The organism is Shewanella sp. 10N.286.52.B9 (genome assembly GCF_002873635.1).
Classification (GTDB): Bacteria; Pseudomonadota; Gammaproteobacteria; order Enterobacterales; family Shewanellaceae; genus Shewanella.
In genome coordinates, this window is sequence record NZ_MCTY01000178.1 from 1 (window position 1) to 85061 (window position 85061).

The 85061-nt window shown below is 41.8% G+C and carries 64 protein-coding genes and 2 pseudogenes; 37 read left to right on the top strand and 29 right to left on the bottom strand.

The window, feature by feature from the left end:
• The 13 genes from BCU91_RS20290 to galE all read left to right on the top strand — a co-directional run.
• A partial coding sequence (locus tag BCU91_RS20290) for a hypothetical protein (RefSeq protein ID WP_157936288.1) occupies nucleotides 1–1004 on the top strand: 1004 nt, incomplete at its 5' end.
• A complete protein-coding gene (gene gmd, locus BCU91_RS12480; RefSeq protein ID WP_102531599.1) occupies nucleotides 1001–2137 on the top strand; it encodes a GDP-mannose 4,6-dehydratase in 1137 nt (378 codons plus the stop codon). The genes BCU91_RS20290 and gmd, both read left to right, overlap by 4 nt.
• A gap of 126 nt (nucleotides 2138–2263) precedes the next feature.
• Complete coding sequence (locus tag BCU91_RS12485; protein WP_102531600.1) at nucleotides 2264–3223, top strand: GDP-L-fucose synthase; 960 nt, start codon at nucleotides 2264–2266, stop codon at nucleotides 3221–3223.
• Between the two features lie 8 nt (nucleotides 3224–3231).
• Complete coding sequence (locus BCU91_RS12490; protein WP_102531601.1) at nucleotides 3232–3714, top strand: GDP-mannose mannosyl hydrolase; 483 nt, start codon at nucleotides 3232–3234, stop codon at nucleotides 3712–3714.
• A 2-nt stretch (nucleotides 3715–3716) separates the two neighbouring features.
• Nucleotides 3717–5132, top strand: a complete 1416-nt coding sequence (locus BCU91_RS12495; protein WP_102531602.1) for a mannose-1-phosphate guanylyltransferase/mannose-6-phosphate isomerase — start codon at nucleotides 3717–3719, stop codon at nucleotides 5130–5132.
• On the top strand, nucleotides 5129–6565 hold the full coding sequence (locus tag BCU91_RS12500) for a phosphomannomutase (protein ID WP_102531603.1): 1437 nt from the start codon (nucleotides 5129–5131) through the stop codon (nucleotides 6563–6565). The genes BCU91_RS12495 and BCU91_RS12500 overlap by 4 nt, the downstream gene beginning before the upstream one ends.
• 240 nt (nucleotides 6566–6805) lie before the next feature.
• Nucleotides 6806–7564 (top strand): glycosyltransferase family 2 protein, encoded by a 759-nt coding sequence (locus BCU91_RS12505; RefSeq protein WP_102531604.1) that lies wholly within the window; start codon nucleotides 6806–6808, stop codon nucleotides 7562–7564.
• Nucleotides 7561–8475 (top strand): NAD-dependent epimerase/dehydratase family protein, encoded by a 915-nt coding sequence (locus BCU91_RS12510; RefSeq protein WP_102531605.1) that lies wholly within the window; start codon nucleotides 7561–7563, stop codon nucleotides 8473–8475. Before BCU91_RS12505 ends, BCU91_RS12510 begins: the two co-directional genes overlap by 4 nt.
• Nucleotides 8472–9026 (top strand): sugar transferase, encoded by a 555-nt coding sequence (locus BCU91_RS12515; RefSeq protein WP_102531606.1) that lies wholly within the window; start codon nucleotides 8472–8474, stop codon nucleotides 9024–9026. The genes BCU91_RS12510 and BCU91_RS12515 overlap by 4 nt, the downstream gene beginning before the upstream one ends.
• Nucleotides 9027–9050: 24 nt before the next feature.
• Nucleotides 9051–10217, top strand: a complete 1167-nt coding sequence (locus BCU91_RS12520) for a nucleotide sugar dehydrogenase (protein WP_102531607.1) — start codon at nucleotides 9051–9053, stop codon at nucleotides 10215–10217.
• 337 nt (nucleotides 10218–10554) lie between these two features.
• Nucleotides 10555–12486 carry a nucleoside-diphosphate sugar epimerase/dehydratase gene (locus tag BCU91_RS12525; protein WP_102531608.1) on the top strand — a complete coding sequence of 644 codons (1932 nt, stop codon included), beginning with the start codon at nucleotides 10555–10557 and terminating at the stop codon, nucleotides 12484–12486.
• A 48-nt stretch (nucleotides 12487–12534) separates the two neighbouring features.
• On the top strand, nucleotides 12535–13425 hold the full coding sequence (gene galU / locus BCU91_RS12530; RefSeq protein ID WP_102531609.1) for a UTP--glucose-1-phosphate uridylyltransferase GalU: 891 nt from the start codon (nucleotides 12535–12537) through the stop codon (nucleotides 13423–13425).
• Nucleotides 13425–14438 (top strand): UDP-glucose 4-epimerase GalE, encoded by a 1014-nt coding sequence (gene galE / locus BCU91_RS12535; RefSeq protein WP_102531610.1) that lies wholly within the window; start codon nucleotides 13425–13427, stop codon nucleotides 14436–14438. Before galU ends, galE begins: the two co-directional genes overlap by 1 nt.
• A 536-nt stretch (nucleotides 14439–14974) precedes the next feature.
• Here the strand turns inward: galE and BCU91_RS12540 are convergent.
• The 4 genes and pseudogenes from BCU91_RS12540 to BCU91_RS12555 form a co-directional block, all read right to left on the bottom strand.
• Nucleotides 14975–16501 (bottom strand): hypothetical protein, encoded by a 1527-nt coding sequence (locus tag BCU91_RS12540; RefSeq protein WP_102531611.1) that lies wholly within the window; start codon nucleotides 16499–16501, stop codon nucleotides 14975–14977.
• 15 nt (nucleotides 16502–16516) lie between these two features.
• A complete protein-coding gene (locus BCU91_RS12545) occupies nucleotides 16517–17749 on the bottom strand; it encodes a DUF3596 domain-containing protein (protein ID WP_102531634.1) in 1233 nt (410 codons plus the stop codon).
• A gap of 429 nt (nucleotides 17750–18178) precedes the next feature.
• Nucleotides 18179–19015: a hypothetical protein gene (locus BCU91_RS12550; protein WP_102531612.1), complete on the bottom strand. Its 837-nt coding sequence runs from the start codon at nucleotides 19013–19015 to the stop codon at nucleotides 18179–18181.
• A pseudogene (locus BCU91_RS12555) lies at nucleotides 19012–19131 on the bottom strand (IS3 family transposase); the annotation flags it as partial. The pseudogene BCU91_RS12555 and the gene BCU91_RS12550, both read right to left, overlap by 4 nt.
• Before the next feature lie 280 nt (nucleotides 19132–19411).
• Between BCU91_RS12555 and glmM the strand changes: the two are divergent.
• From glmM to cysC, 9 genes are all read left to right on the top strand, one after another.
• Nucleotides 19412–20767, top strand: a complete 1356-nt coding sequence (gene glmM / locus BCU91_RS12560; RefSeq protein ID WP_102531613.1) for a phosphoglucosamine mutase — start codon at nucleotides 19412–19414, stop codon at nucleotides 20765–20767.
• 194 nt (nucleotides 20768–20961) lie between these two features.
• Entirely contained in the window at nucleotides 20962–22038 is a 1077-nt protein-coding gene (gene rfbB / locus BCU91_RS12565; RefSeq protein WP_102520753.1) for a dTDP-glucose 4,6-dehydratase, read from the top strand.
• Complete coding sequence (rfbA, locus tag BCU91_RS12570; RefSeq protein WP_198590466.1) at nucleotides 22031–22945, top strand: glucose-1-phosphate thymidylyltransferase RfbA; 915 nt, start codon at nucleotides 22031–22033, stop codon at nucleotides 22943–22945. The genes rfbB and rfbA overlap by 8 nt, the downstream gene beginning before the upstream one ends.
• Complete coding sequence (gene rfbC, locus BCU91_RS12575) at nucleotides 22945–23526, top strand: dTDP-4-dehydrorhamnose 3,5-epimerase (RefSeq protein ID WP_102531614.1); 582 nt, start codon at nucleotides 22945–22947, stop codon at nucleotides 23524–23526. The genes rfbA and rfbC overlap by 1 nt, the downstream gene beginning before the upstream one ends.
• Nucleotides 23523–24662 carry a sugar nucleotide-binding protein gene (locus tag BCU91_RS12580; protein WP_102531615.1) on the top strand — a complete coding sequence of 380 codons (1140 nt, stop codon included), beginning with the start codon at nucleotides 23523–23525 and terminating at the stop codon, nucleotides 24660–24662. The genes rfbC and BCU91_RS12580 overlap by 4 nt, the downstream gene beginning before the upstream one ends.
• A 392-nt stretch (nucleotides 24663–25054) precedes the next feature.
• Nucleotides 25055–25960: a sulfate adenylyltransferase subunit CysD gene (gene cysD, locus BCU91_RS12585; RefSeq protein ID WP_076537299.1), complete on the top strand. Its 906-nt coding sequence runs from the start codon at nucleotides 25055–25057 to the stop codon at nucleotides 25958–25960.
• Nucleotides 25961–26081: 121 nt separating this feature from the next.
• On the top strand, nucleotides 26082–27488 hold the full coding sequence (gene cysN / locus BCU91_RS12590; protein ID WP_102531616.1) for a sulfate adenylyltransferase subunit CysN: 1407 nt from the start codon (nucleotides 26082–26084) through the stop codon (nucleotides 27486–27488).
• 101 nt (nucleotides 27489–27589) lie between these two features.
• Complete coding sequence (locus tag BCU91_RS12595; protein ID WP_102531617.1) at nucleotides 27590–29317, top strand: SLC13 family permease; 1728 nt, start codon at nucleotides 27590–27592, stop codon at nucleotides 29315–29317.
• 73 nt (nucleotides 29318–29390) lie between these two features.
• Nucleotides 29391–30029 (top strand): adenylyl-sulfate kinase, encoded by a 639-nt coding sequence (gene cysC, locus BCU91_RS12600; RefSeq protein ID WP_102437575.1) that lies wholly within the window; start codon nucleotides 29391–29393, stop codon nucleotides 30027–30029.
• A 433-nt stretch (nucleotides 30030–30462) separates the two neighbouring features.
• Here the strand turns inward: cysC and BCU91_RS12605 are convergent, their stop codons facing one another.
• From BCU91_RS12605 to BCU91_RS12620, 5 genes are all read right to left on the bottom strand, one after another.
• Complete coding sequence (locus BCU91_RS12605; RefSeq protein ID WP_102531618.1) at nucleotides 30463–31857, bottom strand: RsmB/NOP family class I SAM-dependent RNA methyltransferase; 1395 nt, start codon at nucleotides 31855–31857, stop codon at nucleotides 30463–30465.
• A 193-nt stretch (nucleotides 31858–32050) separates the two neighbouring features.
• Entirely contained in the window at nucleotides 32051–33451 is a 1401-nt protein-coding gene (locus BCU91_RS12610) for a BamA/TamA family outer membrane protein (RefSeq protein ID WP_241904083.1), read from the bottom strand.
• A 129-nt stretch (nucleotides 33452–33580) separates the two neighbouring features.
• The gene (locus tag BCU91_RS12615; protein ID WP_347230781.1) at nucleotides 33581–35035 is read right to left on the bottom strand and encodes a phosphoethanolamine--lipid A transferase; all 1455 of its coding nucleotides are present in this window, start codon (nucleotides 35033–35035) and stop codon (nucleotides 33581–33583) included.
• Nucleotides 35017–35259 (bottom strand): hypothetical protein, encoded by a 243-nt coding sequence (locus BCU91_RS20600; protein ID WP_241904084.1) that lies wholly within the window; start codon nucleotides 35257–35259, stop codon nucleotides 35017–35019. The genes BCU91_RS12615 and BCU91_RS20600 overlap by 19 nt, the downstream gene beginning before the upstream one ends.
• A 184-nt stretch (nucleotides 35260–35443) precedes the next feature.
• Complete coding sequence (locus BCU91_RS12620; protein WP_102531620.1) at nucleotides 35444–36115, bottom strand: DUF2461 domain-containing protein; 672 nt, start codon at nucleotides 36113–36115, stop codon at nucleotides 35444–35446.
• A gap of 230 nt (nucleotides 36116–36345) precedes the next feature.
• On the opposite strand from BCU91_RS12620, the gene BCU91_RS12625 reads away from it, so the two are divergent.
• The 3 genes from BCU91_RS12625 to BCU91_RS12635 all read left to right on the top strand — a co-directional run bounded on the left by BCU91_RS12625 (nucleotide 36346) and on the right by BCU91_RS12635 (nucleotide 38681).
• Nucleotides 36346–36774: a RimK/LysX family protein gene (locus BCU91_RS12625; RefSeq protein ID WP_102531621.1), complete on the top strand. Its 429-nt coding sequence runs from the start codon at nucleotides 36346–36348 to the stop codon at nucleotides 36772–36774.
• A 140-nt stretch (nucleotides 36775–36914) separates the two neighbouring features.
• Nucleotides 36915–37553, top strand: a complete 639-nt coding sequence (locus tag BCU91_RS12630) for a fumarylacetoacetate hydrolase family protein (protein ID WP_102531636.1) — start codon at nucleotides 36915–36917, stop codon at nucleotides 37551–37553.
• A 168-nt stretch (nucleotides 37554–37721) separates the two neighbouring features.
• The gene (locus BCU91_RS12635) at nucleotides 37722–38681 is read left to right on the top strand and encodes a diguanylate cyclase (protein ID WP_102531622.1); all 960 of its coding nucleotides are present in this window, start codon (nucleotides 37722–37724) and stop codon (nucleotides 38679–38681) included.
• Between the two features lie 225 nt (nucleotides 38682–38906).
• Here the strand turns inward: BCU91_RS12635 and BCU91_RS12640 are convergent, their stop codons facing one another.
• From BCU91_RS12640 to BCU91_RS12665, 6 genes and pseudogenes are all read right to left on the bottom strand, one after another.
• Nucleotides 38907–39467 carry a CBS domain-containing protein gene (locus BCU91_RS12640; RefSeq protein WP_102531623.1) on the bottom strand — a complete coding sequence of 187 codons (561 nt, stop codon included), beginning with the start codon at nucleotides 39465–39467 and terminating at the stop codon, nucleotides 38907–38909.
• 245 nt (nucleotides 39468–39712) lie between these two features.
• Nucleotides 39713–39857, bottom strand: a pseudogene (locus BCU91_RS12645) (transposase); the annotation flags it as partial.
• A gap of 245 nt (nucleotides 39858–40102) precedes the next feature.
• Complete coding sequence (locus BCU91_RS12650) at nucleotides 40103–40972, bottom strand: DMT family transporter (RefSeq protein ID WP_102437559.1); 870 nt, start codon at nucleotides 40970–40972, stop codon at nucleotides 40103–40105.
• A 106-nt stretch (nucleotides 40973–41078) separates the two neighbouring features.
• On the bottom strand, nucleotides 41079–42668 hold the full coding sequence (locus BCU91_RS12655; RefSeq protein WP_102531637.1) for a PAS domain-containing methyl-accepting chemotaxis protein: 1590 nt from the start codon (nucleotides 42666–42668) through the stop codon (nucleotides 41079–41081).
• 306 nt (nucleotides 42669–42974) lie between these two features.
• Nucleotides 42975–44450, bottom strand: coding sequence for a CotH kinase family protein (locus tag BCU91_RS12660; RefSeq protein ID WP_102531624.1), 1476 nt, complete (start codon nucleotides 44448–44450; stop codon nucleotides 42975–42977).
• A 308-nt stretch (nucleotides 44451–44758) separates the two neighbouring features.
• On the bottom strand, nucleotides 44759–45322 hold the full coding sequence (locus tag BCU91_RS12665; RefSeq protein ID WP_102520740.1) for an isochorismatase family protein: 564 nt from the start codon (nucleotides 45320–45322) through the stop codon (nucleotides 44759–44761).
• Nucleotides 45323–45602: 280 nt separating this feature from the next.
• Here BCU91_RS12665 and lgt point away from each other — a divergent pair, with 280 nt between their 5' ends.
• Nucleotides 45603–46400, top strand: coding sequence for a prolipoprotein diacylglyceryl transferase (lgt, locus tag BCU91_RS12670; RefSeq protein WP_102531625.1), 798 nt, complete (start codon nucleotides 45603–45605; stop codon nucleotides 46398–46400).
• A gap of 135 nt (nucleotides 46401–46535) precedes the next feature.
• Here lgt and BCU91_RS12675 read toward each other — a convergent pair whose 3' ends face one another.
• Entirely contained in the window at nucleotides 46536–46958 is a 423-nt protein-coding gene (locus tag BCU91_RS12675; protein WP_198589356.1) for a YeeE/YedE family protein, read from the bottom strand.
• On the bottom strand, nucleotides 46951–47370 hold the full coding sequence (locus BCU91_RS12680; protein ID WP_076537249.1) for a YeeE/YedE thiosulfate transporter family protein: 420 nt from the start codon (nucleotides 47368–47370) through the stop codon (nucleotides 46951–46953). The genes BCU91_RS12675 and BCU91_RS12680 overlap by 8 nt, the downstream gene beginning before the upstream one ends.
• A gap of 331 nt (nucleotides 47371–47701) precedes the next feature.
• On the opposite strand from BCU91_RS12680, the gene BCU91_RS12685 reads away from it, so the two are divergent.
• Entirely contained in the window at nucleotides 47702–49405 is a 1704-nt protein-coding gene (locus BCU91_RS12685) for an FAD-dependent oxidoreductase (protein WP_102531626.1), read from the top strand.
• Between the two features lie 908 nt (nucleotides 49406–50313).
• Here the strand turns inward: BCU91_RS12685 and BCU91_RS12690 are convergent.
• Genes BCU91_RS12690 through BCU91_RS12715 form a run of 6 tightly spaced genes read right to left on the bottom strand, consistent with a single transcriptional unit; the run spans nucleotide 50314 to nucleotide 69857 of the window.
• On the bottom strand, nucleotides 50314–50571 hold the full coding sequence (locus tag BCU91_RS12690) for a hypothetical protein (protein ID WP_076537243.1): 258 nt from the start codon (nucleotides 50569–50571) through the stop codon (nucleotides 50314–50316).
• 47 nt (nucleotides 50572–50618) lie between these two features.
• Complete coding sequence (pfaD, locus tag BCU91_RS12695) at nucleotides 50619–52247, bottom strand: eicosapentaenoate synthase subunit PfaD (protein ID WP_102437546.1); 1629 nt, start codon at nucleotides 52245–52247, stop codon at nucleotides 50619–50621.
• Nucleotides 52248–52256: 9 nt separating this feature from the next.
• The gene (locus BCU91_RS12700) at nucleotides 52257–58373 is read right to left on the bottom strand and encodes a beta-ketoacyl synthase N-terminal-like domain-containing protein (RefSeq protein ID WP_102531627.1); all 6117 of its coding nucleotides are present in this window, start codon (nucleotides 58371–58373) and stop codon (nucleotides 52257–52259) included.
• 14 nt (nucleotides 58374–58387) lie between these two features.
• Nucleotides 58388–60655, bottom strand: a complete 2268-nt coding sequence (locus tag BCU91_RS12705) for a PfaB family protein (protein ID WP_102531628.1) — start codon at nucleotides 60653–60655, stop codon at nucleotides 58388–58390.
• On the bottom strand, nucleotides 60652–69003 hold the full coding sequence (locus tag BCU91_RS12710; protein ID WP_102531629.1) for a type I polyketide synthase: 8352 nt from the start codon (nucleotides 69001–69003) through the stop codon (nucleotides 60652–60654). The genes BCU91_RS12705 and BCU91_RS12710 overlap by 4 nt, the downstream gene beginning before the upstream one ends.
• Entirely contained in the window at nucleotides 69000–69857 is an 858-nt protein-coding gene (locus tag BCU91_RS12715; protein WP_241901113.1) for a transcriptional regulator, read from the bottom strand. Before BCU91_RS12715 ends, BCU91_RS12710 begins: the two co-directional genes overlap by 4 nt.
• 519 nt (nucleotides 69858–70376) lie before the next feature.
• Between BCU91_RS12715 and fusA the strand changes: the two genes are divergently transcribed.
• Nucleotides 70377–72407 (top strand): elongation factor G, encoded by a 2031-nt coding sequence (gene fusA / locus BCU91_RS12720; protein WP_102520709.1) that lies wholly within the window; start codon nucleotides 70377–70379, stop codon nucleotides 72405–72407.
• A 192-nt stretch (nucleotides 72408–72599) separates the two neighbouring features.
• Complete coding sequence (locus tag BCU91_RS20695; protein WP_277869344.1) at nucleotides 72600–73427, top strand: 4'-phosphopantetheinyl transferase superfamily protein; 828 nt, start codon at nucleotides 72600–72602, stop codon at nucleotides 73425–73427.
• Between the two features lie 106 nt (nucleotides 73428–73533).
• Here the strand turns inward: BCU91_RS20695 and queF are convergent, their stop codons facing one another.
• Complete coding sequence (queF, locus tag BCU91_RS12730; protein WP_102437534.1) at nucleotides 73534–74388, bottom strand: NADPH-dependent 7-cyano-7-deazaguanine reductase QueF; 855 nt, start codon at nucleotides 74386–74388, stop codon at nucleotides 73534–73536.
• A 121-nt stretch (nucleotides 74389–74509) separates the two neighbouring features.
• Between queF and syd the strand changes: the two genes are divergently transcribed.
• Nucleotides 74510–75163, top strand: a complete 654-nt coding sequence (gene syd, locus BCU91_RS12735; protein WP_102531631.1) for a SecY-interacting protein — start codon at nucleotides 74510–74512, stop codon at nucleotides 75161–75163.
• A 139-nt stretch (nucleotides 75164–75302) separates the two neighbouring features.
• On the opposite strand, the gene BCU91_RS12740 is transcribed toward syd, so the two are convergent.
• Entirely contained in the window at nucleotides 75303–76076 is a 774-nt protein-coding gene (locus BCU91_RS12740) for a Zn-ribbon-containing protein (RefSeq protein ID WP_102475705.1), read from the bottom strand.
• 44 nt (nucleotides 76077–76120) lie between these two features.
• A complete protein-coding gene (locus BCU91_RS12745; protein ID WP_102437528.1) occupies nucleotides 76121–76453 on the bottom strand; it encodes a hypothetical protein in 333 nt (110 codons plus the stop codon).
• Between the two features lie 191 nt (nucleotides 76454–76644).
• On the opposite strand from BCU91_RS12745, the gene BCU91_RS12750 reads away from it, so the two are divergent.
• The gene (locus BCU91_RS12750) at nucleotides 76645–77031 is read left to right on the top strand and encodes a DUF3192 domain-containing protein (protein ID WP_102437526.1); all 387 of its coding nucleotides are present in this window, start codon (nucleotides 76645–76647) and stop codon (nucleotides 77029–77031) included.
• Here BCU91_RS12750 and BCU91_RS12755 read toward each other — a convergent pair.
• Nucleotides 77028–77258 carry a DUF2789 domain-containing protein gene (locus BCU91_RS12755; RefSeq protein WP_102437524.1) on the bottom strand — a complete coding sequence of 77 codons (231 nt, stop codon included), beginning with the start codon at nucleotides 77256–77258 and terminating at the stop codon, nucleotides 77028–77030. The genes BCU91_RS12750 and BCU91_RS12755 overlap by 4 nt on opposite strands.
• A gap of 165 nt (nucleotides 77259–77423) precedes the next feature.
• On the opposite strand from BCU91_RS12755, the gene BCU91_RS12760 reads away from it, so the two are divergent.
• Entirely contained in the window at nucleotides 77424–78062 is a 639-nt protein-coding gene (locus BCU91_RS12760) for a GNAT family N-acetyltransferase (protein WP_102437597.1), read from the top strand.
• Nucleotides 78063–78377: a DUF962 domain-containing protein gene (locus BCU91_RS12765; protein ID WP_102531632.1), complete on the top strand. Its 315-nt coding sequence runs from the start codon at nucleotides 78063–78065 to the stop codon at nucleotides 78375–78377.
• A gap of 1607 nt (nucleotides 78378–79984) precedes the next feature.
• Here the strand turns inward: BCU91_RS12765 and BCU91_RS12770 are convergent.
• Together BCU91_RS12770 and BCU91_RS12775 are read right to left on the bottom strand one after the other, a co-directional pair.
• Complete coding sequence (locus tag BCU91_RS12770) at nucleotides 79985–80371, bottom strand: DUF3301 domain-containing protein (RefSeq protein WP_102437520.1); 387 nt, start codon at nucleotides 80369–80371, stop codon at nucleotides 79985–79987.
• Nucleotides 80368–81396: a DUF3549 family protein gene (locus BCU91_RS12775; RefSeq protein ID WP_102531633.1), complete on the bottom strand. Its 1029-nt coding sequence runs from the start codon at nucleotides 81394–81396 to the stop codon at nucleotides 80368–80370. Before BCU91_RS12775 ends, BCU91_RS12770 begins: the two co-directional genes overlap by 4 nt.
• Before the next feature lie 119 nt (nucleotides 81397–81515).
• Here BCU91_RS12775 and BCU91_RS12780 point away from each other — a divergent pair, with 119 nt between their 5' ends.
• From BCU91_RS12780 to BCU91_RS12800, 4 genes are all read left to right on the top strand, one after another.
• Nucleotides 81516–81833, top strand: a complete 318-nt coding sequence (locus BCU91_RS12780) for a YqcC family protein (RefSeq protein ID WP_102520705.1) — start codon at nucleotides 81516–81518, stop codon at nucleotides 81831–81833.
• A gap of 1 nt (nucleotide 81834) precedes the next feature.
• Nucleotides 81835–82680: a tRNA pseudouridine(65) synthase TruC gene (gene truC, locus BCU91_RS12785; protein ID WP_102437514.1), complete on the top strand. Its 846-nt coding sequence runs from the start codon at nucleotides 81835–81837 to the stop codon at nucleotides 82678–82680.
• A gap of 440 nt (nucleotides 82681–83120) precedes the next feature.
• On the top strand, nucleotides 83121–83585 hold the full coding sequence (locus BCU91_RS12795; protein ID WP_102531638.1) for a flavodoxin: 465 nt from the start codon (nucleotides 83121–83123) through the stop codon (nucleotides 83583–83585).
• Nucleotides 83537–85009: a PTS transporter subunit EIIC gene (locus BCU91_RS12800; RefSeq protein WP_102520703.1), complete on the top strand. Its 1473-nt coding sequence runs from the start codon at nucleotides 83537–83539 to the stop codon at nucleotides 85007–85009. Before BCU91_RS12795 ends, BCU91_RS12800 begins: the two co-directional genes overlap by 49 nt.
• Nucleotides 85010–85061: the final 52 nt, after the last annotated feature.

Consider the following 85061-nt stretch of genomic DNA (forward strand, 5'->3'; position numbering starts at 1 on the left):
TATTAGATTTTGGTAACCATATAACTCAGTGCGTTCATGCGAAATGCTTTTATTCTGAATACGAAACTGATTTTTTATGTCACCTAGATAAAAAAGAATTGTATGAAAATGATTTAAAAGGTTCAAATGTTGTAAGTATTGCTTTTGACTTTCGTTTTTATCCAATATTATCACTTTTATATTTGTTATTGTTCTCTTTTAGATATGACAAAGTTGTTTTCTTGACAGGTCTAGAGTATACGCATGGGCTGAATAGAGGAGTCTGTCAAATTTTATGGCTTTTACTTTTGTTAGTTTGGGGGCGAAAAATTATTCTTTATATCAAAAACTCATTGTTTTATCTTGATAGTATGTTTTTTTCATTGTCGTTATTCTTCATCTCTAGTGTTTGTTTTGAATCCAAGTATTTAATGGCTAGATTTGTTGATAGCTTTAATCTTTTTGATATAGCAGGAAAGTGCAAGGCTACGTACGTTTACTATTCTGATGTGGAGCCTAGACAATTAATTAAGAACAGCAATAAGATAGTTCGTGTTGGGGTAGTTGGGTCGCTTGATGAGTCTAGACGTGATTATTCAGTGTTAGAAAGACAGTTCAATAATATTGAGTTCGTTCTTGTTGGTAAATCCACGCCAGATATACACTTGCTTAGCGATAAGTTGTTAGGAAAAGTAGTTGTTGTGCAAAATAGTTACTCTACGGAAGAATTGTTCAAATTAATTAGTACTTGTGACATTTTGTTATGTTTAAACAGGTTATCTCGAAAATATGGTTCTTTCAAAGGAACCGGGGCTTTTGCTGATGCTATTGCATCAAATAGACCAATAATTGCTCCTTTAATGATTGATGAAATAAAGGAATTTCAAGACTTTTCTATTTATTTCAATAGTAATGATCATTTATTGGAAGTTCTAAAACATTTAAATGATAATGGTGTAAGTTCTTTAATTTCGGACTCTAGTTTTTCAAAATTCACACTAGATTCTGTAAGGTATCGTAAATAGAGGAAAATATGAAAAAAGCATTAATCACAGGTGTAACAGGGCAAGATGGATCTTATTTAGCTGAGTTATTATTAGATAAAGGTTATGAAGTCCACGGTATTAAGCGCCGGGCATCTTCACTGAACACTGAGCGTGTTGACCATATTTACCAAGACAGTCATGAACAAAATCCACGTTTCTTTTTACACTATGGTGATCTTACTGACTCTTCTAACCTAACCCGTATTATCAACGATGTGCAACCTGATGAGGTTTATAATCTAGGTGCGCAGTCTCATGTTGCTGTTTCGTTTGAGTGCCCTGAATATACAGCAGATGTTGATGCAATGGGTACTTTACGTTTACTTGAAGCTATTCGCTTTTTAGGCTTAGAAAAGAAAACAAAATTCTACCAAGCTTCTACTTCTGAATTGTATGGTGAAGTACAAGAGATCCCACAAAAGGAAACTACACCATTTCACCCTCGTTCCCCTTATGCAGTCGCTAAAATGTATGCCTACTGGATAGTGGTTAACTACCGTGAGTCTTACGGTATGTATGCCTGTAACGGTATTTTGTTTAACCATGAATCACCTCGTCGTGGTGAAACCTTTGTAACGCGAAAAATTACCCGCGCTATTGCCAATATTTCCCAAGGTCTAGAAAAGTGTTTGTACCTTGGAAATATGGATGCATTACGTGATTGGGGTCATGCTAAAGATTATGTGCGTATGCAATGGATGATGTTGCAGCAAGAAACTGCTGACGATTTTGTAATTGCAACAGGTAAGCAAATCTCTGTACGTGAGTTTGTCTCATTATCTGCTAAAGAAGCGGGTATTGAACTTGAATTTAGTGGCGAAGGCATTGATGAAATTGCAACTATCACCGCTATTACAGGAGATAATGCACCAGCATTAAAAGTTGGTGATGTAATTGTACGTGTTGATCCGCGTTACTTTCGCCCTGCAGAAGTTGAAACTTTATTGGGTGATCCGACAAAAGCAAAAGAAAAACTAGGTTGGGTACCACAAATCACAGTTGAAGAAATGTGTGCTGAAATGGTGGCAAACGATCTTGATAAAGCTAAGCAGCATGCCTTGCTTAAAGCACATGGTCATAATGTTGCAGTGTCAATTGAAAACCAAGGCTAAAGAGTAATATTAACCACAGAGGACATTGAGGGTACAGTGAAAAACTTAAAGAGGTTTTTGATTCGGTGTGCGTAGTCTTTGTGTTCTTAGTGGTTGTTATTTGGTTTAAAATAAAAGGTTTTAATAATGAAAAAAGTTTTTGTTGCAGGGCATCTTGGAATGGTGGGTTCTGCGATTGTTCGCCAATTAGAAACAAAAGCGGATGTTGAGGTTGTTGTTCGTAGCCGTTCAGAGTTAGATTTAACTAATCAGCAAGCAGTTTTTGATTTTTTTGAAACAGAAAAAATTGATCAGGTTTACTTAGCCGCAGCAAAAGTAGGCGGGATTGTTGCCAACAATACTTACCCTGCTGAGTTTATTTACGAAAATCTAACTATTCAAAATAATATTATACATGCTGCTCACATTAACGGCATTCAAGATTTACTTTTTTTAGGATCGTCATGCATTTATCCCAAATTGGCTGAACAGCCAATGAAAGAAGATACTTTGTTAACTGGTACTCTTGAAGAAACTAATGAACCTTATGCCATTGCGAAAATAGCAGGCATAAAGATGTGTGAGTCTTATAACCGTCAATATGGACGTAATTATCGCTCGGTAATGCCCACTAACCTGTATGGTGAAAATGATAATTTTCATCCTGAAAACTCTCATGTTATTCCTGCATTATTGCGCCGTTTTCATGAGGCTAAACTCAATGGTGATGCAAAGGTAGTGGCATGGGGTTCTGGTAAGCCCATGCGTGAATTTTTATATGTTGATGACATGGCCGCGGCCTCTATTTATGTGATGAACCTTGAACAAAGTGTTTATGACGCAAACACCGAGCCTATGTTAAGTCACATTAACGTAGGCACAGGTGTTGATTGCACGATTCGAGAATTAGTTGAAACCGTTGCTAAGGTAGTTGGTTTTGCTGGTGAAATTGCGTTTGATGCAACCAAACCAGATGGTGCACCGCGTAAGTTGATGGATGTATCTCGTCTTAAGGCGCTAGGCTGGCAGGCAAAGATAGAGTTAGAGCAAGGCCTGGCATTGACCTACGATTGGTTCTTAGCTAACCAAGACAATTTCAGAAAGTAGGCTGAGCTATGTTTTTAGACCAAGGCACTTTCACGACGGTCATTGCCAGCACGCCCTTAGTCTCCATCGATTTGGTGGTTATCAACACCAAAGGGCAAGCTTTGTTAGGGCAGCGTTTAAACCGTCCCGCTAAGGATGATTGGTTTGTACCTGGTGGACGAATTCTAAAAAATGAAGCTATCGCCGACGCCTTTAAGCGGCTAACCCAAGATGAGCTTGGTCAAACGTTCAATATTGTCCAATCAAGCTTATTAGGTCCTTTCGACCATTTTTATAACGATTATGTATTCGGTGATGAAGTCACCACCCATTATGTGGCCATAGCCTTTATTTTGAAGCTTGAATGTGAGTTGGACAATTTACCCTTAGATGTGCAACACGGTGGGTATCAGTGGTTCGATATTCCCCAATTGATGACCAGTGATAAGGTTCATAAGCACACTAAGTGGTATTTTGATAAGCATAAAACCGATCTGTTTAATAAGGATTAATGATGATTTTACCCGTAATCATGGCTGGCGGCTCGGGTTCGCGTTTATGGCCTCTTTCGCGCCAACAATTCCCGAAGCAATTTTTAACCTTACTAGGCAATGACTCCATGCTGCAAACCACGGCGCAGCGCTTGAAAGGGATTGAACATGCACCTGCCTTGGTTATTTGTAATGAAGAGCATCGCTTTTCAGTTGCTGAGCAATTTCGAGCTAACGAGATTAAAACCAGCGGCATTATTTTAGAGCCAGTTGGCCGTAATACGGCACCTGCTATTGCTCTGGCTGCTATGCACGCGTTAAAAGGTGGCGATGACCCACTGCTTTTAGTATTAGCAGCTGACCACGTGATTAAAGATGAAGCGGCATTTTGTACCTCGGTTGAGCAAGCCGTGCCGTTTGCACAGGCTGATAGGCTAGTGACGTTTGGTATTGTTCCTACAGCACCTGAAACGGGTTATGGCTATATTAAGCGAGGTGAGATGCAATGTGCTAACGCAGGTTATAGCGTTGCGCAGTTTGTTGAAAAGCCAAACTTAACAACAGCAAAAGAATACTTGGCTTCAGGTGAATATTACTGGAACAGTGGCATGTTTTTATTTAAAGCCAGCACTTATTTGGCTGAGCTTAAAATTTATCGCCCTGAAATGTTTAATTCATGTGAGCAAGCCATTGCGGCGCCACAAGCCGATTTAGACTTTATTCGTATAGATAAAGCGGCGTTTGAAGCATGTCCTGATGATTCCATTGATTACGCAGTAATGGAAAAAACCTCGCAAGCGGTAGTTGTACCAATGGACTGTGGTTGGAGTGATGTCGGTAGTTGGTCTGCGCTATGGGAAGTATCTGATAAAGATGAAAACGGTAATGCTTGTCGTGGTGATGTGATTAATATCGATACGCGCAATACTTATGTTCACGCGACCGAAAAACTGGTCACGACCATAGGGTTAGACGACGTTGTCGTTGTTGAAACCAAAGATGCGATTTTGGTTGCGAAACAATCTGAAGTGCAAGAAGTGAAAAATATCGTTGCGCATTTAAAAACAGAAGAACGTAGCGAGTGGCAACATCACCGTGAAGTTTATCGCCCTTGGGGTAAATATGACTCGATTGATAATGGCGACCGTTTTCAGGTTAAGCGCATAACCGTTAAGCCTGGCGAGAAATTATCTATCCAAATGCATCATCACCGCGCTGAGCATTGGATTGTTGTAACAGGCACTGCAAAAGTAACCAATGGTGATAGAGAAATTTTATTGACTGAAAACCAATCCACTTATATTCCGGTGGGTGTGGTGCATGCGCTGGAAAACCCAGGCAAGGTTCCATTAGAGTTAATTGAAGTGCAATCAGGATCTTATTTGGGTGAAGATGATATTGTACGTTTTGAAGACAGATACGGTAGGTTAGATAAATGAAGCAACAAGTCGTTTCTCAAGTAATCAATGATAGCGGCATAGCTTTTGGTACCAGTGGAGCAAGGGGGCTTGTTACTGATTTTTCTCCAGAAGTTTGTACAGCGTTTACCGTAGCGTTTATTAAGGTTATGCAGAAGCAGTTCGATTTCACAAAATTAGCGATGGCGATTGACAATCGCCCTAGTAGTCCTGATATTGCTGCTGCATGTATCGCTGCAGCTCAAGCTTTAGATATTGAAGTTGACTATTATGGCGTCATTCCTACACCAGCACTTGCTGTTACTTCAATGTCGGATAATGTTCCTGCTATCATGGTTACTGGTAGTCATATACCATTTGACAGAAATGGACTGAAATTTTACCGACCAGATGGGGAAATAAGTAAAGCTGATGAAGTGGCAATTTTAACTTCAGAATCAGAACTCATTGATTTCGCTATTGGCTCTTTGCCGGTTGTTTCTGAACGAGCCGCTAACGCTTATTTAGCCCGCTATCTTAATTTGTTTAGTGCAGATTCACTAAAAGGTAAACGTATTGGTATTTATGAGCACTCTAGTGCTGGGCGCGACTTGTACGCAGGTTTGTTTGAGAAGTTAGGTGCAAAGGTTATTAGCCTTGGTCGGAGTGATAATTTTGTTCCGATTGATACTGAAGCGGTTAGCCAATTTGATATCGATATGGCCGTTGCTTGGCAAAAAGAGTTTAAGCTTGATGCGGTTTTTTCAACAGACGGTGATGGTGATAGACCTCTTTTATCCGATGAAACTGGTAACTATTTACGTGGTGATATTCTCTGTTTGCTTGCATCAAAATGTTTAAATGTTGAAGTTCTTGCTGTACCTGTAAGTTGCAACTCAGTAATTGAAAAGTGTGGTGTTTTTACAAAGGTTGAGCGGACAAAAATTGGTTCACCTTATGTGATATCTGCTTTCAATGAGCTAAAGAAATCTAGCTCTTCAGTTGCCGGTTTTGAAGCTAATGGTGGTTTTTTGCTGGGAACAGACATTATTGTCAACGGTGGGGTTCTAAGTTCGTTGCCAACACGTGATGCACTATTACCTGCGTTAGCAGTACTAACTAGCATTGATGTCGGTAAGCTTTCTGATTTGGTGAGAGATTTACCTGAAATCTATACTGCTAGTGATCGTATTCAGAATTTTTCTCGTGAGAATAGTCTGGAACTTATTCAATTTGGGCTAAATAATCCTAAAAAATTATTAATATTTTTAGGATTAAAAGACTCTGAAGTGATTAATGTCGATATTACTGATGGTTTACGTCTTTCGTTAAATAATAGTGAAATAGTTCATCTTCGCCCATCAGGTAATGCACCAGAATTGCGTTGTTATGCAGAGGCTTGTTCGGCTCAAAGAGCAAAGTACATAGTCGCTAAAAGTTTAAAGGCGATATTTAATAGCTCATTAAATAATTGATATTTGATGTTAAGCGTGCTTCGGGTTTTAAACTCAATGAGTAAATTCGTTTTATACAAAGCTATGAGCGTATATTCTCTGAAAAGTTAGTTTTTTTTCGTTAGAATGTTCTGCCTTTAAAATCATAGCAAGATTCTTATTTCTTACACAAAATTATAGCAATTACTGTAACCTTTCTTTGTAATAATTGCCTAAGAGAGCGGTGATTGATTTTAATAGAGCCAAGAAGGTTTTATAAAAATGAAAGAAAATTTAGTCTCGATCGTCATGCCGACATATAATTCTGGTGAGATTGTAAAAGAGACCATTAACACTGTTCTAGCCCAAACTTACTCAAATTGGGAGTTGATTATTATTGATGATTGCTCAATCGATAATACGCGGAGCATACTAGAAGAGGTAGCATTAAAAGACAGCCGTATAAAATGCTTTTTTTCACAGAAAAACAATGGAGCAGGGGTTAGCCGTAACGTTGGGTTAGATAATGCTTCTGGACAGTATATTGCATTTTTAGATTCTGATGATTTATGGGAGCAGGAGAAGTTAGAGCTACAAATTGACTTCATGAAAAAAAATAAAGCACCTATATGCCATACATCTTTCTCTTTTATTGATGAAGATGGCTTCTGTAGAAAGGGGTTTGTTCATGTTTCTCAATATTTAAGTTTAGAAGACAATCTAAAAAGAACTGAGATTGGGACTTCAACAGCTGTTATTGATCGGAAATTAGTAACTCATGATTTTAGATTTAGTTCAATTAGAGCAAGACAAGACTTAAAGTTATGGATTGATCTACTCAGTCTTGGTTATGTATCCGTTGGTCTCAGAAAGGAAATGGTAAAATATAGAGTTAGGAGTGGAAGCGTTAGTAGCAATAAGCTAAAAATGCTGTTCGTTACATTTAAAGTATATATTGGGGTGAAAAAACTCCCAATACATAAAAGGCTATATTGTTATTCGGCTTATATATTTAATGCTATCAGGAAAAGACAAGGATGAATGGTATATTGATTTCTGGGGGGAGCGGCTTTGTTGGCAGTGTGCTTTCAAGTATTTCCAGTGACGCGCGTTATATAATAAGGAATGGTCAACTCAATAAGTTTGTAGATGTCTTTGAAATAGAAAGTTTTGATGCTAAAACTAAGTGGAATGGTGCATTCAATGGGATAAGAACCATAATTCATTTAGCAGGGATTGCTCACAATAAAAATGTAAGTGTCAGTGATCTCGATATAGTTAACAATCAAGGCACCTTAAATTTTGCCAATCAAGCTGTGCAAGCTGGTGTTAAGCGATTCGTCTTTGTTAGCTCCATTGGAGTAAATGGCGTGGGTACATATGACAAACCATTCAATATTTACGATAAGGCCTCTCCGCACAACCCTTATGCCATATCGAAATATAAGGCTGAGTTAGGGTTAAAAAAATTATCAGTAGAGACTGGGTTGGAAATTGTTATAGTAAGAGCCCCTTTGATTTATGGCCCGAATGCACCTGGTAATTTTAGAGCATTAACTTCCTTGATAAATCAATTTCCATTTTTGCCATTTGGCTTAACTAATAATCGGCGTGATTTTATTGCTGTCCAGAATTTGGCTGATTTGCTAATAACATGTGCAAATCATCCAGATGCAGCAGGCCATACTTTTTTAGCTTCAGACGGCGAAACTGTTTCTATTAAAGACTTTACTAATGCAATAGCTAAGGGCCTAAATAAGAGATTAATTCAACTACCTGTTCCTGTTTGTCTTATGTACTTAGCTGCACGTCTTGTAGGAAAACATGCAATGGCTGCACAGCTATTAGGAAACTTACAAGTTGACTCCTCTAATGCTAAAGAAGTTTTAGGGTGGGTTCCTCCTTACACAATGGAGCAAGCAATGGCTTCACTTTCTGAGAATAAAAAATGATTCGTGTATTAGATTTTTTAGCTGCGTTATTTGGTCTGTTATTATTATGGCCTGTTTTACTGGTTGTCACAATCATCGGCATGTTCGACACTGGCTCTCCTATTTTTGTCCAAACTCGTGTAGGAAGGAATAAAAAGCCGTTTAAGCTAATAAAGTTTCGTACCATGGCAGTTGAAACCAAATCGGTGGCTAGTCACTTAGCTAGTAATGCTTCAATCACTAAGCTTGGCGCATTTTTACGTAAAACTAAGATTGATGAATTACCGCAGTTAATTAATGTTGTTAAAGGTGAAATGAGCTTGGTAGGCCCACGCCCAAACTTATTTAACCAAGAAGAATTGATTAAAGAGCGTGATGCACTAGGTGTATACAATGTGTTACCAGGTGTGACCGGTTTAGCTCAAGTGCAAAACATTGATATGTCTACACCTGCTTTGTTAGCCAAAACTGACAAACAGATGATTGACAGTCTAACTGTTAAAGATTACTTCAAGTATATTATGATGACTGTTACAGGCAGTGGTTCAGGTGACGCTGTAAAGCGTAAATAGTTTCTAGTTGGAAGATAAATAATAATGAAAGTTGCAGTTGCTGGTACAGGTTACGTCGGTTTATCAAACGCAATGCTTTTGGCGCAAAATCATCAAGTTGTTGCGGTTGATATCGTTCCTGAAAAAGTTAAGATGCTCAATGAAAAAAAAGCCCCGATTGTTGATATAGAAATTGAAGACTTTTTAGCTAATAAACCTCTCAATTTTAAAGCTACTCTTGATAAAGAGGTGGCATATAAAGACGCCGAATATGTAATTATTGCGACGCCAACTGATTACGATGCTCAAACTAACTATTTCAATACTTCCTCAGTAGAGGCGGTGATTAAAGATGTCATGGATGTTAATCCTTCGGCAGTAATGGTTATAAAATCTACTGTACCTGTTGGATTTACTGCTCGTATTAAAGATGAGCTAGGTTGTGATAATTTAATTTTTTCACCAGAATTTTTGCGTGAAGGGCGTGCTTTACACGATAACTTACACCCATCACGTATTATCGTTGGTGAGCGTTCAGAGAGAGCTGCAGTCTTTGCTAACTTATTAGTGGAAGGTGCAGTAAAAGAAAACATAGAAGTATTGTTCACTGACTCAACTGAAGCTGAAGCGGTAAAGTTATTTTCTAATACTTACCTTGCCTTAAGGGTTGCCTACTTCAACGAGCTTGATTCTTACGCTGAATCGCATGGTCTAAATGCTCGCCAGATAATCGAAGGGGTTGGTTTAGACCCTCGTATCGGTAACCATTATAATAATCCTTCATTTGGTTATGGTGGTTATTGCTTGCCTAAAGACACGAAACAATTGCGAGCTAACTATGCAGATGTACCTAACAACATCATTAGTGCGATTGTTGAATCTAATAAAACTCGTAAAGACTTTGTTGCAGAATCAATTTTAAAGCGTAACCCTAATCGCGTAGGTATTTATCGTCTAATAATGAAGTCGGGTTCTGACAATTTCAGAGCATCGAGTGTTCAGGGGATCATGAAGCGCTTAAAAGCAAAAGGCATTGAAGTGGTTGTTTATGAACCTGTTTTAGAAGAAGAGGAGTTCTTCCACTCTAAAGTCATTAAATCACTTGAAGAGTTTAAAGCGAGTTGCGATGTGATAGTCTCAAATCGTATGGTTGATGAAATCAGTGACGTTGCAAGTAAAGTATATACTCGTGATTTATTTGGTTCTGATTGATATTAGTTGTTAATTTAGCCGAATAGAACTATCTATCTATCTGTTATGATTTTAGCGCTAGAGTATTGATTTAATTAAACTAGCGCTAATTTTTTCTGTCTCATTATCAAAAAAATCGATAAAAATGTGTCTCATCGGTTTTTTGTTCACATTTATTCCTACAATTCCAGAGTAGTGCACAAGTTAAGTTTTTTCTTCGTGTTCTTTCATGCTCTCACATATAATATCCTAAGCTAGTTGTACGCATTACTCATATTACCCTGTAAATGGTATAGTGGTGAGGCGTTCGTATTTAAAGAAGTAATACACTATGATTTTTAAGTTTATGGAGCGGAAAATGGATTTTTTGCAAAAGTTGTTTCGTTTAGATCGTAATCAAAAACGTTTAGTGAGTATCGCAATTGACACTGTTTTTCTAAGCTTTGCCTTTTGGGCTGCGTTATTAGTCAGAGTTGATGATGTCAGTGTGTTGCTTAATGGGCATTACTGGGCTTTGGTTGCTACAAGTATTCCTTTCAGCATTTTAGCGTTCGCCAAGCTTGGTTTGTACCGCGCGGTATTGCGTTATATGAGCTTACAAGCAATAACGGCTATTTTACTTGGTATTGTCGCGTCAACTGTCACTTTAGTGTTCGTCTCTTATTTTACTGAAGCGAATCTGCCTCGCACTGTTCCTATCATATATGCCATGTTCGCTTTGGTGTTTGTAGGGGGAACGCGTGCACTTGTTCGTTCTTTAGTTGGCTCAGGTATTAAACGTCACGGTGAGCCAGTGATTATTTATGGTGCAGGGGTCAGTGGTCGTCAATTACTGAACTCTTTGGTGCTAAGCCATGAATATTATCCTTACGCTTTCGTCGATGATGATGAAGCGCTACATGGCAGTGTAATCCAAGGTGTTCACGTTCATTCACCCTCAATCATACGTAAACTCATCACTCAAAAAGCAGCAACCAAAGTGTTGCTTGCTATACCCAGTGCAACCAGAGCCAAACGTAAAGACATTCTTAATCGTTTAGAGTCGCTATCTACTCAGGTGTTAACCATTCCTGCAATGGCCGATTTGGTAAGTGGTAATAAACTTTATAGTGATATTAAAGAAGTTGAAATTGATGATTTATTAGGGCGTGATTCGGTCGCGCCTAGACAAGATTTATTAACCGCCAATATTACCGATAAAGTGGTTATGGTGACTGGTGCTGGCGGCTCTATCGGCTCAGAACTATGTCGTCAAATTTTAAAAAAATCACCAAAAAAATTAGTGTTATTCGAACTGTCTGAATATTCGCTTTATGCCATTGAAAGAGAGCTATCTGCTACAGCAAAAGAGCTTGGCCTTAATGTGCGCATTTTGCCAATGATGGGGTCGGTTCAGCGTGAAAATCGTGTTCAAGCGATTATGGAATCTTTTGGTGTTCAAACTGTTTATCACGCAGCGGCTTATAAACATGTCCCACTTGTTGAGCACAATGTTGTTGAAGGGGTTCGAAATAACGTTTTTGGCACCCTGTATACCGCAAGAGCGGCTATTGCAGCCAAAGTTGAAACCTTTGTTTTAGTTTCAACAGATAAAGCGGTACGTCCAACTAACGTTATGGGCACAACCAAGCGTATGGCAGAGCTGGTGTTACAAGCTTTTTCAAAAGAGAACCATCAAACTCGTTTTTGTATGGTTCGATTTGGTAATGTTTTGGGGTCATCTGGCTCAGTAGTGCCGCTTTTTAGAACGCAAATTGCCAATGGCGGGCCAGTCACTGTGACTCACCCAGAAATCACCCGTTTCTTTATGACCATTCCTGAAGCATCGCAATTAGTTATTCAGGCTGGCGCAATGGGTAAAGGCGGTGATGTGTTTGTATTGGATATGGGTAAATCAGTCAAAATTGTCGATTTAGCCAGTAAAATGATCCGACTGAGTGGTTTTGATGTCCGTGATGAGTTTAACCCCGAAGGCGAAATAGCGATTGAATATAGTGGATTACGCCCGGGTGAAAAACTCTATGAAGAGCTACTGATTGGTGATGATGTCACGGGTACCGAGCACGAAAGAATTATGACTGCCAATGAAGTTCACCTTTCTTGGGCTGAATACTCTAAAATTCTTGAGCGTTTAGATGCCGCTTGTCACGCTTTTGACCACGAAACTATTCGAGATATTTTGCTAAAAACCCCTACAGGTTTTGCGCCAACGGATGGTATTTGTGATTTGCTTTATCAGCAAACAGAAAAAAACAAACCAGCTGTTCAAAATGTGGTTAATTTAGTCTAGTATATTTTTATCATTGTTTTTCAGTCACCTAATTAAATAAGGTTTTTCATGAAAGTTGTTATTCCCGTTGCAGGCCTTGGCACACGTATGCTTCCTGCAACTAAAGCGATTCCAAAAGAAATGCTACCTATCGTGGACAAGCCGCTTATTCAGTATATCGTTAATGAGTGTGTAGCTGCTGGCGTTAAAGAAATTGTACTGGTTACCCATGCCAGTAAAAATGCCATTGAAAACCACTTTGATAAATCTTACGAGCTTGAATCAACGCTTGAAAAGCGTGTTAAACGTCAGCTGTTAGAAGAAGTACAATCAATTTGTCCTAAAGACGTTTCTGTTATCAGTGTTCGTCAAGGTGAGGCTAAAGGCCTAGGGCATGCAGTGTTGTGTGCTAAACCTTGTATCGGTAATGAACCTTTTGCAGTCGTATTACCTGACGTTATTTTAGATGAATATACCGCAGACCAAAAAACTGAAAATTTAGCCGCGATGATAGCACGTTACCATACCAGTTTTGCTAGTCAGATTATGGTTGCGCCAGTACCAGATAATGAAGTGAATAAATACGGTATTGCTGATTGTAATGGTGACGAAATCGCCCCAGGTGATTCTGCTAAAATCAATGCTATGGTTGAAAAGCCTGCCATTGGGACTGCTCCATCAAACTTAGCTGTTGTTGGTCGTTATGTGCTATCAGAAAAAATCTGGAATCTATTAGCTAAGACACCAGCGGGCGCGGGTGACGAAATTCAGTTAACAGATGCGATTGATATGCTAATTGAACAAGATACTGTTGAAGCGTTCAATATGACCGGTAAATCACATGATTGTGGTGACAAACTGGGTTACATGAAAGCATTTGTTGAATATGGCCTAAGAGATAAAAAACTCGGAAATGACTTTTTAGCTGAAGTAACAAGTTTGGTTAAGGGTTGTGAGTAATGTCTGTTCTTGTAACTGGTGGTGCAGGTTATATTGGTAGCCATACGATTGTAGAATTACTAAAAATCGGTACAGATGTTGTTGTTATTGATAATTTATCTAATTCAAGTTTAGAAAGTTTATCTCGTGTTAAAAGCATTACTGCACAGCAAGTTACTTTCTATGAAGGTGATATTTTAGATAAAGCATTATTGCGAAAAATATTCAGTGAAAATAACATTGAAGCCGTTATCCATTTTGCAGGGCTAAAAGCTGTAGGTGAATCTGTTGAACAACCATTAAAGTATTATACCAACAATGTCACTGGCACCATCGTTTTATGCGAAGTCATGGCTGAGTTTGGTATAAAGAATTTGGTGTTTAGTTCTTCAGCGACTGTTTATGGTGACCCTGCAAGTTTGCCTATTTTAGAGTCTTTCCCGACCTCAGCAACAAACCCTTATGGTCAATCTAAATTAGTCGTTGAGCATGTACTTGCCGATTTACATCATTCAGATTCCAGTTGGAATATCGCATGTCTACGATATTTTAACCCTATCGGTGCTCATGAGAGTGGTTTGATTGGTGAAGACCCAAATGATATACCGAATAATTTAATGCCATTTATTTCTCAAGTTGCCATAGGTAAAAGAGAAAAGTTAATGGTGTTTGGTGATGATTATGCAACACCAGACGGTACAGGCGTTAGGGATTATATTCATGTTGTTGATTTAGCCGTTGGCCATTTAAAGGCATTAGAGAAGTTAAAAACTAACAGTGGCTTAGTTACCTATAATTTGGGTACAGGCCAAGGTTATAGTGTTTTAGATATGGTCAAAGCTTTTGAAAAAGCTTCTGATAAAGTAATTAATTACGATATCGTAGCTCGTCGACCTGGTGATATAGGTGCTTGTTATGCTGACCCTACAAAAGCCAAAACAGAGCTAAATTGGACAGCGACACATAATCTTGACGATATGGTTAATAGCAGTTGGAAATGGCAATCATTGAATCCTAATGGATATAGTGATTAGCGTTTAAAAATTGTTTTTCTACTACCGGCTTAATGTTGTTAGTTAATTAAAAAGGGTTTTGAGAATAGTCTCAAAACCCTTTTTTATAATTTAAATTTAGGTAAGCACAATGAACCCCACATACCAACAAAGGTGAGACTTTGGCATAGTGCTTCCTCACTCAGGAGGTACTATGAATCAAGCGAAAAAGTATTAACCCTGGACTCAAATACTGACCGAGCTTAATCAAAGCCAGCTAACGATTAAGCAATTTTGTATCGAACGCTCAATCAACTATTAAACACTGCATTATTGGCTTAAAAACTAAATACTGAAGAGGTTAAGCAGCAAACACAGGCTGTTGTGTTTGACCAGGGAAACACCGATAAAGTAGTGCTGTCATTGCCTACACCTAATGGCATTCGTGCTGAACTTCCCTCGTTACTGAGTCAAACACAAATCAAACATTGGCTTAGTACACTACAATGACACCAACTGGTAATGTGTATTTTGTATCAGGTGTCATTGACATGCGAAAGTCGATTGATGGATTATCATTAATCGTCACCTTGTTGATGGTTAAGTTGTTGCACGATGAGCCCGCTGATCTCATTTTCATATGTTTTGGCTTGATCGATAATCTGATTAATACTGATCAATGTATCTTTACTACGCAGCTCGCTTCTGACGGTTTTAGTCGAGGTAAACTCCTCAGGCGATATGAGATAATAATCATAATCTTTGGTTTCTTGCAGAAGTTGTAGCTCCAAATTTTTGGCATATTTGGAGTAATTAAAACAGGCATGATTAAACAAGCTGATAGCTTTGGTGTCATACTCGCCACCTAATTTAGAGAGGTAGGTAAATCTTTGCTTGATCACCTTGATGAGATCATCAATATTGGTATGATATTTCTGCTTTCTGATTTGTGTGTGACCAACTTTGATCAGCGTTCGGGTTTGACCACTGTAAGATTCAGTATAATTGAATGAGTAGGCATAGGTGATAAAGTAATAAAGCTCACTGTTAGGAGTCCCATCATAATCCACGTCCTCTTGCCAGCTCTCAATCAGCAGAGGATCTTCTAAGGTTTTATCTAGCTGGGGAGTTCCAGGAGTAAGGTTATTTATGTAGGCTTGCTTGCTCTTTTCGGTGGTACTATCAGATAGTTTGAGTCCTCGTTGGTTTACTGTATAGGTAATATTTCCAGAAGGAAGTACTGTATCTCTGAATCCCAAACGAATGCGGTTAGTGAGCTCTGTTTTTGGCATCAGGCCATATAGGCAAAGGGGATCTTTTTTAGCCGTGTTGACGCGATCAGTTAATCGACGAAGGTTGATCAAGACCTCCGGCGTATTCAATAAGAGTAATTGAATCGGGAATAACTCACGCTGACGATATTTCTCCATAAAGGCGAGGCGATCTTCGGGGGTGTTGTTAGGAAGGCAGACCACGACCCGCAAATAATTGCCAGGATTCATCAAAGCCAGTAATGCTTCGGCGTCTTTTTGTAATTTATTAAAAGTTTCAAAGTTAAGAGAACTGCCTTTGCTCTTCATTGCATCGGCTTTGGTATGGGACTTTTGGGCGAGAGTGTCTGATCGCTTTAGTAATCGCTTAGCTTCCTCGACGGTTGCCACTTCTAGAGACTCGATAGGGTCCTGATGCTTAATATCAACGAGTATCGATATGTTCAGAGTATTTTGAGCTTTGTTTGGCTCTATAGTTTGTAATTCAATGTACTTCAAGCTGGAAATAAACTCAGTGATTTCACCTTGCATCTGATTTAAGTGATATGCTTTTTTACAGGAGCAATTTTCCTCGCAAAGCGGAATATGCTCTAAACGGGTGTTATTAGCGCGATAGTTTTGCTTTGGGATCTCGGTGGCTGGTAATTTGAGCAACTCAGCGATAAAAGCCAAATCCACCCGGCCATTGAGTTGTGGCAAGTTTACGTCAAGGTGCTGAAGTGCTAAACCAATAAATTTTAATTCATCCGCAGTCACCTCCTTTTGGTTAAAGAGGGTACTAAACTGACCTTTGATTAGATTCAGTTCTATTTTGGGTAATTGCTTAAGACACATTGTGAGTTCCTTCAATCAAGAAAAAATAGATAAAGCGTAGGTGATGTTGTAATGGTGTAATTTGGGGGGGCATCGCAAACCTTCATTTCTCATCAACGTATCAAATGCATTTCCATCAGTACGTGAAGCATTCGCTACATAAGGGGCATATACGTCAAACAATAAGCGGGTATCACTATGCCCGAGCATTTGAGAAATATAGAGTGGGTTTTCTAATGCTGCGATATGAAGCACTGCTGCTGTATGGCGAGTTTCATAGGCGCGTCGACGCTTAAGACCTGCCTTGATTAACGTGGGATACCATAATTTTTTACTTACATAATGGGTATCCAGTGGCGCACCGGATTTGCCGGTAAACACAAAGTCAGCGTAAGGGGGATAACCAGATTCACTTGAATCTTTAATACGTTTAAAGGCTTCATAGATGGTATCGCACATCTTTAAGTCTCGGCGTGATTTAGGCGTTTTTACATCACAGACCTCACCATTTACCCAGTTCTGGCGGATACGAATTAAGCGGTGTTCAAAATCAATATGCTGCCATTCTAGGCCGTGTATCTCGCAGCTGCGCATACCGGTCCAAAATCGGATAATAAAGTAATCCTTCCACTCTTGTGGCACCTTGTTTAAAAACTTGCGCACTTCTTCAATCGTCATCGGGTATGACTCTGCTTTTTCTTCCTTTAGTGCTTTGTAGCGTCTTAAGGGGTATTCAAACTTATACTCTTCTGCTGCAAGGCTAATGATGGCAATAACAGGCCAAAGCAAAAAATTGATACGGCGATTCGATAATTGACGCGTATCACTGTCTTTCATTATTTCCATCAGTTCCTGACGAAAATAATCAATTTGAGACAGGGTGATTTCATTCACCAAGGTATTGCCAAATTCAGGGATAAGGTATTTATCGAGTGTGTTGCGGATGGTGCTTTTATAACTGTTTTTCCAAGCGCCTTTTTTGCGTTCAAACCATTGGTTGGCAAAATTATCAAAGAAAGGGTATTCACGGTCGGGATGTTTGTCGCGCTGCAGTTGCTCAAATTTAGCGACTTTTTTACTTTTTGGAAAATAGTCACGATATTGAAAGCTGCCTAAATCGATCTCAGCATTCATTTTTTTGAGCATGGCTTTAGCTTGGGTGAGGTTTTTAGGGGTTGCCATCAATTTACTGCCTTCACGAAAACGGCAGCCATAAAGATGCATGTCGAACTGAATGCGCCCGTTTGGACGTATGCGAATATGAGCCATAGTGGCCTCCATTGATTTTAGATCGTTAAATAGATCTGTCCCTTACCAATGGAATTCGTTAGAATTTGCCCATCGGCTGGGCTCGGTTAATAGTCGTCGCAGCCGGTACGGGGTAGAGTGGTTGCCGCCACTCTGCCCCAACTGCTTCATTTAGTGTTACTTTAGGTTAACAGGGCTTTTAAAACGCGCAAGTTAACCCATTACTGCCTACTTCTACTCTTACTTCTTAATTTTACCTTCCTATCTTTCATTTGTGTTTTCTCCCAATAGCATTCAATTGAGCACTATTGGTTAAAAAGACATCTATTACTATAACTAACACTGTCTATTTGTCCAGTGCTTTGTTGTTAAGCTTTCGACTTTAAAATTTTCACTAACTATGCGAGAACAATACAACGGGTGCTTAACACTAACCCATTCTCGGCTCGTTTAAATGTCATCAAACCCTAACATGTCGCCCTGTTGCCCACTACCTCCGCCCTTATTTTTCATTTTGGATTCGAGTGCTTTTTTAGCTTCTAGCACCTCGGCCATTTTCTCTGGTGCGAGCTCAATATCATAAACACTTTCATAAGGATGTGTTGAATCTTTATCGTTATAGAAACCCAACTTTCGTTTACCATCTTGACCAAGTAGCAATTGCATCTTGATTTGATTGGCTGTTGTGACGTCTTTAACTCTTACCTTTGCCAGTGCACTTAAGTTAATGCGGTAAACCGCAGGCTGTGTTTTATTGATGTGCTCCGCTGACAAAAATCGATTACCACCGGTTTCCTTTGTTAATCCGGCTAGCATCACGTTAGTATTATCGATGTATAGTAGTGCTTCGTTTGCTTTTTTTACGATGGCCATATTGCGATATCTTTTAATTTCTTCTTCTAAAGTAGAGGTATTGATCACCAGCTTTTGCTCAATGGTATATGACGTTTCCTTTTTATGAGCATAATCTCGTAAAGAAAGTAACGAACTCGACACGACGCGATTGCCATCACTGAATATCGCCCGTTCATCATCTGTATAGATAGACAGTGTGTCAGAGTGAGTTGAATCGCATAGTCGACTCAAGTTTTCGACGCTTTCTTTATTTAATAGCAAGTCGAATTCTGGGTTTAATGTTTGGGGAAGCGCATATGGAATAATTTCATTGTCACGCTCAATACGAATTTTTGATTGTGCTTTATTAATTTCGAAAGCATCAAAAGGCGTGTGTGTTTCCGCTGCTTTGATAATCGATTTTATTGAGGTCGTCGATACTGTACTGGTCAACCCAAACTGGACACTTTTAGTTGAGAATTTTCAAACGCTACTGGTGACAGATCACCATTAGCGGAATGTAGCCGTTCTAAGTTGTAATGTTTCATATAAGTAGCCACGTCTTTTTGAGACTGTTACACCCTCCCAGATTTCTTCATCCACTACAGATAGCAGCACTACATAATCACCATTTTATATTTTTGAATTCTTTAAATACCAGTAAGGCTGCACCAAATCACTTTGCTGCTTTGCTTTAACCCACAAAATCCAATAAAGATTGCTGTGGCTTAAAAATGTCACAATTAGATGAGTAAATGCGCGGGCTTTTCGTATATAATTTGCGTCCACTTAAAAAAGTGACCTTACTTTTGTTTTATACCAACATGGACTGTTGGTTTTGGAGTTGTTATGTCTCGTAAATATTTTGGCACTGATGGTGTGCGAGGAAAGGTGGGTGAGTTTCCGATTAACCCGTCTTTTGCGATGAAATTAGGTTGGGCTGCTGGGACGGTTTTAGCGTCAGCAGGTACCAAAGAAGTAATTATCGGTAAAGATACCCGCATTAGTGGCTACATGTTAGAAACCGCTATGCAAGCCGGCTTTTCTGCCGCAGGGATTAACTGTGCCTTAGTTGGCCCGATGCCAACGCCTGCGATTGCCTATTTAACCTCGACATTTAGAGCCGATGCAGGGGTAGTGATTAGTGCATCGCACAATCCTTATTATGATAACGGCATTAAGCTGTTCTCAAATTCGGGCACTAAACTGAATGATGCTCAAGAATTAGAAATTGAACACCTACTCGATCAAGCCATTAATCATGGCGCAATGTCGTGTGTTGACTCGGCAAAATTGGGTAAAGTGCGCCGTATTGGTGATGCTGCAGGGCGTTACATTGAGTTTTGTAAAGGTACTTTCGATAAGAATAAGTCCCTTGCAGGATTAAAAATTGTGGTTGATTCGGCTAATGGCGCAGCGTATCACATCGCTAAAGAAGTGTATGCTGAGCTCGGCGCTGAAGTGATCAGCATTAATGATAAACCAGATGGGTTAAACATTAATGAGCGCTGCGGCGCAACCCACCTTGATAGCCTGCAAACTGCAGTGATGGTGCATGAGGCTGACTTAGGTATTGCCTTAGATGGCGATGCTGACAGGGTGTTGTTTGTTGATCATAACGGCCATGTGGTTGATGGCGATGAAATCATCTTTATTTTAGCGCAAGCGTTTCAACAAGCTGGTGAGTTAAATGGCGGTGTTGTCGGTACCTTGATGTCAAACCTAGGTTTAGAGCTGGCACTTAAAGAAATGGATATTCCCTTTATTCGCGCTAAAGTGGGCGATCGCTACGTGGTTGAGCAGCTTAAAGAAACCGGTTGGCTATTAGGCGGCGAAGGCTCAGGCCATATCTTAAGCCTTAAACATACCACCACGGGTGATGGTATTGTGGCATCGCTGCAAGTGCTTGATGCTGTAATTGAGTCAGGTAAAAGCTTAGCTGAAGTTAAGTCAGGTATGACAAAACTGCCGCAAGTGCTGATCAATGTGCGCTTAAGTGCCAACAACGCCGATGAAATTATTGCCTCTGATGCCGTGCAGCAAGCAGTAACAGCTGCTGAGCAAGTGATGGGTGATAATGGCCGTGTGTTATTGCGTAAATCGGGTACTGAGCCATTAATCCGTGTAATGGTTGAATCAACCGATGCGGATATGACCCAAACCCAGGCGCAATCAATTGCGGATGTGGTTAAAGCGGCAAGTTAATAATTTGTCTTATCAATCAGGGTAGATTTATCTATGCTATTAAATGCCAGAGTATTGATACTCTGGCATTTTTGTTATGCGCTAGGCATCAATTTCTATTGATAATTGGCGTATAATACCTTTAAAGCACTTTGATATAAGTACTTTGATACAAGCGCTTTAAAGGTCATTTTAATGTTGAAGGTTTACTGAGTATGATTTTAATCACAGGTGGTGCAGGTTTTATCGGTAGCACCTTAATACGTTACTTGTTAGCTCATACTCAAGAATCTATCGTGAATCTTGATGCCTTAAGTTACTCAGGTAACCTTGATTCATTAAAAGATGTCGCGAACTCAGAACGATATCACTTCGTTCATGCAGATATTTGTGATGCCAATAGTCTAAAACAGGTTTTTGCCAAGTTTAAACCGACAGCGGTAATGCACCTTGCTGCAGAAAGTCATGTGGATCGCTCCATTGATAATGCCAGTGCTTTTATGCAAACCAATATCATCGGGACATTCACATTGCTTGAAGTGTGCCGTGAGTATTGGAACACGCTAGCAACTGATGCTAAAACTGCGTTTCGATTTCATCATATTTCAACCGATGAGGTTTTTGGTGACTTAGATAGTGATGAACTGCCATTTTCTGAGCAGACGTCATATAAACCAAGCTCGCCTTATTCTGCCTCAAAAGCTTCTTCCGATCATTTGGTCAATGCTTGGCAGCGTACTTATGGTTTGCCAGTGCTGGTTAGTCATTGCTCAAACAATTATGGTCCTTACCAATTTCCTGAAAAATTGATCCCCCACACCATTTTAAATGCCTTAGCGGGTAAGCCGTTAACCGTTTACGGTAATGGCCTGCAAGTAAGGGACTGGTTACATGTAGAGGATCATGTTCGCGGCCTTTATCAAGTGCTGACACATGGCGAAGTAGGCCAAAGCTATAATATTGGTGGTCTTAATCAAGTGACCAATATTGATGTGGTTAACAGCATATGTGCGCTATTAGAGCAATTGGCACCAGAGGCTAAGCAAGGCTGCCAATCTTATGCTGAGTTAATTACCTATGTTGACGATAGGCCCGGTCATGATAGTCGCTATGCCATTAATGCATCAAAAATTCAATCACAATTAGGTTGGCAACCTGAACATGATTTTCATTTGGGGTTAGCTGCAACGGTTAAATGGTACATCGATAATCCTAGCTGGTGGCAACAGATCTTAACTGGTGACTACCGCCTTAACAGACTTGGGCTCGCTAATGGAAATATCAATGAGTAGTTTAAGCGCTGTGCAGCCCATCACTTCTGCACAGTATAAAGGCATTATATTAGCGGGTGGCACGGGCAGTCGCTTATTTCCGCTAACCCTTGGCACCTCTAAACAGTTATTACCTGTCTATGATAAGCCGATGATTTATTATCCCTTATCGGTACTCATGCTGGCGGGTATTAATGACATTTTACTGATCTCAACCTCTGAAGATCTGCCCAGCTTTAAACGCTTATTAGGCAACGGTGAACGCTTTGGTATTAAGCTCAGTTATGCAGAGCAAGCAGCGCCAGAGGGTTTAGCGCAGGCGTTTATCATTGGTGAGCAGTTTATTGGTGATAGTAACGTGGCATTAGTGTTAGGCGATAATATTTTCTATGGGCAAAACTTTACTGAAAAGCTAAAACAAGCTACAGCCAAAGCGTCTGGTGCAACCGTATTTGGCTATCATGTTAGCGATCCCGCGCGATTTGGGGTCATTGATTTTGACGATAATGGCATTGCCCTAAGTATTGAAGAAAAACCGAGCGTCCCTAAAACCAACTTTGCCGTTACAGGGCTTTATTTTTACGATAATGAGGTCGTATCCATTGCTAAAAGTATTACACCCTCATTAAGAGGTGAGCTTGAAATTACCGATGTGAACATGGCTTATTTGGCTAAGAAGGCCTTAACCGTGGATATATTAGGGCGTGGTTTTGCATGGCTTGACACCGGAACCCATGACGCATTACTTGAAGCGAGTCATTTTGTGCAGACCATTGAGAAACGCCAAGGATTAAAGGTGGCCTGTCTTGAAGAAATCGGTTTCATTAATGGTTGGTTATCTGTTGATGAGTTAGCGCAACAAGCACAATTTCATCAAAAAACGGCATATGGCACTTACCTAAGCCAACTCGTAGAGGAACATCGTTGATGAAGGTTATTGATACGACAATTTCTGATGTCAAAATCATTGAGCCTCAAGTGTTTGAAGATGAACGTGGCTTTTTTATGGAAACCTTTCAGCAGCAACGTTATCAGCAATTGCTGAACACCAATAAACCCTTGGTGCAGGATAACTATTCACGCTCACATTATGGTGTGCTTAGAGGGCTTCATTTTCAAACCCAGAAGCCGCAAGCTAAATTAGTGAGAGTCGTTAGAGGCAAGGTGTTTGATGTGGTTGTTGATATCCGCCCACAGTCATCAACTTATGGCGCTTGGGTTGGGGTTGAGTTATCTGAGACCAACCAGCGACAATTGTGGGTGCCAGAAGGCTTTGCCCATGGCTTTGTTGCTTTAGAAGCGTGTTGTGATGTTGAATACAAATGTAGCGATTATTATGACCCTAAAAATGAAGCTTGTCTTAGCTGGGACGATGCTGACTTAGCCATTAATTGGCCTATTAGGGAGGTCATTCAATCTGCTAAAGATCAACAAGGGTTATCTTTTCAGGCGTTAAAAGCAATGCACAATGAGCAGGCGTTAACCTTAAAGCCGGACATCACAAAGTGAAGCTGTTATTAACAGGCGCTAATGGTCAGTTAGGTTTGAGTATCAGGCGCTGCATTGCAGATCATAATGCCTTTTTAGCCAAGAATAATGGCAACTATTCTAGAATTATTAGCAGAGCTCTTAACAGAGAGAACAACAGAGAGAGCCACTGTAAAATTAACACCGACTTGTCATCTCAATGCATGCCAAATGAGCTACAACTTCTCACGGCAGATAAATCAGATTTAGAGATCAGTGACGCTAATGCGGTCATGGAAATGATTGATAGGCTTAACCCCGATTTAATCATCAATTGCGCCGCCTACACCCAAGTGGACCAGGCTGAAACACATCAGCAGCTTGCTGATGATGTGAATGCCACAGGGGCGAAGAATCTTGCCTTAGCGGCGCTAAAAGCATCTATTCCACTTATTCATATCTCAACCGATTATGTGTTTGATGGCAAAAGTGGCAGGCTGCCATCTCAAGCTGCAAGTTCAGCGCTGCCTGTAGAGGAGCCCAAGCTTGCTGGTGGCCTTGAAGCAACCTTTGCAACCGCCTCTAACACTGCTATTGAAACTGCAATTGAAAACAGTCCAAGCCCATATTCTGAAACTGCTGTGCCAAATCCGCTGAATATTTATGGCGAGTCTAAGTGGCGCGGCGAGCAATTGATTACTGATATTCTGCCGCAGCACATTATCATTCGAACGTCTTGGCTGATAAGCGAATTTGGGCATAACTTTGCTAAAACGGTGCTGAGATTAGCCAAAACTAAACCGACTCTGGCGATGGTGGCCGATCAAATAGGTTGTCCTACTTATGCGGGGGATTTAGCCAAAGCGATATTAAACATCGCTGCGCAAATTCAGCAGGGTAAAACAGTTTGGGGCACTTTTCATTACTGCGGCGATACAGCTACCAGCTGGTATGGTTTAGCAAAAGCCATTGTCGATGAAGCAAGTGTACAAGCTAAGTTACTAACAGTTCCTACACTCAAGGGGATTGATACTCAGGACTATCCTTTGCCTGCTAAGCGGCCACCCTACAGTGTGCTTGATTGCCAGCAGATAAAAATGGCTTGGGGTATCGATGCTTGTGATTGGCAAGTATCCATTAAAACTTTGATTAGAAATCTCGATATAGATGTTTTATAACTTTTTTTAAGAGTATTTATAACGGTTTACAGATTTTGCTCAAGCTCAGCTTAGTAATCGGCTACACAAATGCTAACTCATTAATCGGCCTAATCCTCCCAGTGTCTTTGGTTAACATCTAACCTTTCGCAGTTAGCTTTTCAGTTGTCACTCTCTACCACTTAGATGATTGGAGGAGTGAGTTATTACTTTTTAGATCATTATTCCAAACAAACCTTTTCATCCTTTTTATTCCTTTTTGTTATATTCAACCCTTCATTAATAACTTTTACTATCAGTTGATACTGGTAATATGATTGCATGCAACTTTGGATTAACAATCATGGCTATGAGACGGATCATCATTTGTCTGTTTAAAGCGTATGAATTATTAAAGGTTTATTGGAATAGATATGTCGACACAATTGACTCATTTAAAGCAACTTGAAGCAGAATCCATTCAAATTATGCGTGAAGTCGCCGCAGAATTTGATAACCCTGTCATGCTCTACTCGGTAGGTAAAGACTCCTCGGTTTTATTGCACCTTGCGCGTAAAGCTTTCTATCCCGGCAAAATTCCATTTCCTTTGATGCATGTTGATACCAACTGGAAGTTTAAAGAGATGATTGCTTTTCGTGATCAAATGGCCGAAAAGTACGGCTTTGACTTAATCGTTCATAAAAACCCTCGCGGTTTAGAAATGGGCTGTAGCCCGTTTGTTCATGGTAGTGCTAAGCACACCGACATCATGAAAACTGAGGGCTTAAAGCAAGCGTTAGATATGCATGGTTTTGATGCTGCTTTTGGCGGTGCACGTCGTGATGAAGAAAAATCCCGTGCCAAAGAGCGTGTGTATTCTTTTCGCGATAACAAGCACAGATGGGACCCTAAAAACCAACGTCCTGAGTTATGGAATATTTATAACGGTAAAGTGGATAAAGGCGAAAGCATTCGCGTTTTCCCATTATCAAATTGGACTGAATTAGATATCTGGCAATATATTTATCTTGAAGGTATTGAAATCCCATCGCTTTATTTAGCTGCAGAAAGACCAGTTTTAGAGCGTGATGGCACCTTAATCATGGTTGATGATGACCGAATGGAGCTTGAAGAAGGCGAAGTCATTGAGCATAAGATGGTGCGCTTTAGAACATTAGGTTGCTATCCACTCACTGGCGCAGTTGAGTCGGTTGCACAAACCTTACCTGAGATTATTCAAGAGATGCTGCTTTGTACAACATCTGAGCGTCAAGGGCGAGTGATTGATAATGATTCATCCGGTTCAATGGAAAAGAAAAAAATGGAAGGGTATTTCTAAGCTTTTTAAAACCTCATTTTTATGAAGTGTTTGGCACTTCTGATTATTTGAACCATTACATTACCAATGTGTTGCTGCAGTTGAATATACACTCAGAGCAGCGCGTTAGCTTAAGGAATTTATGATGTCTAATACCGCTTTAATCGCTTCAGATATTGAAGCTTATTTAAACGTCCATGAAAATAAAGATATGCTGCGCATTTTAACCTGTGGCAGTGTTGATGATGGTAAATCGACCCTTATTGGTCGTTTGTTGTATGACAGTAAAATGATTTTTGAAGATCAAATGGCGGCCATTGAAAAAGACTCAAAACGCTTTAATACCACCGATGAGTCGTTCGATTTAGCCTTATTGGTTGATGGCCTGCAGTCTGAGCGTGAGCAAGGTATTACCATTGATGTGGCTTATCGCTATTTTGCCACCGAGCAACGTAAATTTATTATTGCTGATACTCCAGGTCATGAGCAATATACCCGCAATATGGCAACGGGCGCTTCGACTGCTGATTTAGCGATTATTTTGATTGATGCAAGGCATGGGGTGCAAGTACAAACTCGCCGTCACAGCTTTATTTGCTCTCAGTTGGGTATTAAGCACGTCATCATTGCCATCAATAAAATGGACGCGGTGGATTACGACCAAAGCGTTTATCAAAATATTAAGAAAGACTATCGTGAGTTTGCTGAAAACCTGCAGTTTAACGATATTCGCTTTGTGCCGATTTCAGCATTAAAGGGCGACAATGTCGTCAACGAGAGTGCCAACATGACTTGGTACCCGGGTTCAACCATGATGAAACTGTTAAATACCGTGACGGTTGCCAAAGATAAAACCCACCCATTTCGTATGCAAGTGCAATACGTTAATCGTCCAAATCTGGATTTTCGCGGTTTTTGTGGCACGGTTGCATCGGGCGATATCCGCGTTGGTGATACCGTCAAAACCTTGCCTTCAGGTAAAGAAAGTAAAGTTAAATCTATAGTGACCTTTGATGGCGAGCTTGAAAAAGCCACTATCGGCATGGCAATCACTATCACCTTAGAAGATGAAATTGATATTAGCCGTGGTGACATGCTAGTTCGCCCTCATGAACTGCCATTATCAAGCAGCAATTTTGAGGCCGATGTGGTGTGGATGACTGAAGAGCCATTACATGTCGATCGTGAATATGCCATTAAAATGGGCAGTAAATCAGTTTATGGCTTCGTCGAGAATGTGAATCACAAAGTCGATGTGAACACCCTAGAGACATTTGATGCACATCAACTTGAACTTAATGAAATGGGTAACTGTAACTTTGCAGTCAATGAAGCTGTGCAGTTTGATGCTTATGATATCAATCGAACCACTGGTGCGTTTATCATTATCGATCGCCTAACCAATGTCACCGTGGGCGCGGGGATGATAAGAAATTCATTAGAAGGCAAAGCAGCAACCACTGAAGCCAAACCTTCAGCATTTGAAATCGAATTTAACGCATTGGTTAGAAAACATTACCCTCATTGGGGCGCAAAAGTCATAGGCTAAGCTAGTACAGATGAGCACCTAGGCTTTATCAAAAAGCTGCAATGCGATTGATTAGCTTGCAGCTTTTTTTGACTTTGTATCCTTGAGGTTGGTTTCTATTTATGTCTACAGATGCATACTTAACAATAAGTATTTTCATACTAACGATTTGTGGTTTATTAAAATTTCAAAGTCGACCTGCTGCCGTGTGCGGTGTGACCTTATTATCATTAGTTGCACTTGGGTTGGTGTCTAAAGCGCAATTATTATCGAGTATTGCTAACCCTGGGTTAATCACACTCATTCTATTAATCATTTGCTCTTTCGGGTTAGAGAAAACCCGATTGCTGAGAGTTATTGCGTCAAAAGTGATTGTTGTTGGCTATAAAGCCACTTTTATACGGCTTTTTGGTGTCACCACGATTTGTTCTGCGCTACTTAACAATACCGCGGTGGTGGCGACGCTTTTGTCGCCAATACGTAATAACCCGCATCATTTTGCCAGTAAATTATTATTGCCTTTATCCTACGCGGCAATTCTCGGTGGCACGCTGACTTTAATTGGCACCTCAACCAATTTGATTGTAAACAGCCTGTATATTGATGTTGAAGGGCGTTCATTAGCCTTTTTCTCTTTTACCGCTATCGGCTTAATACTGGTGATTTGTTGCGGGGCCGTGTTAGCTGTGTGTGTCAGGTTTTTGCCAGAAAATGAACAGACTCTTGATGGTAATAAAGGTTATTTTATTGATGCAAAAATCATCGAAAACTCAGAGCTGATTGGCCGCTCTGTCGAGGCCAATGGTTTACGGCATTTAGAGTCATTATTTTTAGTTGAGGTCGTTAGAAAGGGAAGGTTAATCACCCCGGTCGCGCCAACAGAAGTGTTACAACAAGATGACCGACTTATTTTTAGTGGTGATATTGCAAAACTAGGACAATTAGGGCAGTTTTCAGGGCTTGAAACATTTGCCCATAAAAATGATTTAAAAGGCTCAAATCTCACTGAAGTGGTGGTAAAGCAAGAAAGTATTTTAGTGAGAAAAACACTAAAGAAAGTCGGCTTTAGAGCACTATTTGATGCCGCCGTGGTGGCGATTCGCCGAGATGGCGAAAATGTCTCTGGCAAACTTGGTGAAGTCGAGTTACAAGCGGGTGACTTTTTAGTGTTATCTGTTGGTGAGGATTTTAAATCTCGTCGTAATTTAAGCAAAAACTTTATTGTGCTTAGCGGCGTCGAAACTGAGATACGCCTTAACGGCTGGAGGGCATGGTTAGCTGTCGGTGGCTTTTTAACTTCAATAGCCCTTGCCGCATTTGGGGTCATTGATTTACTTGAAAGCTTAGTGATTTTATTAGGGCTACTGGTGTTTAGTCAGTCACTTAACGTCAATGAAGTGATGCGCCGATTACCGGTCAATATTTGGCTCATCGTCGCCTCTGCCATTTTACTTTCCCATGCATTGGTTAATGCTGGCGTTGTCGAATTAATTGGTGATGTGGTTAATCAGAGTGTCGATAAAGAGCATGCTTATATTGCCTTGATTATGGTTTATATTCTCACATGGTTGATGACTGAATTAGTGACCAACAATGCTGCTGCAGCGCTAATGTTTCCCATTGCTTATAGTTTGGCGCTCGGTTTTGGGGTGGATGTTTTACCTTTTGTGATGACTGTGGCATTTGCTGCCAGTGGCAGTTTTATTAGCCCTTACGGTTATCAAACCAATTTAATGGTGTTTAATGCAGGGCAATATAAGCTAAAAGACTTTGTCAAAGTCGGTTTGCCCGTCAGTATTGTTTACGGCTTAATCGTGAACATCAGCGTGCCAATATTTTTCCCGTTTTAATGGGCAGCTTTAAACAATAAAAACATAATATTTGTCAGTATTAACAGAACTAAAAAGTGAACAAGGAATAATCATGTCAAATACACCCTACCAAGACGTTAATGTGCTTGGTGACAAGTCAACAGATGTTGTTTGGCACTTGGCAAGTGTGTCTCGGGCACAGCGCATTAAGCTAAATGGTCATAAGCCTGCCGTTTTATGGTTCACAGGGTTAAGTGGCTCTGGTAAATCTACAATTGCCAATGCAGTTGATAAAATGCTTCATGATCTAAACTGTAAAACCTATGTGCTCGATGGTGATAACGTTCGCCATGGCCTAAATGGTGACTTAAGCTTTACTGATACTGATAGAGTTGAAAATATTCGTAGGGTTGGTGAAGTATCCAAGCTATTTGTCGATGCGGGGCTGATTGTGTCTACTGCTTTTATTTCGCCTTTTTTAGCTGATCGCGACATGGTGCGAAGCCTGTTGGCAGCAGATGAATTCATCGAAATCTTTATTGATACCCCGTTAGCGATTTGCGAACAACGCGACCCTAAAGGGTTATATAAAAAAGCCAGAGCGGGCGAGATTAAACACTTCACCGGCATTGACTCAGCTTATGATGCGCCGACGAATGCTGAAATTCATGTGAAGACCGCAGAGCAAGATATTGAGCAGTGCGCTTTACAAGTGATTAGCTATTTAACAGATAACGGTTACTTATCGTAAGGCTTGGTTTTAAGCATGGTAGAAAGCACTTCTCAGCCAAAGATTTTTACACAAGGTTTGGCTTCAAAGAATCCACATTTGATCCTATGGTGCTTATGGCTAGAGTAAAAAATATTGAAGCGGCTCAAAAAGCATTAATATAAAGGATGTAAAGTGTGCCTAAAAATTATTCCTGCTATTCAGAGAGCTTGAACAAGTGCGGCACACTAAAGTAGCAAACTTTATTATAAGAAAACGATATCCGCCCTCAGAAAATTATTAAACTATTGAGTTATAACCGTTCATGGTAACCATATTTTTATAAAATTTTAATACGGGCGTACAGTACTGCTATTGAGTGCTGCCATTGAATAATTAAAAAGGCCTTCACAAATATTTGTGAAGGCCTTTTTTGATAATAGTTATTGTCATCGTTTATTGATAAATAGGGACATTACTTTCTCATCATTCTCGCCACATACATGCCGTCACTATTGGCTTCAAAGGGCCATACGGTAATATGCTCAAGCTTAGCTTGGGTAAATGGGTGTACGCTGGTGATCAACTCAAAGTCACTATTGTGTTGTAAAAATTGCTGCACCACTTGTTCGTTTTCAAGCGGTGATAATGAGCAGGTTGCGTAGACGAGTTTGCCGCCTGGTTTTACCGCCTTTGAACTGCGAGTTAAAATATCTAACTGCAGTGCGGGTTTATCTTCGATACAGCTTGGCTCATCTATCCAGCGCATATCTGGGTTTCTGCGCCATGTGCCAGTGCAACTACATGGGGCATCAACCAGTACGCCATCAAAATGGGCTTTGGCTACCGGTAAAGCATCGCTTTTCCAGCGCGCCACAGTAATGCTGTCAAAGTTTGCTCGTTTAGCGCGCTTATTAAGCTCTTCTAGGGCTTTTGAACGAATATCTGATGAGGTAATAGTACCTGCTGTATTGTTGTTTGAGGCGGCATTTTGCAGCATCAATGAGCGCAGCTGTAATGTCTTACCGCCCGCGCCACTACAGGTGTCCCACCATTGCTCGTTTGCTAAAGGCTGACAGACATTGCCGATAACTTGCGAGGCTAAATCTTGAATTTCAAGTTTGCCCTGTTTGTATAAATCAACGTCATTGAGGTTAATGCTTTTGCTGCCAAGGCTTAATGCATCAGTAAAGTATTCATTGGCTAGGGCATCAATACCAGCTGCTTGTAATGTGGTAACAGCTGATGCTGTATCAATGCGCTGCGCTCTTGCCCAAATGGGAGGACGGCTACTCATGGCTTCAATCAATTTTAGTTTGTTTTGCTGATCATCAATGGTGCATAGCGCCCAAAACCAATCGGGTAATAGTTGGGTTTCAGCAAATTCAATGGTCGTGAATAACTGGCCCATAAGGCTATTTTTATGGCTAACATCAAAGTTTGCACTTGATTGCGGATTAGATGAGTTAGCAACATCATTAGCGTCAATGGTGTGATTTATCAAGCTGACTTGTTCGGGGCTTAAGCCGCCAAATTGTTGCCACGCATCAGCAAACTGACGCCATTGATGCTGCTCAAGTAAGGCGCAAGTACTGAGCATTTGATACCAAGTTTGTTGCTCATGCTGAGAACCCAGCTGTTTTAGCCAGCCCCACCAACGAAATAGCCCAAATAAGGTTTCGCGGATCACGCGGCGATCTTTTGAGCCATGCTTTTTGTGCTCACGGAAGTAGTTTGCCACAATCCTATCAGCAGGCATTTTGGTGTCTAATACTTCATCGAATAACTTTTTGATGGTGGCAGAGTAGCTTAATGCTCTTTTTTCTGCGGGAGTATTGGCTTGAAGATGGGGGGGATTAACTGGTTCCATGACTCACTCAGGTTGGCTTTGCAGCGCAATGGGGATAATAGTGCTGCAGTTTACCATGACTGCTACTGTTGTTAAATCCGTGGTTGCAAGGTCAACAGCGGTTAAATCAAGGTATGTGACCTCAAATGCGACTAATCCTTAGATTAGTCGCCTTCCATTTTGTGGATAAAAGACAATTTAGTAAACAGCTCTATTAAAATGGGTGGTCTACCATCACCCAAGCATTGGTGGCTTCATCTGATTGGGCGATATCAAACCTTACAATGATCCCTGCGGTTAATGCTCTAAGAGAAACGCCGTAATCAAATTTCAAATTGGTTAATAATTCATTGGCGGTATAAGCCTCGCCAACGCGGCCAGCTTCAACAAAGCCCACCAATTGAAACCAATCTAGGCGTAAAAATTTAAGCCAGTTTACATCTTCGATGGGGTTGTTTTTGAAGGTATAGCGATATTCTGCAGTGCCGTATATGGAGGCTTTATCATGAAAACGACTGTTGTCATAACCGCGCATTCGATAAAAACCACCAAGTGTTGCGCCTTCGCTGTAAGGGGCATCATTGGTGATCCGCCTGCCTCCTTCGTCGTTATACTCAAGCTTCCATGAGGGCGAGTAACCTGTCCAAAAATTTAACGCTAATATACGCTGGGATGCCCAGTCGGAGGCGCCAAAAGAGAAGTATTTACTGGCTTCAAATTCGATAAATGTCCACTGATTATCAGAATCTAGCCAAGCCGCATCATGGGAAATGGCGACAAACTGCTTACTGCCGTAACTGGGGTTTCGTGAAAAGTCGGTATTATCATAAAGCAGTCCTAAACTCATCGCATGAACGGCGCCATCTAATTCTCCGTCTTCAAATTCAAAGGTTTCAAAGCGGTTAAATTGTTTCAGTGTCGCCACTGTGGCTCCAGACTCAAGCGGATTCCAGCTGTCACCGCCAGAGGGTTTTGAGCTCAGCAAGCCGCGGGTTAGTTCATAGTGTACTTGGCCTTTATCACGTGTTGCGCCAATGGGTAGGGTGTATTCAAGCTGTATATTCCACCAGTTTGACGAGCCATCAGCTTGTAAAAACTGTTCATTTGATGAGTCATTACTACCAGGGATAGGTGTGCCTGCAGGGGTATAATTTAAGGTGCCCCCTGCGTAGGCTTTTTTCTGTGGATAATAACCGACAAAGCCAACGGCACTTAAAAAGAAGCGTTCGGTTCGTGGTATTTTAAAGTTCCAAATTCCTGCGCCAACACCGTAACTGACATCGCCACCATAGACAGTAGCGCCAATCGTTATTTGTTCTTGTCCATAACCACTGACCATAGTGCCAATGCCTAAGTTTAATCCCATTGAGTCAGTGCTGAAAGCGTAGGGGAGTATCAGCTCTTCGGTACCAACCCTTGGGGACTCAGCGCGATTAACGATGGATTTAATATTCTTTGGCGCGCTATGGGCAAAAGATTGCGTCAGTAATAGTGAAAAGGCCAAAATGGCGGTGAAATAGTATCGAGTCGAAGCTCGGGAAAAGCGCATTTTTATCATCCGTGAGCCTTTAACATTGTCGGTGAGTACGTAATTAACGGGCTGATAGTTAATCATTTTATTTATTAGATAAATATAGATGAAGTTGATTAAAAATCTAATTCGGCGGCTAATTTAGGCCATATTTATTGCGACTAGTTTGAGGGCGACGAGTGATAGCAGAGATTAAATCGCTATCACTAAATGCTATTTTGTCCCCAAAAGCTCAGTTGTTTGCTTGCAAGAATGGCTAAGATCAAGCGAAGTATCGAGTAAATGGGTATCGACGCCATACAAGCCGATAAGCGTATTAAACAAATTGTCATGGGAATGTGTCCCCTGACTCACTTGCGTGATGATACATTGACGGTCGAGTTGCTTTGACTGGGTGTAGCTTTCTGGTAACCATAGATACCAAGGCACATGGGTTTGCTCTGCTGGCGCAAAGGCATAAGGGGTGCCATGAAGATACATGCCGCTTTCACCTAGTGATTCACCATGATCAGAGATATACATCATTGCCACTTCATAATCGCTGGCATATAGCTCTAATAGTTTTACGATTTCTGACAAAATATAATCGGTATAAACTAAGGTATTGTCATAGACATTGATGATTTCTTCATCACTGCAATTTTCAAGATCGCTGCGCTCGCAGGCGGGGCTAAAATGCTGCTTATCTTTAGGGTAACGCTTGAAATAGGTAGGCCCATGGCTCCCTATCGTGTGCAATATCAATAATTGATTGGTTAAGGTTTGCTGCTTGTTTTCTAATCTCTGCTCGATATGTGAAGCGAACTCGCGCACCAGAACTTGATCATAACAGCTACTACCGTCACACAAGTCATCACTTGAGTCAGTCGGAATATTAAACTCAATCACATGGGCTGCCAGATGTTTATCACCGCCATCATTGTCAAGCCACACCACTTCTGCGCCTGCTGTATGAATAATGTCTAGTAGGTTGTCACTGGCCAGTGCTTTTTCACGGTTATAATTATCGTGAGTGAGGTCGGAAAACATGCAAGGTAATGAATGCGCGGTCGCGGTGCCACATGAGCTGACGTTATTAACAATAATGAAGTCTAAATTTTCAGTGTAAGGATTGGTGTTTCGATGATAACCGTAATAAGCCATATTTTGAGCGCGGGCTGTTTCGCCGACGACCAGTACAAATAAAGTTGGCTTAGTTGGGTTGATATCGATTAAGCGTGCATCTTGGCCTCTAACGGTATAAGGCAAGGGGGTGACAAAGTTGTTTTTATAAAGATATTTTACCGTATTGAAAGCATGGGCTGGTATGATCATTTTTTTAAGGTAAGTATTATTTCGCCCCATGGACACATAGTCCTTATAAAAGCCTAGCAGCACGACTCCTATTAAACCTAAGCCTACAACCACTAATGTTGAGCGTCTCATTAAGGATTTAACTACGCTTTGTGATGGCGTTAGGCGCACTCGCCACAACCATATGGTTGGAATTAGTCCAAACACCACGATATATAAAATAGACGTGGTGCTGATATAGGACAGGGCTTCGCCAGTATTGGTTTCAAAGATATTTTCAATCATGGCGTAATCAAAATATACCTGGTATTTCATGGTGCCATACATGGCTGCTGCAGAGGTGAGCAGTAAGATTGTCAGTAAGGGTTTAAAGATAAACCGAGACGAAAATAAGCAAAAGCAATGATAAAAATGCCCAAGTGTACGAGCGCCGGCGTAAGAGAGAACACTAAATGGCTATCAGCTGATAATTGAAAAATACGTTGGGTAAGCCCAAAGTTAATCACCAGCGCAAAATACAGCGCCATCAGCACTATCATCGTTTCTTTGCTGAGTTCTTTTGGGTTAATGGCAGAATATAGGCGCGAGAATGCTGTCATATTAAATGCCTGCTGGTGATGTTAGTCTCTAGTTTTATACTAGTTGAAATTTGGATGGTCGTCCGCTAATTCACCGACACTGGTTTTCAGTGTCTTGGTTAGTCTCGTTTAGCGGCGAATGTTTATCTCTTTAAAGCAAACTCTATCCACGGCCGTTTTATCACGATGATATAAGTCATTATCACTAAAAATCTAAGTCTAAGGCAAAGCATAAATAGCTCATTAAACCGATGGTATGCTTGAACTCTTCAGCGCAGAAATTAACAAAATCATCAGCGCAGACTTGCTCAATGTTGACAGGTTTGATGGCAATAAAATCTTTGCGCTTTAATTCTTCAATGAATGGATGATCTTTATCAAATCCACGCGGTGGTCTTATTAAACGGTCCCCAGATAACACAAACCCAGCTGCGGCTAATTGTACCGAAGCCTTTTTATAACCGTTAGGGTTTTCATCAATACAATGACGAATGGCATTGAGGGCTTTTGATTCAGGATGCCATATTCCTGCCGCTAAAAAACAACCATCATTGGCAAGGTGTAAATATATGCCCGGGGCATGGACATCTTTTGCTTGAAAATGCCGAAACTGAATACCGACGTTAAGCTTATAAGGGCTTTTATCTTTACTGAATCGACTGTCTCGTTGAGGGCGCATCATACTGCCACCGACTTTTTTAGGTACTGCAGTCAGCCTTGGCGATAAGCTGAGGATGGGCCCTTGCATGGCTTCGATAAACTTAAGGGTTGGGGTGCGCACCAAATCTTCATAGGTTTGCTGATGTTGCTTAAACCATTCTCGGTTGTTGTTATCAGCTAACTGACTTAAAAAATTAAAGCTTTGTTGAGAATACATTGGCTGCCTTATTAGTCTTAATCATTCATTGTCTCATAACGGCATATGATAACCATTAGTTCAAATACTTGTTCAATCATATAGATTAAGGTTAAATTCAATCTATTAACAGCTAGGGTTAAGTATCAGAAAGGCTTATATTAATCTAGTGCTATGCACTGTCAAAGGCTAATTATTGCAGTATTGATAGTCTAGACTTGGGATTAAACAGAAAACGTTAAAGGTTTACCATGACGACATCGTTACAAGTGCTTGGTTGGTGTGAATGGGCCACATTTCCAGAAATTGCTAATGAACGGGTCAATATGAAAATTGATACCGGCGCCAAAACATCATGCTTACATGCTTTTAAAATTGAACCCTTTATAAAAAATGACCAAGATTGGATTAAAGTGTGGTTTCATCCTCAGCAAAAGTCGCTGCGTGAAGTTGTGTGTGAGTTTGCGGTGTTTGATCGTCGTAATGTCAAAGATTCTGGTGGCCGTACTACCAGTCGTTATGTGATTAAAACGCCGATTATCATTGGTGAACATCATTTTGATATTGAACTGACACTCACTGCTCGTGACAATATGCAATTTAGAATGCTGCTGGGCAGAAGGGCATTATCAGGTCGATTTTTGGTAGATTCATCCGCATCATACTTGCTTGGCGCTTAATTTAAATTGGTTTTTATTCACAAAACTGAGTCATAAAATAAGGACTTATCGTGGCTTTACATTCCGTATCAATCATCAACCCAACCGTTAGCTCATCGTCTTCGGCTTTAGCTGCTATTTCTAATTCAAGCCCTGTAAAGATGACGCCTTCTAAAATCGTCTGTATTGGTCGTAATTATGTCGATCATATCCAAGAGCTGGGCAATGAGATGCCTGCAGATATGGTGGTATTTTTAAAACCCAATTCGGCCATCTCAACAGAGCTTATAGCCTTTCAACAAGAGCCTATTCATTACGAAACTGAGTTATGTTTTATTATGGAAAACAATCAGTTCTCAGCAGTGGGTGTCGGTTTAGATTTAACCAAAAGGGCACTGCAATCGACACTTAAAGCTCAGCAATTACCCTGGGAGCGGGCAAAAGCCTTTAACGGCTCGGCGCTGTTCAGTGATTTTATTTCCCTAAAGGGATTAGGCGCAACAGCCTGCAGTAAATGGGCTTTTCAATTATCTATCAATGAAAACATTGTCCAAGTGGGTCACAGTGATTTGATGATGTATGACACCACAGCGATTAAGCAATCGTTAACTGAATTTATCCATTTAGAAGACGGTGATATTGTGATGACCGGTACGCCTAAAGGCGTCGGCGTGGTTAATGTGGGTGACTGCTTTAGCGTAAAATTATGGCGCGCAATAGACTACAGCGATAGCCGCTCACTTGAAAACTACATGCTTAATAATGTTCCGCAGTTAACCCAGCAATGGTTGGCTAAATAGTTTTGTTCAAGATAGTAATCTGATGCTTAGCCGCGAACGCTTAAAGAGGAAATTTTGATTTTAAGGTCTATACTTTTAGCGAAAGACCTTTATCTTAAATCCTGCTAAAAGGAAAGTTAGTCTGTTATCAGGCTAATAAATTAGCTATAAATGAGCGGCTAATTAAATATGACATTTCCTAATTCCTGTATAGAAAACTATTATAATTTATATCAAAACTTGTTCAATTTCTCTGGTGTCTCATGGTGGTTAATCGATTTATCTGAAGACTCTAATACCTATTATTGCAACGATAGTATGTGTGACATGTTTGCTTTGGATAAACAATTAAGCCATCACAGCGTTAAAAAAACCTGTCCCATTGCTGGAGATTACAATAAAAATATTGCAATAAAAGACTCCCAAAAAGCCAACAAGATCCGCGATGACTACCTTAAATTAAAAAATGGCGTTATCGAAGAGTTCAATAATCGTTTTCCTTACTACGACAGTCGCGTTGACGATGTACTTTATTTTACCAGTAAAGCAAGGGCGGTACTGCGTGATGATAAAGGCAACGCAATCATTTTATTTGGAGTAATTGAGTGTGAACGCACCAGTGCAGAACTGTTTAAACTATTGAAAATAGATAGTTTAACTGGGCTTAATAACCGCCGTGAATTCGATTCTCAATTAGATTTCGTCATTAATTTAGCCAAAAGAGAACAGAAAAATGTCTCTTTAATCATGTGTGATATTGATTACTTTAAAGCTTACAACGATAGTTTGGGTCATTATCAGGGCGATCAATGCTTAATAAAAGTGGCTCAGTGTATTGCCCGAGTATGCAGCCGTTCGACAGATGTGGTGTGCCGCTATGGTGGCGAAGAGTTTGCCATTATTTGTTATGGCGAAAATGTAGATACGGCTGCACTGGCAGAAGATATTCGCAAAGGTGTCTATGAATTAACTATTCCTCACTTTCAAGGGGCGGAATCGTTGGTCACACTGAGTGTGGGTTTTGTTACCATGACGCCAGATGCTGATACAACGGCCAGAGAGTTTATTGAAAAAGCGGATAGTGCGCTTTATCGCGCCAAAGATCAGGGCAAAAATTGCAGCATTGAATTTACACTTGAAGTGGCTTAATCACGGTGTCTTTATCAATATCTGTCGAGATCCCCGTGATCCGAGCGAAGCGAAAGTTGCGGGGTAGTTCACTAAGTTGACTGGATACGGTTTGGGCGATGGTATAAGTACAATTTGGGTTTATCTGAATATATGGATCTAGAATGTTAAATCTATAAGCCTTTGAAGTAAGGCTTATAGATTGAATTTGTATCATTGCTAAGAGTTAATTTGCCGCTAATTTCTCTAGCCGGCAGTATTAAAAATGTGGCTAAATGAAGGGCGTTGATGAATTTCAATAGGCACACTGAGTTTTCTGGCTAAGTCACTGGCAGCAATGATACCGCGAATATGATCCTGTTCGTGATCAATCACCAGCATATGGTGTAGACTATTTTCTTTTAAAATACGTACCACATCGCTGACTTTAGCGGTAGAAATTTGATCGTAGTCGAACGCTTGAAGATCTTCTCTTTTTACCATGACATCAGTCACTAGCACTTCATCAATGTTGTGTTCTAGCTTTTTCGCTGTCATTAATAAATTATGATGTGAGAGCTCTTGCATGGTAACCACACCAAGGAATTTATCATCCTTATCAATAACAAGTCGCATATAAGCATGGGTTTTTTCCATGATTTTACCTGTGCCTACCGCAGTGGTTGACGCATCAACTACGATTGGACGGGCAACATCAAAGTCAGTAAAAATATCTAATGCAGGTGAGTCCATATGTGCAACTTGAACTTTGCTTGACCATAGTAAGTGATCGACAGATGCGGTGCTGAATAGTTGTAAATTTCTCATTGGCTAACTCCGTTACATTAAAATAAGTAGATCTGGTAACTGAATATAGCGTTGGCTAACTTTCAGGATTGGTGCGACGTTTAAAATTGAGGGGCATCAAAAAAACCATAACCTTAGGCAGTAAGAATAGCGCTGCTTAAACATGTAAGGCAAGTACATGAATGACATTTAATATTGGTTAAGCCATTGTTGTGGTTGTGAGTTTTATGTGTGGTGTGTGCCTACTTGTGTTAATGTCGAACCTCTCTAAATTGACGAATCCATTTATCCATGGTTGGCTTGCCTACACTCATGGTTTGAGCAGCTTCAACAATTGAGTAATTTTGAGCTAGCACTAAATTGAGAAGATTCAAGTTTGAACCCTGCGCGAAAAAGTCTTCTTGTACGTTGCTCATAGTGTCACCTGTTAACTTATGAGGTGATGATATCATCTCTAACTAGGTGGCCAAATTAGCTATGACACTACTGACTCCACTCCACAAACTAAGTGCTGCTGTTGCAAGACAACGGCTATCAACAAAGTATGGCGACACAGAAATACAACACAGGCATTTTTACAAACCTAAAAACAGCTACGTTGGAATGTGCTACGACCTAAGGCCAACACTTAACGCGAATAGCGCTATAAAGATGCCTTATTGCTTTCGCATCAGTAAATACATTGCCGCACTAAGCAGTAGCATGGCAATGGTTGTATAAATCCAGTTAACATCGATATTGCCACCTGTCATTAATACAAACACCGGGATTAGAAAAATATAAGCTGAAACTTGTTGCGGTGCTAATTTTACACTGGCTTTTTGAAACAGGAAAAAGCTAATCGCAGTGGCAAAAACAGCAAGGTATAAGCACGCCAACCAAGCATTGCCAGAGACCTGTTGCCAGTTGAAGTCGATTATCTGTGGGGTTAAACAAACCGATAATATAATCGCGGCAGCGATTAGGCTCCAGCCAGTAAATACCATAAAGTTCTCTTGTCGATAGCAGGCTTTTATGACCAGAGGATTAGCAGCCATAGCAATGCAGCCCAGCATAAACAGACTGTAACCTGTGTTCCATTCAAAATCCAAGTTAGCATTCGATTGCTGCAGGACTAAAAAAAGTGACGCACTAAAGCCGACAATAAGTGCTAACCAATGGCTTAACTTACCCACCTTTCTATAAATTAGCATGGTTAATACAGCCGTAATTAACGGCAGCGCAGTGGAGAGTGCACTGGTGGCAAAGGCCGAGGTTTTAGTTAAGGCACTAAACATGGCAGAAAAATAACCCAGTGCGGGCAAGGATACTAAGGCATAACGCAATAGGCTTTTAGCGCTAGGTAAATTAAAGCGCCGAGTAACAATTAATAGGACCACAAATAATGAGGCAGCAATAACGTATCTAAGCCAAGTGGCAATCATTGGTGGAACCTCAAGCATTAATTGCTTGCCTACAGGAAAAGTCATCGCAATGATGAAGGTGAAAAATAGCATTTGGATATGGGGACGCGCCGACTTAAACATATGTAAACCTTAAATGAAAAAAGGGGCGAAAACTCGACCCTTTAGTGTTAATTCTAGCGACTTTTTCACATCGTGCTTTTTAAATAGCGACTTTGCTCTATGGGAATTAATGCTTCCTTTGAACGCTTTGTTGCCAAAACTGCTTCGACAAGTTGGCCGTTTTATTGGATAAACGAGTCATTTGCTCACATTTGATTTTAGCTTGGTCTGTTTGCGCTAAGCTGGTATTGGATAACTCATTAATCACCACGATGGATTGACTGATATCTTCGGCTACCGAGGCTTGTTGGCTCATGGCGGTGGCATTCATTTCTGCCATCGCCTGAATATTATCTAACGAGGCGCGTAACTGATCAAAAGCGCTATCGGCATCCTCTGCTAATTTCACTGAAAGATCCGCTTGTGCCTGACCTGCATCCATAGCTTTAGCTGCGCTTTGGGTACTTTGCTGAAAATTGCTCACAATGCTACCAATTTGAGTGGTGGACTCAGTGGTTCGCATCGACAATTGACGCACCTCATCAGCCACTACGGCAAAACCTCGACCAGATTCCCCCGCTCGGGCGGCTTCAATGGCGGCGTTAAGCGCCAACAAATTAGTTTGCTCAGCAATGCCTTTTATCTCACTAAGTACTGCTGAAATAGCATGGCTGTCATGTTCAATTGATTCAACAATGGTTGAGAAATGGGTCACTTCTTGTCTTAACTTACTAATGGCAGCAACTACATTCACCATACGTTCCTGACCTAATGTGGAAGCGTTATGACTACGGGTAATTTCTTGAGCTGTGTTATTGGTGTTATCACTGACTTCAGTAAAGCTGGTGGTCATTTCCTCCATGGCTGTGGCGACCTGAGTAGTTTGCTGGCATTGGCTTTGAGCACGCTCACGCGTATCAATAATAGTCTGATTAAGTTGCTCACTTTGTTCACTAATTGATGTGGCTGAATCAGCCATGCGGCCAACGACGCCACCGGTTTCAGTGATTAAGTAATTTAATGCTAAATCGATTTTGCTTATGTCAGTTTGGCTACCGGTTAAAATGCCGCAGGCAATGGGGTCGTCAATGATGGTAGTGGCTTTAACCATTAACGCTTTCAAGGGTTGGCAAAGGTAGTTTATGCCTAGTGCTGCGACAATAGTGCAGATTGTCGCGGCCGCAATGCTAAGGGCTGGAGTTGAAATCATGCTGGTGGCAATTGTGCTGATTAACAAGATAAACATTGCCCATAAACTTAGCTTGCCGACAAAACTCATGATGGGACTAGCGAGTTCTTTTGGCGCTATGCCATCATTGAGTTGCTGATAAACCTTTTCTGCAGTCGCAATTTGGGCTTTGGTTGCTTTACGACGAATTGACTGAAATTCATGTATTTCACCATTTTCATATACTGGCGAGATATAGGCATTAACCCAGTAGTATTTACCGCTTTTAGTACGGTTTTTGACGATACCAACCCAAGGTTTTCCGGAGTTAATACATTGCCACATAGACTCGAATGCTTGGGGCGGCATATCTGGATGGCGAACAATATTATGGGGCTGCCCATGTAATTCATCTGCGCTAAATTCTGAGATGTTGATGAACTCTTGATTGGCGTATTTAATGTTTCCTTTAAGGTCGGTGGTCGACAACAGAATGCAGTTATTGGTGAGTGCTCGCTCACTATTAATAATAGGTTGATTTATACGCATGGTAACCATTAGAGGATATAAAAGTGGCTACATTTTGCCTGAGCTGCATTATGGATAAATTGATAGCGGTCAAGTATTTATGATCTATTGTTAAGATTTAAATATTAGCATTTCAATATGTTAACTTTAAAATTAATCTGTTTCACCGTGTCTTATTATTACAAGGGCAAAATGACCAAGTGAGATAAAACAGCTAAGCAGCCAAAAGGGGGAATTACTTTCCTCAGGTCTTTTGTCATTCCCTAATTTGTTGCTTAGACCGAATTTTGCAATAAATAGATTAACAATTTAAAGCTTCAGAAATCACTATTGCTTATCAAGATAATCAACCACGGCCTCAGTGCGATTTTCTGCATGTTCGATTAACTCATCGATAGCGCGATAGAAGTCACTTGAGCTTTCTAAGAATGAATAACCTGACAATTCAGTGGTGGCATAGGGCTCAATTAATGCTGAGTAACTGTTGTAGATCGCCTGCATTTTATTCGTTTCATAGGCATCATTAATTACAGTGAGTAAATATTGGTTATAGGTATCGCGATAAGTGTCATCGGCATAAATTTTAGCAATCAGTGGCCAGCTGTTTGAATTAATATCGGCAAAATCTAACGCTAGAGCGCCGCCCATTTTGCCATCTTGTAAGGCTTCATTATTGTCCCATGGGATCCAGGTGAGTTTTGCGGTATCTGGGTCGTTGTATAAGTAAAAATTATGCGGCATTAGCCCATAGGTGTCCCAGTTTTGAATCACCCCGTTTACGGCTAAATACTTAAGGAACACATCCACATCAAATACCGCTTCAAGGTTTGCGCGCCAGGTTTGTGGGTCAGTGCTGGCAGTATCGTCATGTAAGGCGTCAAATAATGCGAGGATATCTGACCAATCCTCATCATCTTCATTGGTTTTCTTCTCAAAGTTGTCTTGGCTAAATGTGCCTTCAATAAACATGGCACCATCATCTTCTGGTTTATATAGGTTGCCATCATCGCTAGCAAACTGGCTATCAATCACAGTATCGTCGACTTCTTCAACCAGCGTATATAAGCCAAAATATTCAGGGCCGTCACCATGATCAACATACAAGGTGTAAAAAGCGGTATGTGATACTGCAAGGCCCGCATCTTTAAAGACATCAGCAGCGACTTTTTCACGTAAAAGTGACTCATCATCATAGTTATTTTTCAGGCTTAACTTTTTGAAACCATAAAAGCGTTGGTTATCGATTTGGGGGTAATCATCTTCAAATTCATCAAAATCTAACTTAAACGACAACTTAAGCACGCCGTTCTGCCAGCTTGATTGCAACGACGAGTTACCTTTAAAGCGGATCCCAACGCGATACCATTGCTTGCCTTCATAATAGATATCCGCAGGCACCATTATTGGGTTTTCATCGCTATCTAGAAGACTATTAGAACCTGAAGATGTGCCAAAACTGCCGTAGGTGTTCGTCATATCATCGAGCATGCTATTCCAGCGGTCTTCGGTAACCACAAAATCTAAGCGTTTGACTTCAGTATCACTGAATACTTCTTCAAAATTAGGATCGACATTTTTACTGTGAGTCTCATCAGTCCAATCAATGGTCTCAAAATCTGTGTCACTGTAATCCTCTTCTGGAATGATAATGCCAGTTTCAGGTGTGGTGTCTTCGGGCTCTGTGGTTTCGTCGTTACCGCTGCAACCTGAAAGTAATAAACCACAGCTAAGGCTTGCGAGTAATAAAAACTGTAAGGGGATCCCGGTTAATCGAGTCGATGAAAAGCAAGCAATATTGAGCATAAGAAACTCCTGATAATGACGCTATTTTTTGGTAAATGAACGGAATACAAGGTTATTGTCAGGTTAGGGTAATCAATTAAAGTGCAGAACTGGTGCAGAAAGGGTGGAACAAAGCAGTAGTTTTATTGAACTGTCTTGATTGAACCGCCTAGATGGCACCATTTTGATAGGTCGTTAGTTAAGCAGCGCAGTCAATCGCTACAATCACCTATGGATTTAGGGGGCTGAAAGCGGTTAAAACGATGGGACTGTATTATTAACCTAGTGCTTACTCGTTGTCAGTTAAGACTATACGTGGTCAGTTAAGACTAGGCGTGGTCAGTAGAAACTCTAGCGACAATATCTGCAGTGGTACCGGTTTCAGCCAGCTTTGGGAATATAGAGTTAACGCTATTGTTATGAACATCCATATTAAAATCAGTAATGGCATCTGTAGCGATGGTGACATTGTAGCCCAGCTCAAATGCTTGTCTTGCGGTTGATTCCACCCCCATGCTGGTGGCGATACCACTAATGACTACTTGGGTGACTTTTAATGATGCTAAGTACTTATGCAGCTCAGTTGAAGCAAAAGCGCCCCAAGTGTTTTTGGTTAACTGTAAATCCTCTTGCTGAGGTTGTAACTCATCAATCAAGTGGCTCCAATTTTCTGGTTTTTGTTGCTGCACTCTGACTTGTTCGGTGCGCCCAGGAGCGATGCCATCAACATTAACTAATACAATGGGCAAACTGGCATAGCGAAATAATGACACTAACTTACAACTATTCTCGATGACTTCTTGGATGGGGTGGCAAGTATCTAAGGTCACCAGACCTTGTTGTAAATCGATTACGATCAAGGCTGTTTGGGCATCAATGGTGGTAATACTCATAACGATAGCTCCTAGTTGTTAAGCGGCTTTGACTGACGAGGATCAATACACCCAATATACCATCATAGCTTAACGGACAAGGGCTAGCATTTCTGAGTCGGCAGTATCGTTGGTTTTTGGTGATAAATGACAGCAGTAACGGAAAATAATTTTACTTGGGATAAGGATGATTTTGCTGCTAACTCAGAGCCCTGAGTAATAACTGCTTGAATTACCACCTAGAAGCACGTAATACTCTTGCTAGCATGTTTATTGTTCAATCTGATATGGAGCATCGATTTTGGAGCATATAGTTTGGAATTTAGACCCTGTTATGTTGTCGTTTATGGGGCTAAAAATACATTGGTATGGCGTGTTGTTTGCCACCGCCATTATCAGTGGTTTTTTGGTTATGAGGCGTATTTATGTGCTTGAAGAGCTTGATGTTGAGTCATTAGATGATTTAGTCATATATTGCGTAGTTGGCATTGTTGTGGGGGCGCGTTTAGGGCATGTAATGTTTTATGAACCTGGCTATTACTTTGCCAATCCTTTAAAAATATTTGCCATTTGGAAAGGCGGGCTTGCCAGTCACGGCGGCACGGTCGGCGTGTTATTAGCCATGTACCTTTATAAACGCAAGGTGCAGTTACCGTTTTTATTCTTGATGGATCGCATTGCCATTGCTACGGGGATTTTCTGCTTTTTTGTCCGTATGGCCAACTTTACCAATTCAGAAATTGTCGGGGTGCCAACTGATAAGCCTTGGGGAATAATTTTTCAGCGTATTGATATGCTGCCACGTCATCCGGCGCAATTATATGAAGCAATCACCTATTTAGGGCTATTTATTCTAATGTGGCTGCTATATCGCTTTACTGAGATGAAACAAAAACAAGGGGCATTATTAGGGCTATTTCTAGCGTTGGTTTATGGCTCACGTTATTTAATTGAATTTGTAAAAGTAAGACAGGCTGACTTTGCCCAAGATTGGAGTATGAGTGTAGGGCAAATGCTTAGCGTGCCATTTGTGCTATTGGGGCTAGGGTTAGTGGTTATGGCTTATATGAAAAAGCTGCCAGATGCTTCAGTCAGTTAGCTTTCAGCGATAAAAAAATGCCAGCGATTATATCGCTGGCATTTTTCAAAAAGGGATAGATATTTTGGTGCTGCAAAATGCTAAGCGCTCACTTGAGCTTAATCGCACAAGGTCCTACTGCGTTTCTTAAGGGGACTAGCTTTTCATTGGCCAAGAGATCTTTTTACTCCCGTAGTAGCCAAGCAGCATACTGGCCATGAACCAGTAAATCGCCGACTCACCGCGTAACAAACTTGCCACCGCAGGTCCTGGGCAAATGCCTACCATTCCCCAGCCAAGACCAAAAATAACTGAGCCAATAATTAACTTAGGTGTAAGCCCCTGTGGCGTCGTTGGCATTTCATCGCCATTAACGGCATGAGTACGGGGTTTGATTAAAAAATGATAACTTGGCAAAAATACCAATAGTGCGCCACCAATAACAAACGCTAAGCTGCCATCCCAATTGCCGGTGACATCCAAAAAATTAAGCACCTTGTAAGGGTTTACCATTTGCGAAATATTCATACCTAAGCCAAATAACAGCCCGGTGATTAACCCTACTAAGACCTTAAACATGCACACCTCCAGACAACCACACCACTAACGCCGCACTTAACATAAATATCACAGTGGCAATCATTGAGCGCATTGATAGGCGACCTATGCCGCAAATACCATGGCCGCTAGTGCAGCCATTAGCGAGTTGGGTACCAATACCGACAGCTAACCCGCCAACCAATAACCAAGTTAATGAATAGTCAGGTAAAGCGGCAGTGTGAAGGCCCATTAAAGGGTCAAACAATAAACTGGCAGCCATGGCGATAACAAAAGCCACTCGCCATGCTCTGTCTTTGTTGTTAGCGCCAAAAATGCCGCCTAAAATGCCACTGATCCCGGCTGTTTTGCCACTCAATAGCATGAGCATGGTTACCGAAAGGCCTAATAGCATTCCGCCAAATAAGGCACTCCAAGGGGTGAATTCTGTCATTCAACACTCCAATATAATTTAACGGCTGTAACACCTAATTGTCAGTGTGGTAACAATTAACGCTATCGCGCAGCATTAATTTCACACAAGCCATTGTTAAAGCAAGGTTTTAGAGCAGTATACAAGAGCGGGTATATTAATAAAATCTAATCTTATGAAATTTTGTTTAACTAGTTGTGCATTAGAAAAAACTTATGGATAATGTGTTTTATTCAATATGTGGACTATATAGAACGATGAATAAAAAGTATGGCAGACGACATCGTCGCAAAACACTAAGTTGCCATTACAGTTATTTCAGTTCAGCAATCGGTTGTAACGGGAGAGAGTCATGTCAAAAATTTTAATTATCGGTGGTGTAGCGGGTGGCGGATCAGCTGCAGCGCGTGCTCGTCGTCTTAGTGAAGATGCTGAAATCATCATGTTTGAACGAGGCGAGTTCGTATCGTTCGCCAATTGTGGTTTGCCTTACCATATTGGTGGTGACATCAAAGATAGAAGCAAGCTATTGCTACAAACGCCAGAAAGTTTCTTGGCACGCTTTAACGTTGATGTTCGCGTCATGAATGAAGTAACTGCAATCAATAGCGTAACTAAGTCGGTCACGGTAAAAGATTTGATCAGTGGCAATGAATACACTGAAACTTATGACAAGCTGTTACTTAGCCCAGGTGCTGGCCCCATTGTTCCGCCTATTGCTGGCATTGATAATCCGCTGACGCACTCGTTACGTAATATCCCAGATATGGATCGCATTCTTAATACCATCAAAACCAATAAACCCGAGCACGCAACAGTGGTTGGCGGTGGCTTTATTGGGTTAGAAATGATGGAAGCGTTTCATCAACTAGGGATAAAAACCACTTTAATTGAAATGGCCGAGCAGGTGATGACTCCTGTTGATCGTGAAATGGCAGGATTTGCTCATGCTGAAATTCGCCAGCAAGGTGTGGATTTAAAACTTGGAGTAGCACTTGAAGCTGTTGAGTTTACTCCTTGCGATCATATCTTAAGTATTGAGTCGGGCGAAAATGAAGCCCACCAACACAAGCAAGGTAAGTTAAGCCTTAGCCTTAATAATGGTGAGTCCTTAGAGACTGATATTCTTATTATGGCCATTGGTGTTCGACCTGAAACCAAACTTGCTAAAGAAGCGGGTTTAAAAATTGGCGATTTAGGCGGTATTTATACCAATGAAAACATGCAAACCAGTGATCCAGATATTTATGCCGTTGGTGATGCAGTAGAAGACAAAGACTTTGTGACTGGTAAGCAAACCTTAGTGCCGCTAGCAGGGCCAGCTAACCGCCAAGGGCGTATGGCAGCAGATAATATGCTTGGCCGCAATGAAACCTATAAGGGTACACAAGGCACCGCAATTTGTAAGATTTTTGACCTTGCAGTTGCTTCAACAGGTCAAAATGAAAAGCAATTAAAGCGTGATGGCGTTGAATACCAAAAAGTGTATGTGCATACCGCAAGCCATGCAAGCTACTACCCAGGCGCAGAAATTGTCTCGTTTAAAATGCTATTTGACCCTAAAACAAGCAAGATTTTTGGCGCTCAAGCAGTGGGCAAAGATGGGGTCGATAAACGTATTGATGTGATGGCGGTTGCCCAACGTGCCGGTATGACAGTTGAACAGCTACAAGACCTTGAACTGACCTATGCACCGCCTTATGGCAGCGCTAAAGATGTCATCAACCAAGCGGCATTTGTAGCCAATAACCTTATCAAAGGTGATGCAAGCGCGATACATTTTGAAGAAATGGATGATTTATCGGCAGATCAACTCTTGTTAGATGTCCGTAACCCAGGCGAGCTTGAAGCGGGTGGCTGTATCGCTGGCGCGATTAATATCCCTGTAGATCAACTGCGTCAACGCATGAGCGAATTACCAAAAGACAAAGAAATCGTCATTTATTGTCAAGTAGGCCTGCGCGGTAACGTCGCTTATCGTCAGCTGGTGAATAACGGCTTTAAAGCCCGAAACCTTATCGGCGGTTACCGCACCTATAAGTTTGCTAAAGCATAAAAGCTTTTTTTAATTTTTAGTTGTTATTAAAAAAGCCTGCAGTAATTTGCAGGCTTTTTTTTAAGTTAACTGTCCCGTCCTGAGATAAGTTGAATATGCTTTTATTTCTAATTAGTTATTGTGCTCAGTAATTCAATGGCTAAAACTTTAGTATTGAAATTCAACTTAATCATTTAAATTTACCACTTGTAAGCTGAATTAGCTTATTTTTAAGGCTGTAGGTTACGGCTTATAGCTGTAGCAAGCTAAATAATGTATGTGAGCCTAGAAGATAATAACTGCGACACCCCATGGTGAAAGTACTTTGAGAACAAGGAGGTGGCTACATACTTTTAAACCTTAGGTAAACATGATGAATTACTCAAAGTTATGTCCATGCTGTAAAGAAGAAACCGTTTTTTATAAGATTCATCGTACTTTTTGGGAAAGAAACTTTAAGTATAAAGAGTGGGATAAGCTATGTTGTCACGCTTGCGAATCTATTTTTTTTATTAATAAAGTACACCCACAGCAACATAAAATAGTGTTGAATACTGTACTTAAATCACATTGAATTTTTAAAACATTAATTTAAACAACAAGGATAATTGTGCGTTTTTGACAATTATCAGTTACTTCAAATCATGGCTTTTAATAAAGTTAATTATTATAAGCGAATGGACTACAGCCTTAGATTCGTCATTTGATGGATATGAATACACAAATGTCACAGCTGTGCTTACACGAAAGGTTGACCTTTCACATCCATGTGATCGTGATATTTGTATCTTATACTGCCCCTACGGCAGGTAATTGGGGCTTAAATGCAATCCCCAACTCCAGCCAGATGTTAAAACCTAAAAAAACCAACAAAAAAGGCATCTTTCGATGCCTTTTCTTTTTAGCTTTAAACCCGAAATAACTAAAGGTTATTTCAACAACGCCACTGCTTCCATATCCAGTTCTATATCAGTACAACCTTTGGCACAATATATTCCTGGTGCTTTGTCTGTCGGCTTCGCCTTTTTAGTATTAGGCGGCAATTGCAGCGTGAGCGGTTTTTTACATTCACTGCATTCTGCGCTGTTGCCTTTCAGCATGCGCTTTATCAAGTTCTTTTGTTGGTTAAATGACTCTTGTGTGGTGCCATTTACCGCTGAAAAATCCAGTTTTTGTGTTTCGCTCATTACCGCTACCTATATGAAAATTGTCTTAGCTTGATTACAGCACTTAATCACTTGACCTGATCAAGCGGGCTCCAACGTTGTAATGCTACTGGTATTGCTACGCCTTGGGCGGTCAGTAGATTAATACGTGCTTGATAAGCTGCGCCGTGCATCAAGTGTTTTGCTAAGTCTACCGCATTTCGCTGGGTATAATCATCTAAATAGCTGCCTTTTGCCCATTCATTGAACGCGCCAAGTGCTGGACCTGCCCAAATTTGGTAATCCATTTCACGGCCAACTTCACCTGAATTCGACCAGCGACTTGAAAGGCCAAGGTACCAACGGAAAATAAGCGCCATTTTACGTTTTGGATTACCTTGTGCGCGTTCGATTTGCTTAGGATCGCGTTCGTTAAAATGCGCCACTGTTCCTGCCCAAATCTCATCAAGGCTTGAACGGAATACTTGTTTTTCAAGTTTTTCACGCTCCTCTGCTGGAATCGCTTCAATTGACTCATAACGGCTATAAATCTCATAAAGCTTGTTCGCGCGCATCGGGAATAACGTGCCGCGTTTAACCACTTGCAGTTTCACGCCCATTTCGAACATGTCCGCAGCGGGTGCCATGGTCACGTCAGCCATTTCAGTGGTGGCAAGCAGTTTACGAGTATGTTCACTGGCGCCTGCTTCAACACACGCTTGGTTGATAGAGCCGGTAACAATATAAGCTGCGCCCATATTGAAGGTCGCCAGCGCGGCATCAGGGGTACCCACGCCGCCACCACAACCGACACGAATAGGCGGGTTGTAGTTGTATTCAGCTTGTACCTTGTCTTTTAAGGCCAAGATAGTCGGCAGTAACGTCACTAAAGGTCGGTTATCGGTATGACCGCCAGAGTCAGCTTCTGCAGTAATATCATCAGCCATAGGAACAAGCTGAGCTAGCTCCATTTGCTCGGGGGTGATTAAGCCTTCATCAACCAATTTTTGCAGTATTTTAACTGGCGCAGGTTGCATGAACTTAATCGCGACTTCGGTGCGGCTTACTTTGGCGATAACTTTGTTAGCAACAACCACATTGCCGCTAGCATCACGGCTTAAACCTGCCGCGCGGTAGTAAACAATTTGCGGTGTTAAGCCTAAGAAAGCCGATGCTTCAACGGTGCGTACTTTATGTTTTAAAAATAACTCAACGCTACCACGCTCAAGGGCTGGCTCGCTTGGGCTGTGAATTAAGTTAAACATGTATGGGCCGTTTGGCAGCGCCGCTTGAATGCGGTTAATGGCTTGCTCTACCCGTGAAGGAATTAAGCCCGCAGCGCCAAACGAACATAAGATGCCCGCTTGACCGAGGGCGATAACTAATTCTTCAGATGATATACCATTAGCCATTGCGCCAGCATAGTATGCGTATTTAACCCCGTGTACACGGCGGAAGTTACTATCGCCTAAGCTCTGGGTGCCAAGTGCGGGTGCAAAAGCGCTGACAGGTAAGTCTTGGCCGCTGCTAATGCTTTCTGTGACCACTTGGGCTTTTTGAGAAACCCCTAAGCCTTTTTCAGGATGGCTCACCAAGTAACAAGCTTGGGAAAGCTCTTTTAATTTATTACCGATAGCGGCAGGGTCAAAGCTGGCATCACTTGGGGCAACTTGCCAAGGCCATGGAGATAGCTTTTCGTTTTGAGTGCTAATTGTCATTATTAATCCTTATGCCTCTTCGATACAGATTGCGATATCTTTTACTTCGTAAATTCTTAAGCCATCTTTGCTTAAGTTTGCGTCACCAATAATGATGCGCTTGCCGTTTTCATCTTTCACGGCGCTGATATGCACGTCTAATGACATTTGCTTGTTCAGCGGGTTAATTTGACCGCGATACTTCCACTTTATGTCAGATAAAATCTGGCCAAACTTCGGATTGGTAAAGCCTTTACCTAAGTCTTTACTGATGGCGTAAGTTTGCATTAACTCGATAATAGCTTCAACGCCTAATGAGCCAGGCATAACCGGATCTTGATGAAAATGGAACTGGAAGAACCAATCGCTTGGGTCAATGGTGCGTGAACCCGATAGGTAACCTAGACCATTTTTACCGCCTTTATCAACGATTTCAGCTTTGTCGATAAAGTTAAGCTGACCGCCAGCTAATCGATAATGTGGCTGGTTAGCAGGGGCGTGGAATACCCGCGACTGCTTATCGAGTAAATCGACAGTAATATCAGCGGCGACATTATTATCAATATGCCAAGGATGAGTAATACGGCCGTTATCAATCCCTAATTGGTTTTTAAGGGCGTCGCCTTTAAAGTAACCAAATACTGCGCTGCCTTTATAAAATGGCTCGCCATCAACACTTAATTCAAAGGTAAAGCTTTGAATGATGTTACTACCTGCAATCACGGTGGATAATAACTTTGAGTCATTGACGATAGTTTTACCGCGTAAATCAACATCACGTAATAGCTCACCGCTACCATCTAGGTTACGGAAGAATAACTCTTGGCCCGGGAAACCTAGTGTGGTGCCCATATAGCCTGAGATAAAGCCGTTAGGTTGCAGAGAAATTTCCATTAATACCGAGTAAGGCATCACTGAAGCGTGGCTGTTTTTTGTAAAGTACCAAGCGTCTGCAGGCACTTCGTATTCAGCGATACACGATGACGGCTTTTTAAGTTCGCCACGTTTACCTTGAATATCGACCACTCGCGTAGTGAGCTGCAAATCGCCACATGGGGTACGTGGTGGTATAAAGCCGCGGTAAATGCTGAAGTCTGGGCCAAAACAGTTTTCAATGTTGCCGGTTGCAAATTCGAACATGTGGTATGGCGTAAATGGTAGCGTATCAGGGCTGCGGTTTGGGTAATCAGGAATAAGCGGCGCTTCAACATGTTGCAGCGGAATAACGCCTTTATTGGTTGCAGCAGATAGGTCAGGTATTTGTGACATTAACGGTGCATTTTTTGATGCTTGGCCGCTAGCTTTACTCGTCTCAGTACTCGAAAGAGTCGCAGTGTCGTTAATAACAGTATCGTTAATATATCGCGCGCACTCGCTCTCTTCTTTAAGCATCACACCCAGATTTTGGAAATCAACCACAGCTTTACCGTTAAGCAAAATATCAATATTGGCTTTGGCATATGGGCGAGGGTGAATACCAATCTCAGTCACTTCCATGCGGTAAGTCAGTTCACCGTGTTGTGGCAGAACTTGACCACGACAACGCACTTTTTGCGAGGCATTTTCAAGTGGCTGGAAACGACCATTTTCAACTAAGGTGTGCATACCAATATGCAGCATGAAGAACTGCAGTAATTGACCACAACCTTCAGCCATTAGTGAGCCAGCCATGACTTGGTCGCCCTTAAAGTGACACGGGAAATACCAGTGATCAGGAGCCAGTGTTTTATGACCTTCAATGAAGCCTAAGCCCCATGCGCCGCCATGAACATCTAGATTGACAACTTGCTCAATCATTAAGAATTTTTCAGAGGCGAAGCATAATGAATCTTGCTTACCTGAAGCCAGTTGATGGTTTTGATGCTCACCCGCAAAACAAGCGCCGATATCGGCGTGCAGTAAGTTATGGATTTGACCATAATCAAACTGGGTTTGAGCGCAATGCAATAATGGCTCAAAACGTGGCTTATTCGGGTTGTTAAACGCATCTTCACGCAGTTTAATTTCATCTTCGGTGCGAATTACGCCTTTACCATCATCAAGTTCTTGGTCAGTAAAGAAGCCTGCACAACCACCGTCCATTTTCAGGATCATCTTATCGCCAACAAAACACTCGTAAGAGAAGAAGAATAATAAGGTGTCGCCATTTTTAGCAAAATTATTAATCTTAATGTCATAACGAAGTGTGTCGCCACCGCGAGGTAAGTCTTCTAAAAAGGTCAGCGTACAATCAAGTAAACGATAAACGCGCTCACCTTTGTTTTCAAAATCAATGCCCAAGTAACTGATCAGCATTAAGTCACATTGACCAGATTCAACCGCGACAGCCCAAGGTATTTGGCCATCAACTAAATAGGGCGCATCAACTGGGATATCATATTCAGTGGTCATTGAACATGGCTTATATTGGTTCATGGTGGCATCTAATTTAGTGACGCGCGAGACCAATAAGTAATCAGTGGTAGGCAGGCGTACGCGGCGTGAGTAGTTATCAATAACAGCGTAATCAGGACCAAATACCTTGGCGATGTCGCCTTCAGCGTATTCAACTAAATCAGCATAATTCCAGATACATGGCTTATCCGCAGGGATAGGCGCGATATAAGGTGGCACACTGGCATGATTTGGGCGCAGTGTCGGCGCGACTGCGACTGCAACTGGCTGAGCTAGCACGTTTACTGCTTGAGTCGGGGCGCTTTGTACTGGTAAAGCGTACGACTGACCATTGGCCTGCGCAAGTTGCTGCTTCATCAGTGCATCAGCAACTTTCAAACCTTCATTACGGCTTTTTAAGAATGCCAGTTGCGCTTGATGTGCTAACCACTGGTTTTGTTCAAAAGCAGTTAGATGTGCTGGCGGAACTTGTGCTTGTGCTTGAGCTTGTGCAAGCGAAGGTGTTTGCACTGAAGATGCAGGTTCCTGTTTAGCAGGACTGAACTGGGTAGAACGATCTGAAAACGGCATAGGGGACTCTATTATTGTTGATGGTGAATTCACCATCGCTTGTTTAGTCGTTGAAGTATTTTGCTGCTCACTCATTTGAGGTGCTTCAAAATGTCCTCGGCTCGTCATTGCTGTGACAGCAGCAGACGCTAAGGGTTTTATTTGGGCTGTTTTAGCTCGGATGCTATTAATCTCAGCCAGTGGCGCATTGACAATATGTTGGTAAATATCGCGGCCACCAAGGCTAACTTGCTTAACTAAGCTGAGCTTCTTGGCTGTTTGCTGCTGGATATCGATGTCTAAACGCTGCTGACTCGCACCTTGTTGCTGTGAAGTTTGACTCAGCAATAGCTGTGAACATTGGTTTTCACTCAATGTGGCTATGATTGCATGTTGAGGCTCTGCTGCGTTATTGAGAGCAAAAGACTTAGGCAGTGCTAACAAACCATGTAATAAACTGGCGATTCCCGATGCTGCAAAAGTATGGCCAATACAAGACTGAGCAGTAGTGCTTAGGGACTGGCTAAACAACTGCGATAAGGCTTGCGAAGCCTTGATGCTTGACGAGTTTAAACAAGCAGGCGCTTGGTTTAATTCAACTAATTGAATATCCGTACTACTTAATCCAGTTTGAGTCAGCAAGGTATCAGCGATTGAGCCGACTTGTTCACTATAACCAAATTCAAGGCTTTCAATGGTGCCGTAACTGCCAGCAAAGCCAGATTCACTTGTACCTTCATCAGTCATATCTTGATCAGAAAGCGCGCCTAGGGCTTGATGAATCAAGTCCACATTGGAAGCGTTTGCTTTAGTAGCCTGCAATACGATAGCACCAGCACCTTCACCAATTGATAACGACTGACTTGGCTGAGCACTTGAACTTAAGTGAGCACTGGCACCCGCTTGAGCAAGCGAGGCTGTTTTAAGGACGATATTCTCAATGCTACCTGATAAGTCTACAGCAGCAATAATCACTGCATCCAAAGGCTCTTGGCGAGACTCCATAGCCAGTAGATTTTGCGCCACATCAATACAGCGGTTAACCGATTGCTCACCTGCAGAAATGGTAAACGCAGGGCCGTTGAAGTCCCATAGTGATGAGATGCGCGAGGCCATAATATTGCCAATAAAGCTGGTGTACTGATTCAGCTTGGCGGCATCTAACACGCTATCCATCGCAATGGTTTCAAGGGCTTGGTATTCAGACTCTGACAAGTTAACGCCATGAGCTTTAAGGCTAGCCGCAATTTGGGTATGCAAGTTAACGCGGCCACGGAACTGATGTAATTCAAGTTCAGTTTCCATGGCGACAAGCACTGCAACCTTACTGCCTGATTCAAGCTTTGCGTCATGAATGGCTTCATCTGCGACTTTCATTAATAGCAGTTGTTGCGAGATTAAGCGGTCATCTTCATTAGGCGGCACTTTGAAGCGCAAGAAGTCAAAATCAAACTGATTGATGTATGCCCCTTTTGGCGCCGCTTCACCTTCAAGGTTGATACCAAACTGTGATAATAATTCTGGGTGTTTATCTAAGCCTTTCCAACGTTGTTCAGGCAGGGCAGTAAATGCCGATTGTTTAGCATCAATCGCTTTAGCAAAGGCATTAATGCTTGATAGTGGCCCAAAGTGAGCCGCCATACCGGTAATATGCATTGGCGCTTGGGCGCAGATTGTAGAAGACTGAGCTGTAGAAGTATTAGTCGTAGAAGCACTAGTTGTCGAATTAGCTGCTTGAGCTTTACCTTGATAAGACTCAATTAATAAATGCGCGTTACAACCACCAAAGCCAAATACAGAGACTCCCGCATGACGGGCATTATTTCCCGCTTTGTCTGGCCAAGGCAGTACGTCACTTGGCAAGTTAGTTTTACCAAAAGTACTATTTGGTGAGTTGATGGGTGCGCTGACATTGATACTCGGAGGTAGTACACCTTGGCGCATGGCAAAAATCATTTTCATGATCCCTGGCATACCGGCAGCCGTTAATAAGTGACCTAGATTTGATTTAGCCGAACCAATTAACGGCGTATTAGTGCCATTAAGCTTATCTGCAAAGAAGCGCTCCATTGAGGTCAGTTCAACTTTATCACCTAGTGGGGTTCCTGTTGCATGGCACTCAATCACTTCAATGTTGGCAGGGCCAAAGCTTTCATCATGCATCGCTGCATCAGCATAAGCACGTTCAAAGGCTTTTACCTGGCCGTCGCTATTTGGGCTTAGTACAAATTGACCTTTACCGTCATTAGATAGTCCAATACCGCTCACTAAAGCGTATATATGGTCACCATCACGCTCTGCATCTTCAAGGCGTTTTAGTACTAATACGCCAGCACCTTCACCAGCAAACAGACCTTTTGAATTACTATCAAAAGGCGCTGAAATACCATGATCTGGGTAAGCGTGGAATATGGAAAAACCCATATTAATAAAGAATGGGTCGGCACCTGATACAGCGCCCGCTAACATCATGTCAGCTTTACCAGTATGTAAGTAATCACAGGCAAGTTTTAACGAGTAAACTGAACTAGCACAGGCTGCATCAAGGCTTAATTGCGCCGCGCCTAAACCCAGTGCATCAGCAACCAGTTTGGACGCGTTATGGGCAATGGCACCATTTGACAGTGATGCTGGGATTGGTTGTTGATTAAAGCCTTCACTATCAAATGATTGTAAATTGAAGTTGGGTTGCTGCAATTTATGCTGCAAGGCTTTTTCAACTGCGCTGTGATATAGCGGTACAAATAATTCATTTGATTTTGCGGTTGGGAACGACAAGGTTCCCATGACAATACCGGTGCGATTAAGCGTTAGATTGTGCTCAGCATTATTAATATCAATACCCGCATCAATAAGGGCTTTACGGGCAGTATCGGTCGCCCATAAAAAGCTGTCGTCTAAGCCGTTAAATTGCTGCGCTGGAATGCGGTAACCTTCAGCATTAAAGCTGAAGTTTTGAATGTAGCCACCTTTGTCGCAATAAAAGCGGTCTGATTCACCTTGTACACCCTGATAATCGGCCGGATTAGCGTTCAGTTTTTGACTGCTAATGGTGCTGCGAGAATCTTTTTTATCCAGCAGGTTTTGCCAAAATTTAACCGGCGTGTCTGCGTCAGGGTATTGGGTGGCTAAGCCGACGACTGCGATTTTAGGGACGCTGCCAGCGTTATTTTTATTAGCATCGCTAGAGGCAATATTTTTCATATTCGATTGAGAACTCAAGATTGTTCTCCTTCTAATTGTGGGGCTAAAGTAGCATCCGCTTGAAGATTGTTCACTTCAAACTTAAGTGTGCTAGCCAACAAATTCGCTAACCCTTGTGTAAGGCAGGTCAGCGAAACAGGTGCTTTGTGGCTGATAAGCTGGGCAATACATTTAAGCAGCGCAGTTTGATCGTCTCCACCTTTGGCATTGACGGCAATGGCTTGGCAAGGCTCTGAAACTGTAGGACTTGTGCGAGCAATTTTATCAATCAAGGTGGTTGTTTGGCGATCGGCGCCGATTTCAACAAAAAGTTTCGCGCCTAATTTACGTGCGTTGTTAACCAACTCAGTAAAGTTAAGCGGCTGACAAAAGGTGTCAGCGATTGAGGTTGCAATATCAAGGCTGCTGACATTAATCGGTTGTGAACTTGCTGCGCTGATAAATTTTATCTGTGCAGTTTGTTCAAGCTGCTCATTGTGGTGAAGCGCTTGTTGATAGAATTGAGCCACTTCGCGATGAATTAGCATGGCTGGCGCAGTATGCATTGCGGTCACGCGATTTGCTGCAATGCCGCGTTTGCCGATTTGTTTTAGCAGCGCTTTACAACTGGCTTCACATCCTGCCAGCACGCAAGTATCACCTTGAATGATAGCGAGATAACAACGAGGATATTGGGTTAAAACCGCTTCAATATCGGCAGGGGTTGCTCTAACCACAAAACTATTCCACACGATATCGTCGCTTTGATTCAACTGCCATGCCTGGCGCACGCAATCTAAACGACCTGAAATATCGGTAGTAAAAATAGTACTGGTTTGCGTCGCCTCAATCATACTGTGGGGTTGCTTCCAAATACCAAGACTTGCCCACATCGCCGCTTCGCCCATGGAGTAACCCATGGCAAAGTTAGGTTTTACATTAAAATATTCGCTAAGCACTTTGGTTAAGATATAACTTGCACCCACACCTGCAATCGCCAGTTCACCCAAACTCATATCAGTGACTTTAGCGTTATCAGCATAAATGCTATCTGCTTGCAGCATGGCTTTTACATCACCATCACGTTCTAGCTGAGCATATAAGTCAGGGAAGAAGCGTGGCAGTTGACTGAACATCTGTGGGTATACTGTGCCGACACCCGGGTAGACGAAACAAAGACCATTCGTGCCCAATGGCTCATTGGCCGTGAGTATCAAACAGCTACCTGATGGGGTCTTGTATTCAACTTCCGATGGCGAGCTTGCTAATGTATCTGAAGTACTTAGCATCGCCAACATGGTTTCAATCTCGCTGCATGCAGTTTCAATTGAATTGCCCATGATCACCGCAGCTTTACCTGCTTGGTGATCAAACTGGTTTAGATTGTTCAACATCAGTGCTAACAGCGTGCTGTGGTTAACATTGATTGCTGCACTGGTATTTGTATTAATAATAGCGTTTAACTGGCTTTGTAACTGCGTTAGTTGCTGCTGTATACCTGAGACTGTGCTGGCAGATATTGGGAAAAACAACCTGGTGTTATCCAGTAATGAGCTTGCCTGAGCAAGTTCAGTTCCCTGAACGAATACCACTGCGTGTTGCATTTCGGCTTCAATAAAATTGAAACTGGCGACGCGGCTTTGGTGCATTTCACTAAACCAATACTGTTTATTCGTGCGGTTATTCTCACTGTTGTTTTCAGTCGGTAAGCTACGAGTCGCAAGGTGGCCAATCAACTGAATCAGTTCAAAAAATTTATCTTTATAGCTAGTGCAATGAGTCGCATCGATTTGAGTTGGACTAACATGAGCCCGTTTGGCTTGAGTGAGTGCTTGTTGCACGGCATCTGATAACTCGTGGCCTTCGCCCATACCGGTTAAATAGGCATGGGGATGACACCGATGTTTTGCTGCAACAATGGCTGGCATCATTAACAAGCGGTATGGCAAAGCTGGATGGCTTAGCAATACCGTTTGTTGTTGCTCAATACGTTCAATCGCTTGAGCTAAATAGTCGCGAAAACTCATGTTTAAGTTTGTGGCGGTAGTTGATGTGCCATCTAATGACGACACATCAATTTCAAGCGGGATGGCTGTCGCGCCTAATGTTTCAGCCAATGAACAAGGTTTGATAGCAGCAAATGCATTGTTATTTGCATGCAAGGAACCATTAGCTCCATTAGCAGCTTGCGCCAATGATGCAGCATCATTGGCAATCAGTTTTAAGGCGATGCGCATGCTTTTTACTGATGCAACTTTTGTTGGCTCAGGCTTTGACATCACAGAAGTTGATTGATTGCTCACACCGACTCCTGCAAATCAGCAAGTGCTTTAGCCGGGGCTAAAAAAGCCTCATTCAAGCTTTTGCTAATGGTTGTTTTTGCCGCTGTCATGGTGCAACTTAAGCGACCATCTTCATGGTAAAGCGCAATGTCAGCAGTCAAAGAGCGACTAGTACTTTTTACGACATTAAGCACTAAATAACCTTGGTCATTTGATGCAAATGGCGCATAAGTGGTTAGCTCACCAATGGTTGATGGCAAACTTGCTGCGTCATGCTTTATTCGCGCCCACACTAGCATTGCTTGTAGCAGTAGATCTTCTGCAAATGCCTGACTACCACCGATTTCAAGTTGCGCTTCAAAACCTAAACAATCAGTTTGTTCAATTTCTGGTAAGGTCACTTTACAAATAAGCTGGCTATCATTTGCAACCAATACTTGCTTGATCCCTTGTAAACGTGGGCCATGAAATAAGCTGCCGTTTGAATAAAGTTCACTGTCAGTACTAATGGCCTTGTTGTTTTTAACCTTATCAATGATTGACGCTAACTGAGCCATTTTATCGGTTGCTGTAGTGGCAACTTCATTAAGTAATGCACTGTTGACGATTAAGTTCGCTTGGTATTGCGGTCTTAATAACGCGTTAGCATCACTGTTACCGTCAAGTACCCGGCTAGAAATCAATGCTTTTAAGCCTTCAGCGGTTTCAGTTAACTGCAGAGTTAACTCTTGTGGCTGGGCCGACTCAAAAATAATGCCTTTAAGTAACTTATAATCTTTGGTGCTTACAGGTAAACCACATAGCTTTTGCGCTGTTTCACGCATCCATTGTATGGCGCACACTGTCGGCAGTACTGGATTACCCGCGATGCAATGATCTTCAATGAAGGGCATTGCAACCGGATTAAGTACTCTTACAACAGATAAGCTGCGAGGCTTATCTGCTGCAGTTGCACTGTTAGATACAGTATTTAAAAAAGATAATGTCAGCGAACTCTCAGCATTTAGCGCAGAGTCCGCATTAAGCTTTTTTACAGCTGAACCTGTTGCTTGTGCTGAAGAATCTGAACCTTGCATGCTCGAACCAATCAGCATTTGAACACCGGCTTCAGATAACAGACTGTGGGCAAATAAGTTTGCGCCTTTATCTAACGGAATAACGTAAACGCCACGTTCAACAAACATCTTCTTCAATGCTGAGCTGACCATTCCGCCATCCCAAGGGCCCCAGTTAAAGCTCATTACTTTGGCTTGCGGATAGTTATTGGCAAGTTGTAATGCGGTTTTATTGAGGATCTCATTTGACATTGAATAGTCACTTTGTCCGGTGTTGCCGTAGAAACCAGCAGCAGATGAAAACATAGCAACCAGCTTTAATTTACTGGCATCAATGGCATTAATGATACCTGCAAAGCCGGTGACTTTAGTGCCGTATACACGACCTAATTCAGCTAAGGTTTTGTCTTGGATATGCTTATCAGCCAATACACCTGCGCCATGAATGATGCCGGTAATTGATTTGAAAGCTGAAAGCGATTGCTTAATGGCATCATCTGAGCTGACATCCATACTGATATATTCAGCACTTGCGCCCACTTCTGTGAATGCTGCTAAGGCGCGGTCAATTTCTAAACTACTGGTAATTGGCCATACTAACGCGTCAATTTGTTTTGGCGTTGGCTTGTTACCTTGAGATTGAATAAAACCAATTGCAGCTGCTTTTAACTCTTTAGCTTGCTTGCCTTGCGCCCATGTTGGCAAGTTTGCCCCAAGGTGTTGGCTACGGCCTGCAAGGATAAAGTGAGACTTTGTCTGTTTAGCAAGTGTAAGCGCACATTCAAATGTAACCCCCTTAGCACCGCCTGTGACTAACACAGTATCATTGCTATCAAGGGTAGTAGTGTGATAGCGCGTTTTCGCGGTTGTGGTCGCTGTTAATGTATGACGGCCTTCGCTACTAATACCTACCTCAACAATCTGATTGGCAGAATTAACATCAAATAACTCAGCAATAACGGCATCAGCAAGGTCCACAGCTTCAAAGCTTGGGGCGATATCTAATGCTCGACAAAACACTGTTGGCCATTCATGGCTAAGGGTTTTGCTTAGACCTGAAAGCGCTGCTTGATTTAACTCAGCAGTGGCAAGTTCATTACTGTTTAAGTAACCAAAACCACCATCAATACGACTAACCGTCATAAAGCTTACACGTTCAGTTTTTGCTAATTCGGTAAAGCTTTTCTGTAGGTGCTTAGCCATTAAGAAAGCTTGTTCAACAGCAACAAAACCTGCATCACTTAGCTGCATGACATTGTTCGCAGTGGCAAGTTGTGGTTGTAGGTGAACAAAACCAGCCACTTTATGGGCTTTACTGATTTGTGCAATGACATCACTAATCGCGTCATCATTTACAGCCGTTAGGTTGTAACTTTTGATATCACTGCTTAGCGGTGATTGTGCGCTAGTGACTGATTCTGGACTACGAATAACGGCGACGGTTAGGCCTGTTGCGGTGAGTTTTTCTGCGAGAACGCCTGCGTTATGACCATCATCATTGATGACGATACACGCGTCTTTTGAAAAACCATCAACTAACTTATCCGCCGCTGGTAGCTTTTTTAGCGCGACTTCCTGATGTGGAGGTAAGTCTGTTGCTAATTCAGATGCTGTTGTCGCTGCAACTTGTGGGGCAGAGTTTGTAGCTGCAGTAGAGTTCATAGCGCCTGCGGCTGATAGCTTAGAGCCTTCAGCGGGTAGCTTAGAGTTCATGTAGCTAACGATTTCACCAAGCGTGCGACACTCAGCTAAATCTTCTGGGTTAAGCTCTGGTAAGCCTGGTAGCTCGTCTTGTACCGTACCAAGAATCTCTACGCGCTTGATAGAATCGATACCCAGATCTGCTTCCATGTCCATGCTAAGTTCTAGCATTTCAGTTGGGTAACCAGTTTTGTCAGCAACCACTGACATCATGGTGCTTTGTACTTGTTCAGCACTTAAACCAGAAGCGACAGGTGCCACTTGAGCTGCAGTTGCTGACGCAGTAGCAGAACCAACTGGTAACTTAGAGTTCATATAAGAAACGATTTCACCAAGGGTACGACATTCTGCTAAATCTTCTGGGTTAAGCTCAGGTAAGCCTGGTAGCTCATCTTGAACAGTCCCTAAAATTTCTACACGTTTGATTGAGTCGATGCCTAAGTCTGCTTCCATATCCATGCTAAGTTCTAGCATTTCTGTTGGGTAACCAGTCTTCTCTGCAACAACTGACATCATAGTGCTTTGAATTTGTTGGGCGCTCAAGGCTGTCTCAGCGGATAAACCAGAAGCTACAGCAGCGGCAGAAATCGCTGGTGATTCAGAGCTCATAGCGCCTGCGGCTGGCAGTTTGCTGTTCATATAAGAAACGATTTCGCCAAGGGTACGACACTCAGCTAGATCTTCTGGGTTAAGTTCAGGTAAGCCCGGTAGCTCATCCTGTACAGTGCCTAAAATCTCAACACGTTTGATTGAGTCGATGCCTAAGTCTGCTTCCATATCCATGCTAAGTTCTAGCATTTCTGTTGGGTAACCGGTTTTTTCGGCAACCACTGCTAGCATGGTATTCAATACAGTTTCAGCCGATAAACCTGAAACGACATTAGAAGCAACTGGCGCAACTGAAGCTGTAACGGCTCCAGCGGCAGGCAGTCTAGAGTTCATGTAAGATACGATTTCGCCAAGAGTACGACACTCAGCTAAATCTTCAGGGTTAAGTTCAGGTAAGCCTGGTAGCTCATCCTGTACAGTGCCTAAAATCTCAACACGTTTGATTGAATCAATACCTAAATCCGCTTCCATATCCATGCTAAGTTCTAGCATTTCAGTTGGGTAACCGGTTTTTTCAGCAACCACTGCTAGCATGGTATTCAATACTGTTTCAGCCGATAAACCTGAAACTACAGCAGAAGCAACTGGCGCAGCTGCAGCTGTAACGTTTCCTTCCGCTAGTAGCTTAGAGCCTTCAGCGGGTAACTTAGAGCCTTCAGCGGGTAACTTAGAGTTCATAGCGCCCGCGGCGGGCAGTTTGCTGTTCATGTAAGATACGATTTCGCCAAGGGTACGACACTCAGCTAAATCTTCTGGGCTAAGCTCTGGTAAACTAGGTAACTCATCTTGTACCGTGCCTAAGATTTCAACACGCTTGATTGAATCGATACCTAAATCCGCTTCCATATCCATGCCAAGTTCTAGCATTTCAGTAGGGTAACCGGTTTTTTCAGCAACCACTTCGAGCATGGTATTCAATACGGTTTCAGCAGATAAACCTGAAGCTACTGGTGCGGCTTGAGCTACTGAAATTGCTGGTGGCGCAGAGTTCATAGCGCCCGCGGCGGGCAGTTTGCTGTTCATATAAGCTACGATTTCGCCAAGGGTACGACACTCAGCTAAATCTTCTGGGCTAAGCTCTGGTAAACTAGGTAGCTCATCTTGTACCGTGCCTAAGATTTCAACACGCTTGATTGAATCGATACCTAAATCCGCTTCCATATCCATGCCAAGTTCTAGCATTTCAGTGGGGTAGCCAGTTTTTTCAGCAACCACTTCTAACATAGTGTTCAAGACTGTTTCTGCTGATAAACCAGCAGGCATTAATTGCACTGGAGCTGCTGACGCTGAAATAGGTTCTGCAGTAACGGTTCTTGCTGGTGCTAATGGGGCTGTTACTTTTGCTGCAGGCTCTTGTGCTATCTGTGATTGTGTTACCGGAGCTTTTGCTACTGGCGCTGCAACAGGCGCAGGTACTTGAGTTGGCGTTTGAACTGTCGCTGTTGCTGCAACAGCCTGAGTCATTGCTGGAGCTGCTGTTGTTGCTACTGTCTGCGGCTGAACAGGCAGCGAAGTGCCTGTTAGCATAGCAAGGGCAGACTGGCTTGATTGTGCTTGCTGCTCAAGGAACAATGTATGGCTTTGTAGTGTTTGTGCTTGATGCTGGTGGAATAGCTCCATTGAGCGCTGTAAGCTCTCAGGAATAGCGAGTCCTGCCGCAACCATTTTGCTTTGCTCTGTCATCAGGTGAGTAAAGGTATCACCGTATTGTTGAGGAATAGCCAAGAACTGCTGATGTAAGTTTGCAGCTTGTTGCTGGGCATTGAAAAATGCTTCTAAGCTACCAGTTCCTGCAGCAGGTTGCGCTAGTGCATTGCCAGCTACAGGCGCAGTGGTTACTGTATTGCTAACAGCTGGTGCGTTGGCATTGGCTGAGGCCACTTCAATATATTCAGTTTTTATCACTTCTTTTTCCACAATCTTTTCTACGATTTTCTCAACTGGCTTTTCAACAATCTTCTCAACGATGGTTTCAACCACTTGTGATGTTACTTGGCCTGTCGCCAATGATTTTTCCATTTTTGCAAGGGTTGGCGCGCTAATATGGTTCGATGCATTCAGTTTGACGTTCATGCCTTTAGGTTTAGCAGGCGCTGCAATGTCAGCTTGGTATGGATCAATTTCAGTCAAGGGTGCGCCCAATACACAAAGTTGCATAGCAGCAATGCGAAGCTGGGTATCACTATTACCTTTAGGATTCGGGTTTATGCTGACAACAGAAACTGACTCAGCTTTATCGCCCAAGGTGGCTTGTACCAGTTTTTGAAGAATGTTCTTAGGACCAAATTCAACAAATACCCGTGCACCCGCGTCATACATATTATTTAGCTGATCAGTAAAGCGCACTGATTGCAGCATATGTTGCTTGAATGCCGCTTTAATTGATTTAGCATCTGTTGGGTGTTGCTCACCGCTAGCATTTGAGAACAAGGCCACTTTACTTGCGCTAAATTTGGCTTTATCGATCGCTTTAGCAAATGGCTTTTGTGCATGACCCACAAGCGGAGTATGGAAGGCGCCAGATACTGGCAGTGCAATTGCTTTAAAGCCTAATGCGCTAATGGCTTTAGCCGCAGCTGCGCAACTTTCAGTAGGACCTGCAATAACAAGCTGAGTCGCTGAGTTGTAGTTAGCCACTTTTACGCCATCAAAATCACTGATGCAGCTTTCTAATTTTGCGATATTTTCAGCATTGGCCGCGTCAGCATCATTTGCTGGCAAGATAATGGCGTACATGGTGCCTTTATCAAGTGCATTACCGTCTTTATCAACAGCAGATGCTGCCATTGACTCGCCGCGTGCAAAAGATAATTGGTAGTAGTCATCATTAGAGATAACACCCGCTGCACATAATGCAGAAAGCTCACCAAAGCTGTGACCCGCAAACATGTCAGCAGCAAATCCTGCTTGAGTGAATAACTGGTATTGACTCATGCTGACGACACCAATGGCGCTTTGGGCGTTATCAGTGCTCGTCAGTAAAGCTGCTTGAGCCTCTTTATCTGCTTTTTCAAATGCAGGGATTGGAAATAATACTTGTGAAAGCGGCGTTTTGTTAAAGCTAGCAAAGACTTTATCAGCCTTGTTAAGCTGCTGACGCATTTCTGGGAAATGACAAGCGACTTCAATACCCATGTTTAAGTATTGAGAACCTTGACCTGCAAATAACGCAGCGACTTTTGGACTATTAGCAGACTTGCTAGCTTTAGCAGCAGTTATCAATGCTGCAGAGCGGTAGCTAGTGCCAGACGGCAATTGCCAAGCATCACTGTTTTGGCTTTCAAGCTGTTTTAATGCCAATTGTAATTGAGCCGTTAGCTCTGCTAAATTCGCAGCAACTAAGCCTAAACGTGGCGCGTTTACATCTAATGTTCTAACGGCATATTGCTTAGCAATGCGGGTAAGTTCAGCTTGAGCAATACTGGTGTTGTCAGTATCAGTTAGCTTAGCGATGGCAGCGATTAACGTGCTAACTTCAGTTTGAAGTGCCGCTTTATTATCGGCGCTAATTAATACACTTTGAGGTACTTGGCGTTGACGGTATTTCGCATCACGAGCATGTTCTGCTGTGTATTCTTCAAGCACCATATGGAAGTTAGTACCGCCGAAACCAAATGAGCTAATACCAGCACGACGCGGGGTGCCATCAGGGCGCGGCATCCAAGGGCGGGTTTCGGTATTTAAGAAAAACGGCGAATCTTCAACATTTAGTTTGGGATTAGGCTTAGACACGTTTATGGTTGGTGGCAGCACTTTATGATGCAGGGCTAGGGCTGCTTTAATAACACCTGCCGTGCCAGCTGTTGACTTAGTGTGACCCACTTGAGACTTAACTGAACCTAAAGCAATGTGTTGTTTAGTGTCATTAAACTCGCCAAAAACGGACTTAAGACCGTTAAATTCAGCTACGTCACCTGCAGCAGTACCTGTACCATGTGCTTCAATTAAACCAACAGTGTGAGGCTCAAAACCGGCATCATCATAAGCTCGTTTTAATGCTTTTGCTTGGCCTTCTGGGCGTGGCGCATAAATTGATTTAAATTTACCATCTGATGACGCGCCCACACCTTTAATAACAGAGTAGATTCTATCGCCATCACGTTCAGCATCTTCAAGACGCTTCAGCGCCACCATGCCGATACCTTCACCGATCATCATACCTTTTGAATCGATATCAAATGGTTGAATGGTTTCGTTAGTGGTAAATGCAGGCGTTTTAGAGAAACTCATATACATAGAAGGTGAGTTATCAGTACACACACCACCGGTGATCATCATTTCACTGCGGCCTTCAACCAGCTCTGTTAATGCCATACGCATAGCGGCTAGTGAGCCTGCACATGCTGCATCAACCACACAGTTCATGCCACCTAAATCAAAGCGGTTAGCAATACGACCAGCGATAACATTACCTAAAGACCCCGGGAATGAGTTTTCTTCCCAGTGAACATATTGGTCTTGGAATTTCTTGATCAGCATATCGCTGTCTGCATCACTTAAGCCGCTACTTTTAAATACCTTTTTAAGTACAGGATATTGTAGGCGCGCAGTTAGGCTAGCATTGATTTTTTGACCGCCGCCCACGCCGAGCGTAATACCGATTTTATCGGTGTCATATTCAGGTGTTACACCCGCATCGGCAAGCACCTCTTTGGCGATAACCAATGATAATAATTGTGAGGTGTCAGTGAGCTCTAGGATATTTGGCGGTAGGCCAAACTCCATAGGGTTAAAGTCAACGTCAGGGATAAAACCACCGCGCTTACAGTAACTTTTATCTGGGGTTGTTTTGTCTGCATCGAAGTAATCTTCAGGGCGCCAGTGCGACTTAGGTACTTCAGTAATGGCATCAATTTTTTCACTGATTAAGTCCCAAAACTTATTCAAGTAACGCGAATTAGCAAAGATACTTGCCATGCCGACAATGGCGATAGGCATATCTTTAAGACGCTTATTGAGTCGTTTGTCTTCAACTAACTCTTGTGGGGTCGGTTCTTGGCTCATTTTGAGTCTCCGTTGTTCAGTCTATCCATAGCTGAATTATTTGTAGAGTGTGCTGCTTCCGAAGCATGCATGGTTTTAGCGCCCGGGAAGCGAGCTAAAAAAGTGTGGTAATTTTTTACGAGTAATTTTCTTAAATGAAACGGGCCGTGCTTTAACACATAAGCGATATAGCGATTAGTCGCTTGGGTATGGCTGTCTTGATAGATGTCGAGATAAACCCAGTCAGTTGCGAAATCAACACCCAGTAAAATCGAGTAACTTTCTTTATCCGTTAATTGTGGTGGAATCGTCAGTGACACCACTTGCACCACATTGTCTTGAGTGGCTTCAGGTAAGGATAAGGTTTTGGCTAAGGTTTCTGGGTTCAAAGTATAAGTGGCGACATCAGTGCCTTGAACAATAGGTAACTGGTTGAAATAGCGCTCGGGCACATAGGGGCTTTCGAATTCATCAAGCTTTGATACCCCGTAGCGTTTTAAGCAGCGGGCAAGCCCTGAGCGAGAGACATCCTTATTAATAAACTGCTGGGTTACCTTAAGCAGTCTGTCCAACGGCATTTTTAATTGGTAGCGCAAACCGATCACCACATACTCTTCCATTGGCGACAATGTGGTTTTGAGGTGATGTGGCGTGGTGGGGGTATCGCTGACAGAATCACGCTTACGCCACTTTCTCACGGTGGCCTCTGAAATATTGAGGATTTTAGCTAATTGGCTCACGCTAAAGTCAGACGTTTGAATGAACTGACGCATTTCAGGGGTGGTGGTGGCATTACGGTGACGCACCACTGGCGTGCTAGTGTCTGTCGTCACTGATTTCTTTATCGCAGCTTTTGCGCTTGGCTCTGCTGTCATTTATATAATGCTACTGTCATTAAGGCTTAACCTTGGTCTGTATTTTTGCAATACAATCTGTTGGGACTAGTAAAGATGAACAATAGTTAATCTTCATAATCATCGTTTTAGCACAATCGAGCAAGCAGAGTACCTGAGGTTTCGGGTCGATACAATCACCCGAGACTGATTATTCACAGATCAGACCATAACTAGCGAGCAGTTGTAAGCTCAAATGAGTATTTGTTATGAAATTTAATTGGTGAGTTAAAGCCTGATCTAGGTCAACTTTTAATCATAGTTACAGTTCTATACTGAATTTAAATAGCGCTAGGCACTTGCTTTAAATGACATGAATTATCTCACTTGATTTGCAAGGCGGACAGGCTCTTAAAAGGTGAACAGCAAGGTTTCACTGACTAATCAGTTAATCCTGTCGGCATACTTTTACTGAGATTGAGTTATTACAGCTAAACATGTGAAGCTAACAGTGCTTAAAGCGAAATGGATTGATTAACTATGTGATAAAGGGAGGCCACAATGGCTGATTTCACCACTGAGCAAATCCGTAATTTGGCTGTAATGGGTCACACCAACGCAGGCAAATCTTCTTTACTCGAAGCATTACTGTTTAGCGCCAATGCAATAACCTTAAAAGGCAGGGTCGACAAGGGCACAAATCATGCCGATTTCACTGCCCAAGAAAAAGCCCACCACCACAGCCTAGAACCTTCCTTTCTTAATTTTGACTTCCAAAACCACCATTTAAACGTTATTGATACTCCAGGTTTACCTGATTTTATTGGCAGAGCATTATTGCCTCTTTCTGCCGTTGAATCGGTATTATTGGTGGTCAATGCCAGCACTGGGATTGAATCGGTAACCAAAAGAGCCTTTGAAGCAGCCCGAGCGCAGGGCAAAGCAGTGATCATTGCCATTAACCACTTAGATGGCAACGAAGCTTTAGTTGCTGAATTGCTGACTGATATCCAGCAGCAATTTGGTCATCGCTGCTTACCCGTTAATCTCCCCAATGAAATGGCTAATGATGTGGTGGATTGTTATCTGCATTGCGATCTAAAAGCGAAAACCTTATTCAGCGATGTGGAAACTGCCCGTGATGAACTCATTGATACCGTGCTTGAAGAAGATGATCGGTTAATGGAGCTGTATTTAGAGCAAGGTGATTCATTAACCCCAGAGCAATTGCATGCGCCGCTAGAAGCTGCATTGCGAATGGGTCATTTAGTACCAGTATGTTTTACCAGTGCAGAACAAGACATTGGTATTAGCTCGTTACTGGAAATGCTGACTAAGTTGATGCCAAGCCCTCTTGAAGCTAATCCGCCGCAATTTATCAAAGGCTTTACTGAAAATGCCACCCCTATTGATGTTAGCCAAAAAGCTGATGACCATGTATTAGCCCATATCTTTAGAGTGTCAATCGATCCATTTTTAGGCCGCATGGGCGTTTTTCGTTTATACCAAGGCACCATAGAAGTGGGCATGAAACTGTTTATCGGTCATAGCCGTAAACCCTTTAAAGTGACTAACATTCTTAAGTTACAAGGGGACCAGCATAGTAACGTCAATCAGGCTATCCCGGGTGATATCTGCGCCATTGCTAAAATTGATGAGTTAGAAGTTGGCGCTGTGCTGCATGACAGCCATGATGAAGATGAATTTCATTTACCTGAGCTGGTATTGCCGCAACCTATTTTTGGCTTGGCCGTGTCTGCAAAGCGCCGCGGTGATGAACAAAAAATATCGGAAGTGCTACATAAGTTAGTGGCAGAAGACCCAAGCTTACAGATTGCCCGTAATGAGGCAGAAGGACAAACTGTGCTGCAAGGCCAAGGTGATTTACATCTGCAAATTGCATTAGAAAAAGCGCAAACGCTGTTTAATGTTGATATGGACACTGACACTCCAGCCATTGCTTATCGTGAAACCATAATGGGTGAGGCGAGCTTTAGATATCGTCATAAGAAGCAATCCGGTGGCTCTGGCCAATTTGGAGAAGTAGAGCTTAAAGTTGAGCCCCTTGAGCGTGGTCAAGGTTTTGAGTTTGTCAGCAAAGTGGTCGGGGGCTCGGTACCCACTCAATATATTCCCGCGGTTGAAAAGGGAATTAAAGAAGCTATGACAGCTGGTGAGCTTGGTGGGTTTCCGATGCAAGACATCAAAGTTACTGTATTAGATGGCAAACATCACAGTGTGGACTCTAAAGAGATTGCCTTTGTGATGGCGGGTAAAAAAGCCTTTATGGAAGCCGTTAAACTTGCTCAGCCAGTGGTTTTAGAGCCTATCGTTGAAATGAATATTTGTGTTGCTCAGCAACATGTGGGCGATATCACCGCCGATATCAGTAGCGAGCGAGGTATGGTGTGCGGCACACAAGCCGATAGCTCTGGCATGGTTACAGTTGAAGTCGAAGTGCCCTTGGCTAATGTCAGTGACTATTCTACTAGACTAAAATCGATGACGGGTGGTGACGGTCAGTTCTCGATGAGCTTTAGTCGCTATGACGTACAACCTCAGCAAGCGGCAAAGACCACCGCGATGGCTTAATCGCCAAGGGTTCACTATGAGTAGTTAATCGTTGCCAACGGCAATAAACGGGTCTTAATCGCAAGCTAATAGGATTAAAACGGCAGGGGCTGTAATGTTCCAGCCGTTTTTATTTATTTGGCGTATTACACAGACTATAAATTCAGTTAGAAACAAGCGACAATGGCTTTTTGTTTTACTATTGAGTTGATTTTGAATTCTGACACCAAGATAAATCTATTTTTCTGTCCGCTTACCACGGCAGTATTGGATCAAGAAACCACCTCATTGGTGTCATCTTGGTTGCCTGCAGATGAAACCCAAAAAGTGAATCGCTATATTCAACAATCAGCCCGTGAAAAAGGCTTAATGGTTAGAGGTTACTTGCGGGCTTTGTTGTCGCGTTTTGCCGATATAAAGCCCAATGAATGGGTATTTGAATATGGCGAAAAAGGCAAACCGCGTTTAACTGATCTGCAATTTCAGCAAACGGGTTTAGGTTTCAACATCAGTCACAGTGGTGACTGGTTATTGGTGGCTATTTATCAAACTAATGCCCCAATGCAAGCGTTTGAGCTGGGGGCGGATATTGAGCGGCGCCGTGATAGCACCAATATTCATTCGATATTAAATCATTACTTTTCTGAACCTGAAGCGGCAGCTTTATTAGCTTTACCAGCAGTGGAGTATAGGGAACGTTTCTTTGATTTATGGACCTTAAAAGAGTCCTACATTAAGGCCAAAGGCTTAGGCTTAGCTTTATCGCTTAAATCATTCGCATTTGATTTTCAATCGGCTGAAAAAAGCGAGCTTAAGCTGAATAAAGGCGCTGTCATACCTTTACAATTCAATGTCTCTTTGCGGCTGATAAATGATGACAAAGAGCGCTTTGAGATTGAAAACCAATGGCATTGTAGTTTAGGTAAGCTTAATGAGAGCTATCGGTTTGCCATTAGCTTTTATAGTGGATGTGTTGCGAACGAGCCTGAATATAACGCTGAAGTAATAGATTGGGCTGAGCTTATTATTGATTCTCATTAAGTTGCCTTAAAGGCATACCTAAATTAATCGTTAGCTAAGTCGGTTTACCTGCAGATCAAAAAAGGCACTAAAAAGTGCCTTTTAAGTTGTAATATCATTTTTGAAATTACTGTCTCGCTAAACGATGTGTCTCAGGCGGCTGCTCAAAATCACTTCTAAATGGATTAATATCTAAACCTCCACGGCGAGTATAACGGGCATAAACCGTTAATTTAGAACATTGGCAATAACGTTTTAAGTCAGTAAAAATACGCTCAACACATTGCTCGTGAAATTCATTGTGTTGACGGAATGAAATCAAATAACGCAGTAACTTCTCTCGATCGATTTTAGGACCTTGGTAGCGGATCATCACGCTACCCCAATCAGGCTGAGAGGTAATTAAACAATTCGACTTTAGCAAGTTGGATGTAAGTGTCTCAGCAACATGTTTCTCTTCAGTGCTGTCTTCAAGGTACTCAGGTTTAAATTGATAATCATCAACTTCAATATCAAGTTCATCAATACAGTTACCCGGTAACTCGACAATGCGCTGGGTATTAAAATGTTTTGGCTCGATGATTTTTACCGTGACCTCGCCATTGGCACAGCGGCTAAGATCTTGTTGTAAAGTTTGTTGTACTAGTTCAACACTGTCAAAGCGGGTTTGATTAAAGCTATTTAAATAAAGCTTAAATGACTTCGATTCAATTAAGTTATCACTTTCGATGGCAAGGTAAACTTCAATGATGGCTACCATAGGCTTGCCTTTGGCATTAAGCCAAGATAGTTCATAGCCAGTCCAAATATCAGCACCTTGAAAAGGTAACTCAGCCGTTAATGCAATGGCATCTCTATTTAGCTTACGAGGAACCCCTTGCAGCAATGATGCATCATATTCAGCTTGATATTGCGTCGCTTGACCTAAAGTTAAACCTTTAAGTGCTTCAGCATCACTATAGGGATCGTGATTGTGTGTCATCTAGTGTGTTTCCGTGTCAAAATAGGCCTTTATTATAATACCAATTTATATAATTAGGTAATCACTGTACGTGACAAATACACCAATCTATTTGGTCACAAACAATATTGGAGCATCTTAAGTGTCTTGTTCAACATCATTGGATCAATTTTCTAACCGTTATATTCAAGCTTACCAAGATACCTTAGGGGAATTACCGCGATTTTACCCAATGGGTCAAGGGTCTAGTTGTATTGAGGGCCAGTATGATCTTGAATCTGATGAAGCGGTATTTTGGCAGACTGTTAAGCGTAAAAGCACCGCAGACTTTAGTAATGTCGAACATGCTTTAGAGCTTAAGCTGCATGATGATATCAATGATTTTTACGGCCACTTCTTTTCAGCCTCTTTGTATTTTAATTCGCAATGGGGCGAAGGCGAATTACTGCAAGTTTGGAATCAGCAAGACTTTGAATCTTTGCAGCAAAATATCATCGGCCACTTGATGATGAAGAAGAAGCTTAAACAAGCACCAACCTGGTTTATCGGTGTATTGGGTGATGGCGATAACATGCTAACGGTTGATAATGAAGATGGCAGTGTGTGGATTGAAGTGCCAGGCAATAAGCCCCATGAAAAGCTTGCTGATAGCCTAGCTGGATTTATCGATAGCCTAACGCCAAGAGTCACACCAGCAATTGAACCTGTAGAAGAAGATCATGGCCATGTGCCACATCCGGGGATTTGGCAGCGAATGAAAATGATGTGGAATGACTTATTGAGACGAAAGTCATAGATCAACGTTATTAATTTGCGATAAACCAAAAAGCCTGACTTATAGATTAATTAAGTCAGGCTTTTTGTTGAAAAGAAGGTTAATGATGCAGCTGTTCTGATCGATGTTAGATACTTCAGAACAATAACGTTTGAAATTATTACTGATGATCCCATGAGATATTCGACACAATTCTGCATGGCTCACATCTGAAGTGAAACATATCCAATAATGGCTCATCCAATAACCACTGTTTCGATCCACAGCGTGGACAGGCTCGTTCTTTTTCAGACTGTAAACTTTCACCACCAACGCGATAAAGATAATAGTAAGTCGGAATTTTGGTAATAAATTCAATTCTGCCGCGGATATCCCAGCCTCGTCTAAATAAATCACTTTTATGACTGGTCAGTTCTTCTAATGCTGCAAATTCAGCTTTGGTTGCCGCCGCCATTTGCAGTTCATCACAAGCTTGCCACTCTGTTTGCCAGCGAATAACTCGCTTATGGTCGCCATTAAAGCTTGCTGGAATTTGATATAGCGGAATAGGGAGAAGGTTGTCGCCACTTCTTAATGGTGAGCACATATGTACATAGCTGGTGTAAAGCACCTGCCAGCTGGGAGTGTCGATATTACTTTGCTCTGAATTGATATCTTGACCGATAAACTTTTCACGTGGCGCCAATAACTTTGCTTCAGTTAGCATAGTTAATGCTTGTTTGACCCATGGGCTGTTGTTACGGGCTGATAAACTGTTTTTTTCAGGTATTAATAGCCTGACTTTAAACTCACCTTCATTAAATGCGACAGCAAATTCTCGTCCTAATACTTGGCCATTGGCTCTGAGTGCTTCTAGAAAGTTATTAATGGCTTTTTCTGCCGCAGTGATAGTGGTATCGGCGAAACATTCAAATCTGAGTTCAGTGACAAACATGGTTTTCCGTTTTTAGCTGGTTAAATGTATTGAGGATGTGGTGCTTAACTTTCTAATTGTACAATTCGTTTTTCAAGTGCTGCTATCTTTAGGGCAAATTCACTTTCGACAGCGTCAAATTTAGCCTGCCATTTTTGTTCTAGCGCCGTTAATGGGTCTTGAGCCGTTTCAGTATTAGCTGGCTGTATCATGGCTGCTAAATCGGGTAAGTCTTGCCATTGCTCTTTGGGGATGGCTTTAAATTGCTGCAAACCCTGAATAAGGGTTGGCATGGCTATCCGCGTACCTAATTTACCTTTTATTAACGCTAATGTTGGCGTATGACCTGCTACAGCAATGGATTTTGCCGCCGCAAGGACTTGTTCAATTGGACTCATAATTAGTGAAAATCCTTAAATATCGGTAGTGAAATTACTCAAAAAGTGAGACATGTTTTTAAATGGTGAATAAAATCAAGGCTTTAATTTTTGGCACACTTTTAGCTTAATCAGTATTGAGAACAGTATAACTTACTCTGAAAAACAGTTTCAGTAGAAATTACATTAGAACCATTTGAAAGGGACGTATTATGAAAGCAAAATTGGGTGCAGCATTAATTATGGCTATAGCAGCGACTTCACTAACTGGTTGCGTATTGAATGTGGGCGATCACGAAGGTAAGCGTAGTGATTCATATTGGCAAAAACAACAACAAACTAATCGTAATAACTTAGCGAAACTTTCAATCGGAATGGCAAAAGATCAAGTCACCATTTTGATGGGAACGGCTGATTTCAGTGAGGCTTATGTGACCCAAGCAGATGCACAAAGTCCGAAGAAAGAGGTTCAGGTGTTTTTCTACCGTACTCAATGGAGTAAAGGTGACGGCAAAACCACAAAAAGTGAATGTACCCCAGTTGTAATAAGTGACAACAAATTAGTGGGTTGGGGTGAAACTGCTTACCAAAACATTTAATTTCTTAATAAAACGTCCAGTTGGTCTATTAATTCAGACCACTGGCCGTCTTGATGTAAGGCCTCTTCAATAAAGTGTCTTTGCGATTCTGACCAAAATCCAGCCTGTGCAATGGTGCTATTTTTAGCCAGTTTATGTTGTTCGATAAACTGGTTAATATCTTCCTTAGATGAACTTAATCCTAATTGCTGAAATAAGTGTTCAAATGTTGTCGTTGTCGTATCCATGAGCTTTCACCATGTATGAATGATATTACTTTACTAAGATTAGGTGACCCTATTTAAATTGCAATATGTTTCAAAGTTGTTAAGTTGAGACTATCAACTGGATTAGTTAAGAGTGACATCATGGAAAACAACACTTTGCCCCCGAAAACTCAAGCTGCGCCGTCTTTGGATGAACAAACTAACGATCAACCTAGAGCGGTTTATTTGACTGCGGAAGATCTAAGAGTTGCAGCATCGATTATTTATAATGCCTATCATGATGATCCATTTTTTATTGAAGCTTTAGCCACTGCTAATAAAGCCAATTACGAACAAAAACTGCGGGCTGCAATCAGAGAAGAGCTCACAGAGTTATGGCAGCAAGAGCAACCATTAATTGGTTGGTTTGAAGGCAAACGTCTCATCGGTGTCGCCTGTGTGATCACCCATCAAGTGCCTCTTGGTGAAAGTCGTTACTGGCACTGGCGTTTAAAAATGGTACTCGGCACTGGTTGGAGTTCAACCCAAGCATTTATTAAAAAAGAGCATACCATCTTAGAAAGTTTACCGAGTAAACAATACGGTATTTTACAATTTATCGCTTTGAGCCCTAATGAGCAAAGAAAAGGTAATGGGGCAAAATTAATTCAAGCGGTGTTAAGTTGGTGCGATGAGCAGTTAGAGCTCGATGGGATCGGAGTATTTGTTAACAACGATAAACATGCAGCGCTTTTTATTGGTGAAGGTTTTGGCCATTTGTCTGATCAAACCATTGGCTCTGTTGATGGTGAGATATTAATTTATCAAAGTAAATCGGAGCAATAAATGGCTGATAAACAGTATCAAGACTTTAAGTCGTTTTATCCTTTTTATTTATCACAACATCAAAATGCCACATGTCGGCGCTTACATTACCTCGGCTCTGGACTGATAGTGTTATTGCTGTTGGTGACTCTAGTTAGCCAGCAATGGTGGCAACTATTATTTATCCCTGTCATCGGTTATGGATTTGCATGGATTGGTCACTTTGTATTTGAAAAAAACAAACCTGCTACTTTTGAATACCCGCTATACAGTTTGCTCGCTGACTGGGTAATGTTTGCGCAAATGTTAAAAAAGCTATTCTTCTCAAAGTCATAAACAGGCAAGTTTCACTTTGGTGTGTAAGACTTATCTCACATACCCTGTAAGTTATCTAACTTTAGTCTGTATGCATTCTCTAGCTGAATTTGTTTTTTACCAATGAAAACATAGTCTTAAGTTTTCAAGTCTGTTTTGGTGACGAGAATTTATTGGTTTGTGAGTAAATGGGGTGTTTTCTCGCCAATGAATTTAGCTAAAATATTCCACAAGGTCGCAACATAAATAAAACAGGGTGTTTTGTTTAATATTGCACTTATAATGAATAGTCATATTGTAAAGCCAACAACCTTTGGTCGTTAATGTCTCAGGATGAGATGAAAATTAAAGGAAGGGGGCTGGTTATTCATTGAGATATTTATATGAGAAAACCTCTTATTAGCTATCTCAAAATATGAATTCAGGACGAAGTCAGGACACGCTCAAGGAAAGGGCATAAGCTCAGTTATGGATAACTGAAACTAGGATGAACCCTCATCAGGATGATGACGGATTGCAGGATGCAGCATACCAGGATGGTAATCTAGGAGTAAAACTGTCAGTCAAAGGGATAGACTGTTCAATGGATTGAAAACTCAAGTATTCAGCAACTGGCAAGAATACAAGGAAATTGAGTAACAGGGAATAAAGGGAGCAGGGAGCAAATAATCGCATGGATGGAGCAGGGAAGCACAATTTAGCCGGATAAGCTAACAGAGCGTAAAATAGGCGCAATCTTAATTTATTAGGATTGCGCTTTTTACATTTCAGAAATACAAATGTTAAATATGTGAATTTTTTTGCAGTGGTTAATTTCCCTAATAGCCAGAGTGTTTGTGCGATATATCTCACAAGGGGTGTAAGCCTTATCGCATTTGAAACGCGCCTTAAATTAGATTTATTTTAAAGTTGTTGTTTTTATTGATTTTAATTTGACGCCTGCTGGTTTAGTGGTGTTACTACTTTGTAATTACGCTGTAATGTGAATACTTATGACTTACCTGTTGAACCATATGAACTATAATAGATACCAAGAAAGCAAATATGCACAGGAAGTGCTTAAGTTGTATCAATAGGATTATAAGTAAAGTGTTTTCTGCTCTACAGTGACTTTCAAATCAAGGTAAAATGTACGCTATGGACAGTGGCATGATTAAAAGGTTAGTGACAAGGAGTTAACTAATACCCCATCACTGCAGTTTATGGATATAAGCGACTTTATTAGATTGAAGGACATCAATTAAGGGATTTACGCCATAAGGGATTTATGGTGATTGCATTGGATGCAATAACTTGATTAAAGGATGTCATGGAAGAACCCCAAGGATGAATTAAGGACACGCTTAAGGATTTGAGCAGGCTCGGTCAATGGATAATCGAGTAAGATGGAAAGTACTTAAGTGTACAAGGAATATCAAGGATTGAATAAGGATAGCGCTCGGAGCAAGTTAGACGCATGGATGGTGCAGGGAGCACAACAATAGCTGGATGGCTTAACAAAAGCACAAGAGACCGCGGCAATGATTTGTCGCGGTCTTTCTTTTGGCTAGCGTTTAATAAATAACGATTTTCCAGTAAAAAATGGTTTATGCAGTATGGCTTACCTATTGAGTCGTTAAGCCAATAAATTACTTACACTTTCCGGAGTTGCAGCTAGATGCGCCGCCACAACCACCAAACTTACCTTTTGCCATCGGCGCATCCATCCATTCTGGCTCTGGGAAAATAGGCCAATTTATTTTTTCTATTTTTTTACCATGCATTTGGATATGCGCGCGATATTGGTTCATGCCATCGGTGCTAAATTCAAACAAAAATTTAGCACGCCAACAAAGGCCAGTAGTACCACCCAGGCTAGGTCTTGCTGACTCCATTGCGATAGCAAGGAGTTGTACTTTTTGCTTGCCGCAGGCGCTTTCAGCATACTTACGGCTAATTTCTGCCATTTGTCGTAATTGCCAAAAGAATGCGCCCACAACCACGACTGCTACGATTAAAATAAAATCTGACATCATTGGCTTAGTGCCTTAAATAAACCGCCAATAGCCGCTGATAGTTTCTCACTTCGTTCGGTATTTCTTAGTTCAAGCAACAGCGGCTGGCGTAAACTCGGTATAGACACGATATCAGCAAATACTTGGTTAAAGAAGATTTGTGGCTGATTTGCTAAGACTTCTAGATAAAGTTTGCGAGTTTGGTCATCTTTTAATGCAATCCAGTTTCTGGCAGCAATAGTGATCAATAAGTTTTCATCAAGTTGTTGGTAATTAACCAATTGCTTAATGGCTTTTTGAGTTAACTCAGCTTGTGAAGCAAGGGCTCTAAGATAGATATGCTTATGCTCAACCGGCGCTTGAGATAACTTATCAAACAAGGTTTGTGCAAGCACTGAATCAATGGTCACATGTTCTAAGCATTGGCAAATAGCTGCTTGAACTTCAACTGGGGCAAATTCAAAAGCGGCATTAATTTCTGCAGCGTGGTTATGTTGATCTAGGCGCACACAGATGTCGGCAATGCCTTGAAGCCCTAATTGCTGCCACGAGTCATCCACTTTCTTTGGACTTGCTATCAGCGCAGCAAAGTAGCTAGCGGCAAATTGATATTGCGCTGATGGTTGCTGGCTTAATTGACGTTTTACTAAGGCATTAAATAGCGCTAGCTTTTCCTGGCTAGGCTTGAAGCTAAAAGGGTGATTAGCATAGCGCTCTTGTTCTTCATCACTTAATGCTTTGGTTGGATCTTGCCCTAGAGCTTCGAGGATCATTTTGATGAATTGACTGCGCTGCGCTGGAGACAACAAGCCTTGCTCATCCAGTGGCAGCTTTAAAAACCAAATAAAAGGTGGCTGTGCTTCGCGCCAAAACACGATGGCAAATTGTGCATGACCTTGAGTTGGAAAAGGGTAAGGGGTTTTTAATGCTTCAATTTGATTAAACAACATCATATCGATGTTTTCGACTCTGCGGCCTAAATCATAAACCTGAAATTGAGTATTAGCGGTGTCTAAAAATTCACTTAGGGTTTCGAGTTGTGTCATGGTGTTTTTATATAGCGATTAACTTGTGCGTATTATAGGGTTAACTGCCTCCTGATGATATAATTAGTCGCACAAACAATCGTGTTATTTCAAACTTGTGTGAGCGATAAATCACAGTTATGCCGTATATTAAAACAGAGCAATACTTAATTCAGATAGAACAAAACCTTAAAGATGCAAACCTTTGGTCATCGACTAAACCTTCTGCTCAAGCGCTTGCGAGCAGTTCTCCTTTTGCCTGCGATACCATGGGGTTTGAGCAATGGTTGCAGTTTATTTTTATCCCTAAGATGCAACAGCTTATTTGTATGAAGCAGGCTTTACCTACTCAAATAGCCTTAGCCCCTATGGCGGCACATGTGTGGAGTCAGCGTGATGATCTTAATCCTTTGATACGTTTATTGGCTGAGTTAGACACCTTTTTAAGTGAGCAATAACATGATAGATGATGAATATTTCGATGACCAAGAAGATGCAGCGAGCCTTCAAGCTGAAACGCTAGCAGCGGAGGGGCTTGAAGATGAAACACCGCCTGAGTTAGAAATTCTTTTTGAAGATGAGCATCTGGTGGTTATTCATAAGCCGGCTGGTTTGTTGGTGCACCGCAGTTACCTTGCAAGAAAGGAGCGCTTTTTTGCGATGCAACTGACTCGAGACCTAGTGGGCTGCCATGTGTTTCCGGTGCACAGATTAGATAGACCCACATCAGGAGTGTTAGTTTTTGCCAAAAGCAGTGAAGTCGCCAGAGCGCTTTGTGAGCAGTTTGAACATCATCAAGTGACGAAAGAATATATCGCTTTGGTTCGAGGCAATATGCATGAGGCAGGCCGTTTAGATTACGCTTTAAAAGTAGAACTAGATGATGTTGCCGACAAAAAGGCCAATAAAGATAAGCCCGCACAAGAAGCGGTAACTGATTATAAGCCGTTAATGAATGCAGAGATCCCATACAGTTCTGGACGTTATCCCAGTAGCCGCTTTTGCTTAATTAACCTTACACCGCAAACGGGCCGTAAACATCAACTGAGACGACATATGGCACATTTACGTCATCCTATTATTGGTGATACCACCCATGGTGATGGTAAGCAGAATAAGTTTTTTAGATCGCACTTTGAGATAAATCGTTTATGGCTTATCGCTAAGTCAATTCGTTTTACTCATCCTGTGACCTTAGAGAAAATGCATATAGAAACAGAATTGGAGCAAGAATGGCTGAGGATATTTGAGCAGTTTGGCTGGGATGATGCGCTTGATTGCTCAGCACCTATGGATATTGCTTAGTAGGCTATAAAAAATTCTTACGTAAAAACTATCACGTAATAATAAGTTACGTAAGAATCTTAAAGATAAATCCAAGTACTTGGTAAGTGCGCTTATTAAGTACTTTGTTTTAAAGGGGTTTTATTGTGTTTTAACAATAATGCCTTCAACTTCTCGAACTCATCAATTTTTGCAAGTGGCTCGCTAGTATCTTGTTGTTCACATCTAAAGTAAAAGTTTCGCCTAATATGGGCGGCCTTATGCTGGAGTTTGAACAATCTATGCCGGTTGGCTTGGCGCATAACAATAACCTTAACGTTTAGATAAGTTGTTACTTTTGTTTGTATTTCATACTTGCAGCCCAGCGCTGGAATGCAGTATGGTGAAGCTATTAACTCAAATTAGTCAGCATTTAAGCTGTAATAATCAATGCAGTCAGTGAGCTTGGGGAAAAGTATATCATGGATAAAGTTAATATAGTGTTCGGAACAGTGTATGGAAGTGCACAATTTGTTGCTGAAACATTAACCGATAAGATCGCACAATTGGATTTTAATACCCAATTGTTTCAGCCAACTGAGCTATTAGGCTATGTTCCAGCTGAAGATGAATTACTGATCATAGTGACCTCTACCACTGGTCACGGTGACTTACCTGAAGATATTGCGCCATGGTTTAATGAGTTGCGCTCAATAGCGCCTTATTTGCCTAAGCTTAACTACAGCGTTATTGCCTTAGGTGACTCAAGCTATGAAACATTCTGCGGCGGAGGAAAACAATTTGATGAACTGCTTACTGAACTCGGTGCAACCAGTATTACGCAGCGCCTTGAAATCGATGCCTGTGAAACCATGGAACCAGAAACAGAAGCCACACAATGGATAACAACTTGGCAAACCGCAGTAACCCAGTCGCAAGACAGTTAAGGTTATTAAGCCAGCGGTGGTTTAAATTTGCTCAGCGTCTTAGTCAGGCGCTGTTAATTCCCATCGCCATTTTACCCGCTGCAGGTGTCATGCTCGGGCTTTCTGCCAATCCCCTTCCTTTTATATCTACCGAACTCGCCATCGTGCTTTCGAATGTGGGTAATCTAATTTTTACCATGATGCCGCTATTATTTGCGATAGCTATTGCCATTGGCTTTTGTCAAGACCAAGGTATTGCCGCCTTTGTCGCAGTTTTTGGCTTTGGCGTTTATATTTCAAGCCTTGGAGCAATGACAACCCTTTATCACTTACCCTCGAGGCCCATTTGGGGGATGGAGACAATGGATACCGGAATTGCTGGTGGTGTGCTCATTGGCGCGCTGACTTGTTTGGTGGTGCGATTGAGTGAAAATGTAAAACTGCCAGCAGTGTTCTCATTTTTTGAAGGCCATCGCAGTGCAGCCTTAATCATTATTCCATTTTCCATGCTGATGGCGTTTATCTTGGCCCATATTTGGCCCACACTGGCCTATGAAATCGATTCTTTATCGTTATGGGCTGTATATCAAGAGCCTGCTGTCGCCTTTGGTGTTTATGGCGCCATTGAACGATTACTTATTCCATTGGGCCTACACCACATTTGGAACGCGCCATTTTACTTGGAAGTGGGACAATATATTGATGACGGTAAATTGGTGAGAGGTGAAATAGCTCGCTATCTTGCTGGTGATCCTGCTGCGGGTAATTTTGCTGGGGGTTACCTCATAAAAATGTGGGGACTCCCTGCTGCAGCGTTGGCTATTTGGCGTAGCGCGGATAAATCTGAACGTAATCGCGTTGCCGGGATTATGCTGTCAGCGGCAACCGCAAGTTGGTTAACTGGGATCACCGAACCCATTGAATTTGCCTTTATGTTTGTGGCGCCGATATTGTTTTTAATTCACGCCATTCTGACTGGTGTGGCCTATAGCGTTTGTGTTTTGCTTGAAGTAAAACACAGTGTGGTGTTTTCCCACGGACTGATTGATTTCAGTTTGTTGTTTGCTCAATCAAGTAATACTCAATGGATTTGGTTTTTAGGGCCATTAACGGGGTTTGTTTATTATCTTTTATTTAGGGTGAGTATTGTTGCATTTAACTTAAAAACCCCTGGGCGGTTAGAAGCTGATGGTCACGGCAATAAAGAAAGCCTACGCAGCATGATTAGTGCTCTTGGCGGGGCAGACAATATTGTTGAATTAAATGCTTGTTTAACCCGCTTACGCATTACAGTCGTGAATCCAAAACTTGTCGATAAACCCAGGTTGATGCGCTTAGGCGCGAAAGGGGTGATCAAAGTGGGGCATGGAGTACAGGTGGTATTTGGGACTAAGGCGGAAAGTTTGCGCAAACTACTGCAAAAGTACCTCGACACCCGTAAATGATTATTAAAACCTCATAAATATAGCAACTCTTTTAACTATTTAATAATTAGGT

Excerpts from the sequence above, each read along its gene's own strand:
- BCU91_RS12770 (WP_102437520.1), bottom strand. The coding sequence starts at position 80,371 with ATGATGTCAGATTTTATTTTAATCGTAGCAGTCGTGGTTGTGGGCGCA.
- BCU91_RS12740 (WP_102475705.1), bottom strand. The coding sequence starts at position 76,076 with ATGTTTGTCACTGAACTCAGATTTGAATGTTTCGCCGATACCACTATC.
- BCU91_RS12800 (WP_102520703.1), top strand. The coding sequence starts at position 83,537 with ATGGATAACAACTTGGCAAACCGCAGTAACCCAGTCGCAAGACAGTTA.
- rfbC (WP_102531614.1), top strand. The coding sequence starts at position 22,945 with ATGAAGGTTATTGATACGACAATTTCTGATGTCAAAATCATTGAGCCT.
- BCU91_RS12745 (WP_102437528.1), bottom strand. The coding sequence starts at position 76,453 with ATGAGTCCAATTGAACAAGTCCTTGCGGCGGCAAAATCCATTGCTGTA.
- BCU91_RS12755 (WP_102437524.1), bottom strand. The coding sequence starts at position 77,258 with ATGGATACGACAACGACAACATTTGAACACTTATTTCAGCAATTAGGA.
- truC (WP_102437514.1), top strand. The coding sequence starts at position 81,835 with ATGATAGATGATGAATATTTCGATGACCAAGAAGATGCAGCGAGCCTT.
- BCU91_RS12680 (WP_076537249.1), bottom strand. The coding sequence starts at position 47,370 with ATGACAGAATTCACCCCTTGGAGTGCCTTATTTGGCGGAATGCTATTA.
- BCU91_RS12500 (WP_102531603.1), top strand. The coding sequence starts at position 5,129 with ATGAAGCAACAAGTCGTTTCTCAAGTAATCAATGATAGCGGCATAGCT.
- BCU91_RS12775 (WP_102531633.1), bottom strand. The coding sequence starts at position 81,396 with ATGACACAACTCGAAACCCTAAGTGAATTTTTAGACACCGCTAATACT.
- pfaD (WP_102437546.1), bottom strand. The coding sequence starts at position 52,247 with ATGACAATTAGCACTCAAAACGAAAAGCTATCTCCATGGCCTTGGCAA.
- BCU91_RS12715 (WP_241901113.1), bottom strand. The coding sequence starts at position 69,857 with ATGACAGCAGAGCCAAGCGCAAAAGCTGCGATAAAGAAATCAGTGACG.
- BCU91_RS12655 (WP_102531637.1), bottom strand. The coding sequence starts at position 42,668 with ATGCGTATAAATCAACCTATTATTAATAGTGAGCGAGCACTCACCAAT.
- BCU91_RS12485 (WP_102531600.1), top strand. The coding sequence starts at position 2,264 with ATGAAAAAAGTTTTTGTTGCAGGGCATCTTGGAATGGTGGGTTCTGCG.
- BCU91_RS12630 (WP_102531636.1), top strand. The coding sequence starts at position 36,915 with ATGACGCCTTCTAAAATCGTCTGTATTGGTCGTAATTATGTCGATCAT.
- BCU91_RS12610 (WP_241904083.1), bottom strand. The coding sequence starts at position 33,451 with ATGATTAACTATCAGCCCGTTAATTACGTACTCACCGACAATGTTAAA.
- cysC (WP_102437575.1), top strand. The coding sequence starts at position 29,391 with ATGTCAAATACACCCTACCAAGACGTTAATGTGCTTGGTGACAAGTCA.
- BCU91_RS12620 (WP_102531620.1), bottom strand. The coding sequence starts at position 36,115 with ATGTATTCTCAACAAAGCTTTAATTTTTTAAGTCAGTTAGCTGATAAC.
- BCU91_RS12650 (WP_102437559.1), bottom strand. The coding sequence starts at position 40,972 with ATGTTTAAGTCGGCGCGTCCCCATATCCAAATGCTATTTTTCACCTTC.
- BCU91_RS12520 (WP_102531607.1), top strand. The coding sequence starts at position 9,051 with ATGAAAGTTGCAGTTGCTGGTACAGGTTACGTCGGTTTATCAAACGCA.
- BCU91_RS12750 (WP_102437526.1), top strand. The coding sequence starts at position 76,645 with ATGAAAGCAAAATTGGGTGCAGCATTAATTATGGCTATAGCAGCGACT.
- BCU91_RS12595 (WP_102531617.1), top strand. The coding sequence starts at position 27,590 with ATGTCTACAGATGCATACTTAACAATAAGTATTTTCATACTAACGATT.
- BCU91_RS12545 (WP_102531634.1), bottom strand. The coding sequence starts at position 17,749 with ATGGCTCATATTCGCATACGTCCAAACGGGCGCATTCAGTTCGACATG.
- rfbA (WP_198590466.1), top strand. The coding sequence starts at position 22,031 with ATGAGTAGTTTAAGCGCTGTGCAGCCCATCACTTCTGCACAGTATAAA.
- BCU91_RS12495 (WP_102531602.1), top strand. The coding sequence starts at position 3,717 with ATGATTTTACCCGTAATCATGGCTGGCGGCTCGGGTTCGCGTTTATGG.
- BCU91_RS12710 (WP_102531629.1), bottom strand. The coding sequence starts at position 69,003 with ATGAGCCAAGAACCGACCCCACAAGAGTTAGTTGAAGACAAACGACTC.
- galE (WP_102531610.1), top strand. The coding sequence starts at position 13,425 with ATGTCTGTTCTTGTAACTGGTGGTGCAGGTTATATTGGTAGCCATACG.
- galU (WP_102531609.1), top strand. The coding sequence starts at position 12,535 with ATGAAAGTTGTTATTCCCGTTGCAGGCCTTGGCACACGTATGCTTCCT.
- BCU91_RS12780 (WP_102520705.1), top strand. The coding sequence starts at position 81,516 with ATGCCGTATATTAAAACAGAGCAATACTTAATTCAGATAGAACAAAAC.
- rfbB (WP_102520753.1), top strand. The coding sequence starts at position 20,962 with ATGATTTTAATCACAGGTGGTGCAGGTTTTATCGGTAGCACCTTAATA.
- BCU91_RS12635 (WP_102531622.1), top strand. The coding sequence starts at position 37,722 with ATGACATTTCCTAATTCCTGTATAGAAAACTATTATAATTTATATCAA.
- cysN (WP_102531616.1), top strand. The coding sequence starts at position 26,082 with ATGATGTCTAATACCGCTTTAATCGCTTCAGATATTGAAGCTTATTTA.
- BCU91_RS12490 (WP_102531601.1), top strand. The coding sequence starts at position 3,232 with ATGTTTTTAGACCAAGGCACTTTCACGACGGTCATTGCCAGCACGCCC.
- BCU91_RS20600 (WP_241904084.1), bottom strand. The coding sequence starts at position 35,259 with ATGACAGCATTCTCGCGCCTATATTCTGCCATTAACCCAAAAGAACTC.
- BCU91_RS12795 (WP_102531638.1), top strand. The coding sequence starts at position 83,121 with ATGGATAAAGTTAATATAGTGTTCGGAACAGTGTATGGAAGTGCACAA.
- BCU91_RS12690 (WP_076537243.1), bottom strand. The coding sequence starts at position 50,571 with ATGAGCGAAACACAAAAACTGGATTTTTCAGCGGTAAATGGCACCACA.
- BCU91_RS12505 (WP_102531604.1), top strand. The coding sequence starts at position 6,806 with ATGAAAGAAAATTTAGTCTCGATCGTCATGCCGACATATAATTCTGGT.
- BCU91_RS12685 (WP_102531626.1), top strand. The coding sequence starts at position 47,702 with ATGTCAAAAATTTTAATTATCGGTGGTGTAGCGGGTGGCGGATCAGCT.
- BCU91_RS12675 (WP_198589356.1), bottom strand. The coding sequence starts at position 46,958 with ATGTTTAAGGTCTTAGTAGGGTTAATCACCGGGCTGTTATTTGGCTTA.
- BCU91_RS12515 (WP_102531606.1), top strand. The coding sequence starts at position 8,472 with ATGATTCGTGTATTAGATTTTTTAGCTGCGTTATTTGGTCTGTTATTA.
- cysD (WP_076537299.1), top strand. The coding sequence starts at position 25,055 with ATGTCGACACAATTGACTCATTTAAAGCAACTTGAAGCAGAATCCATT.
- BCU91_RS12525 (WP_102531608.1), top strand. The coding sequence starts at position 10,555 with ATGGATTTTTTGCAAAAGTTGTTTCGTTTAGATCGTAATCAAAAACGT.
- BCU91_RS12640 (WP_102531623.1), bottom strand. The coding sequence starts at position 39,467 with ATGAGAAATTTACAACTATTCAGCACCGCATCTGTCGATCACTTACTA.
- BCU91_RS12700 (WP_102531627.1), bottom strand. The coding sequence starts at position 58,373 with ATGAAAAATATTGCCTCTAGCGATGCTAATAAAAATAACGCTGGCAGC.
- BCU91_RS12605 (WP_102531618.1), bottom strand. The coding sequence starts at position 31,857 with ATGGAACCAGTTAATCCCCCCCATCTTCAAGCCAATACTCCCGCAGAA.
- queF (WP_102437534.1), bottom strand. The coding sequence starts at position 74,388 with ATGACACACAATCACGATCCCTATAGTGATGCTGAAGCACTTAAAGGT.
- BCU91_RS12510 (WP_102531605.1), top strand. The coding sequence starts at position 7,561 with ATGAATGGTATATTGATTTCTGGGGGGAGCGGCTTTGTTGGCAGTGTG.
- BCU91_RS12625 (WP_102531621.1), top strand. The coding sequence starts at position 36,346 with ATGACGACATCGTTACAAGTGCTTGGTTGGTGTGAATGGGCCACATTT.
- BCU91_RS12665 (WP_102520740.1), bottom strand. The coding sequence starts at position 45,322 with ATGAGTATTACCACCATTGATGCCCAAACAGCCTTGATCGTAATCGAT.
- BCU91_RS12540 (WP_102531611.1), bottom strand. The coding sequence starts at position 16,501 with ATGTGTCTTAAGCAATTACCCAAAATAGAACTGAATCTAATCAAAGGT.
- BCU91_RS12765 (WP_102531632.1), top strand. The coding sequence starts at position 78,063 with ATGGCTGATAAACAGTATCAAGACTTTAAGTCGTTTTATCCTTTTTAT.
- glmM (WP_102531613.1), top strand. The coding sequence starts at position 19,412 with ATGTCTCGTAAATATTTTGGCACTGATGGTGTGCGAGGAAAGGTGGGT.
- fusA (WP_102520709.1), top strand. The coding sequence starts at position 70,377 with ATGGCTGATTTCACCACTGAGCAAATCCGTAATTTGGCTGTAATGGGT.
- BCU91_RS12660 (WP_102531624.1), bottom strand. The coding sequence starts at position 44,450 with ATGCTCAATATTGCTTGCTTTTCATCGACTCGATTAACCGGGATCCCC.